Raw genomic sequence first — 115,343 nt, 5'->3', positions numbered from 1 at the left:
AAAATCAAAAAGCAAACTAGGAAGCTAACCTCAGGTTGCTCAAAACACTGTTTTGAGGTGGCAGATAGAGCTGACGTGGTTTGAAGAGATTTTCGAAGAGTATTAGACTATAGTAGATTGAAGCTAGAGTAATACGCCGTGACTTCTAAAACTTTTCTAGAAATTAATTTGACTTTCCTAATAAAGTTGTTCAGATTTTATTTCATCTCACTATAATTCAATGATTTTCTAAGAATTCTATTTCTTTCGAAAATTCTTTCAAGGCACTTTCAAAGATTTTCAAATCAGTCCAACAAAAAAAGGTTTATAATTTCCATAAAAGTTGACATGGAAATTATAAAACCATTATTAGTTTAATCCTTGTTGATAACGTGCCAATTCGGCTTGGTTAGCCCAAACATAGTGACCTGGACGGATTTCAACCATAGACGGTTTATCAGTCTCATAGTCGTGTTGACTTGGATCGTAAACCTTCAAGACCTTCTTACGTTCCAAGATTGGGTCTGGAATTGGTACCGCTGAAAGCAAGGCTTGAGTATATGGGTGAATTGGATTGTTAAACAATTCTTCTGTTTCTGCAACCTCTACAATAACACCCTTGTAAATAACCGCGATACGATCTGAAATAAAACGAACAACCGACAAGTCATGGGCGATAAAGAGATAGGTCAAACCAAGTTCTTTTTGGAATTTTTTGAGCAAGTTCAATACTTGGGCACGCACAGAAACGTCCAAGGCTGAAATTGGCTCATCCGCAATAACAAAGTCTGGTTGCATGACCAAGGCACGGGCAATACCGATACGTTGACGTTGACCACCTGAGAATTCATGAGGGTAACGAGTCAAGTGCTCAGCAAGAAGCCCCACTTCACGGATAATATTTTGAACTTTCTCTTTACGTTCTTCTTCATCTTTGAACAGATGATGATTGTAAAGACCTTCAGAAATAATATAATCAACAGTAGCACGTTCATTCAAACTTGCGGCAGGGTCTTGGAAAATCATCTGGATACGACGAATCAATTCCGCAGCTTGTTCACGCGATTTCTTACCATTAATCTTTTGACCATCAAAAATGATATCTCCATTACTTGTATCATTTAGACCGATAATCGCACGACCAATAGTTGTTTTCCCACTACCTGACTCACCTACAAGCGAGAAAGTTTCTCCCTTGTTGATAAAGAAGTTAGCATTTTTAACCGCGACAAACTTCTTACTTCCTTCACCGAAGGAAATTTCTAAATCTTTGATTTCTACTAATTTTTCAGACATTTCCTTCCTCCTAGTCTGCCAGATGGGCAAATCCCATTTTTTCACGGATCTTATCGTGGAGATTTGCAATCACAGCTGGTTTTTCTACTTTTGGAGCATCCTCATGAAGAAGCCAAGTTTTAGCCCAATGCGTCTCTGATACTGAGAATTGAGGGGCTTTTTGTTCGAAGTCAATCTGCATTGCATAGTCAGAACGCAAGGCAAAAGCATCCCCTTTCAGGTCAGTATAAAGTGACGGAGGTGTTCCTGGGATTGAGTAAAGATCCCCTTTATCATCAGCAAGCTGAGGCAAGCTAGACAAGAGACTCCATGTATATGGATGGCGAGGGTCATAGAAGACTTCCTCAACAGTTCCATACTCAACGATTTCTCCTGCATACATCACCGCTACCTTATCCGCAATACTTGCTACCACACCAAGGTCGTGGGTGATAAAGATTGTTGTGAAATGGTACTCGTTTTGTAAAGATTTTAGCAAATCAATAATCTGTGCTTGGATGGTTACATCCAAGGCAGTCGTTGGCTCATCACAGATCAAGACATCAGGTCGGCAGGCAAGGGCAATCGCAATAACGATACGTTGACGCATTCCTCCAGAATATTGGAATGGGTATTCATCAAAACGTCTATCTGCGTCTGGAATCCCAACCTTATTCATGTAGTCAATAGCCAGTTCTTTTGCTTCTTTAGCTGTTTTTCCTTGGTGTTTTACAATAACTTCTGTAATCTGACTACCAATTGTTTTAATTGGGTCCAAACTAGTCATTGGATCTTGGAAGATAGTCGCAATCTTAGCACCACGAATTTGTTCCCAATCCTTGTGAGAAGACAAGGCTGTCAAATCCTGACCACGGTAGTCAATACTTCCTTGGGCAATGCGACCATTTTCTTCAAGCATACCTGTGAAAGTTTTTGTCAAAACAGATTTTCCTGATCCTGACTCACCTACCAAGGCTAATACTTCTCCTTCAACTAGTTCAAGGGAAACGCCGCGAATGGCTGTCAATACTTTGTCACGAACGTCAAATTCCACGACAATATCGCGAGCAGTCAAAATTACATTTTTTTCTTTTGTCATTTCTACTCCTATCTATGTGTACGTGGATCACTAGCATCCGCTAAGTTTTGACCAACTACGAAAAGGGACAAGGATACCAAGACAAGAGTTGTCAATGGAATCCAGAACAAGTAAGCATTGGTTGTTACATTTTGTGAATAATCCGAAATCAAACGCCCCAAACTTGGCACTGTAATCGGTAATCCAAGACCGAAGAATGACAAGAAGGCTTCGTATGAGATAAAGCTTGGAAGCATTTGAGTCATGGTTGTCACAATAACAGATACCAATTGAGGCATGATATTTTTGGCAACAATCTTCAAGGTTGGTGTTCCCAAAGTACGTGACGCCAAGTTGTATTCCAAATCACGATAACGCAAGATTTGCACACGGATCATGAAGGCAATCCCAATCCATGTCGTCACACTCATAGCAAAAATCAGATTCCAGAATCCAGCTCCGATTGAGTAAGTCAAGACAATGACAATCAAAAGAGATGGGATGTTTGAGATGACATTATAAACTTCCATCATCACACGGTCAACTGATTTTGAAATACCCCAAATACCACCGACAAAAACACCGATAACCAAGTTAATCACTGTCGCAATCACAGAAATGAGGATAGAGTTACGAGCTCCGAACCAGACACCGTCAAAGAGCGATTTACCGTTACTGTCAGTACCGAACCAATGCTCCGCATTTGGCTTGATATAACGAGCACTAAAGTCGTTTACCTTGCTGACATCATTGAAATCAAACTTAGAAAACATTGGGTAGATGAAACTCATCAAAATGATGGCTACCAAGATTCCCAACATGACTACAGTTGATTTTTTCTTCATAAATTGTCTAAACACTGATTTCCAGTAAGAATATGCTGGCGCATCAATAGTTTCAGAGGCAAAATCGTCACGTTTTACAAACTGAAATTTTTCTTTATCGATTGTAGACATTATTTGCCTCCTTTCTCAGTCAATTTAATACGTGGGTCAATAATGGTCATCCAAATATCTCCCAAAAGAAGTGAGAAGATAGAAATACATGTAAAGATGAAGACAAGACCAACGACCATAGAGTTATTAGATGCTTTTACAGAGTCAATCAACATTTTACCCATACCTGGGAAGGCAAAGACTGTTTCAGTAAGGGTTGCACCACCGATAACCCCAATAACGGCACCAGGAATTCCTGAAACCAGCGGAACCATGGCATTTTTAAAGATGTGTTTGTTTGAAATTTCTTTTTCAGACAAACCTTTTGCACGAGCGAAACGAACAAAGTCTTGTGATTGCAAGTCAATCATGTAACGACGAATCCAAATAGCTGTACCCGGAGCACCCAACAAACCAAGGATAACTGCTGGTAAAACATACGAACGCCAATCTCCAGCACCCAAGATAGGGAATGAATCTGGCAAACCGATTGAAGAACCAGCCAAACGAACGATATAAACCAAGGCAATTGTTGGAAGAGCCATCAAGAAGGTCAAAGCCCCTGTTGAAAAGCTATCAATCCAAGTATTCTTGAAGCGAGCCATAGCTGAACCAAGTGGCACGGCAATCGCATAAGAAATCACCAAACCGATCAATCCTACAACAGCAGAGCTGGCAATCATTGAAGGATATTGGTAGTTACTTTCAGTCGCTGTATAAGGATCATCTTTCCCATAGCTAGCTACTTCACGAGAGTCAGCCTGACTAGGTGACTTGTAGGTTCTTGAGTAAATATTTACAGAAGACGTTTTCTTACCTGTTGGGAACTGAACTTGGGCAGTTTTGGTTTGTCCTTGACCTTGAGTAATAACCTGAAGAACTGGTGTATTAGCATAGGTTGGATAGGAGTCACCTAAATTGATATTCACAAAATTTTGATGCACAAATGGGAACTGACTGTTGAAGTACAAGAGATATTTGTGTTTGGTACCTGAACCGACCAATGACCATCCGATAGCTGGATCATTTTCGAAACGAAGGTAGCGTTTCAAGTCTGGATTTTCAGGGTCTTGAATTTTATTTGTATGGTCAATGTCAATCAAGTTAGCATAGAAGTGAAAAACACGTTCAAAAATTGGAATTTCACGAGTAGCATAGAATTGACCACTTTCAGTAAATTCTCCCAAAGTCCAACCATGACCTAATTGATTGATGTACTTTTCATAAATAGCTTTATTAGTCGCATTTGCCTCTACTGTTACAGAAGAATCCATGCTACTTGCCTTTTCTTGCAACTCCTTAGTATCGTAATACTCAATGTAGCCCATACGCTCAAACACAGTATTTTCATAGTTATCACGTTTATCAGCTGTTGTTGCGATTTTATTATAGTTAGGGTCCTGCTTGAAAATCAATTTTCGAGGAACCAAGGTATAGATAATCGTGTAGGTCAAAGTCGTTACTAAGAAAATCGAAACCAATGACCGCAAAACACGCATAAAAATATATTTTTTCATATTATTTCCTTTAAAAATCCCAAAAGAACCTTCTCCTCATGGAGAGAAAGTTCTATTGAAAATTATTTACTTCACATGACTTGCCAATTCTTTTTGAGCTTTCTCGTTTGACTCAGTCTTTTCTTTCAACCATTTTTCACGAGCTTTTTCATACTCTTCTTTGGTGATTGCTTTTTCACCAACTTCAGTGTACTTCAAGTATCCTGAATTTTCACCTTTAAGGCCGGCTACTGAATATGAAGAGCTAAATGGTAGAACTTTTGAGACATATGAAACGGCTGTTTCTTTAGGAGAAGCCATTACTGGAATTGTCAAGGCATTATCAGTCAACCAAGCTTGTGCCACCGCGTATTTTTCATAACGTTTTTGAACATCTTGGTTTTCGCTGTTTGCGTCATCAAGTAATTTTCCATAGTCAGCTAAACCAAGTTTGCTTACTACTGATGCATCTGTGTTTTGGTCAATACCAAGGTAAAGGCGAGTGCTTCCTCCCTTAAGGACGAATTGATCCAAGAAAGTAGAAGGATCTTGATAGTCAGGGTTCCATCCTAGCAAGGTATGGATATCCCAGTCTTGTTCTTTAGCTGTTGGAGCACTAAATGAAATTGGTAAAGCTTCTGCTTGAGTCATTTGTTGTAAGTCTACAACAACATTATCTGAACCCAATACTTTTTCAATTGATTGTTTCAATGATTGAACACGGTTTACAACTGCTGTTGATTCTTGGATAACCAAAGCATCCAAGTGGATTGGGAATTCAACACCTTCAGCTTGTAGGCTTGATTTGGCTTTAGCAAAGACTTCTTTCGCTTTTTCTTCATTGTAAAGTCCATTTTGAGAATCTGCTAGAGATACGTTTAACCAAGTAGAAGAATTTGTCTTAGCCAAGCTATCTTGTACCAATTCACCAAATGTTTTCTTACCAACTTGAAGATTATAAGGTGCAAACGTATTACGGATGGCTACTGCAGCTCCATCAGTACCATTTGTTTGAGCTGAATAAGAATTGCGATCGACTGCAAAGTTCAATGCTTGACGGAATTCCTTGTTTAACAAGGCTTTCTGAGTAGATGTCTTTTGGGCATCACTTGTTTTGGCAGTGTGGTTATAGGTTGTACGGCCATAGTTCAAGCTGACAGTTGCAACACCAGCACCTGGTTCGTTAAAGTAAATGTTATCTTTGAAGTCAGCTGCATATTTTTCATATGTAGAACTTGTAGGGAAGATACGAGCTTTGCTATATTGACCATCAGAAAAACCTTTGGCAATTACATCTTGATCCTTACCATCCCAGAAAGTGAACTTAACGTTCTCAATTTTTACATTTTCTTTGTCCCAGTAAGCGTCATTTTTAGCCATCTCGATAGATGATTTAGGAGTTACAGCCTTCAAGACAAATGGACCATTATAAAGAATAGAGTTAGCATCGGTTGGGGCACCAAAACCTTCCCCTTTTGAAGTTAAGAATTCTTCATTAACTGGCATCAAAACACCACTAGTGGTCTTGTCATTCCAGAAAGTTTCCGGCTGGTTCAAGGTATATTCTAGTGTTTGATCATCGAGCGCTTTTACTCCAACGGTTGAAAAATCGCTTGTTTCACCCTTGATATAGGCTTCTAATCCCTTAATAGAAGAGCTAACGATTGAAAGTCCTTTTGATTTTCCATCTACGGCGTGTTTCAAACCAGTAACGAAGTCTTTAGCAGTTACAGGAGCGTATTCTTCTCCCTCTGCTGTCACCCATTTAGCATCCTTACGGATTTTATAGGTATAAGTCAACCCATCTTTTGAAACTGTCCATGATTCAGCAATAGAAGGAACCAGGTTACCATATTTATCATTAGCCAACAAACCATCTACAGCATTTGTTGTGACGAATGATGTTGAATCGATATTGCTGACGATATAATCCAAAGTTTCTGGATCTGTTTGATAAACATATTGGTAATCTTTTGCTAGTTTAGCATTATTTGAACTAGTGTTTGAACACGCAGCTAGAACTCCTGACGCTAATAAGGTAGCTCCCGCTACAGCAAGCACTCGACTTTTTTTCATTTATTTACTCCTCTTATAAAGTATAGGTTATTATTGATTATACCATATATTTTAAGATATTTCAATAAAAGTAAACGAATTTTCAGAATATTTAGGCTTATTAACACAAAAAATCTGAAAAAGCTATTGACTGAAAATCATTTTCAAGGTATAATAATAAACGTTAAGGCGGTATAGCCAAGTGGTAAGGCACGGCTCTGCAAAAGCTTGATCGTCGGTTCAAATCCGTCTACCGCCTTCTATAACTTGATTTATCAGGTTTCATTTAAACAGAAAGCCCAATTTAAAGGGCTTTTTTCTTTTTTCCTCGAATAAATACGTATAACTTTAAAAAACTTTTGGGGCAAGTTTGGGGCTGAGTTTTTCGAGGATACTATTCCCTTTTAAAACAACTGAAAAAAGCTTTGTCACTCATGATGACAAAAGCCTCTAATTTACTCTGTTTCTTCTTCTATTTCGACTTCTGTGATTTGGACTTTTACCTTGGTAACACGTCCATTTTTCACTTTATCATTGGTTAGGATAAGCTGTTTGTTTTGGCTGACTAATTCATAACTGAGTTTCTCAGTCGTTGGAATGGTCCCAACTCCTGTCAAATAGTAACCAGCGATGGTATCAACGTCATCACTTGCTAGTTCGACATCAAAGTAGTCATTAAAATCATTGAGATTCATGGTACCTTGAACAATATAAGTATCTTCTCCGATTTGATGAACTTCGATTTCGGCCTTATCTGTTTCATCATCGATTTCCCCAACGATTTCCTCTAAGAGGTCTTCAAGTGTCACCAAACCAGCCATACCACCGTATTCATCCAGCAAGATTGCCATTTGTCTTTGGGTATTGCGCAATTCTTTTAACAAGTCATCCACAAAAATAGTTTCAGGAACAAAAAGTGGATCTTGTAAGATTTTCTTCCAAACAATATTGTCAAAACCGTCCACAAAGCCCGCCTTAAGGAGACTCTTAGTGTGAATAATCCCAATCACGTTATCCTTGTCGCCATCATAGACAGGGATACGAGAATAATTTTGTTTTAAAATACTTTGGATGATGGTTTGACTCTCATCCTGAATATCGACCATGAAGGCATCCGTCCGAGGAACCATAACTTCTCTGGCCATTAATTCGTCCAGTGAAAAAATCCCTTGTAACATCTCAATTTCGTCAGCATCTAGTGTTTCTTCACTATTGGTCAGCATGTACTCAATTTCATCACGGGTCATTTTTTCATCAGCATCGTCAAAGGTCATAGGGGTCAAGCGACTCAAGAGATTGGTAGATGCAGACAAGAGCCAAACAAAGGGACTAACTAGTTTCCCAAGTCCAATGATAACTGGCGCTGTACGAATGGCCAAGGCATCTTTTAGATTAAGAGCGATTCTCTTAGGATACAATTCCCCAAAAACGATGGAAATATAAGTCAAAAATGCTAAAGATAGAAAACTTGCAACGGCATAAGCTGTTTCGCCATTTCCAAGCCAAGATGCAATTTCTCGTCCCAGAGTCTCTGCCAAACTCGCCCCTGATAAGATCGTAATCAGGGTAATCCCTACTTGAATAGTTGATAAAAAGTGGTTAGGATTTTCTAGTACCTTCATCAGACGGATATAGCGTCTATCTCCTTCTTCTGCCTTTTGTTCAACACGCGCACGGTTAAGTGAAACCATGGCCATTTCTGTGGCTGAGAAAAAGGCATTTAACACCGTCAAGATAAACAATAAAACAAATTGTAGCAACAAATTCTGACTACTTGGGTCTTCCATAGTTCTTCTCCTAAAATAGTATCTTATCCTTTATTATATCACAAAATTTAATCCAGTACATATTATTTTTTCTCAGTGTCTATTCTAGTCCTACTTAAATTGTCCAAAAAAGAACTCCTATATCCACAAGTGACATAGGAGTTTATCTTATCTTTTACTGAGTTACAGTTACTTCTCCAGTTCGGTAATCCAGTTGAAGTCCCTTTTGAACATTGGGAACTAGAACATTGAATTCCAATTCTCCGTCTGAAGACTTGGCTTCAATCTGTGAAGCTGAAGGAACTAAATCCTCGTTTGAAGCATAATAAAGAGTTACACGGTAACGGACACGCTTGTTTTTATCCAAGGCCTTACGTACCATGCTTTCATAGTAGTTTTGACCAGTCGAATCCTCGGCTTGAGCCTGATTTGCCCAGGCTGTTTGAACAGCAATGTTTTTAGGATTGCTTGTCGAGGCATCAAAACCATCCAAACCACCGATTAAGGCATAGCCTAACAAGTGACCTCTATCGACCGCATGGGTATAAGTACCCTTTAGATTCTTAACCTGATGCCAGCCTGGAGGAGTCCAAGAAGTCGAACCATTCCCAGTTTCTTCACGATTCTTGTACTGACGAGTAGCCTTAGACAAGAGGGCATTAGCTACAGTTGGCACTGTTTCCTTGCCCACTGTCTTTGTTTTATTATCAGCGTAGGGCTTACTTGAAACCTTGGCATCTATATTTGTTTTATTGCCATTGACGATAAAAGCACCTGAGCCATTCCACTCCAGACTCCCTTTTATTTGACTCTTGACTGCGTCTGTTAAGACACTTTCTGCCAATGCTTGACTAGGAGCTTCAGACGCTTGTTTTTTCTGACTAAGCTTGGTTTTGGGACTATTAGCTGTCGACTGCATCTGCTTGATATAATAGCTCCCTGCAGACAAAAGCAATAACACTAGCAGTCCAATCAGTGTCTGTCTTGTTTTTTTGTTCATTTTTCTCCTTATCTTTAGAAAAAGGCTGGTTCTCCAGCCTAATTTCCTGTAAATTTATGAATCAATTCCTGCCATTTTGCTGGAGACAGGATAGCCCATGGATCTTGACCCTTGCCCAAGATTCCATAGCCTACCATTAGACCGATTCCTAGGGCTAAAACACCTAAAATCAGTACTATGATGACTAAAAGTAAACGCTTGACTACGTAGCTTGATTTCTTATTCATCTTCATCACTTGCCTCAATCCGCTGAATCTTAGCACCTAGCTGCGCCAACTTCTCATGGAAACGGTAGTAACCTCTATCCAAGTGAACCAATTTACCAACTACAGTTTCTCCTTGTGCTACCAAACCTGTCAAAATCAAGGCTGCGCTGGCACGAAGGTCAGTTGAAAGAACTTCCGCTCCCTGCAAAGCCTGCCCACCAACAATACGAGCTGTATCACGGATAATCTCAGAATGCAAGCCCATGCGGCGCATTTCTTCTAAGTGTTGGAAACGATTTTCGAAAACTGTCTCCACCATAGTTGATTCCCCTTTTGCGACAGTCATCAAGGCTGTAAATTGGGCCTGCATATCCGTTGGAAAACCTGGGTGTGGCAAAGTTTTCACATGGACAGCTTTTAGATTTTCTAGTTGAGAGCGAACGCGAATTCCTTCAGTCTCCTCTGTCACTTCCACTCCCATTTCAAGCAATTTGGCAATCAAGGGACGGTTATGCTCCCAGACAGCGTCTCGAATCAAGACATCACCACCAGTCATAGCAGCAGCCACCATAAAGGTTCCAGCTTCGATACGGTCTTGGACCACATTGTGAGTCGTACCATGAAGTTTCTCAACACCGGTAATGGTAATGGTCTCTGTACCAGCACCTTTGACCTTAGCTCCCATTTCATTGAGGAGAATAGCTAAGTCCACAATCTCAGGCTCACGCGCAGCATTTTCAATCACTGTGACCCCATCAGCTAGAGTCGCTGCCATCATCAAGTTCTGAGTAGCACCAACACTTGGGAAATCCATATAGATATGAGCTCCATGTAAGCGATCAGCCTTGGCTTCGATGTAACCAGCTGTTTGACTAATCTTAGCCCCCATAGCTTCCAGACCTTTCAAATGAAGATCAATAGGGCGGCTACCAATCGTACAACCACCTGGCATGGATACCTTGGCATGACCTACACGGGCAAGAATTGGTCCCAAGACAACGATAGATGCACGCATCTTGCTGACATACTTGTAAGGAGCTTCCTCTGTGATATCGCCAGTCGCATCCACCTCGACAAGATGAGCTTCCTCATCAAAATCCACCTTGGCATTTAAACCGCGAACCACCTGATTCATCGTGAAAACATCTGACAAGATAGGAACATTCTGCAAGACGGTCTTTCCTTCACTGGCTAGAATAGTCGCTGCCAACAAGGGCAAGACTGCATTCTTTGCTCCTTCGATCGTAACACTTCCTACCAGACGATTATCGCCACCTTGAACCACAATTTTTTCCATACTGATTTCCTTTACTCTTGATTTTATAATAATCCTCTAAGCGCTTCTTGCCACAACTGATATAGGCTGATAAAGAAAGAACTCATGATATAGCCCATTACAATGCTGAAAAAGGCTACTAGTAAACGAACTTTTCCTGCATTCTCAGTTGTCACTTTTAAAACCTTTTCCCATCTAACAAGATTCTTTAAAAGGTAAAAACTCACATAAATAAAGAGCATGTGACTGCTTAGAGTGAATAATAATTGAACCATTTGACTATTATACCATCTTCTCTGTTTGTGCGCTAGTTTGGAAACTTCCCTTAAAAACTAGGGATTGTTTTTCAAGTAATCAATTGCATCTTGTAGGGTTTTAACCGGCACTATTTTCATATCTGTCTTGATTGTTTTAGCTGCTTCTAGGGCTGTTTGGTAGTTGTTTTTCGCATCCGGATGCGCTTTTTGTTCTTCTTCGCTAACAGGGTTATCTGGGGCAAAGAAAATCGCGGCACCTTCTCTAGCCGAAGCTACAACTTTCTTATCAATACCTCCAATGTCCCCCACATTGCCATCTCGGTCAATGGTTCCTGTACCGGCAACGATACGGCCATTACGAAGGCCTGGGTCAGCTATTTGGGTATAGATGGCCAGACTAAACATGAGACCTGCACTTGGACCGCCGATACCAGCTGTTGAAAAGCGAATTGGGACATCACTGGTCACTTCCGTACGGTCAATCAAACCGATTCCAATTCCATTTTTGCCATTTTCCAAGGTGATAATCTTACCTTCTGCAGACTTGGTTTGCCCATCCTCTTCATAGGTGACCTTGACGGAGTCCCCTAGTTTTTGAGAATTGACATAATCAATCAAATCTTTGGAACTGTCGAAGGTCTGATCATTGACTGCTGTGACCGTATCAGAGATGTTGAGAATCCCTTTAAAGGTCGAATTATCCGTCACAGTCAAAACATAAACCCCAAGATATTTTAGTTCAATATCCTTACCAGCAGTTTTTAGCCCTTGATACTTGGCCATGTTTTGCGATGTTTGCATGTAGAATTGATTGATCCGCATAAATTCAATATCGGAAGATCCACCTGTAGTCTCCTGAGCACTACGAATATCTGTAAAAGGCGTCAACCAAGCATAAATCATATGAGCTAAAGTGGCATGTTGGACACCAACCGTAACGAATTGATAGGCACCAGCTTCCTTATCTTCTGTGTCATTGACTTTAAGGACTTGGCGAATATCTTCCGAACCACCTGGAACCTCTATATAGTAGGGCAAGGGCACTACAAATGCCAAGAAAGTCACAATCAAGGCCGCAATGACATATAAGGGCCATCTAATCTTTTTTTTCATTTCTTATTTCCTCCAAAATACTCTCGGGAACATAGCAAGCAATATCCTGACCAAACTTCAAAAGCTCTCTAACACCGGATGAACTGAGATAGAGATGTTCAGGTCGACTATGTAAATAAATGGTCTCTATATCAGGAGACAGCTGATGATTGTAGTAATCAAAACTGGCTTCATATTGCAAATCCGACGCATTCCTCAAACCACGCACTAGGCAAGTAACCCCCAGTCTTTTTGCGATATCAACCACCAATTCATCATGAGAAGACACAACTTCAACATTTTCCAAATGTTCCAAAGCCTTTTCTAGCCCTCGTTTACGATTTTCAAGAGGGAGAAATCCTTGTTTGTGGGGATTAAAAAAAATACCGACATAGAGCTTATCAAAGAGTTTGCTAGCCCGTTCAATCATATCCAGATGCCCATTTGTCATCGGATCAAATGAGCCTGTGAATAAGCCAATCTTATCTGACATAGACTGTCACCTTACTAATTCCATAAATTTTTTCCTTCCAGATGCCCAGGCAGGCAATTTCTTCTGGAAGTTCAACGGCCTTATCCGTCTCACACACGACCATGACATCTTCAGAAAAAAGCTCCCTCTCAGCCATTTTTTCAATGTCTGCTACGATTTGTTCCTTGGCATAAGGAGGATCTAAGAAAATGAGGTCAAATTCCCCAGATACCTGTTCCAATGCCCTTTCTGCATCCATCTTGAGGAGTTGAAATTTTCCAACTTCCTTGGTCATCTGAATATTTTCAGCCACGATAGCCTGAGCCTTACGGTCTCGTTCCACCAAAACAGCGCTGGACATGCCACGCGATACTGCCTCGATAGATAAACCACCACTACCTGCATACAGATCCAAGACTCGTCCCCCTTCAAAGTAGGGACCAATCATGTTAAAAATAGCTCCCCTAACCTTATCCGAAGTAGGTCTTGTCGTCTTTCCTTCTAGTGTCTTGAGGGGACGTCCCCCATAGATTCCTGATACGATTTTCATACCGTTTATTATACCAAATTATGAGCGAAAAGAGAAAGAAAACCGAACCTTGCGGTTCGATTCTCTATAAAATATTTTCATAAGTATCGCGAACTTCTTGAGGCCAAACACTTGTTTGCACTTCTCCGATGTGTTTCTTACGAAGTAGGAACATGGCCATCCGAGATTGTCCAATTCCTCCACCGATTGTCAATGGGAATAGGCCATTCAACAAAGCCTTGTGCCATTCCAATTCCAAGCGGTCTTCATCACCTGTGATGGCAACCTGACGACGAAGGGTTTCTTCATCTACACGAATCCCCATAGAAGACAACTCAAAGGCTCCACCTAAAGACTCATTCCAAACAAGAATATCGCCATTAAGACCCTTGTAGCCATTTTCAGACTCACTTGTCCAGTCATCGTAGTCTGGTGCACGTCCATCGTGCGGTTTACCATCTGGCAACTCGCCACCGATACCAATCAAAAAGACGGCTCCAAATTCTTTACAGATAGCATTTTCACGTTCTTTCGGTGTCAAGTCTGGGTAGCGTTCTACCAACTCTTCTGTGTGGATAAAAGTGATTTGTTTTGGCAAGATTGACTCGATGTCATAGCGAGCTTCAACAGCTAGCTCAGTCAGGCGAATAGCCTTGTAAATCTTCTCGACTGTTTCTTTTAGATAAGCGATGTTACGCTTACCATTTGGGATAACCTTCTCCCAGTCCCACTGGTCAACATAAACAGAGTGAGTCGCATCCAGCGAATCTTCGTCTGGACGAAGAGCCTTCATGTGGACGAAAAGACCTTCACCTTCACCGAAACCAAAACGTGCCAAGGTATGGCGTTTCCATTTAGCAAGGGAGTGCACCACTTCATAAGTAGCATCAGGAATTTGGAGAACCTTGACTGATACGGCATTCTCCACACCTGATAAGTTGTCCTGCATCCCGTCGCCGACCCTGCTCAAGATAGGACCTTGAACTTCGACAACTTCTAACTTATCTTTCAAATACTGGGTAAAAGTGTTTTTGACAAAGGAAATCTCTTCTTGTTGATGGATAAAACTTTTCTTCATAAACTACTCCTCAAAAAATTAATTAAAAGCATTATACACCTATTTACAAGAAAAGGAAAGAGCAAATTTAAAAAAATCAGTGCTCCTTCGAACACTGATGTTGGGGACCTTCTAGTCATTACGACCAAAGATACGTAAAATACTTAGGAAGAGATTGATAAAATCAAGATAGATACTGAGAGCCATTGACACAACCCAACCTGTCGCTACACGACCTTGTGATTGCTCATAAGCAAGGCGAATCCTTTGGTTGTCCCAAGCAATCAACCCGGAGAAAACCAAAACCATGGCTACGCTAATCATATAATCAAAGAAACCACTAGCCAAGAAAATATTGACTACCATAGCAATCAGCAAACCGATAAGAGCCGCCATCATAGCCCGACCAAGAGCACTCAAATCTTTTTTAGTGAACATACCAACTGCCGCCATGACAAAGAAGAGAAGGGCGCTGGATACAAAGGCAGATAAAACTGTACCCGGAGTATAGAAGGCCACCACAAAACTAAGGGTAAAGCCGTTTAAAACGGAGTAAAGCAAAAATACTGGAAGAGCCGCTGGACTATTCTTTGAAGCCATACTGCTGGCAACAAAGACCAGAGCTAGCTCTGCAAAGGTTGCAATGGTCAACCAGAGACGCCCCTGCATCAAAAAGTAAACTAACTGAGACTGAAAGACCGTCAACATAAGGCCTGATACCAAAGCAGATAGTCCAATCCCCAGACCAACAAAGGCATAAACTTTAGCGTAAAATTGATTGAGACCTGCGCGGTCGTGAATAATAGTGTGATTCATCTTTTCTCCTTTTCAATGAATATCTTTCCTTGATTATAACAAAGAAAGTTAAAATTAGCTTAAATGGAAAATTAAAATACCTGCTGCAACGGCAACATTCAAACTCTCCGCCTGCCCCTTCATACTAATGTGAACCAACTGGTCTGCACTTTCAGCCATAAGGGGACTAATTCCTTGACCCTCATTTCCCATGACTAGTACAAAATTTTCTATAGGAGGCAGTTCTCTGTAATCAACAGAATCTTTAGATAGGGTTGTTGCCAGCACTGAGATACCTGCCTCTTTGGTTTCCTTAAGAAGCGCTTGACTCGACATCCGGTAAATGGGCAGATGGAAATGACTGCCTTGCATGGAACGTAGAGTCTTGAGACTGTAGATATCTGCCGACTTATCTGAAACAATCACTCCTGTATAGCCTGCTGCATCCGCAGTCCGAATGATGGTTCCTACATTACCAGGATCTTGTACATCTTCCAAAAACAAGAACTTGCCCTGACTAAAATCAACTTGTCCTACTTCTTCTTTTTGAACCACCGCAACAATTCCCTGTGGAGTCTGAGAATCTGCCAAATCTAGCAAAATATCCTCTGACACCCAGACAGTTTGCGGAAAAGTAGCTAACTGATCTCGGTAATTTTCTAGGGCAAAGATTTTCTCAATCGTCACTCCAGCTTGAACAGCTTCTTCAAACAAGTGCCATCCTTCAATCAAATAGGCAGACTTGCGGTATTTTTTTTGGTGTAATTTCTTGGCATTTTTTACCACAGAATTGGCTTTTGAGGTTATAATAGTCATAGAAATATTATAACACAATCAAAGGGGTTTGGTATGCAAAAGGTTAGAATGATTGTCCAAGGTAGGGTGCAGGGAGTCGGCTTTCGTTGGGGTGTTTACAGCTTGGCACTTGAAATTGGTGGCATCACAGGTCGGGTATGGAATAACGACGATGGCACAGTGGAAATCTTAGCCCAAGCAGACTCATCTGCTATCATGGCAAAATTTATCCAAGAAATCCGAAAAGGACCGACACCTTTTTCAAAAGTCAGCTACTTAGATGTCCAACTGAGCAACTTTCCTCCCTACCCTGACTTTAAAATCGCAAATTAGGTCTCTAGAACTATTGTATATTTTGTAAAAAAACAGTAGAATAGAAAGGTATAATTTTTAAAGAAGGAATAAAAACAGTGAAATCTATTAAACGTTTTGCACTCTCGGCTATGGGAGTGGCTATGTTGCTAGTCTTGACTGGCTGTGTTAGCGTCGATAAAGCCACAGGAAAGCCAATAGGATTTATTTGGAATACGATCGGAGCGCCTATGGCTGAAGCTATCAAGTACTTCGCTACTGATAAAGGTCTAGGCTTCGGTATCGCTATCATCATCGTAACCATTATCGTGCGCTTGATTATCTTGCCACTTGGTATCTACCAATCATGGAAGGCAACGCTTCACTCTGAAAAGATGAACGCCCTCAAGCACGTCCTTGAGCCACACCAAACACGTCTCAAGGAAGCAACAACTCAAGAAGAAAAACTCGAAGCCCAACAAGCTCTCTTTGCTGCTCAAAAAGAGCACGGCATCAGCATGTTTGGTGGTGTAGGATGTTTCCCTATCCTCCTTCAAATGCCTTTCTTCTCTGCAATTTACTTTGCTGCCCAATATACTGAAGGTGTTGCTCAAGCAAGTTACCTAGGAATTCCTCTAGGCTCTCCAAGTATGATTTTAGCTGCCTGCGCTGGTGTCCTTTACTATCTTCAATCACTCCTTTCACTTCACGGAGTAGAAGATGAAACGCAAAGAGATCAAATCAAGAAAATGGCTTACGTGAGCCCAGTCATGATTGCCGGCTTCTCTCTCATCTCACCAGCTAGTGTCACACTTTATTGGGTTGTCGGTGGTTTCATGATGATTCTCCAACAGTTTATCGTCAACTATATCGTTCGTCCAAAACTTCGCAAAAAAGTCCGTGAAGAACTAGCCAAGAACCCACCAAAAGCAAGTGCTTTCTCTAAACCAAGTGGACGAAAAGACGTTACCCCTGAACAACCAACTGCTATCACAAGCAAGAAAAAACACAAAAATCGCAACGCTGGAAAACAACGTTCGAGATAAAGCTACGTAAATTATCCAATAATTAAAAAACGAATGAATGATAAATAGTTTTCATCAACTAGATATCATCATTCGTTTTTATTATCTACCGTTACATCTTATACTAGTCGAAAAAGTTAAATAGTTTAAAAGCTCACATATAAAAACTATTCAATCATAAATTAACAAGTAACTCGCTATGATTTAATACAATTCACAGTTATTAAAACTTCTGCTCCCGCGTCTCTATTTCTAAGCTCAACTCGGCCTTTGTGTAGTTTTGCAACTCTACATACAAAACTAAGTCCAATACCATAATGTTGCTCTTTATACGATCTAGCTTTATCCATACGATAAAAGAGCTTTCCAAAATTATTTAAAACTTCCTCTGGAAATTCCGAACCATTATTCCATATGCTTATTTTCAATTCTTTCCCCTCTTGCTCTACCCTAATGTTAATTTTAGGATTCTGTTTATCTGCATACTCCAAAGCATTTGTTAAAATATTTTGTATGGCACGAATCAGAAGAGATGGATTTATATAATAGTTTTCAGTTCCGTTCACATTTTGTTCAAAAGAAAACTTCATCTGATTTTTTATCAAAAAAGAAACTTCTTTCTCTAATTCATTGATAAAATCTGAAGAGGAATATTCCACCCAGCCTGTCTCATCATCATAATAGGTTTTAGAATAGTGAATCAATTGATTGAAATAATCTAGTAACTGTTGACTAGCTCTTTCTATATCTGCTAAGCATTCTTGAGATTGGTCGTTTTCAGTTATCGCCTGCAAAAATTCCACATTTCCCCTAATAATGGTTAAGGGAGTTTTTAAATCATGAGAAGCTGCTGAAACCTGAAACATCAAATCTTCTTTCTGCTGTTTCTCATCAACTATTAATTGTCTAATTCTATCTTGCATCACAATAATCCGATTTCCTGTCTCACGAAATTCTTTAACCGTTAAACTTTCTGTACATTCCCTCTCCAACCACATACTATTTTCATAAATCAAAGTCATTTCATAACTCAGTTTTTTCAACAATTTTCCAATGTGATAACTTATTAGAATAATCAATAAAACACAAATATATATCCATGATGACACATTAAAAAAGATTGATAGAACACCACTATTGTTTAAAGTTTTCCCGTCTTCATTTATTTGTATAGATACTGAAGCTAAAGGAATAAGATAGGCCATTAGTAAGCCAAGACTAAATTGCCAAATAATTCTCCAACAGGTTTCTCGAATTAATTGTCTAAAACTTTTGATTCTACCCATTGATATCCTCCACCGTACAAGGTTTTAATTGGATTTAATTGATAAGGTTTCAGCTTTTGACGAATTTGATAAATGTACTCTGAAACCGAACGTAAAAGAGCTTCTGAACTTTGTGGATATAGATAATTATAAATTTCCTCAATAGAATATATTTTACTTGGGTTGCTTGCCAAAAGATTCACTATGTCAAATTCCCTCCTTGTCAGAGCAATCTTATCATCGTTTACAAATAGTTCCTTACTATCCGTATATAGTATAAGCTTCCCAATCTTTATTTGATGAACATTTCCTTTAGTCCGTTCTTCACGACGCAAGTGCATTTTAACACGTGCTAACAATTCTTGCATACTAAAGGGCTTCATAATATAATCATCAGCACCTGCATTGATTCCAGCTACTAAGTCTTCATCCATATCCTTTGCAGTTATAAAACAGATAGGAACAGTTATCTGCTCGCGAATCATCTGACAGATTTCTAAACCACTAACAGGCATCATAATATCTAATAGAATCAAGTCAAAGCCTGTAAAATCACAAAGATCAATCTCTTCTATCTTATTTCGTATGACTACTTCATATTTTTCATATTCTAGTACTTTTTTATTAGGCGAAGAATAGCAAGATCATCATCTACAACCAAAATTTTATAAGCCATAACTCACCCTCCTGAATATATTATAGCACTAACTGAGAAAAAGACAGGATATCCCCTGTCTTTAGCGTACATTTTTTCCTATAAGTATCAATGTAACAAATAGAAAAACAATTAATAACCAAACTATTTGTATCCCTAAGCCTTGCCACACTGGATAATAAAGAGACAATGGATAGGTATAAAAACAATTCATACTAGCCAGTAATGGTAAATTTCTAAAAAAAGAACTGAATTGTAATAACATTTGTCCCAACCCCAATAAAAGGGATAAACTTATTCCCAAAATTAAGATAAAAGACTGGGAAATAAATACAAAAATACCACTTAAAAGAGAGAAGGTTAGAATAGAAATACAAGCTGGAAATAGAATTGTTAGAACATGTTTAATATTACTCAAAAGATTGATATTGTAGTATCCTTGCGCGATTAGTATGCATAATGATATTACAGCAACCAATAATACAATTTCCATACATAATACAATAGCTAGTTTAGATATTATAAATTTCAAACGGTTTGGACAGGTAAGAAAACTGGTACGAAGGCTAGAACCTGTAAATTCTTGACCTATAAATAGAACCGCTAGACTAACGAAACCTGCCTGTCCTAAATAGAGACTTTGCAGTAGCTGTTCCAAAACAAACTGTAGGGTCAACTGGTCTGGCTTATTATTTAAAAAAATAACTAACGCTGGAACACACAGTAATAGAGCACCTATAATCAACCAGTGCCACGGATTCATCATAAACTTGAGATACTCACTTTTAAGTTGCTCTTTCAACTTATTCACCTCCTCCAATATCTGACTTAAGTAAGCGGTAAATTGCTAACGCCAAGAATGAGAAGTTCCAACAAAGTAAAAATAAAATATTTTGTAAACTATTATGTTCTAAAATTTGAGGAGATGTAGCAATCAATCCTTGCCCCAATGCAACTGGAAGAAATTTTGCAACCGATATATAGTTTGCTAAAAATGTTCCTAAATTGTAGACTTGAGGAAGCAAAAATAATAGAGGAACAATGGCTGTTTTAAATGTCAAAGCCATAATATAGGCCAGCAGTCCCAACAAGGTCCAAGCTATACTGGCTAAAAATATATAGAACCAAACTGTCCCATTTAGTGAAAAAAGTAATAAGCCATCTTGTCCTAAAACATAATGTGTCATGTTAATCGTAAGGAATATCGATAGAAAGGAAATGAAAAATGAAAACACAAGCCAAACTAATGTTTTTGAAACTAAGAAAGAACTTCGATTTGTAATAGAGAGGAGGCTTGTACGAATAGCAGAGTATCTATACTCCTCGGCTCCGTAAATTGAGCCTAGGATAATCATAATAAAAACACCAAATAAAGTGACATCAAAACCTAAAAATTCAATAGGAGGTATAGCTTCTGCTAATTCTGGATTTGTCTCTGGTGTAGCATGGATACCAACTGAAACAATTTGAGAAGCACCAATATTTGCTAAAAATGTTTGAAATACCAGTATCAAGAATAGTACAATATGAGTAGCTCTCTTATAAAGTAATTTCAATATTTCAGAATGAAGAGAGTAAATAAGTGCCATGTCACTTTCCTCCTTCTGTCAAACTAAAGAAGACTTCTTCTAGTGAAGAAAGATTTTTCATCACTTCTTGTAAAGTCCCTTTTATAAGAACTTTTCCTTTATTTATGATAACTACATCATCTGTTACTGCTTCTACTTCCGACAATATATGAGATGACAGTAAGACGGTTTTCCCTTCTTGAGCTTGTTTTTTTATAAACTCTCTAAACCACCGAATTCCTCTTGGATCCAACCCATTAGTCGGTTCATCCAATATCAGATATTGAGGATTTCCTAATAGAGCTGTTGCAATTCCCAAGCGTTGTCCTTCTCCTAATGATAATTTCCCAATTTTAGATTTTTTCTTATGACTAATATCCACCATATCCAAGACTTGATCAATTCGCTGACTGGATATCCCATTACTAGCAGCAACAATTTTCAAATGTTGATAAACAGTCCGATCATCAGGAGCTCCTACACTGTCAAATGAAGCTCCTACAATCTTTAGAGGAAATTTTAATTCCTTATAAGTTTGATCTCCAATTTTGGTAAGACCAGATGTTGCTTTGTCTAATCCTAATAAAATACGTAAGGTTGAACTTTTTCCAGCTCCATTTGGACCTAGGAAAGCAGTCACTCTACCTGCTTTTGCTTCAAAAGAAATATCTTTTAAAATTTGAGTTTGCCCATATGACTTACATAAATTTTTAATGGCAATACTTTGTTCCATAGATGTTCTCCTATTCTATTTAATATTTCTAAAAGTAACTATATCTTACACATTCTTTTTCGGATTTTTTTCAGAATTTAGAGAGTCAAAAGATTTAAAATTTTGTTTCATTTAATTATATGTATTTATTTGTCTCGCACCTTACAGAATGAGATAGACACATAGCAGAAAAGTAGTTAAGAATTTTTCTATCAGAAATTTCTTAACTACTTTTTCTAATATCTTTAATTTAGTTCCTGTAGATAACTTTGGTAACTAGTATTTCTTAATTGTAATTCCTCATGTTTACCCTTATCTACAATTCTTCCATTCTCGTCAAAAACAAACACTATATCAGCTTCACGGATAGTTGATAATCGATGAGCAATTGTTAGTCGTGTTTTTCCTTCAGTCAATGAGTTCACAGCCTTCGTAATAATTCGCTCAGTTTCTACATCCAAGCTTGCAGTAATTTCATCAAATAAATAGATATCGCTCGGAAGCATTAATGAACGTGCTATATTAAATCGCTGTTTCTGACCTTCAGATAAACCTTGACCAGAATCAGATATATGACTCTCTAAACCTTTAGGCAATTGATTCATCAAGCTAAGAAGGTCTAATTCTTTTAGAACAAAATACATCCTCTCGTCCGATACCTTACTATTTTTCCCATAACTCAAATTTTCCCTTAGAGTTCCATGAAACAAAGTATTATCTTGAGAAGTATAACTAATCAAATCACGAACATTCTCCGAAGACAAATCCCTTAATCTTTTTCCCCCAATCAATATCTCTCCTGCATCGTATTGATAAAATTTCATCAATAAAGAAAAAAGAGTTGTCTTACCTGAACCGCTTGGACCTATAATCGCAACATGTTGCCCAGATGAAATGTGAAAGCTTAAATTATCTATTACACGTTTTTCTTGTTCTGAATAACTGAAAGAAACAGCATCAAAGGAAATAGAGAAGTCATTCACTTCTGTATAAGAGAAATTATTATCTTCTGAAGCTAAATTAAATAACTCTACTACACGTGTTCCTACCCCTTTTACTTCAGCAAAATCATCTAAAGACTGGATTAATTCTGAAGTCGGTTCCAGTAACTGCATGACATAAATAATGAAAGTAGTCAGTGTCACTATCGTCATTATTCCTTTCTGAACTTGCCATCCAGCTATTAAGATAATAATCAAAATGAAAAACATGATTACACTATTTAACAAGGCACTTTGAAAAGAGGAAATTGCTAATATTTTTCTAAAATTCTTGAAAAGTTCAGAAAAAACTTTAGACATAATCTTTATTTCTTGCTTTTCACCATTCATTGACTTTATTAATCTGAACTTAGAAAATTTATGACCTAAATCTCCTGCTAATTTTCCTAATAAATTTTGATGATCCAAAAAACACATTTCTAGTTTAGCATTTATAGGAAGCGTTACAAATAATAGGCACAATATTAGTACTAGACTAACTAACGTTAAATAGAAATTAATTGAAACTAAAAAATAAGCAGTCCCCACAATAATGAATAGATTCATAATGACCTGTGGAAAAGTTACCGAAATTAATTTTAATACCACCGACATATCATTTGTTAATCGGTTTGATAAATCTCCTGCTTGATATCTTTCAACATCTGTTATTGATAAAGATAAAATTTTCCTATGAAGACTTTCCTGCATCTTTTTCATAGCCTGATTTCCACTCATTCCTAGTAAATAAGAAGATATCGCCTGTAAAGTATAAACAGATAAAAAGAATAATAGCATCCCTATTAGCATTAGCGGATTTGATAAAATAAATGTCAAAAATGACATATCCATCATTTTCCCTATAAACTGAGGAATCAATAATCCCATTCCTGCGCTAATAAAACTTAGGAACAAACCTATAAAGAACCTTGGTTTGTCTAAACAATGAAATAAATATTGATAAAACTGTTTTTGCTTTATCATTTTAAAATTCTACCTTTCTAAATTTCTTTAAGCTAAAATAAAATAGAATAAGTGAGTAGAATGTTGTTATTGAAATAATTCCAATATAGGCTAAGTGAAAATTCCCCTCCTCGGCTAATAAACGAAAACCATTTGGGAAAATCAAACCAATTTTACCAAATAGAGGTAAAATACCTGTAAAAATGAGTATAATAATGCCACTTACAATACTTGCAATATTACTGAAAAACAGCGATATCATAGTTAGTAGAAATATATAAAAAACATGATGTAAAATCGTTCCAAAAATAGAGAATATGGCCAACCAACTATCCTGACCTAAAAATTCTCCTGAAGCGAAGGGAAGATGGATAACTCTTAAATAATAAACACCAAACATTAGCAAAGAAAAAATCAAAACAAATAAAGCAAATAAAGAGAGTATACTGAGTATTTTTGATAATAAAATCTTTTTCCTCTCTATATCCTTATATAAGAAAAGTCGGTGTAATTCTATATCACTTCTCACTACAGATAAAATTAGTAAAAATAAGGATAAGGTTGGTAGAGTTGAATTGAAAGAAAGATTAAAAATACCATCATACATTTCTAAAAAACTTAATTTTGCGCCAGTTTCTATTGAAGTTACATTCATAAAACTTGTTTCCATAAATGTAGAAGCTAAATATAGAATAGGAATTAGACTAAAAAGTAAAAATAGCTTACTTTCTTTTCTATTCCATGTTGTGCTTAATACAGCCAAAAAAATATCTTTCATTTCACTACCTTTCCATAAAAATATCCTTTAACTGATTTTCTTTCATACTAATCGAAGAAATCATCTGTTTTTCACCCAAAAATTGCAAGACTTTATTTAATTCTTCTCTACTACATTGCGCAGAAAGGACTAAATACTGATCCTCTAAATAAACAGTATCTGACAGATAGGATTTCAGGATTGAACTGTTTACATCATCTATCAACTCAATCAATACATCTCTTCCAGATGGTTTAGAAAATTCATCAGCTAAACAACCAGATTCTATGTATACATAACGATCACACAGAGATTCTAATTCACTCAATTGATGACTCGATATCAACATCGATATCTTTCTCTGACTAGCCCATTCTTTCAAAATAACAATCAATTTTTGAACACCTATTGGATCCAATCCTACAAAGGGTTCATCTAAAATTAAAAAATTAGGTTCTGCAACAAGAGCTATTGCTAAAGCTGTTCTTTGCTTCATTCCAAAAGAAAAATTCTTCGGTTTTCTTTTCCTTACTTCCCATAGCTCTACTAATCTTAATGTCGATTCAATATTTGTGAAAAGTTCTTTCTTGTTATGCAATCTCAAATAAAATTTTAGATTATCTTCAACTGTCATTTCAGGATAAAATACAGGATCAATCATAATTCCTACATCCTGAAGTAAACAATCTTTTGAACTCAGTTCAACTTCATTATAATAAATTTCACCTTCCGTCGGCTTCAGGGATTTGGCGATTAATTTCATGAGGGTGGATTTTCCTGCCCCATTCTTACCTATCAACCCCACAATTTCTCCCTTATTTATTTCCAAATTAACATTTCTCAATGAATAGAAATCATTTCCTGCAAATTTTTTAGATAAATTATGAATTGTTAACATTTTTCACTCCCTTTTTATTTTTCTGACTCTTTATATAGTAAGTAACAATTGATATAGAAAGATATAAAATTACCACAAAAATAATCTGAGACATCTCCAGAGGAGATTGAGCTATCTGCACTGTCATTTCATCTGATACAACGATATTTCTTTCCACAAATACTTTCCAAATAGACATTTTTTCAGACAAAATAGCAAAAATCATATAAGCCACACTTGAAATGATAGGCAAACTGATACTTTTATAAATTAAATCCTTTTTATTTTTACTATTATATAATACGTAACCATGAATAATAATCGGGAATAAGTACAAAATTAAAGCAAGTATCATAACTGATAAATTTGGTAAATAAAATAATAAAAATAGTGTAGATACTGTATAATACAAACAAAGCAACAATATTGAAATCATATTTTCTCCTTATTGAAATAATGCAGCTAGTAAGTTTATAAACCAATGCGCTGCAATAGAATAATGCAATCCAAAACGCATAGTCACAAGTCCTAGTATAAAACCAATTGGACTCCGAATCAATAAATTATCTATAATGTCATAATTCAAATGTAGTAAAATTCCAAATAGTAAAGAGCATATTAGTAATGTCTGAGGTTTAGAAAAATTATTTCGCAAAATACGATATAAACAATAGCGAAACAGGAACTCTTCACAACTAGCAATAACCATTTGATACCAAAATTCTTCGCCTTTAATAAAAAATAGATTTATAAGAAATAGTAAGGCTGTTAAAAAAATAAATTTATACCACGAAAATTTAATCTCACAACTAGTATACAAATTATATTTTTGGGCTATATAATTTGGGAGTATGATAAAACAAGCTGGCATTAAAACAACTAAAAGATAGAAATAAACACTGACTAGTTGTTCTTTCTCTACAAAAACTAAGCCAGTCATAGCAATACTATATAAAACAATAGATAACATCAAAATTCCTAAAGCTACTATCGCAGTAGATAATTTTGTCGTTTTATCATTCATTCTCTAAAACTCCATTTTTTTAAATTTTTTATACGATAAAATATAGAAAACTGTAATATAGACCATGCTCAACAAACACATAGCAGCTAAACTTGTAAAAGCACTTGCATTTGATAGCGATATATACGCATTGGGAAATAGATAACCCATCCATCCCATCTTAGAAGAAAGTATTGAAGCTAAAACAAAGAAAATTGAGATAACTATTGTTACTGCTCTATTCGTTTTTAGCGAGCTATAAGACATAATTAAAATAGATACTAAATTAGAAAAGAATATACTGAAAATGCTTAAGATTTCTCTACTTAACAAGTCATCACCTGAGAATAGCATATTTGATTTATTTAAAAATAAAAAGAAAATTATCAATGATGTACATAAAGTAACCAAGGTATATAGGCAGTATAAAACCATTAAAGAAAATAATTTAGCTTGAAAAATTCTATTTTTCGGTAAATCTTTGTATAGAAACATTATTCCAGAATTAAATTCATCTCGAAAAGTAGAATAAATCATATAAGAAAAAATTAATGTTGGTAAAACAAGTTTAAATTGTGATTGAAATACAATGCTAACAAAAAAACTAAAACTTGCATTATCTCCTGCTACGTAAAAAACTTCCATATCTGGACTATTTGTCAGTAGAGGAACTACTAATGGAAGTAGAGAAAAAGCAAATAAAAATTTTGTTTCTGATCTTAACCATATTGTCCTAAAAATTGTAAATAAATTTATGCTCATTTTATTATCTCCTTTAGTTATCAATCAGAAGAGACTTTATAATCTCCTCTGATTGATAACTAATCTAATTAGACTAGTTATTCTATTTATTAAATTGTCACGCGACGATTGACCTTGTAGCTAATGCTAACAATACCGAAATTCCATGTATGACGTTTGAACAACTTTTTAAATACTTTCATAATTTCCTCCTTTATCTTGATACAAATAGTTTAGCTTATTTCAGATATCTATATTAAATCTTGCTCTGACATGTTCATTTTTTCTGCTGAAATGCTTAGAATAGAAAATTTGCTTTCAGTCAAAATTAGATTGTCACACGACGATTAACTTTGTAGCTAATGCTAACAATACCGAAATTCCATGTATGACGTTTAAATAACTTTTTAAATGCTTTCATAACTTCCTCCTTTATCTTGATACAAATAGTTTAGCTTATTTCAGATATCTATATTAAAAATTTCTCTGAAATGTTCATTTTTTCTGCTGAAATGCTTAGAATAGAAAATCTGATTCCAGTCAAAATTAGATTGTCACACGACGATTGACCTTGTAGCTAATGCTAACAATACCGAAATTCCATGTATGACGTTTAAATAACTTTTTAAATGCTTTCATAACTTCCTCCTTTATCTTGATACAAATAGTTTAGCTTATTTCAGATGTCTATATTAAAAATTTCTCTGAAATGTTCATTTTTTCTGCTGAAATGCTTAGAATAGAAAATTTGCTTTCAGTTAAGAATTGCTTTAAATTCTCTAATTGATTTGTTCACATCCTATTTTAATCTACTAGAATTTCAGTCACTAAGTCTATTCTATTCATCTATAGATATTTATATAAACTTAAAAGCCCGATGTTTCCATCAGGCTTCTTTTTTATCCATGTACACGTTTCATATAGTCTTGATAACTTTCGGTATCCATGAGTTTTTTAGCGTTTTTCACACGGTCTGCTGTTGGAGGTTTAACCCCTTCGAGTGAATAAGGAATTCCCAATTCACGCCATTTGAACTCACCCATGGTGTGATAAGGTAGAATTTCAAACTTATCCACATTTTTAAGGGTCTTGACGAACTTCCCAAGTTCAATCAAGTCATCATCTCTATCTGTTAATCCCGGAACTAGCACGTGGCGAATCCAGACAGGCTTTCCAATATCTGATAGATACTGGGCACAGGCCAAGATATTTTTATTGGTTTGGCTAGTAACAATCTTGTGCTGTTCTTCGTTGATTTCCTTGATATCCAAGAGAACCAAGTCAGTGACAGCCATGAGTTTGTCAAACTTCTCAAGGTAACGTGGCTTGTTACGGAAAGGAAGGGCACAGGTATCCAAGGTACAGTGGATACCTTGTTCCTTAGCCTTAGTGAAGAGGGCAATTAGGAAATCAATCTGCAAGAGGGCTTCTCCTCCACTGACTGTAATCCCACCCTTATTCCCCCAGAAACCGCGATAACGCAAGGCCTCTGTCAAGACATCATCTACCGTCCGTTCACGTGACTTATTGGACTCCATAGCCCAAGTATCCGGGTTGTGGCAATACTGGCAACGCATGTGACAGCCCTGCAAAAAGACAATAAAGCGAATACCAGGGCCATCCACCGCCCCAAAACTTTCTGTCGAATGCACCATTCCTGTCACTTGTCCATAATCAATTGTTTCTTCAGACATATCGTTACCTTCCTTGAAAACGTTTTATAGTTTTATTATATCACGACTTGAAGGAAAAACAAGATTTTTGCCTATTTTTTAGAAAGCAATCTGTTTTTCAATTTCATTTTCAATTACTTATCATTTTATTCTTCAAAATCAAAGCCATACAAGGTTGCAAAGTAGTCCTCAGGGCGCTCTGCACGGCGGATTTGACGGGCTTTACCTTCTTCGGTATAGAGGATTTCCGCAGAACGAAGTTTGGCATTGTACTGGTAACCCATTGAAAAACCGTGGGCACCTGTATCATGAATGACCAGCAAATCACCGATTTCTGTATGAGGCAGTTCGCGATTGACTGCAAATTTATCATTGTTTTCACAGAGTGAACCAACCACATCTGCCACTTCAGCTGGTCCATCTGGATGGGTCACGTTAGTAATATGATGGTAGGCTCCGTACATAGCTGGACGCATGAGGTTGACTGCTGATGCATCCACACCGAGATAGGTACGGTAGGTTTCCTTCTTATGAGTCACTCTTGTAACCAAAGCACCATGAGGTGCCAACATAAAACGACCCAATTCGGTAAAAATCTTGACCTGACCAAGACCTGCTGGCGTAAGAACCTCTTCATAAACCTTACGAACCCCCTCACCAATCAAGGCGATATCGTTTGGCTCCTGGTCTGGACGATAGTTGACACCAATACCGCCAGAGAGATTGATAAAGTCTAGTGAAATACCCAACTTTTCCTTGATTTCAACAGCCAATTCAAAAAGCTGACGCGCCAACTCTGGATAATAGAGATGGGTGACGGTATTGGATGCTAGAAAGGAGTGAATCCCAAAAGTCTTAGCTCCTTTTTGCTTCAAGATAGCAAAAGCTTCAAAGAGCTGGTCCTTGGTCATGCCAAACTTGGCTTCTCCAGGATTGTCCATAATGTCTGTTCCTAGCTCAAAAACGCCGCCAGGATTGTAACGACAAGAGATGATTTCTGGAATGCCTGCTGCTCTCTCCAGATGCTCAATATCTTCAAAGGCATCCAAGTTAATGGTCGCACCTAATTCACGCGCATAGGCGTATTCCTTGTCTGGCGTGTTGTTTGAAGAGAACATCATCTCAGAACCAGGGAAATCCAGTTTATGACTCATCAGAAGCTCCACATAACTAGAGCAGTCCACACCACAGCCTTCCTCTTGGAGAATTTTCAAAATAGCTGGGGTTGGAGTAGCCTTAACTGCAAAATATTCCTTAAAGCCCTTGTTCCACGAAAAGGCTTGGTTGACGGCCCTTGCCTTCTCACGAATCCCCTTCTCATCATATAAGTGAAAGGGAGTTGGGAACTCGGCAACAATCTTTTCTAAGTCTTCTTTATTGATAAATGGTGTTTTCATAAGTTTCCTTCTATTCTATTTGCAAAGAAAGGCTGGGACAATCGTTCCAACCTTTAGTTCTATCTCTTATTTATCTTCGTCAAAGATATTGCCAACCTCAACATCGATGGCTTGGTTCTTGACATCAATATTGGTTACCTTCAAGAGTGACTTGTAGTCAAACTGCTTTTCACGCTCTTCTTGGGCATTGTCCGCAAAGACCGCTACACCTGCCAATTCTGAATCGAACTCGCGCAAGAGACTAATCATCCCGTTAACAGTTCCGCCACCTTTCAAGAAGTCATCCACAATCAAGACACGGCTGCCTGCCTTGAGACTGCGTTTTGAAAGGAACATTTTCTCGATACGGTCACCACTTGAACCTGATACATAGTTGACGCTGACAGTTGAACCTTCGGTAATTTTCAGGTCACGGCGCACAATAACAAAAGGAACATTGAGGACATTGGCAACTGCATTTGCAAGTGGAACACCCTTAGTCGCTACGGTCATAACCGCGTCAATCTTTTGGTCCATAAAGCTCTTGGCAATAATACGACCAATATTTTTCAAGATGGCTGGGGTGCTAAGCAAATCAGACAGATAGATATAACCACCTGGCAAAATACGGTCACTTTCTGACAACTTGGCACGCAAGTCTTCAACCATTTCCTTAGCATCCTGACTCGAAATAGACGGTGTAAAGATAACACCTCCACCAGCCCCAGTTACTGTCTGGATATGACCTATTTCAATTTCCTCAAAGGCGCGTTTGATAATCACGATATCTTCTGATATGGATGATTTAGCAGATTCATACTTTTCAGCAAAAGTATTGAGACTAGTTAGTTTATAAGGATTATTAATCAAATAGTTGGAAATGACAACCATCCGATCACTTCTTCTTAATTTCATTTCTATTTCCTATTCCATTTTTATTCAAAAAATCAAAAAGCAAACTAGAAAGCTGGTCGCTGGTGGTTCAAAACACTGTTTTGAGATTGTCGATAGAACTGACAAAGTCTGTAGTATATCTACATATATACATACGACAAGGCGATGCTACCCTAGTTTGAAGAGATTTTCGAAGAGTATTCATTTTTGTCTTTTACTTATTATACCATATTCACATAAAAAAACGAACATTCTTATCCTAAAAAATGCTCATTTTTCTTAAATTATTAATCTAAATCTGGTTTATAGAAGGAACGATTGTCCATTGCGAAGATTTTATTGGTCATCTCTCCTTTATCCACCAAAGCAAGAGCTGTTGACATCATCATCATGCTTGCATCCAGATTATCAATCATATGGATAATCTCTGCTTCCATAATGCGTGGACGGACTGGACTTCCATACTCAAGTAAGCCGTGGTGACTAAGGATGACGTGACGAAGCAGAACGACTTCTTCCTTGGTATCATCAATGCCAAGTTCCATCACTGTCTTGGTAATTTCACTATCAATCAGAGCAATATGCCCAAGGAGATTGCCTCTGACCGTGTACTCGGTCTGGTCTGGTCCCGTCAACTCGATGACCTTAGCCAAGTCATGCAGCATAATCCCCGCATAGAGCAGACTCTTATTGAGCTGAGGATAGATCTCGCTAATGGCATCTGCCAAACGTACCATGGTCGCCGTATGATAGGCCAATCCCGTTTCAAAGGCATGGTGGTTGGTCTTGGCAGCTGGATAGGAGTAAAATTCCTTATCATACTTGGTGTAGAGCTTTCGTACAATCCGTTGCCAAACAGGATTTTCAATTTTGAAAATCATTTGTGACATATAGTCACGGATTTCCTTGACATCAACTGGCGACTTGACCTTGAAATCAGCTGGATCATTGGGTTCTCCAGGTTGAGGCAGGCGAAGGGTGATTTGATTGACCTGTGGAGTGTTGTTATAAACTTCTCGGCGCCCTTTCATGTGAACAACCTTACCTGCTGTAAAGGCCTCAACGTTATGAGGTTGGGCATCCCAGAGTTTTCCTTCAATCTCGCCACTATCATCTTGGAAGGTAAAGGCTAGGTAGTTTTTCCCAGCGCGAGTTTGCCTCAGGTCAGCTGACTTGATTAGGTAAAAGCCTTCAAACAGCTCATCTTTTTTCATGTGACTAATCTTCATATTCTTCCTCATCTTCTTGGAAATGGAGTAGATCAAGCGCAGGCTCACCTTCTGATAACTCAATGTGACGGAGCGTCCGCTCGATAGCTGTAGTACGACGGTTTAATAATTCATCAATATTGCCAGAGGCATGTTGGAGGTGTTTTTGTGCCTTTACCAGAATGCCACCGAACTTGCCAAACTCGGTCTTGACAGTGGCAAGAGTCTTGCTGATATGGTCGGCACTCTTTTGGATATTGAGAGTCTTGAAGCCAACCGATAGGGAATTGAGCAGAGCTGACAGGGTACTTGGACCTGCGACAATAATCTGCTCCTCCCGCCTCAAATCATCAAAGAAGACCGGATTGCGGACGATTTCTGAGTAGAGACCTTCTGTCGGAACAAACAAGACTCCAAAATTGGTCGTCCGAGGTGGTGCTATGTACTTGCTCTTGATATCCTTGGCAAAGCGTTTGACGCTGGCTAGGAGCGACTTACGACAGCGTTCGATCTCGTCCTTGTCACCTGTTTCATAGGCTTCTTCTAGACGGTAATAATCTGCTAGTGGAAACTTGGAGTCAATTGGTAGATAGACGTACTCTTGGTCGCCTTGTCCAGGTAACTTGATGGCATACTCCACTCGTTCACTAGAGTTTTCAACCGTTGCGTATTCTCGTTCATACTGGGCTGGTGTCATGATATCTTCGATAATTTGCCCCAGTTGCAATTCACCCAGAATCCCTCGTGTCTTAGTTCCAGAGAGAACCTTATTGAGAGCTCCGACATCGCGGGCAACAGTCTGCATTTCTCCAAGGCCACGATTGACCGACTCCAGTTGTTTGGAAACTGTCTCAAAGGAAGCCTGCAAGCGTGTCTGCAAGGTCTTTTCCAACTTTTCCTCGACCGTTTGGCGCATTTGTTCCAAACGTTGCTCATTGGATTCCTGCAAGGCTTGAAGCCGTTGGTCAGTCTTATCCCTGGTTTGGAGGAGATTCTCAGTCATTTCTTGACGTACCTGAGTTAAGCCTTGGTGCAACTCGATTCGCACTTCTTGCAAACGGTCACTGACAGCCACTTCCAAATCTTTTTGATCTAGCTGGCTGGCTTGCCTGGCTTGTTCAAAGCGGTAGTCCAACTGGTCTGACAAGTGATCTGCCTGATCCTCCAAGCTCTTGCTGAGATGTTTTTCCTGCTTATCCTGCCTTTGCCAAATCAGAAAGAGTCCAGCTAGGTTGGCAATCAATAATAGAACAAGTAAACTTTCCATCCTACCTCCTGTCCTTGCTATGTAGCACGACCACATAGCCATCTGGGCAAGTCACCGACACTTCCCTATCTATATATTCGTTAGAAGCGTACACTTTTTTAAAGAAAAAATTTTCCTCTGTCAACTCATACTTGGCACCAAGAATGGTCAGCTGGCTATCCCGAACTGGCATAAAGGCTAGATAGTCATAGTCTGAACGAGGTTCTAGCTGACTGGTCCCTTCTGGACAATAGGCAATCAAGTTTTGCCCATCCTCAATCGCTATCTGGCGCATATAAGGTGCCAACTTGGGATTGCTAGGCAGAAAGACATTGGCCAACATATGATCAATACGACCACCAAGAGCCCCGAAAATAGTGACCTGAGCCTGAGGATTTTGCTCAAAGATGGTTAAAAGAGCCAATTCCAGATCAGTATCATCTTTTTCTGGTCGCGCTTGGACAAAACGCTGAGCATTTTTTTGAATTACCTGTCGCTCTTCTTCAGTGACAGAATCAAAATCCCCAACTGCTAGAGCGAGAGGTAAATTTTCTTCCAAGACCCAGAGCGAGCCTCGATCCACACCGACAAAGCAATCAAAATCCGTCCGGTAGTGACCGCGGTCTCCGCCTGCAAAAACGGCAACTCTAGTCCAGTTGTTTTCTGAGAGTTTGTACTCGCTCATTGACATCTCCCTTAAAGACATAGGAACCTGCTACAAAAACGGTCGCACCGGCTTCTTTAGCCTGAGCAATGGTCTGATTATCGATTCCACCATCGACTTCGACTTCAAAGTTCAAGCCTTTTTCCTCACGAAGGGCAACCAACTCACGAACCTTATCCATGGTTTCAGGTAGAAAAGCTTGGCCTCCAAATCCAGGATTCACCGTCATGACTAAAACTTGGTCAACTAGATGAAGCACGTGCTTAATGGCCTCAACAGGCGTACCAGGGTTAATGACAACCGAAGGTTTGACACCGAGCGAACGAATCTTTTGGAGAGCACCATGAATATGAGGCGTTGCTTCCACATGGATGCTGATGATATCTGCACCTGCACGCGCAAAATCTTCTAAATGATGCTCTGGATTAGCTACCATCAAGTGGCAGTCAAAGACCATCTTGCTATGAGGGCGAAGAGCTTCGACCACACCTGCACCAAAACTGATTTGTGGTACAAAGTGACCATCCATGATATCGATATGGGCATATTCTGCACCAGTTGCTTCTAGACGTTTGATTTCACGTTCAAAGTTGGCATAATCTGCTGCCAGAATTGACGGAGCAATCTTGTATTGAGACATAGGTTTCTCCTTATTTTGGAATTTTTTTGCTGACTTTTTTATAGGTTTCTCTGCGATTTTCAATCTCACTGAGGAATTGCAGGTAGTTGTCAAAACGGAAGGTGGCAATGGCACCCTCTTCTACTGCCGGCTTCACTGCACAGGACGGCTCATGGGTATGGGTACAAGTACGGAACTTACAATCTCGGCTAACAGTAGCAATCTCTGGGAAGGACTGATTGAGGTCTTCAGCCGTTGATACTTCATAATCCAGTGAGGAAAAGCCTGGTGTGTCTGCGATTTTACCCCCATTGAGGTTGTAAAAACTAACAGCTCGAGTGGTATGGCGCCCACGACCCAGACTATCTGAGATTTCTCCTGTCTCAAGATTAAGGTCTGGTGCAATTTTATTGAGAAGGGTTGACTTCCCAACACCTGTCTGCCCCATAAAGACTGTAACCTTGCCTGTTAACAAAGGAAGGAGTCCCTCTTTACTGGTCACAAAGTCATAGCCGATGTCACCATAGATCTGCTGGTAAAAATCCAATTCTGACCGATCTTCCAGCAAATCCATTTTAGAAATATAAATGATAGGATGGATGCCCTTATGCTCCAAAAGAACCAAGAAACGATCCAGCAAATTGCTGTTAAAATCAGGTTCCTTGACAGACATGATCACCACAGCTTGGTCAATATTGACAATAGGCGGACGGACCAGACTGTTTTTCCGTTCATGAATCTTGAGGATATAGCCTTCTGAATTTTCCTCCGCAGAGAAATCTACCCAGTCCCCAACGTAAGGGGTATGGCCTTTTTTACGGAAATTCCCACGCGCGCGTGTTTGATAGACCTGACCATCACTCTCTACATAGTAGAAACCTGCCAAGGCCTTAATAATTTGTCCCTGCATCTTAGAATCCTTGCCCTTTAAGCGCGTCTGCTAGGCTGGCAAACTCTTCCAAACTGAGAGCTTCCCCACGTACACTTGGTGACAAACCTGCTTGGTTCAAAGCCTTGGTCAGCTTGTCCTTGATCTCTTCGGTCTTGCCAAAGTAACCTGTCAAATTGTTCCACAAGGTTTTACGGCGATGAGTGAAACTTGCCTTGGAAATCTTAAAGAAGAAGCTCTCATCTTCCACTTCTACAGCTGGCTCTGGACGGCGCACCATTTTCAAAATAGCAGAGTCCACGTTTGGCGCTGGCACAAAGACCGTACGAGGCACGATAAAGGCAACCTTGGCAGTCATGTAGTACTGAACCGCAATCGACAAACTACCATAAGCCTTGGTATTTGGTTGAGCGGAAATGCGGTCAGCTACCTCTTTTTGCATCATGACGACAAACTCACTAAAAGGAATCCCACTCTCGATTAAGTGCATGAGAATAGGCGTCGTGATGTAATAAGGCAAGTTAGCTACTACCTTGATTGGCAGGTCAGGATTTTTGAAATTCTGGATATGTTGCGCCAAGTCAACCTTGAGAATGTCCTCGTTGACCACGGTCACATTATCAAAATCACGCAAGGTATCTGCCAAAATCGGCACCAAACGATGGTCAATCTCAAAGGCCATGACTTCAGCTGCACGCTCCGCTAGAAACTCTGTCAAGGCACCAATTCCTGGCCCGATTTCTATGACATTAACCTGGTCATCAATCTCAGCCGTATCCACGATTTTTTGAAGAATATTGGTATCCGTCAAGAAATTTTGCCCAAAGGACTTTTTAAAAGTAAAACCGTGACGCTCCAGTACTGCCTTGGTCACGCTATAATCTGCAATTCTCATCTATTCTCTTTTCTATTATCTGTTACTACTATTGTAACACATTCCCCTTGTATTTTGGGGGTGAAAATCATACCAAAAAACTATCTTTCCTCATGAAGAAAGATAGTCTTGGAAATGGACTTATCGGTTCTCTCGAAACATCCGTTCGAAAAAATCAGCTTCTTGATAACTTCGATTTTCGGGTAGGGTCAAATCTACATCCTCCTCCACATCATCCACTGTCAGTTCAACCGTTTGAGGTAAATTTTTCAAACGATAATGCTTTTGCCTTTGACCTTCAATACTAGCAAAATCAAGCAAATAGCCATTCACTCGGATTTGAACTAAAAGAAGATGATTGGTCATATTTTCCATGATGAGGATATCTTCTAAACCACCTCTGGCACTAGGATAATCAGATACCCTGCGAATACGGATTTTTTCACACATGAGCAAGCTCCCTCATATCAATGATTTCATCAGCCTTATTCCAGACTAGGGGATTATGGGTCGCAATGATGATCATTCGATTTTCATCTTTCAAGCCCACCAAGAGATTCATAACCTCCTCTGAATTTTCAGGATCAAGAGCTGCTGTTGGTTCATCTGCCAAAATCAAGGGTGGATTTTTCAAAATAGTCTTCGCAAGGGCAACTCGTTGGGCCTCTCCCCCAGATAAAGTATAAATTTTTTGTTCTAGATCCAAATACCCTAGATTAACTTTTTCTAAAGCCTCCACTTGCCTTTCCAAACGTTCTACTTTTGAAATTTTTTGACCGACAAAGCCCAAATCCAAATTCTCTTTGATTGATTGGTTTTCTAAGAGGCCAAAATTTTGAAAGAGATAGCCCATCTGGTCTCGAAAATATTCACGAGTGGGAATGGTTTTTAAATCTTTCCCCTGATAGAGAACCCTTCCACCATCTATCTTTTCTAGCTTTCCTAAGATATTAAGCAAAGTCGTCTTTCCGCTTCCACTCTTCCCGATTAAGGCATAAACCTTGCCCTTCTTCAGCTTGAGATTTAAACCAGAGAAAATCGCGCGGTCATTAAACTTCTTTTCCAATCCTTGAATATCAATCATCTTATTTTCCTTTCAATACTGCCATGCTACCAGCTTCTTCCTTTTTATCCTGCCTTACTAAAATCAACAGAGCGTTAAGCGTAAACAAAGCTACAACTAGAGCGCTAATCAAGCTATCTCCTGTCAAAACACTAGATAGGATTAGCCCAAGTAAGAGAACTCCTCCTTGCGCCAGTAAATACTTGCCATGAAGCTCATAGATTGTCATACCAGAAAGACGTTTAATCACGATCTCCCGTCTAAACTGCTCAAAATAGAGAAGATTCATGGAATCAAATAACAAAATAGCCGTAGACAGAGTCAAAACAGTCCCAATAAGGAGAGAGTAAAACTCCATCCGTTTGTCATTTAGTACCTTGGCAAAAAATAGCTGGCTTTTTACCAAATAAGAGACCTTGTGATACAGACCTTGCTCTTTTAGAGCTGTGATGCTGTCTTGATATTGATCTAATTTCAAGGCACTATTAGCCGTAGTTCCCCATAACATCCCTGCGACAGGTCTTGTTCCAGTCGCTTGCGGCGTTAAAACTACAATAATCGGATCTTTTAGGTACTGGCGTGTCGTCTTGTACCCATCATTATAGAGGAAGCGTTCCTGTCCTGTTTCTGTAAAAGCTAGCCTTACCTGTGGGAGGTAGTGTTTCTGACTCGTCACTTCTACACTTTCAGATGAAAAGTTTTGCAGGTAATCTGTAAATAATTCTTGATAGTAGGCAGACTGCTCTCGCAAGCTCTCAGGCAAGATCAGCCCAAACTCTCCCTCAGACAAGTTTTGCATCTTATCCATAAACTCTGAAGAAACGGTAATCTTTTCTTCTATCAGATAGCGCGGTGAGACATAGATAACATTCCCTGACGGTGTGTAGTCACTGAGACGATTGCCATCTAGGTCCACTTCTGCTCCATCTGAGAAATTGTCAACATTGCTCATAATATAAAAAGAGTCTGTATTGGCTAACTGTTCTTCAGTAAATGTCTGCCACTCACGATTATCCTTACGCATTCCTTCTTCATCGGCAAATGCACTAGACCAACCAAAGGATAGACGGTAACGGTCTGAGGACTGGCTCCATTTATCACTTGCCTTCTCCATCTCCTGCATTTCACGGTAGTGGGGTAGGAGAGCAGTCGCACTCGATCCGACCACCAGTACGGCTAAGAGTTGCCCCACCATCATCAATGTCAGCATCCGTTTGAGAGGGAGTTTTCCTTTCAAGAGATCTACCAGACTATTTTCCTGTAAACCAAGTAGATACACGACACTTAGTAAGGTAGAAATCCCTGCCAAGGTCAATCCATAAAGTAGAAGAGCAATGATGACCAGTTGCACCGTTGCCATAAATAAGGCACCTTGATACCAGAGAATCCCCAATCCCAAAAGACTGGATACTAGCACCGAGAAGATAAGCTGTCTCACATCTTCTAACACTGGTCTGAGAACCACCCCAAACAAGCTCTCACCAGCGATTAAACGAATCCCTGCCTGACGAAGGGACTTGATCCGATAAATCAGGGTCAGACTCATAAAGGTCAGCAGAAAAATGGCTAGACTCAGTAGCCCCATTGGGGTAGCAGCCAAGAGGACGACCATCGAAAATGCCTCTGTTCTATTCGAGACAACACCATTATAACCAAGTTCTTGCAGGGCGGTCTGTAAGCTCACTCCATCCAAACTCCCTGACACAATCAAGTAAGATCCTAATAAATCACTCGTTTCTGCACTCTCCTTGGAGGAAATGGTCAAACCTTCTGGAAGTTCTCCCTGGCCATAAGTGGCATAGGTAAAGCGTGTTTCTCCAGCTTCATTTGGTTCAACAATCCGTCGGGCGATGAGACTATTTTGCTCTACCGCCAAGTGACTCAAAGCCTCTGTCACCTCTTCGCGACTAGCTACTGGCTGGTCTAGCCCAGTACCCATTACGTCAACAGAGGGATAGTTTCCAAATAAAATCTCTTCTCGATGGTCAACGGAATTTATCACCATATAAAGCGATACCAATACCATTGAAATCAAAATAAATAAGCGTTTCATCATTTCCTCCAAAAAGTTACTTGGTCACTTAGTGAGAAGATGACCAAGTAAAGCATCGTTATCAATTCACCCAGAAATATTTTTTCTTTCTCGTGTGTAATTTTTAATAATCATAATAGAAACTTACTTGCTCGGCCCACGCAGTACGAATCCAAGCTCGTGATGTTCCTCCTGCATTAGCATATCCCTTATCAGATGAACTATTCCATCTGCTGGAAACCGTTGAACTATGGTATTTTGACGGGTGATAGTAGTTTGAGTACGCACCGCCGTTAGCTGAACCATACGTCCAAACGCCACCACCTGGATACTTAACCGCGGCCGATACTACTGCTACACTTCCACCTAATGTTGCTGCAATGCTCGCTACAAGGGCTAATTTTTTAACTGTTTGTTTCATATTGATACTCCTCTATTTTTTATTTTATCATAAATATTTATTATATATTGTCCATTTTCTATTCAAGTAAAACTAAGTCATGGATCATAGACCTTTTCAAAGCAACACCTCATTACATTCTCCTTTCTATCCGTGCCACCAATCTCCAAAACTAAAATTTGTTAAAAACATGATGAAACCAAACATAGCATTCCTCCTTATTTCTATGTCATCTATTATAAAACTTATATCAATAAACTCCAAGGACATCAATGTCCTTAAAATCTAACTCTTTCATATTATTTTTGGCTTATATCTAAAAAAACAGTCCTAAAGACGAACTTTAGAACTGTTTTGATACAAGAACAAGGACATTTTTGTCATTGCTTCACTATGTTTATAAATATTTTTTTACATCCTCTTGCCATTCCTCTGTCAATTTCTTTACTAGAAATTCATCTCCAATTAGCTGCGCAAATGTTTTAGAAGACTGATAAAATGATTCAGCTAAACTAAAATCTCTTTCTTCTCTTAATGCTTGCTTCCACAAAAACATAAATACAAGAGGTTTCTTTTGATAATCTTGAGTTTTATCCATAATTTCTTGTAAACACGATAGATAATCATTAAAACAATCAGTTACTCCTACCTTTTCAAGACAACACATTCCTGAAATAAGAGTATCTCTAATTATAAAGTAATTCTCTATTTGAGTTATCTTCTTCTGTCCCAAAAGCAAGAACATTAGCTTTTCGATTTGATTTATAAATTTGGCAAGATCTTTTCTAATGAGCATTTGATAAAAAAACAAACGAACCAACAACATATCATTTATTGAATAAGCTTCTTTTTCTATAATCTGAGGAATATGTTCCTCAAGTATTAACTCTGCATATTCAGGCCTTCTAGTTCTAGAAGTATCCAAACACGCCTGCAATACTTCACATGCTAATTGTTCCTCTTTAGGAAGATTATCAAAGTATGTTTTATAAATCTCTTCCAAACACGCTTCTTTCTTATCATACTCCTCTTCTTTACCATAGATTGGTTCACGTAAAATCTGGTATTTCAATTCTAAATAAGCAGAAGGAAGAGCTGAAAAATCTGGCATAAGGCTATAAGCTGGAACTCCTAGCCGGCGAGCAATATAGTCTAACTTGGGCAAACTCGGTTGCGAAGCTCCACTTTCAATTCGCGATAGTTGACGAACCGTCAGTTCTTGCTCATCTCCACAAAAATCTGGACGACTAATTCCTTTTTCTATCCGAATCTCTTTAATTTTTTGACCAATTAACATCAGACACCTCCTCTTCTACCTGCTTCGAAAAATACTGTGAAACTTAAAAAATTGTAACAGCTACATCTTTCCTACTCATAAGATTTCATAGCTTCTTCCACATCTGCCAAGGTGACCCCAAATAACTCTAGGCGTTTGAGGAGTTGCTTGCCGTTGGAATAGCCGATTCGGAGAGCCTCTCCTAGATATTCTCTGCGCTTACGGCTGTCTGCCCCTGCTAGAAAACCAAGGCGAATCAAGTCGCTACGACTGATGTCAAACTCATTCTCGTTTTCAAATTGTTCTGTCACCTGAGCTAGAGCTATTTTCAAATCTTCATAGCCAGCATGCTCGATTCCCAGAGAACGCCCCTTGGTTTTGGACTTGGGAACAGCTTCATCTCGTTTGAGGAAGGCATGCTGAACTGTTGGAATAGCCGTCATAATCATGCGCCGAATCCGCTCCCCATTAAAATCTGGGTCTGTAAATACAATGACTCCATGAAGCTCATGTAGACGCTGGATACGCGCAATATCTTGCTCATTGATGGCAGAACCTCGGGTCTCATAGGTTTCTACATCGAAATAACGTTTGAGATTGGCCGTATCATCGCGACCTTCGACCACGATAACTTGGGAAATTTTCATTTTTTCCATATTACTAGTTTTTCCCCTGAAATTTAGACAACTTGATTCGTAAACAAATGGTATAGGTCACTATCCATAAAACAAGTAAATACACAATATTCACAATAATTTTTGTTTCATTTTTGTATGCCAACATATATGGTGCTAAATTACTTGCTAAATTTTTAATATAACTTTCAAAATAATTGAGGAACCCCAATATATCAAGTAAGTTTAGTACGCTAATAATATTTTTGATTGCATCCCAAAATTTTAGTAAGGTGTTCAGAGGAAGATACCAAAGAAAAATATAAAGCATAGTTATTGGGTATTTCTTCAATATTTTAAAAAATTCGCTTGACTGGAATTTAAAGAAAAAAGCATCACTACCACATAAATCACTGCATTCTTTATAACCAAATAAAAACTCTCTTACAGTTAATATATCATCACATCTATATATATACCAAAAAATACTAATCCATATCAGCGTAATAACAGTAGATATTGGCTTTATTAAATTTCCAATAATACACGATATGAAACACAATATAAGTCCCAAATATAAATTAACTTTAAAAGTCGTATTAATTTTTAACCAATTAAATAATTTATCCAACTCCAAAAACCCTTTCTGCATTTGCAGTCGTTGCTGCCGCTAGCTCTTCTGTCGTCATACCACGCAAGTCTGCGATAAAGTCCACTACATAGCGAGTGTAGGCTGTTTTATTTTCACGACCACGCTTGGGTACAGGTGCTAAGTAAGGCGCATCTGTTTCCACCAAAATCTTGTCCAAAGGAAGTTCTCTAGCAACTTCTTGGATATCAGTGGCCTTCTTGAAAGTCACCACTCCTGAGAAGGAAATGGTCATGCCAAGCGCGACAAACTTCTCTGCCCATTCAAGAGTTCCTGAGAAAGAATGCATAATGCCACCTCGAGGGCCAACACCCTCGCTCTTGATAATCTCATAGGTATCTTCCAGCGCATCACGGGTATGGACAACAAAAGGCAAATTCAAGTCCTTAGATAGCTGAATCTGACGGCGAAAAACCTTCTCCTGCACCTCTTTTGGCGCTGTCATCCAATGATAGTCTAAGCCAATCTCGCCTAAAGCCACAACCTTGGGATGTTTGAGCTTGTCAAGCAAGTAAGCTTCAATCTCCTCTGTGTAAGTCCCAGCTTCTGTCGGATGCCAACCAATAGTTGCGTAAAGTTGGTCATACTCATCCACCAACTCCAAAGCACGCTCAATCGTCGGTTCATCAAAACCAACAATATTCATCTGTGTCACACCCATCTCAGCAGCCAAGGCAATTTCTTCTGCCTCACGACCAGCAAATTCTTCTACATTCAAGTGTGTATGTGTATCAAAAATCATCTCTTCTAACCTCGTTTTCTATCTACTATTATACCAAAAAACCGCTCTATCTCCTCATCTGCAAAAAATATTCTAAAATCTATTGTCGTCTCTTGACGCTATTTTTTCAAAGCAGTATAATAGCACTTATTGAAATTTTCAGTAAAGGAAAATACCATGTTTACAAAATTAAAACATACCTTTATCGGTCGGCCTCTTAAGTCCTTAACCGAAGGCGAAGGGGGACTACTGGGAAAAATGCAGGCACTGGCCATGTTGTCAAGCGACGCTCTGTCCTCCATCGCCTATGGACCTGAGCAAGTAGTCCTGGTCTTGGCTAGTCTTTCTCCTCTAGCTATATGGTGGAGCCTTCCTATCGGCCTCTTTGTCCTCCTACTCCTAGCTAGCCTGACCGTTTCCTACCGTCAAATCATCCACGCCTACCCTCAAGGGGGAGGGGCCTATATGGTTACCCGAGAAAATCTATCTCCCAAGCTTGGCTTGATTGCTGGAGGTAGTCTTCTGGTTGACTACATGCTGACCGTAGCGGTATCTGTTTCATCTGGAGCAGACGCTATCACAGCAGCTATCCCTGCTCTTCACCCTTACAACCTTCACATCTCCATTTTTCTGGTTTGCTTGCTCATGCTCTTGAACTTACGAGGGTTGAAAGAATCTGCTAGTTCACTGATGATTCCTGTCTATCTCTTTATCATCAGTACTGTCTTTCTCTTACTCTATGGAATCTTTCAACTAATGACAGGTTCTCTCAGCTATCAGGCAACTTCTCCTATCGGGCATGCTGTACCGAGTCTGTCTATCGTTCTCATTCTAAGAGCCTTTACCAGTGGTTCTGCCTCTCTGACAGGGGTTGAAGCTATTTCAAATGCCGTTCCCTTTTTCAAGGCTCCAAAAGAAAAGAATGCCGCTCAAACCTTGACCATTATGTCACTGATTTTAGGTTTCCTTTTTGCTGGTATCACCTTCCTAAACTACTGGATGGGGATTATGCCTCAACACGGAGAAACTATTCTTTCACAGATGGCTCAAGGCATCCTTGGCAATTCCTTCTTAGGTCACCTTGGCTATTATATCTTCCAATTCTCCACAGCCTTGATTTTGGCCGTAGCTGCAAATACCGGCTTTTCAGCCTTTCCTATGCTGGCTTACAATATGGCTAAAAACAAGTACATGCCCCATCTCTTTATGGAAAAAGGAGACCGACTAGGCTACTCCAATGGAATTTTAACTCTGGCTTTTGGTGCTATGATTCTTCTTCTCATTTTTAATGGCAATACCGAACGTTTGATTCCTCTTTATACTATCGGTGTCTTCGTGCCCTTTGCCCTATCTCAGACTGGGATGATTCGCCATTGGAAAAAAGAAAAAGGGGCAAATTTCTTAAAACCTGCCCTTGCCAATATCCTTGGAGCTATCATTTGCTACGCTATCGTGTTGATTCTGCTCTTTTTCCGTCTCAGTGATATCTGGCCTTTCTTCCCAATTATTCTCGTACTCACCCTACTCTTCTTGGCAATTCACAGTCATTACCAAAAAGTAGCCCAACAACTACGACTCTATGAAGGCATCGAAAAACGTACCTACGATGGCAATCTGGTTCTGGTCCTAGTAGGAAATGTCACCCGAGTTAGCGTCGGAGCCATTAACTACGCTCAAAGTATCGGTGACGAAGTCTTAGCCATGCATATTTCTACCAAGGAAACAGCAGAAAAAGATCAAGAAATTCTCCAAGAATTTGCCGATTACTTCCCAACCATTACTCTGAAGAACATCAAGACCAGCTACCGCGACATCATCACCCCTACTGTCAAGTATGTCAAACGAATCTCTGAGGATGCCCAGAAAAAGAACTATACAGTCACTGTCCTGGTACCCCAGTTTATCCCTAATAAACCTTGGCAAAATATCCTACACAATCAAATGAGCCTCAAACTCAAATACGCCCTCCGTTGGCACCAAGACGTCGTTGTCGCTAGCTACTCTTACCACTTAAAAGAATAAAGAAAAGGCCTTACCAGAATCAAAAGCGTCTGGTAAGGCCTTTTTCTGAAACCAGTCATTATGCTTATACTCAATGAAAATCAAAGAGCAAACTAGGAAGCTAGCCGCAAGCTGCTCAAAGCACTGCTTTGAGGTCGTAGATGAAACTGACGAAGTCAGCTCAAAACACTGTTTTGAGGTTGCAGATAGAACTGACGAAGTCAGTAACATACCTACCGTAAGGCAACGCTGACGTGGTTTGAAGAGATTTTCGAAGAGTATTAACTGAAAAGCATGACTAGGAATATCATTGAATATGGTTAGCTAAATCTTCCTGAGCTTTTTTATTTGACTCAGCTTTTTCTTTCAGCCATTTTTCATAGAGTTCTTGGTACTGTTTAGCAGTGACTGGCTCTTTTTGCAATTCAACATATTTGTAGTTGTCCGCATTTCCTTTATTCCCAACGAATGAGAATGGGCCTGTAAACGGTACAGTCTTACGGAAGATTGGGTTAGCTCCACCACTTTGAACCGGTAGGAAGAGGGCACTATCTGTCAACCAAGCTTGGGCTTCAGCATATTTTTCATAGCGAGCTTGAGTATCTGTGATTTCCGCGTCTGCCTGATCCAAGAGTTTCTTGTAGTCAGCAAGACCAATCTTATCCTTGACTTCCTTGTCTTTTCCTTCAGACAAGCCCATGTTTTTCAACTGAGAACCTGTCTCTGGATCAAGAATAGCTAGGTAAGTCTTAGGATCTGAGTAGTCTCCACCCCATCCTGAGATGTCAATATCGTAGTCTTTTTGTTCTGCTGTATCTGCAAAGTAGGTTGCTTGGTCTTTTTCATCTGGGGAAAGTTGGATAACATCGATAACCACATTCTCCTTACCAAGAGTTTCTTCCACTGTTTGTTTGAAAGATCCAGCCTGTTGCACATCTAACTTAGCAGTCTGGTCAACTGGCATATCCAAATGAATTGGGAAGGTTACTCCCTGTGCTTGCAGACTTTCTTTGGCCTTCGCAAACTTCTCTTTGGCCTTGTCAGGGTTCAAGAAGGCTTGCTTACCATCGTTTAGGTTGATATTTGCCCAATCTTTACCGTAGTTGACAATTTTTTCATTGACAATGTCACCAAAGTTCTTATCGCCAACTTGGACAAAGTTACTTGGTGTAACTGTGTTACGCAAGATACGGTCTGCTCCATCTTCACCATTTGTCTGTGCTGCATAAGCATGACGGTCAAAGGCAAAGTTGATAGCCTGACGGAAATCTTTATTCTGCATAGCTGCGCGTGAATCTGTCTTTTCCTTATCAGACTGTTTCATAGTTTGCTTGTAGCTTTGACGATTAACGTTGAAAAGATAATAGAAAGTAACTGAGTTTTGTGGTGTGTAGGTAATCTTGTCCTCATTCCCCTTCTTGAGTTCAGCAAAGACTGAACTTGTTGGGAAGATACGGCCATCAGTATAGTTACCATCCAAGAAACCTCTAGCAATGCTGTCTTGGTCAGAACCGTCAAAGAAAGAGAGTTTCACTTTCTCAATTTTGACATTGTCCTTATCCCAGTAATTAGGGTTTTTATCAAACTCAATCAAAGATTTTGATGAGAAAGATTTAAACAAGTAAGGACCATTTGACAAGATACTTGATGGTGTCACACTTCCAAAGTCATCTCCCTTAGACTTCAAGAAGGCTTCATTTACAGGATTAAGGATACTTGCTGTTGTTTTAGAGTTCCAATAAGTCTCAGGTTGATTGAGGGTGTATTGGAGTGTGTAATCATCCACTGCCTTAACACCAACAGTTCCAAAATCAGATGATTTCCCTTCAACATAGTCTGCTAGACCCTTGATAGAGTCTTGTACCAAGTACAAGTTTTCAGCCTTTTTATCAGCCGCATACTTGAGACCAGTCACAAAGTCATGAGCCGTTACATCTGCATACTCTTCTCCTTCAGAAGTGTACCATTTAGCTCCCTGACGGATCTTATAAGTGTAAGTCAAGCCATCTTTTGACACTGTCCATGACTCAGCCATAGATGGAATGAGATTGCCATACTGGTCATTTTCCAACAACCCATCAATCAAGTTGGTTGTGATACTAGATGTAGAGTCTCGTGTAGAGGTAATGTAATCCAAGGTATCAGGGTTGCTGACAAAGATATAAGAGTATGTCTTGTCTGCATTGCTTGATTGGGATGACCCGCATGCCGCTAGAGCTAGACCTGCTGTCAAAGCCATAGCTCCAAAAAGCATAACTTTTGATTTCTTCATGATTATTCTCCATTTTTTACTATATGTGAAATATTATACACTATTTGAGCAAAAATATAAAGCCTTTTTAACTTTTTTACAAAAATAAAAATCAGTAGACTCGAGTTCCTACTGATTTTTGTTATGGTTCGTTTGGATTATGCAGCCAAAACTTTGCGTCCTTTACGACGACGAGCTGCCAATACGCGACGACCGTTTTTAGTTGACATACGGTTACGGAATCCGTGTTTGCGCGCACGACGAAGTTTACTTGGTTGATAAGTACGTTTCACGATGAATACCTCCTCATAGATTTTGTATTCGTTTAGCCGGCTATAAAGTGATCAGTTACTAAACATACTTTACTATTCTATCTGATTCTTTCACTTTTGTCAATAGCTCAAGGCAAATGTTTCCAGCTTTTTGGCGCTTTTTCGAATGTAAGCCCTATCTACGATACTGTTTTAAGAATCGAGTCATCTTTTCTTGGATTTGGGCCAGTTCATCAACACGAGGAAGGTAAACGATACGGAAGTGGTCTGGTTCCTGCCAGTTAAAGCCTCGACCATGAACCAAGAGAACCTTTTCCTGTTTCAAGAAATCAAGGACAAACTGCTCATCATCATCGATGCGATACATATTGCGATCGATTTTAGGGAAGATATAGAGTCCAGCCTTGGGTTTAACCGCAGACAAACCTGGAATCTCTTGAATAGCATTGTAGATGAAATTTCTTTGCTCATAGATTCGTCCACCTGGAAGAAGCAATTCATCGACTGATTGGTGACCACCCAAGGAAGTTTGTACAACTTGTTGGGCCAAAACGTTAGAGCAAAGGCGCATATTGGACAGCATATTGAGCCCTTCGATATATCCCTTGACGTGCGTTTTAGGTCCAGATAAGACCATCCAACCCACACGGAAACCAGCGATACGATGAGATTTTGACAGACCATTCATGCTGACACAGAAGACATCTGGTGCCAAACTAGCCACAGGCGTATGCACATGTCCATCCATGACCATGCGGTCGTAAATTTCATCCGCAAAGATAATCAAATCGTTTTGACGGGCAATCTCAATAATCTCCAGCAATAGTTCCTTAGGATAAAGGGCTCCAGTTGGGTTATTTGGGTTGATAAGGACGATTGCCTTGGTATTGGAAGTGATTTTTGACTTGATATCGTCAATATCTGGGTACCATTCTGCAGCTTCATCACAGATATAGTGAACGGCATTTCCCCCAGCTAGGCTGACAGCTGCTGTCCAGAGAGGATAGTCTGGCATTGGCACCAAGACCTCGTCTCCATTGTCCAAAAGCCCCTGCATGGACATGACAATCAACTCACTGACACCATTTCCAAGGTAGATATCATCAATATCTACGTTTGGGAATTTCTTCAATTGGCAATACTGCATAATGGCCTTACGGGCTGAGAAAATCCCTTTGGAGTCAGAATAACCTTCACTATCACGCGCATTCATAATCAAGTCATGAATGACCTCGTCTGGCGCTGTAAAGCCAAATTCTGCTGGATTTCCTGTATTCAGACGTAAAATCTTTTCTCCGTTTGCTCGCATTCGCATGGCTTCTTCCAAAACAGGGCCACGGATATCATAAGCAACATGTTCTAACTTACTAGACTTGTTATATTCTTTCATCTTGTTTCCTCACTTCATCAGGATAGTAACATTATACCACTAGAAAGAGAATGCGACAAGTTTGCTGAAATGTTTTACTAGATTAAGATAGAAGAAAAACCTCGCTAAAAGCGAGGCCAAGACAGGGAAGATAGCAGGTATTTTGCGAAAGTCACATCACATACCAAAAGATAAACCTAGAAAAAGCAGGCCTAAAAAGGAGTCATAGAGAAGATTAAACATGAGGAAAAGCCCCCATATCATCAAGTAATCCCAGCGCCCACCTCGTTTTGCAACTAGGAATAAGAACAGATGGTAGAGTACATGAAAGACTAAAAAGCCGATAAAACCTGGATAGAGAAGTGGAATCAGCTTTTCTAATTGCCAAATCATGATAACTTCTAGCAAGACAGAAACTAGGATGATGCCATAATAAAGGAAATTTGATTTTTTTGTTTCTTGAAATGAGTTTTTCATCATTCTCCCTCCCTTCACTTCTTTCCTGCTATCCTTTCTTTTATTTTATCATATATTTATATAGATTTTAAGCACTAACATTCTTTTGAAAAATACTTTTTTTGCTTTACTTCTATAGTGAAAAGGTTTACAATTATAGTAAGAAAATTTCAGGAGGTTTCATTATGGCACAACGTTACCAAAATATTATGGTCGCAATCGATGGTTCTAAGGAAGCGGACTTGGCTTTTGTCAAGGGAGTTCATTCTGCTCTACGAAACGACGCTAAGCTCACCATCGCACATGTCATTGACACACGCGCACTCCAAAGCGTATCCACCTTTGATGCTGAAGTTTACGAAGAACTCCAAGTCGACGCTGAAAGTCTGATGAAAGAGTACGAAAAACGTGCTAAAGATGCTGGGGTGACAGATGTTCATATCGTCATTGAAATGGGAAATCCAAAGACCCTACTGGCACGTACTATTCCAGATGCAGAAGAAGTTGATCTCATCCTCGTTGGCGCAACTGGTCTCAACGCCTTTGAACGCCTCTTGGTCGGATCTTCATCTGAATACATCCTCCGCCATGCTAAGGTTGATTTGCTGGTGGTGAGAGAACAAGAAAAAACCTTATAATCACGAAGAAAAGGAGCTCAGCGCTCCTTTTTGTTTACTTTTTGTTTACTGTTTATTTCTCTCTTTATGGCGTTCATAAGCCTTGAGCTGACGCTGCAGTTCCTTTTTAATAGCAGGTTCTGGAGCATATTTTTCTTCCCAATCATCTGGTTTTAAGATTTTATGGGTCACTGGATCAAAATGAGCCTTGCCATCTGGGAAAATTTTCCCCATATTGGCCTGATGGACGATATCAAAAATACGTTCTGGGTCCACCCCCATCAAGACAAAACTACCGTAGGTAAAGTAAAGCGTGTCAATCAAGGCATCCACTTGCCCTATCAAATCTTGCTGGGCAGGCGTCTTCTTGGCTACTTTATCTGCCGCCTTATCAAGAGCTTGATGAAGTTGCGATAGAGCTTGACCAAAGTCCTCTTCAGAAGGGCTGGCAGCTCGAACAAACTCCACCAATTCTTCTATTTTAAAGCCAGCCCTGTGGGTTGCACCTTCTAAATCCCAAGCTCGAGGTTCTTCTTGGGTTCGTTCATCCATCATATGGTGGAAGGTCTTGACCTTATTGAAATGATAGTCACGGCTGACAAAGACTTTTTCTGAGGCCAGAACACCAAAATGTTCCAGGGCCTTGTGGATTCCATCTTGCTGATTGCTGGTAGTGATGTGCTTGGCAACTTCCTTGACACTGCTACTACCATTTCCCATAGCGACCGACATACCGACACCCGCCAGCATTTCTAGGTCGTTATCTGAGTCACCAAAGGCCATCACTTGGTTGAGATCAAAGCCATATTCTTTCCCAACTCGACGAATACCTTCCAATTTAGAATTTCCTTGATTGATGACATCCGCAGCAAATGGATTGCTACGTGTCAATTTCAAATCTTGAAAATCTGCTGCCGCCTTCTCAGATTCTTCTGGTGTCATCAGCATCAAAACTTGGTAGATAGGCTGATTCATCAGATGAAGCAGGTCTTCTTCCTTTTGGGGAACAACCTTGCTGACCATACGATTAAAGGAATGACTTACTGTCCGAGTTAAAACTGAGGGAACGAAGCGACTGATTCGTTGGGAAAAAGAACCCAGACCAAAGGACATGATTTTAGAACCTAGCATGGCATCCTTGGTCCCTAGGGCAATCTCCTTGCCCTCTTTTTTAGCATAAGAAATTAGCTGACGCAAATGTAACTTGGAAATAGGGCTCGTGAACAAGACTCTGTCTTTAGTAAAGATATACTGGCCATTATAGGTTACCGCAAAGTCCAGATCCAAATCGTCCATCAATTCCTTAACAAAAAAAGGTCCTCGTCCTGTCGCTACGCCGACAAGTACCCCTTGCTCTTTGACGATTTTAATCGCGTCCTTAGTGGATTTCAAAACACTCTTGCGATCGTTGACCAAGGTTCCATCGATATCAAAAAAAACAGCTTTGACTTCCATCCTATCCCAATCTCCCCTTTTGTGATACAATGATTATACCACATTTCAGAAAGAGTGAGTAAATCATGCCTAAGAAAATCCTTGTTTTACATACGGGTGGGACTATTTCCATGCAAGCCGATGCTTCTGGCGCTGTTGTGACGAGTTCAGATAATCCCATGAACCATGTGTCCAATCCCCTCAACGGAATCCAAGTCCATGCCCTAGACTTTTTTAACCTACCAAGCCCCCATATCAAACCCAAGCATATGCTGGCTCTCTACCAAAAAATCAAAGAGGAAGCTGCTAACTACGATGGAGTGGTGATCACACACGGGACCGATACTTTAGAGGAAACAGCCTATTTCCTTGATACCATGGAAATTCCCCATATGCCTATCGTTCTAACAGGGGCCATGCGCAGCTCCAATGAACTCGGCAGTGATGGTGTTTATAATTATCTGAGTGCTTTAAGGGTGGCTAGCGATGACAAGGCTGCTGACAAAGGGGTTTTAGTCGTCATGAACGATGAAATCCACGCTGCCAAGTATGTTACCAAAACGCATACAACCAACGTCAGCACCTTCCAGACTCCAACACACGGGCCACTTGGTCTGATTATGAAACAGGAAATCCTCTACTTCAAAACAGCTGAGCCCCGTGTTCGCTTTGACCTTGATCACATACAAGGATTAGTCCCTATCATCTCTGCTTATGCTGGTATGACAGATGAGCTGATTGATATGCTGGATTTGGAACAATTGGACGGTTTGATTATCCAAGCCTTCGGAGCTGGTAATATTCCAAAAGAAACGGCTCAAAAATTAGAAAGCCTTCTGCAAAAAGGAATACCAGTCGCCCTGGTTTCACGATGCTTTAACGGTATTGCCGAGCCTGTTTATGCCTACCAGGGTGGAGGCGTACAGTTGCAAAAATCAGGCGTTTTCTTTGTTAAAGAACTCAACGCCCAAAAAGCCCGCTTGAAACTCCTCATTGCCCTCAATGCCGGACTAACAGGACAAGCTTTGAAAGACTATATGGAAGGCTAAGTCTCTTCTCCAGAAAGCAAAATCAGGAAATCTTCTCGATTCCCTGATTTTTTCTATTTACGTTTTCGTGTTGAGCGACGTTCTGTCAAACCATGAGGTAAGAGAACTTCACGTTCTTCCAACTCTTCCTTGTGCATAATCTTAGTCAACATACGCATACTAATAGCACCAAGGTCATAAAGAGGTTGGGCAATAGTTGTCAAGTTTGGACGGGTAAAGCGTGAGATTTGTGAATCATCACTAGTAATGATTTCAAACTCTTCTGGTACTGACACACCCTTATCAGCAAGGCCGTTCAAGACACCTGCTGCCAGCTCGTCACCTGTTACAACTGCTGCAGTTGCATTTGATGAAATCAAGCGTTCTGCCAAGGCATAACCGTCTTCATAAGTGTATTTAGACTCAAATACCAATCCTTCGCTATAAGAAATTCCTGCTTTTTTCAAGGCTTCCTTGTAGCCAACCAAACGAACCTTACCATTGATATCATCCACTAGTGGACCGCTAACGAAAGCAATGCGCTCATTTTCTTTAGCAAGGTAGGTTACTGCATCAATCGTTGCTTGTTTGTAGTCAATATTGACACTTGGAAGCTGATGTTCTACATCCACAGTTCCTGCAAGAACAACTGGTGTTCGAGAACGAGAAAACTCTGAACGAATTTTTTCAGTCAAGTGGTAGCCCATAAAGATGATACCATCCACTTGCTTAGAAAATAGTGTATTGACAACTGAAACTTCCTTGTCATCGTCCTCATCACTATTAGCAAGGACAATATTGTACTTGTACATTTCAGCGATATCGTCAATTCCTTTAGCAAGCGTTGAGAAATAGCCATTGGTAATATTTGGGATCACCACACCGACAGTGGTTGTCTTTTTACTTGCAAGACCACGCGCCACAGCATTTGGACGGTAATCCAAACGATCAATCACCTCAAGCACTTTTTTACGAGTATTCTCTTTTACATTCTTATTGCCATTGACTACACGGCTAACCGTCGCCATTGAAACTCCTGCTTCACGGGCGACATCATAAATCGTTACTGTATCGTCTGTATTCATTCCATTTCCTTTCTATATCATACCTCACGAGACTCCAAAAAAGAGACGGTATGAAAATTTCGTTTTCATGATTCCACTTATTCCATTTTATCACTATTTGTAAACACTTTCAAGTATTTTTTGAAGATTGTTTGAAAAAAATTTCATAGAAAACTATGTTTATGAAGAAAAAATAACCTTTTCTTGATTTTTAATCCTATTTGCTGTATGATAAGGAAAAAGAAAGGGGGCTGAAATATGGCTTTTACCAATACCCACATGCGGTCTGCTAGTTTTGGAATTGTTACCAGCTTGCCTGATGACGTTATTGACTCTTTTTGGTATATCATCGACCACTTCTTAAAAAATGTCTTTGAATTGGAGGAGGAACTCGAGTTTCAATTGCTTAATAACCAAGGAAAAATTACCTTCCACTTTTCAAGTCAACACCTCCCTACAGCTATTGATTTTGACTTTAACCACCCTTTCGACCCTCTTTATCCCCCGAGAGTTCTGGTTTTAGATATGGACGGTAGAGAAACTATCCTCCTCCCAGAAGAAAATGACCTATTTTAAAACTCTAGCCTTCAGTTACAAACGACTGAAAACTAGAGTTTTTTCTATTTTTTCAAAGCATTATACAAGTTGCGGATCGGTTGCTTTAATGTCGGATGGATAAAATGAGGCGCAATTTCCTGTAAGGACTCAAGGACAAAAAGGCGTTCCGCTATGTAAGGATGAGGCAAGATGAGGTCGTCTGTATAAAGAATCTGATCCTCCACAAAGAGCAAGTCCAAATCAATCAAACGAGGTCCCCAATGCACTTCTCGCACCCGTCCCATCTCTGACTCAATAGCTAACAAGATCTCTAATAGCACTGGAGCCTGCAACCAGGTTTCAACCTCAACCACTTGATTAGCAAAGCTATCTTGCTCCACACCACCCCAAGGCTCCGTCGTCAAGACACTGGACTCTTTGAGAATATAGATACCTCGATTTCGCATTTTCTCAATGGCTTGTTTCAAGTTTGCTTGTTTATCTCCCATATTGCTTCCTAGGGCGATAAAGGCTCGTTGCTTGCGGCGATGAATGGTTACTGAGCAAGTATCTAGCGGCAAATGCACTGGCGCCCAAGGTTTTTTCAGTTCCAGCTGAATTTCTTGGACAAGAGGATAGGTCTCAAAAGTACGTTCTACCAATTTGTAAGCTACCGTTTCAATCAAGTCCTCAGTGGTTTCCTGAAACCAAGTCGTCCACTGCTGACACAGTTCTCCATAATGGACAGAGGCTGTTAAATCCAAGTCTGTAGCCGCCTTGGTCATATCATAGGATAGGATTGCGGAAATAACAAACTTCTGCCCCAATTCCTTCTCACTAGGAAAAAGACCATGATAGGCAAAAATTTCCAAATCCTTAATCTGCAGTTGATCCATAATGATTCCTTTCTAGAAAAATCCGCTTCAAGCGGATTTTTTTTATACTCAATGAAAATCAAAGTGCAAACTAGAAAGCTAGCCACAGGCTGCTCAAAACACCGTTTTGAGGTTGCAGATGGAAGCTGACGTGGTTTGAAGAGATTTTCGAAGAGTATTATAGTCCCATTAAACGATAAGCCTGGTCGCGGAGGTCCTTATCTGTTTCAAATAGACCACGAGCTACTGTCGTCAAGGTTGCAGTGCCTGGTTTTCTGACACCACGCATGCTCATACACATATGTTCCGCCTCAATGACAACAAAGGCTCCTTTAGCACCTAGATACTCCATCAAGGCATCGGCTACTTCGATATTCAATCGTTCTTGAATTTGTGGTTTTTTCGAATAAACTTCAACCGTACGGGCTAGCTTAGACAAACCTGCCACACGACCATCTGGAATGTAGGCAATATGTGCTCTCCCATAAAATGGCAAGAAGTGGTGTTCACACATGGTATGGAAAAAGATATCCTTTTCTACCACCATATTATCGTCGATAATCTCAAAGGATTTTGACAAATGTTCCTCTGCTGTTTGACCAAGACCTGAAAAAATCTCTTGGTACATACGAGCGACACGAGCAGGCGTTTCCTGCAAGCCCTCGCGATTAACGTCCTCTCCTACAGCCTCGATAATCATTTTTACAGCTGCTTCAATCTTTTGTGTATCCATTTTCGTTCTTCCTCTCCATCAGATAGGCCCTCACTTGGCTCAAGAAATACAAGGAACCCGTGACAATCCTAACTGTTTTTTTCTCTTCTTTTTTATCTGTCAATTTCTGCTCTAGAAAATCCTGCCAACCTTGGTAGATGAGATTTCTAGACTTAGCTGCCTCTTTCAGCACGCTTTGATCAGTCGCCCGACTATCGTCAAAATGTGTCAGAGTAAGCTCGGTATCTGGCATGGCCCCCAGCAAGTCCAACATATCCTCCAAGGCCTTGGTTTTGATACAAGTAAAGAGGATTTCCTTACGATAATCCGCAAAGCGTTCTTGCAAGGTTGCCAATAAAGCCTTGATAGCATGGGGATTGTGGGCTCCATCCAAAATCATCAAGGGATCTCTTGACACGATTTCCAAACGCCCTGGCCAACTTGTTTCTTCCAAGGCTTGAGCAAGCAAGGTATTAGCTGGTAGCTCTCGACCATCTTCTTGACAAAAAGTATCAAGTAAAGCTATAGCCATCCCAGCATTCTCTATCTGGTGCAAACCAAGCAGGCCAGTCTGGAAGCGACCTTGTCTGAGAGAACTAGTATAGTCAAAGACTTCGCCTGTCACCACACTCTTTTGATGGCTGACCTGATAATCTGTCCCGTAGGCAAGTCTCGGCGCATCTTTCCCTTCCGCAATGCGGTCAATCACAGCCGAAGCTTCTGGAGCGATACGACCTGTCACCAAGGGAATACCTTGTTTGATAATACCAGCTTTCTGCTCTGCTATGGCTTCCAAGGTGTCACCAAGTAGGGCTACATGGTCCAATCCAATAGTCGTAATTCCTGTCAAAATGGGCTGACAGACATTGGTACTATCTAAAAGCCCACCCATGCCGACTTCCATGATAGCCACATCTACTTGCTCTGAGGCAAAGTAGTCATAGGCCAAAGCTGTGATAATCTCAAACTCGGTTGTCTCCTTCAAATTGGCAGCCACTTCTCCTTCAAGCAAAGACTGATAGTCTGCCATGAGGGTTTCTAGCTTCGCTTCTGGGATAGATTCCCCATTGATGCTAATCTGGTCTGTATAATGAATGAGATAGGGGGAGCTAAAAACACCAACTCTCAGCCCCATCTTTTCTAGCATATTTTTCAAAAAAGCAATGGTCGAACCCTTGCCATTGGTCCCTCCGATATGGATGACCTTGAGTTTGAGATGGGGATTGCCACGCAAAGCTAATAGTTCCACCATGCGTTCCAAGCCAAAATGCGGTTGGTCCGTCCGGTAGTTAGCAATCCACTGATTGTTTTGAATTTCTTTCATCTTATTTATATTGTTTTAAATCTAAATTTTCCGCTTCATCAGCCAGACGAATGGCGGAGGCAATTTCAACTGCCATCCTGTGACTAGCTACATCATGCACGCGCACCACTTCCACACCCTGTCTCGCAGCGATACTAGTTACATGAGCCGAAGCCGTATCTCGATTGCGGAAACCAAGTTCTGTCTCAGGATTGACTTCAAAACCATTTTCTTCAAGAATATTGATGACAAACCGCTTGCGCGACACTCCGAGAAAGATTGGATAGCCTTTCTGATGTAGTTTATCCAGGTCCCGTAAAAGAAGCAGATTTTCTTTCTTGGTCAGACCAAAACCAATTCCTGGATCCAACAGGATATTTTCTTGTGCAATCCCAGCTTTCTTTGCTCTCGCTAGTGCTCGTTCAAAGAAAGCCTCCATCAAGTCTTCGATTGGCAATGTTTCAAAGTCAGCTAACTCTTCCTCTGTAAAAGTTTGATTAAATCCAAAATGAGGGAATATGAGCGAGCTAGGGTGCTGAGGTCGCGCCATGACTGGATTAAACATGATGACCACTTTCGCTCCAGCCTTGGCAACCACATGAGCCATTTTCTCATCACCCATGAGACCTGTGATGTCATTGACCAGATTGGCACCAGCAGCCAAAGCAGCCTCTGCCACCTGACTTTTCCATGTATCGATAGAAATGAGGACATCACTTTCCTTACGAATCGCTTTGATCACTGGAACAACACGCTGGATTTCCTCTTCTATCTCTATCTCAACATAGCTACTGCCTGGCCGAGTTGATTCTCCGCCGATATCTAGCATGCTGGCCCCTTCTGCTATCAATTTACGAGCCTGCTGGAGCGCTTGCTCAAGCGTAAAAAATTGACCACCATCCGAAAAGGAGTCTGGGGTTACATTGATAATTCCGCAAATAGCTGTCTTTGCATGATTGGCTTTACTTGACATATCGGTCACTCCCTCAAGGCTTTTCACCATATTATTTTTCTATTTTACCATAAAAAGAAAAAAATGGACACGATTGAATTCATCTTTTTCCCAGTAGAAACAAGTAAGCAATTGTCAAAAATCTTAAACAGAAATCCCTAATGTCCGACTCAAAATCACCACGAGAGCCAGCAAACAGAAAACAACCCCATTCACAATCATGTGAAGTAAGATAGACATTTCCAAACGTTGGGTCTTGTAAGCCGTCCAAGATAGAACGATCGACATAACTCCATAAATCAATAAAGAAGGTAAATTACTTGGTTGATGCAATAAAGCAAACACAATCGTACCGACTACAAATCCCAAGTTCTCCTTGCCTCGGAAAATCTTTTTAGGAACAATTCCCCGACACAAGATTTCCTCACAAATCGGAGCAAGCAAGGTCAATAAGAAGAAACTGGAAATCAGAGAACTATTCTGAACCATATCATTAATCTGAGACTGGTTACTTGTTGTCGTCTCATTTGACAGTTGTAACAAGATAGAACCAAGTATATTTGAACAGATAATGACTAAATAACTCAAGCCCAATCGTGCCAAATCCTTAGCTCTAAAAAATGAAAAATTGAAACTTGCTAATTGCGTTTTACGAGCTCCAATAATAAATAGCACCAGAACCACAATCGAAATACCAGCAACTATCAGTCCTGACTGTAATAGCTGTACTTCTCTTAAGGTTAAAATAGCAGTAACCCCTATAGGAATCTGATATAAAATTGTCGCCAGCAAAAAGATTAACAGCCAGCCTGCACGATTCAATAATTCTTTCCACATATTTTTCTCTTTCATCACCCATCTCCTTTGTATTAAAAAAGGGGGGAAATCCCCCTGGGTTATCCTATTATAAGGCCATGCTGATATAGTTAAGGATAAACAAGGCATCCAAAATCCAAATCATGACATGAACATCTTTAGCTTGACCTTTGACAAGCTTAGTCAAAGTGTAAGTCAAGAAACCAACCGCAATCCCTTGAGTGATAGAGTAGCTGAATCCCATAAAGATAGATGTGAAGAAAGCAGGAACCGCTTCAGACATATCGTCCCAATGGATATTTTTCAAGCTAGCCAACATCATAATCCCAACGATAATCAAGATTGGAGCTGTAGCGGCTGTTGGTACAATCGCTAGAAGTGGACTAAAGAAGCTTGAGATCGCAAAACAGATAGCTACAACCAAGGCTGTCAAACCAGTACGTCCACCTGCACCAATACCAGCAGCAGACTCAACATAAGTCGTTACGTTTGAAGTACCTGCGATGGCACCAATTGAAGTACCAATCAAGTCAGAGTAAAGAGCCTTATCCAACTTAGCTGATTGGTGATTTTCACCATTTGTCGCTACGATACCAACTTTTTCACCTGTACCGATCAAGGTACCAATCGTGTCAAAAATATCTGTCAATGAGAAGGCAAGAATGGCCATCAGAGTTTCAGGCAAGCGAGCTGTATCTGAAATCAAAGCTCCCAAACCTTCTGAACCAAGAGCTGCACCAAAGACTGTCTTCAAGTCTTCAAAAGCTGCACCAACATGGTTATTAGCAAAATCGATACTAGACAAATCTACCAAACCAACTGCGATAGCAAGAACAGTTGTTGTCAAGATAGAGAGGATAATTCCCCCTTTAATTCCTTTGATAACAAAGAAAATTGTGATAGCAAGTCCTGCAAGAGCCACTAAAACAGCTGGATTATTAAAGCTGACCAATCCTGGAACTGCTGAAGAGTTTGCTGCAATCGTTGCTTGAGCTTTGTCAGCCCCTTCTCCTACAACCGTATAATTTCCTGGATCAATCGTGAATTTCAAAAGTCCAGCATTCTTAATCCCTACATAGGCAAGGAAGACACCGATACCAGCTGAAATAGCTGAGCGAAGAGCATTGGGAATCGATTCAATGATCATTTTACGAACATTTGTCAAGGTAATAATCAATGAGATAATTCCACAGATGAAGACCATAGCTAGGGCTTCTTGCCAAGAATAACCGAGTCCAAATACAACTGTAAAGGTAAAGAAGGCATTGAGTCCCATACCTGGCGCTTGAGCATATGGTAAGTTGGCGTAGAAGGCCATCATCAGGGTACCAGCAACTGCACCGATAATCGTTGCGAGGAATACACCCTGAGCAGGCATTCCTGTTTGCGAAAGAATTTGTGGGTTTACAAAGAGAATATAGCTCATTGCAAAGAAAGTTGTTAAACCAGCGAGAACCTCTGTACGAACGTCTGTACCGTTCTCTTTTAGTTTAAATAATTTGTCCATTATCAATCTCCTTTTAATTTTTACGAACAATAATAGAATTATATCATTTATCATTCACTTTTTCAATATCTTTGTTTGATTTATTTAAGAATTTGATGAAATTTCTTTTTTGGTTTCGAATCTGCTTTTCTGCCTACTTTTTGTTATAATAGTAGACATCTTATCTGAAAAGACACTAGAAAGGTCCCTATGACGAAAAAAATTATTGCAGTTGACCTGGATGGAACCCTGCTCAACTCAGACAGTCAAATTTCTGATTTTACCAAAAAAACCATAAAAAAAGTTACTGAAAAAGGCCATCAAGTTATTATTACGACAGGGCGCCCTTACCGCATGTCAAAAGATTTTTACCGTGAACTAGACTTAAACACTCCTATGATTAACTTCAACGGCTCCCTTACTCATTTACCAGACCAAGTTTGGGATTTTGAAAAGTGTTTGACTGTAGACAAAAAATATCTGCTAGATATGGTTCAACGTTCAGAAGACATTCAAGCCGATTTTATCGCTGGAGAATACCGTAAAAAATTCTACATTACAAATCCTAATGAAGAAATTGCCAATCCCAAACTATTTGGCGTAGAAGCTTTCCACCCTGAAGATCAATTTCAACCTGAATTAGTGACCAAAGATCCTAACTGTATCCTATTACAGACCAGAGCCAGTGACAAGTATGCCTTGGCAAAAGAAATGAACGCCTTCTACCAGCATCAACTTTCTATTAATACCTGGGGAGGTCCGCTCAATATCCTTGAGTGTACACCCAAAGGAGTTAATAAGGCCTTTGCTTTGGACTACTTGCTCAAGGTAATGAACCGCGATAAAAAGGATTTGATTGCCTTTGGAGATGAACACAACGATACCGAAATGCTCGCTTTTGCTGGGAAAGGTTATGCAATGAAAAATGCCAACCCAGAGCTACTCCCCTATGCAGATGAGCAAATTTCCTTGACAAATGACCAAGACGGTGTTGCCAAAACCCTGCAAGACTTATTCTTATAGTCCATTCTGGCCAGCTTGTAAGCTGGTCTTTGTGCTCTTTTCACAGTCTCATCAACCAGTTAATCGATTGTTCTACTTTTTGCTTCCAAAACCTTGGAAAAGGCTTTTTTTGTGATATAATTCACATATAAATACAAGAGAGCTCGTCACACTCGACTCTGTTGACACAAAATCAATCCAGTCCCGTTGTCCCTGTTCTCGGTCAATATCAAGGAGGATAGCTATGAAAGCTGTTGTTGTAAATCCAGAAAGCACTGGTGTTGCTGTTGAAGAAAAAGTACTCCGTCCACTTGAAACTGGGGAAGCACTTGTAGAAATTGAATACTGTGGTGTTTGCCACACTGACCTTCACGTTGCCCATGGCGACTTCGGTCAGGTACCAGGACGTGTCCTAGGACATGAAGGTGTTGGTATCGTTAAGGAAATTGCTCCAGATGTGAAAAGCCTTAAAGTCGGCGACCGCGTCAGCGTTGCTTGGTTCTTTGAAGGATGTGGTACTTGCGAATACTGTACAACTGGCCGTGAAACTCTTTGCCGTACAGTAAAAAATGCCGGCTACTCAGTAGACGGTGGTATGGCTGAACAATGTATCGTAACAGCAGACTATGCTGTTAAAGTTCCTGACGGACTTGATCCAGCCCAAGCTTCATCTATCACATGTGCTGGTGTAACAACCTATAAAGCTATTAAAGAGGCCAAAGTTGAACCAGGCCAATGGGTTGTCCTTTACGGTGCTGGTGGCCTTGGTAACCTAGCTGTTCAATACGCTAAAAAAGTATTCAATGCTCATGTTATCGCAGTTGATATCAATAACGACAAACTTGCCCTTGCAAAAGAAGTAGGCGCTGACATTGTTATTAACGGCCTCGAAGTTGAAGATGTACCTGGACTTATCAAGGAAAAAACTGATGGAGGTGCTCACTCAGCTGTCGTAACTGCTGTGTCTAAAGTTGCCTTCAACCAGGCTGTTGACTCAGTTCGTGCTGGTGGTCGCGTTGTCGCTGTCGGCCTTCCTTCTGAAATGATGGAACTAAGTATCGTAAAAACCGTTCTAGATGGAATCCAAGTCATCGGTTCTCTTGTAGGAACTCGTAAAGACTTGGAAGAAGCCTTCCAATTCGGTGCAGAAGGTTTAGTAGTTCCAGTTGTTCAAAAACGTCCAATAGAAGATGCCGTAGCCATTTTCGACGAAATGGAAAAGGGTCAAATCCAAGGACGTATGGTACTCGACTTCACCCACTAATCTAATAGAAACCTATTTTAAAAGTTGGAATACGCTTCCAACTTTTTTATATTAAATTTTTAAATAAGGATTCAAAAAAACTTCTCTAAAACTCAATATATCAATATTTTCAGATGTAATCTTTTTAATTATTTTATGATAAATAGTTGATTTTTAGATGAAAACGGTTTATACTTAAAAAGTCTTAAAGTTTTCTTAAACGAAAACTAAAACAAAAAAGGAGGAATGACAATAATGAGTATCGGAATCATTATTGCGAGCCACGGCGAATTTGCTGCGGGTATTCATCAGTCAGGATCTATGATCTTTGGTGAACAAGAAAAGGTTCAAGTTGTAACCTTTATGCCAAATGAAGGTCCTGATGATCTATACGCTAAGTTTAATAATGCTGTTGCTGCATTTGACGCAGAAGATGAGGTTCTAGTTTTGGCTGACCTTTGGAGTGGATCTCCATTCAACCAAGCTAGCCGCGTGATGGGAGAAAATCCTGAGCGTAAGTTTGCCATCATCACAGGACTTAATTTACCGATGTTAATTCAAGCCTACACAGAGCGCCTCATGGACGCTGCTGCAGGTGTAGAAAAAGTCGCTGCGAATATTATTAAAGAAGCCAAAGATGGCATCAAAGCTCTTCCAGAAGAGCTCAATCCAGCTGAGGAAGTAGCAAGCGTTGCAGCTGCTCCAGTTGCCCAAGCTGCTATTCCAGAAGGAACTGTCATCGGAGACGGTAAACTCAAAATCAACCTTGCCCGTCTAGACACTCGTTTACTTCACGGTCAGGTTGCAACTGCTTGGACTCCAGATTCAAAAGCAGACCGTATCATCGTTGCTTCAGATAACGTAGCTAAAGACGAATTACGTAAAGAATTGATTAAACAAGCAGCTCCAGGTAAAGTGAAAGCAAACGTTGTTCCTATCCAAAAACTAATCGACGTTGCAAAAGATCCTCGCTTCGGAGAAACACATGCCCTTATCTTGTTTGAAACACCTCAAGATGCTCTTCGTGCTATCGAAGGTGGCGTGCCAATCAAAACTCTTAATGTTGGATCAATGGCTCACTCAACTGGTAAAACAATGGTTAACAACGTTTTGTCTATGGATAAAGAAGACGTTGCTACATTTGAAAAAATGCGTGACCTTGGTGTTGAATTTGATGTACGTAAAGTACCAAACGACACGAAAAAAGATTTGTTTGACTTGATCAACAAAGCAAACGTGCAATAATCGATTTTATGAAAGGATTTTAAAGATGTCTATTATTTCTATGGTTTTAGTAGTCGTTGTAGCCTTCCTAGCAGGTCTTGAAGGTATCCTCGACCAGTTCCAATTCCATCAACCAATCGTAGCTTGTACCCTTATCGGTCTTGTTACTGGTAACCTTGAAGCAGGTATTATCCTTGGTGGTTCTCTTCAAATGATAGCCCTTGGTTGGGCTAACATCGGAGCTGCCGTAGCTCCTGACGCTGCTCTTGCTTCTGTTGCTGCTGCCATTATCATGGTTCTTGGTGGCGACTTTACTAAGACAGGTATCGGTGTTGCCCAAGCGGTTGCTATCCCTCTTGCAGTTGCTGGTCTATTCTTGACTATGATTGTCCGTACACTCTCTGTCGGATTGGTTCACACTGCTGATGCTTCTGCTAAAAAAGGTGACTTCAAAGCAGTTGAACGTGCTCACTTTGTCGCACTTCTTCTTCAAGGTCTTCGTATTGCAGTCCCTGCAGCACTCCTTCTAATGGTACCAACTGAAACCGTACAAAGCATTCTAAATGCTATGCCTGATTGGCTCAAAGATGGTATGGCTATCGGTGGTGGTATGGTTGTTGCCGTTGGTTACGCTATGGTTATCAACATGATGGCAACTCGTGAAGTATGGCCATTCTTCGCTATCGGTTTCGTGCTTGCTGCCGTGTCAGATATTACTCTAATCGGATTTGGTGCTATCGGTGTTGCTATCGCTCTTATCTACCTTCACCTTTCTAAAACTGGTGGAAATAGTGGCGGAGGAGCCGCAACTTCTAACGACCCAATAGGCGATATCCTAGAAGACTACTAAGATAAGAAAGGACTGAAAACATCATGACTGAAAAACTTCAATTAACTAAATCAGATCGTAAAAAAGTTTGGTGGCGTTCAACTTTCTTACAAGGTTCTTGGAACTATGAACGTATGCAAAACTTGGGTTGGGCTTACTCATTAATTCCAGCTCTTAAAAAACTCTACACTAAAAAAGAAGATCAAATCGCTGCTCTTGAACGCCATCTTGAGTTCTTCAACACTCACCCATACGTAGCCGCTCCAATCATGGGGGTTACTCTTGCACTTGAAGAAGAACGTGCTAACGGTGTTGAAATTGATGACGCTGCTATCCAAGGGGTTAAAATCGGTATGATGGGACCTCTTGCTGGTATCGGTGACCCAGTATTCTGGTTTACAGTACGCCCAATCCTTGGATCACTCGGTGCTTCACTTGCCCTTACTGGTAATATCTTAGGTCCAATCCTCTTCTTCGTTCTTTGGAACTTGATTCGTATGTCATTCTTGTGGTATACACAAGAGATTGGATACAAGGCTGGATCTGAAATCACTAAAGATATGTCTGGCGGTATCCTCCAAGACATCACTAAAGGAGCTTCTATCCTTGGTATGTTCATTCTTGCTGTCCTTGTTCAACGTTGGGTAAATATTAAATTTGCTTTCGATGTTGCCAAAGTTCAACTAGATGAAAAGGCTTATATCCATTGGGATAAATTGCCAGAAGGATCTAAAGGTATTCAAGAAGCATTCGCACAAGTAGGACAAGGATTATCTCAAACATCTGAAAAAGTTACTACTTTCCAACAAAACTTGGATATGTTGATTCCTGGACTATCAGGACTACTCCTTACTTTCCTTTGCATGTACTTGCTTAAGAAAAAAGTATCTCCAATCACTATTATCCTTGCACTCTTCGCAGTGGGTATTGTGGCACATGTTCTTCACATCATGTAATCAAGCAACTTAAAAGGAATCAGGTTCTAAAATCTGATTCCTTTTTTCCATACTTTTATTCGGCCAAGGCACCCATTGGATCCCACGGTGCGAGTACAATTGGTTCTGCTTCATAGACAGCTTGTTCTTCTGCTGTCAGCAATTCTTTACGGACAACGATTTGGTAAGTGTATTCATCCATCCAAGCGTCTGAGGCAACAAAGTAACCATCTGCACCAACCTTGTCTCCCCATGAGTTTTCAACCTTCCACTTGGTTGACTTCCCATTTTCATCCAAGTCCACACCTGTCAAGACCATGGCGTGGGTCATCAAGCTTTCGCTGTAGTCCAGACGTCCAGCCTTGTCTTGAGTGAGTTTAATGTCCATGCTTGATTCAAAGTCATAAACATCTGTCGCAAGGATTCCAGCTTTGCGGTTGCTGAGCTGACCAACATCTGAACCAAACCAAACAGTCTCACCTGCTTGCATTTGAGCAATTGCCAACTCTTTCAAGCGCTCCATCGGCACGTTGATGTAACGAACCGCACGGCTACCAACCACATTTCCTAACATCTCAACTGTGTAAGATTGGCCGTAAGGCTTGTCAGCAGTTGGGGCGTTGATAACAGAAACGTAATCTTCTAGAGGAAGATTGACATATTTCTTGTAAAATTCTTGTGGAGTAATGCTCTTTTCACTTTGGTAGTTGTTATCTTTATCGCGATAAGCAAAGTCAAATGTACGTGGTGGAAGTCCTAAAGACATAGCAAGAAAGTTAAAGATTTCTTGCAAGAGGTCTTCTTTCTTAGCTTGAACAGTCGCTTGATCTGCACCAGAAACAAGCAAGTCACGCAAGATTTGAGCATCTTGGCGAAGCAATTTGTTAAGGATTGCATTTAGCTCACGGCTGCTACTAGATGAAACAGACTCAGGATAAACTGACTTGGGCACGACACCGTATTTCTCAAAGAGAGAAACGACCATATCCCACTGACCACCGTCTTGTTGAGGTGTTTGAAGTAGGAATTTAACCTTACGGCTAGTTAGGTCTTGGTCTGCAGTCGCAATCACTTGCTCTAAGAACCAGTTGGATTTCTCATACTTGTCCCAGAAGAAGGTGTGGGCCTGTGACAACTCAAAATTTTCCAATTTATATTGTGAAATGAGTTTGTGGCGGAAGGTGTTGAGAGCCGCAAACATCCAGCAACGACCAGACGCTTTCTGGTTAGTAACCTTGTCCTTGGTCAAATCCAATGAAAAAACAGGGGTGTTGTCTACATGGCTTTGGCGACGTTCTAGAGCTGCAAAAATTCCATTGTGACTAGCAGCATTTTCAATCGCTTGGTATTTTACATTTGCTTCATAATTGGCAAATAGTTTATCAGTAAATGATTCTTGAATCGCGTTCATAGATTCCTCCTTTTATTCTACAGTCTATTATAACTCTTTTTACAAAGGAAGCAACTGAAAAACATAAAAGGCAAGGACATTCTCCCTCACCTTTTCGAATATAAATCCAATTAAGCAATACTTGCAAGGAGAATCTCTAATTCTTTCTTGGTCAAGCGACGCCATTCTCCTCGTTGCAAGCTTTCATCTAAAATCAGAGTTCCCATAGTCAAACGTTGCAAGTCTACTACTTCCTTGCCGCAGTAGGCCACCATACGCTTGATCTGATGAAACTTCCCTTCTGCAATGGTCACACGGATTTGGCTCTGATTCTTTTCTGTATCTGTGGAAAGAATCTCCAGTCTAGCGGGTTGACAGGTAAAGTCTTTGAGCGGAATGCCCTTGGCAAATATCTCCACATCTTCTTGGGCCATAATTCCCTTGACCTGAGCCAAATAGGTCTTGTCCACATGATGCTTGGGTGAAAGAAGAGCATGGGCAAGCTTGCCGTCATTGGTCAAGAGCAAAAGACCATGCGTGTCAATATCCAAGCGACCTACTGGGAAAACTTCCTTGCTCCGAGCCAAGTCATCCAACAAGTCCAACACCGTTCTGTGTTTAGGATCTTCAGTCGCTGAAATAACCCCTTGGGGCTTGTTCATCATGTAGTAGACAAACTCTTCATACTCCAACACTTGCCCATCAAAGCGAATCTCATCTATTTTTTCATCAATCTGCAATTTAGCCGATTTTTCTTTTTTACCATTTACAGTCACACGCCCAGCCTTGAGCAAGTTTTTGACCTCAGTCCGGCTCCCCACAGCGCAGGCAACTAAAAATTTATCTAATCTCATAGAACTATTATATCATATCAAAAGGAGGCTGTCTCAATGACCAACCTCCTTTTCGTTTCAGATTTAAGAAATTAACTTCCTCGTCTCCAGAAAATCGCTAAGACAATCATGGAACCTAGTACTGCCGGAATAATGGCAGTTCCTGCTATTATCGGTCCCCAAGTCCCAAAAAGCAAGTGGCCTATAAAGGCACCAATCCAGCCGAGAAACATTTTCCCAAAACATCCCATTCGCTCTCCACGATTGGTTAGAGTACCTGCTAAAAATCCCACTAGGAGACCGACGAACATACTTCCTAACATATTATCTCCTTAATTTGCCCAATCTCCGTTACGAAAGAGTGGTACACGTGTCCCATCCTCACGGATACCATCGATATCCATTTGGTTAGAACCAATCATAAAGTCTACGTGAACATCTGAACGGTTAAGTCCCGCAGCTTCAAGCTCTTCTTCACTCATCTCTGCACCACCAACGACGCTAGTCGCATAGGCTGCACCGATAGCCAAGTGGTTTGAAGCATTCTCATCGAAAAGGGTGTTAAAGAAGGTAATGCCTGACTGAGAAATTGGGCTTGGATCTGGTACCAAGGCACATTCACCCAAGGCACGCGCACCCGCATTTTCAAAGACAAGATCTTTCATAACCTGATCACCCTTCTCAGCAGTGATATCTACGATTTGTCCATCCTTAAAGGTCACCTTAATGCCTTCGATGATATTTCCGTTATAGCTAAGTGGTTTTGTAGAGGTTACATAACCATCTGCACGACGGAAGTCAGGCGCTGTGAAGACTTCCTCTGTCGGCATATTTGGCAAGAATCCTTCGCCCTGTGCATTGATAGCCCCAGCTGATTCCCAAACGTGGTTCTTCGGCAAACCAAGTGTTAAATCTGTCCCTGGCGCTGTGTAGTGAAGGGCTGAAAATTGTTCTTTATTAAGCATATCTGCCTTACTCTTAAGGATAGCTGCATGCTCTTCCCAAGCCTTAACAGGATCTTCTTCATAGACACGGCAAGTTTTGAAAATTTGGTCCCAAAGGAGATCGACTGCTTCTTCGTCGCTCGCAGCATTTGGAAAGACTTTCTTAGCCCACTCAAGTCCAGCAGCAGCTGCTACAGTCCAGCTAACCTTGTTGGATTGCGTTGCGATGCGCATTGGCTTCATAGCAAGTCCCATAGCTTTAGCAGAAGCTGAAAGCTTATCAGCATCCACTCCGTTCAAGGCACCTGGATCAGATGAGCGAACTCCAAGACGGCTAGCCTTGTTTTCCAAGAGATAGTTCATCTCAGCAATCTTGTATTCTGGCACATTGTCCAGACGCTCCATCGGAGCATGGAGGAATTTCTCACGGTTAATGACATCATCTGTCCACTGAACGATCACCTCATGCGCACCCAAGGCATAAGCTTCTTTGACGATTAAGTGAGCCAACTCACGTTGCTCCACATCGATAGAGAGAGCCAAAGTGTGACCAGGTTGCACATTGATTCCGTTCGCAACCAATAATTTCGCATATTTTTCTAGATTTTCTTTAAAATTTGGTAAAACCATGTAAATTTCTCTTTTCTATTTTTATTTTTCTTTCAAAGCAGCGAATACCCCTGCTAAAGCAATGGCACCAGACAAGAGTGCTGTTGATAGAAGAATTGTCTGATCAGCAAGTTCTAGCTGATAGTCAAAAACTTTTTGAGCTGGTTTATCTTCCGCAAAGATTCTAAGTTTCATGAGAACCCCCTTAAAATTTATTAAAACAAATGACTATGACTGCCTGTCCTCAGTAAATTTAAAATCAATTCTTCCTTGTCTACTTTATAAACCAAAAGCCAATCTGGCTGGATATGGCATTCACGAACTACTTGAAAATACTTGGATGCCGTCAATTGATGATCACGATATCTAGCAGGAAGTTCTTTTTCTTGAACAAGAAAATTTAAAACTTCTTCTAATAATTCTGCCTTCAAACAACGCTTCATAGACAACTTAAAATCTTTTTTAAACTGTTTATGATAACGAATCTTAAGCACGCAAATCCTCCATCAAGTCAGAGACTGATTCAAAGGATTGGCTCATATTACGATTTTGGTCTAAATCCGTTAATACCTCAAGCAACTTCCGATTCTCGTCTAGTCTAACATCAAAAGGTAAACCCTGATATTGAATAGCCTGACGAAGGAAAATATTGATTGCAGTCGTCATATCCATTCCCAGATTATTAAATACCTGTTGGGCCTGCTCCTTCACCTCACTATCCAGACGGATGCTCATACTCGTCTTTGACATACTCTCACCCTCTTTCTATTTATTATTTTAACAAAAAAGAAGGCGAATGTAAATCTATTGGATATACATTAGCCCCCTTTATATTGATTTTTTGATAATCTCAAAGATTCACAGAGAAAGCAGGAGAAAGAATAAGAAATTTACATATTATCCTTGCAGGTCACTAACATTTTCATATTTAATATTTACTTCCGAAGTCGAATTTGCAAATTTATAACCCATGAACAAAGCATTAAAATCGCTATAAGTTGATAAAATGATCTGATACTTATCTATAATTCCATGACGTAAAATTTCAATAAAAGATAGTACATTCATAGCATCCATATCTTGAACTGGATCATCTATCATTAAGAAGTTAAGATTATCAGATAACTTAAACATTGTATTCAAGGAGAGAGTAAATGCTAGAGACACAACAGCCAACTGCCCTGTACTCAGCTGATTCATTACATCATGATCATTATTAGTGTCGGATTTAAATCTAATAATTGCTACCTTTCCATTATCACTATTCGTTGTTTTCTTGTGCGTTAAGAAAATCCCCATACCTTGTTGATAATTTTGTAACATTTTTGCTGAGTATATAAAGAATGGGATACGTAGTTTTTTAACAATATCTATTTTGAACTGTTTTACTTCCTCCTTATATATAGTATTAATTCCTTCTAATCGTTCCACAGTTGTTCTCAATGTTTCTATCTGACTTGATAAATTTTGAAGTTGCTGATTTTGAACTAGTTTATGCTGTCCATCAAGATAAAGTTTCTTATTTTCTAAATCTCCAATACTAATATCCTCTAATACTTCCACTTTACTTTGAAAATATGTAGGAAATATGTTCTCAGCGTCTGCTATCAGATTCTCATTAATAGCATATTTATTATCAACTGCCGAGTGAATAGCATTTTTTAATTCAAGCAATCGACTATCAATCGTCGCCATATTTATCTTCGAATATGAACTTGATTCCAATTGGTACGTTTCAAACTGCAATTCAGAAAATTCTTCTCTTAAATCACCCAGTTGTCTCTTTATATTTTCCAGATTATTAATATCTAGTAACCGATAAACATCATTATCAACTACTAATTTTGATTGAAATTCTTGCAAGTATAACTGGTACTGCTGGATATAGTCTTTAAATTCTAACCTTCCCAACTCATATGGTACCATAATTGTGTACGACTGAATAAAAGTTTTAAAACCTTCGACATTTTGAGAATAACTTTGATACGAATTTTTTAATTCTTGTAATCTATCTAATACATTTTTATCTACATCCGTAGAAAGGCTATTTATTTCATCAATGATTTTCTGCTTCAGTTGCTGGATCAATTCATTCAGCAATAATTGAACTTCGTGTAATCGCTGACTATCTCTAGATGAAATTTCAGATAGATAAGCTTCATAACTATCATAAGCTTGTTTCAAATCATTGAAAGAATCAAACTGATTGCTACAGAATGGACATTTATTTTCGTCAACATATTGATGTCTTAATTCATTAAACTTGCCACTCAAATCACTTCTACGTTGTCGTAAATCACTTAAATTTTTGTCCACCTGTCCTGCATTTTCTCTTAATCCCTGGTAAAGTGTCCACTGATCTTTAAGTAATTTAAAATCATTTGAGAGGATATCGTCTTGAACACACTGAAAAGACTCTGCTGTCATTTGATTAATATCAGTAGATAGATACGCCCAGTATTGATGTAATTGTTGTCTTCGCCTATATTCTTGGGTGATAGTTTCAAATGATCGAATATAATTTTCTAAAAGTACGTATTCAAATACTCTCGGGTTCTCTAATGTATATTTTTCCCAATGCCATTTATTATTCGGTCTTTGAACAAATGGAGATAAAATTGCGAGGCGTAAAGCACTGCCAATAGTATTGATTTCTTTCTTCCGCTTATCTCTTTCCAACTTTCGTTGATATTCAGAAATAGAAAACCTCTGTTTAAATTCAATAATCTTTTTAATTGTGACTTTGAAATCATCTAACTGGCTGAGGTTGTCTACAGAAAACGGATTTTCTTTATCAAATTGAAAAACCTGTTTGATAAACAATCTTTTATAAGGGATGTTATTCAATTCTTGCTGGGTAAGTTTCTCTTGTTGCTTAATAAGAAATCCCAATTTATCGCTGATAGCTTTATTTACTTTTTCAATCTTACTTATTCTATCTTCTATCTCATCAGTTTTAACCAAAAACGAGAGATTGTTACTTCTATCTTTCTCAGATTTCTTCAAGAAAAATGTCGTTTCTTCTTGTTGAATATAGTTAAACAGATTAAAAATCTTAGCAATTTCATATTTCCCATTAATCTCTAAAAAATTATCAACTGTAGTCTGATCTATTTCAGATACTTTAACATTATTATCTATGCTGATGAAATTTTCACCAGTTACTTCCTCCTGGCGAAACAACTTAAATTGCTCGATAGATTTCTTTGGGGCAAACAACCTTCCATCAGTAGTACTATTGTTTGTTAATTCTCGAATAATAACTAAGTGTTCACCATTTGATTTTTCCAACCATAATTTTACAATCACCGGCTGAGATATATCATTTTGAAAGAAAGGTTTATTATACGAAACATTCTCCCCGGTTACTTGAAACGTTTGAGTAATTCGAGAAATATTACCCGTCAAACCTAACTCTATTGCATCAAAAATAGTTGTCTTTCCAAATCCATTTGGTCCAACTAAAAAAGTTATACTATCACTAAAATCAATAATCGTTTTTTGCCTAAAATTTTTAAAATTATAAAGTAAAATCTTCTTTATTTTCATAAAATTATTCTTCCAAAATCTGTCTTAAATTATCAAACATACCGCTATTTTCAAATTGTTCACGAATATTATCACTATTAAACAATTCTAAAATCTGATTTACTTGTTGCTCCTTTTTGACTTGTTGTTCACTTTCCATACGTAATTTTATTTTATCCTCAATTGTTGCAAATGGTTTATCAGAATGAGGTAGAGAAATAAACGGTAACTTGATGATTAGTTGCATAGCAATAAAGTAGGAATCATCAAAAAACATGTTTCCCTCAAATTTATCAAATAAACTTTCTTCTTCTGAATCATCGCCGTTGTTTTGAACGAACTGAAGTAAATCCTGAATATCAGGATTAAGTTTATCTAGACCTTCATCAGTATAAAAAATAATATACTTCCTAAAATAGTATTCATCCTCTTCGATTCTCATGGCTATATTCTTAAAACGTTCATATACTTCTTTAATATTATTAACTTTCACAGACACAAATAAGGACGTATTCTTTTTTATTTTATTATCTTGAATTTTTTCGAATTCCGATATTAGCTGATTCGTCTTTTCACAAGTAAAAAAATTTTGTGTTTTGTCACCACTTGATTCCAATTCTTCTACATCATATTCTTGAATTATGAAAAATTCATTGTTATTATTCCACAATTCAATACCTTGGTCAATACACTGATAGTCATCCTTTTCTAAAATTTTTTTCATGAAGTTATTCATCACTATTTTGATCCTCCCTCAATTTTAGAACAGTTTTCTCATAGTCTATATATTCTAAATTAATTGAAAATATATTATCCTTCTCCTTCCCCAGTAATCCAGACTTCAATTTTTCTTTTCCCTCTTCATCTATAGGTTGAACTTCAAAAAATTTTTTGCCTTCAATATTCATATTGATCAAATAATCTGTATTAAAACTAGCTCTTATAAATCCAATATTTTTCATAATGTCATTTTTAACTTCACCAGCAGCAGCTTTTGGTTGGTGAATCATACTTAACCTAAACGACTCCTGATTAGTTTGATAATACAAGTTATTTAATATAAATTTTTCTTTTTTATACCACCTAAAAAAATTATACAAAATATATTTAATACTACCTCTATCAATCAAATTATCTAGATTATTCAAATCTTGTAGTTTCGAAATGCTATTATCAGGATGCATGTCAATTAATATATTTTTGAAGTCATCATCAGCTAAATTTAGAATTTCATTTATTATTGTATTATCAACATCATTATCAAAACTTTCATTCCAATAAAGTGAAAATAACCCTTTTGCTCTACGAATTGATTGTCTTTCGCGTTTTTCAGTAGAAGTAACAATATTGTAAATCTCTGGAAATAAAATTACTGGATTTGCACTTCCTCCAGCTTCATGCGCCTCTCTTATTTTTGTGCACAATAAATTTTTCAGTTCAAATAAAGTTTCTTTAATATGTTCATCATCATCTTTCAGGCTGGGACTATGTGCAATGAGTAAGCTTTTTATTTCTTCCTTACAAAAACTATCTATTTTAGACTCACTAACATTACTCAAGTCACAATACTTGCAACCATCAGGATACTCGTATAGTTTAACATTTTTATCATTTGGAATAAATTTGGGTTTATATGGTAGTTCTTTAAACTCCTCTTCTGATAATTCAAAGCCAATTACATCACAAATTGTATGTAAGTATCTAGAATTTTCTTCAACTCCATCTTCCTTAAATCCAGTTAGTACATCTTTATAATCGTTAAGATTCTTTTTATTTTTCTTTGCCTTTACTTGATGTCTTGATATAACTTCAATCCCTTTCACTATATCAATATCCTCTCCATCTTCTTTTTCAAATTGGACAGAGTAACCCCTAAAATCTTCATCGTTCTGAATCAACATATTTAATTCTTTCAAAGCAAGAAAAATACCAACCTGCCCCTGATGGTTATATCCACTCCAACTGGATGTTGCATTATTTTTTTCCCCAGCCAACTTACTTACAACCTCCTTTAGATCACTATCTCTTTAAGCAACCTTTTATCCTTAGCTCATGTATCTCAGCAAAGCAATAATATTTGATAACTTATACTGCTAAACAGCCGTCCATTTCTTTTATTACAAATATTTATTTGATTGGTCATAACTTAATGACGTCCTCTAAAAACTTCAAAAAATATACATTCTCAAGAAAATATATTTCTGAATTTGATTATGCCCAATGACGGTAAAACTCGTTAATCTGCAATCTTGACCTTTCAACAGCTATGGCGCTTCACTATATCCATCAAAACAAATCATCAAACAAACTGAGCTGGTTATCCTCTGGCATATTTCCAAGAATACCCATTTCATCCATCTTTTCAACCAAGGTTGATGAGAGTCCGCCACGTTTGCGTAGCTCTGTTTTAGAGAGGAATTCTCCCTCTTCACGTGCTCGCACCAACTGCTTAGCAACGTTCTCTCCCAGACCATCCATAGCAACAAATGGCGGGATGAGGGTATCCCCATCGATAAGGAACTCTGTCGCCTGACTGCGGTAGAGATCGAGTTTGCCAAACTTGAAACCACGTTCCCACATCTCATTGACAATCTCAAGAGTTGTATAGAGATCAATTTCCACATTAGAGGCTTCATTGTTCTTCCGTTTTTCAGAGATTTCTTCCATTCTGCGTTTGATGGTATCCAAGCCCGCCCCCATGGTCTTGATATCAAAAGCCTTAGCACGAATGGAGAAGTAAGCACAGTAGTAATAAATAGGATGGTGAACCTTGAAGTAAGCTACACGCAAGGCCATCATAACGTAGGCTGCCGCATGGGCTTTAGGGAACATGTACTTAATTTTCCCACAGGACTCGATATACCACTCTGGCACCTTATTGGCCTTCATAGCTTCAATGTAACCATTTCGCTCCTCTTCGGAAATCTTGAGCCACAAGCCCTTACGCACCCGTTCCATGATGGTAAAGGCCATCTTAGGTTCCAGACCCGCATGCATGAGGTAAACCATGATGTCGTCCCGACAACCAATAACGGTTGATAGATCAGCTATTCCTTGCTTAATCAGATCTTGAGCATTGCCCAGCCAAACGTCGGTACCGTGAGACAACCCTGACAACTGAAGCAATTCTGCAAAAGTCGTCGGATGCGTCTCGTCTACCATCCCACGTACGAAGTTGGTTCCAAACTCTGGAATCCCCAACATCCCCGTAGGCGTTCCAATTTGTTCAGGAGCCACACCTAGCACATCAGTCCCAGAAAAGAGGGCCATCACGCCTTCGTCATCCATAGGAATTTCATTAGGATCAATCCCAGACAAATCCTGGAGTTTTCGAATCATGGTCGGATCATCATGTCCCAGCACATCGAGTTTGAGGACGTTCTCATCGATATCGTGGAAGTTAAAGTGGGTCGTTTGCCATTCAGCCGTCACGTCATCTGCTGGATACTGGACAGGCGTAAAGTCGTAGACATCCATGTAGTTAGGAATAACAACGATTCCCCCCGGGTGTTGTCCTGTCGTTCGTTTGACACCAGCAGCTCCCTGGGCTAGACGTTCCACCTCCGCATCACGATAGAACTTGCCATAATCTCGCTCGTAGCCCTTTACAAATCCATAGGCAGTCTTGGCAGCCACCGTACCAACCGTTCCCGCACGGAAGGCATATTCCTCGCCAAAAATATCACGTACATCCAAGTGAGCACTGGGCTGATCTTCTCCCGAGAAGTTCAAGTCAATATCAGGAACCTTATCCCCATCAAAACCAAGGAAGGTCTCAAATGGAATATCCTGTCCGTTTTTACTGAGTTTGTGACCACAGTTTGGACAGTCCTTATTGGGCATATCAAATCCTGAACCATAAGAACCGTCTGTGATAAACTCGCTATACTGACACTGACCACAGACATAGTGAGGAGAGAGAGGATTGACCTCCGTAATCCCAATCATGGTCGCAACAAAACTAGAACCGACAGACCCACGAGAACCAACCAAGTAACCCCGTTCATTGGAACGTTGCACCAGCATCTGGGAAGCCAGATAAATCACAGCAAATCCATTCCCCAGAATAGAAGTCAGTTCTTTTTCAATCCGTAAATCGACAATATCTGGTAGCGGATTTCCATAAATCTCAAAAGCTTTCTTATAGGTCAACTCAGCAACTGTTTCTTCAGCCTTGTCGATGAAAGGCGTGTATAAGTCACCCTTAACAACCTCAACGGGTTCAAAGATTTCTGCCAAGGCATTGGTGTTTTCAATAACCAATTTGCGAGCTAATTCCTCTCCTAAGAAGGCAAATTCATCCAACATTTCATTAGTCGTTCGAAAATGAGCCTTTGGAAGTGGTGCTGGTTGGGCATGCTCTCCATGACCGATAGTTCGGTTAATCATAGCCCCCTGGCCCAAACTACGGACGATAATTTCGCGGTAAATCTCTTCTTCTGGTTCGATATAGTGGACATTCCCCGTAGCCAGAACAGGCTTACCAAGACGGTCTCCCACCTCTATCAAACTCTTGATAATGGTCTGGAGTTCTTCCATATCCTTGACCTGCTCCTTGGCAATCAAGGGAGCATAGATAGCTGGTGGCATGACCTCGATAAAGTCATAATACTTGGCCACCTCAATCGCCGCATCCACACCTTGGGAAACGACTGCATCAAAAACTTCACCTTCAGAGCAAGCTGAACCTAAAATCAAACCTTCCCGATGGGCATCTAAAACCGTTCTCGGAATCCGTGGCACCCCTTCAAAGTACTTAGTATTGGACAAAGAAACCAGTTTAAAGATATTTTTTAAACCTACCTGATTCTTGACATAAATGGTCGCATGCTTGATCCGAGCTTTTTTATAAGAGTCTGGACTAATCAAATCAATGTTTAGTCTATCCAAGTCGGTCACACCATGTTTTTCTGCTACTTCTTTGATAAAGATGAAGAGCAGACGACCAGTAGCTTCCGCATCGTAATTAGCCATGTGGTGATGTTCCAAGGCCACACCAAAACGCTTGGTCAAAGGCCCCAAACCATGACGTTTATACTCAGGATAGAGGTTTCGAGCAAACTCGAGCGTATCAATCACTGGCTGACTAATCTTTGGCAGACCATGACGCTCATAATTAGCATTCATAAATCCAACGTCAAAGGTCGCATTGTGGGCAACTAAGACTGTATCCTTGCAGAATTCTTGGAATTCTTGCAGAACTTGTTCTAGTGGTTTGGCATTTTTGACATGGTCATCTGTAATTCCAGTCAACTCAGTAGTAAAAGCTGACAAGGGATGACCAGGATTGATAAATTCATCAAATTCAGCAATGACATTCCCCTTGTACATCTTAGAGGCCGCAACCTGAATCAAATCATTATAGATAGCTGAAAGTCCCGTCGTTTCCACGTCAAAGACCACGTAGGTCGCTTCTGACAAGTCCATCTCTACTTCGTTATAGACGATAGGGACACGGTCCTCCACGATATTGGCTTCCATTCCATAGATTAGCTGGATTCCCGCTTTTTTGGCCGCCTTATAGCCGTGTGGGAAGGACTGGACATTCCCGTGGTCCGTGATGGCAACAGCCTTGTGTCCCCACTTAGCAGCTGTCGCAACGATTTCTTCAACCTCTGGTAGAGCATCCATGGTCGACATGTTAGTATGAGCATGAAACTCAACCCGGCGCTCACCTTCTGGCATCAAATCCTTCCGCTCATAATGAACAACTTCCTGCACATCCTGTACGTTCATAGTCAAATCGCGTGTGAAGTTATTCATCTCCACATTCCCACGCACTCGGAGCCAAGAATTCTTCTTGATGAGGTCAAATTTCTGAGCTTCTTCCTCATTTTTAACCCACTTTTGCATAGAAAAACTGGAAGTGTAGTCTGTCATTTTAAAATTGATCAAAACACGCCCTGTTCTGGTCACTTTTTGCTCCACATCAAAAACAACCCCTTCAAAGACCAGACGATTTTCCTCAGTCGTCACTTCAATCATAGGAGTAATCTCCGCCTTGTCCAACTTCGGTTTAGCTGCAGCTTTTTTAGCTTGAAAATCAAAGGCTGGTTTCTCTTCAGCTGGAGGAGGTGCCATCTGTTCCAGTTGTTCCATAGCACGAAGCGCTTCCTCATTGGCCGCTTGAACAATCTGCTCATTTTCAGCATGAAAAGCCTCTTCCTGCTCTTGGGTCAGGATATCATTCTTCTCTACTTGACAGTTGAAAGTTGGAAAACCAAACTTTTCAAGTTGTTTCGCTAAATTAGGAAGGTGATTTTTTTTAAAGTGTTCCTTATCAATCGCCTCAGATCCTTCAATAAATAGCTGATTGCCCTCAGCACGAACTTGCAAATTTTGATAAAGGGACTTAAAACCTTGACTAGCACATGGCCCCTCAGAAAAAGCCTCTCTATAGTAGGACTGCAAGACTTGATTTGAAAATTCTTGAGACAGAGCCTTGATTTCGAAAATAGCTTTATTGCCTGTCTTAGAAAATTCTTCGCTCAAACCTTTCTTTATTTCTAAAAAGATTTCAATCGGTAAAATATTAGAAAATACGAAATGAAACTCCCATACCTTACTAATTTTATGAACCACAACTCGCTCAATATCGGCCTGTGCTAAAGCAGGAGCCTGTCTCATTTCAGCAGGTATCCCCAATTGATTCATCAAAATTTCAAAACTATTTGACATTCATTTTCCTCACATTATTCTCCTACTATTTTACCATACTTAGAGGTGTTTTCTAAAGACAAAAGGAAGCCACTAAGTGACTTCCTTTTAGAGTGAGAACTGATTAGTCTTCACCTTTGTTTTTCTTAATGATTTCTTCTTGTACTGACTTAGGTACATCTTCGTAGTGGTCAAATACCATCATGAATGTACCACGTCCTTGAGATGCAGAACGAAGAACTGTTGCGTAACCGAACATTTCAGCAAGTGGAACGTAAGCACGAACGATTTGGCTGTTACCATGTGCTTCCATACCATCTACACGTCCACGACGAGCAGTTACGTGACCCATAACATCACCAAGGTTTTCTTCTGGAACAGTGATTGTTACAAGCATCATTGGCTCAAGGATAGCTGGTTGTGCTGATTTAGCAGCTTCTTTAAGGGCAAGTGAAGCCGCAATCTTGAAGGCAGTTTCAGATGAGTCGACATCGTGGTATGAACCATCGTAAAGCTTAGCTTTAACGTCAACCATTGGGTAACCTGCAAGAACACCGTTAGCCATAGATTCTACCAAACCTTTTTCAACCGCTGGGATAAATTCACGAGGAACCACACCACCGACGATTGCGTTTTCGAATTCGAATCCTTTACCTTCTTCGTTTGGAGTAAATTCAATCCATACATCACCGAATTGACCTTTACCACCAGACTGACGTTTGAAGAATCCACGTGCTTGAGTAGAAGCGCGGAATGTTTCACGGTAAGATACTTGAGGAGCACCTACGTTCGCTTCAACTTTGAACTCACGACGCATACGGTCAACAAGGACGTCAAGGTGAAGCTCACCCATACCTGAGATAACTGTTTCTCCAGTTTCAACGTTTGTTTCAACGCGGAATGTTGGATCTTCTTCAGCCAATTTTTGAAGGGCGATACCCATCTTGTCTTGGTCAGCTTTAGATTTTGGCTCAACCATCAATTGGATAACTGGTTCTGGAACGTTGATTGACTCAAGGATGATTTTAGCTTTTTCATCTGTCAATGAGTCACCAGTTGTAGTATCTTTCAAACCAACGGCAGCAGCGATATCACCTGAGTAAACAGTGTCGATTTCTTGACGGCTGTTAGCGTGCATTTGAAGGATACGTCCGATACGCTCACGTTTACCTTTAGAAGTGTTCAATACGTATGAACCTGATTGAAGAACACCTGAGTAAACACGGAAGAATGTCAAACGACCTACGAATGGGTCTGTCATGATCTTGAAGGCAAGAGCTGCAAATGGCTCTTCATCAGATGCTGGACGAGTTTCTTCTTCGTCTGTATCTGGGTTGATACCTTTGATCGCTGGGATGTCAAGTGGGCTTGGAAGGTAGTCAATAACCGCATCAAGCATCAATTGAACACCTTTGTTCTTGAAGGCTGAACCACACAATACTGGGAAGAATTCAACGTTGATAGTCGCTTTACGGATACCAGCTTTCAATTCTTCGTTAGTGATTTCTTCACCTTCGAGGTATTTCATCATCAATTCTTCGTCAGTTTCAGCAACTGCTTCAATCAATTTTTCACGGTATTCTTGAGCTTGGTCAAGGTATTCAGCTGGAATATCTTCTTCAAGGATATCTGTACCAAGGTCGTTAGTGTAGATTTCAGCTTTCATCTTGATCAAGTCGATGATACCACGGAAGTCATCTTCAGAACCGATTGGCAATTGGATTGGGTGTGCGTTTGCTTGAAGACGATCGTGAAGTGTGCTTACAGAGTAAAGGAAGTCAGCACCGATTTTGTCCATTTTGTTGGCAAATACGATACGTGGAACTCCATACTCAGTTGCTTGACGCCAAACTGTTTCAGTTTGAGGCTCAACACCTGATTGTGAGTCAAGAACGGTAACCGCACCATCCAATACACGAAGAGAACGTTGTACTTCGATTGTGAAGTCCACGTGTCCTGGTGTGTCGATGATATTTACGCGGTGGTTGTTCCATTGAGCTGTTGTCGCAGCAGATGTGATAGTGATACCACGCTCTTGCTCTTGCTCCATCCAGTCCATTTGTGACGCACCTTCGTGAGTTTCACCGATTTTGTGGATTTTACCAGTGTAGTAAAGAATACGCTCAGTAGTTGTTGTTTTACCGGCATCGACGTGAGCCATGATACCGATATTACGAGTTTTTTCAAGTGAAAATTCGCGTGCCATGAGGTTTGTTTCTCCTATTTATTTTTGATTTCTATTCTATTATAACACGATTTTAATAAAAACGGATAGGCAGGACCTACCCGTTCTCAATGTTTTCATGCTATTGTTGGTTTCAACTTGTAGATTTACAAGTTGAATTGAACTCGGGCTAAAGTTAATTAGCCGATTTGAGCCGGAACGGGATGCTGTGTGAAAAAGATAAACTTCCTTGTATTCGTCGAATACTGCGTCAGTTTCCTGTTTTCACCTTGCATCCTTACCGTTCCTAGCATCATGATTTAGTTGAGCTCAAGCTAAAAGTCTGGAGAAAAAGATGAATCTCATTGGTTGCAATCGCAACCTGCTTTGATTCCCTATTTTCTCTGGGACTTTCTTAACGCTTTCGCATCCTATATTACCAACGGAAGTGTGCGAATGCACGGTTAGCTTCAGCCATACGGTGAGTGTCTTCACGTTTCTTAACAGCTGCACCAGTGTTGTTAGCAGCATCCAAGATTTCTTTTGCAAGACGGTCTTGCATTGTGTGTTCACCACGAAGACGAGCGATTGTTACCAACCAACGAAGTCCAAGTGTTGTACGACGTTCTGGACGAACTTCAACTGGGACTTGGTAGTTAGAACCACCAACACGACGTGCACGTACTTCAAGTACAGGCATGATGTTTTCCATAGCTGTTTCAAACACTTCAAGTGCATCGTTTCCAGTAGCTTCTTTGATTTGCTCAAAAGCACCGTAAACGATTGAAGCAGCTGTACCACGTTTACCATCAAGCATAACGCGGTTGATAAGACGAGTAACTAGTTGTGAATTGTAAAGCGGATCTGGCAATACGTCACGTTTTGGAGCTCTATTTTTACGACTCATTTCTCTTTATCCCCTTTCCTTATGCTTTTGGACGTTTAGTACCGTATTTAGAACGGCCTTGTTTACGATCGTTAACACCTGCAGTATCAAGTGCACCACGGACGATATGGTAACGTACCCCTGGAAGGTCTTTTACACGTCCACCACGAAGAAGCACCACGCTGTGCTCTTGCAAGTTGTGTCCGATACCTGGGATGTAGGCAGTAACTTCGATAAGGTTGCTCAAACGTACACGAGCGAATTTACGAAGGGCTGAGTTAGGTTTTTTAGGTGTCATTGTTCCAACACGAGTTGCAACACCACGTTTTTGTGGTGAAGAAACGTTTGTTTGAACTTTTTTATGACTGTTGTAACCAACGTTCAAAGCTGGTGATTTAGATTTTTCTACTTTTGATTTACGCGGTTTGCGAACCAATTGGTTAATTGTAGGCATCTACATTCTCCTGTGTTTTTTTATTTTTGGTGATGATACACTTGGTGACAGCTATCATCTGTGTGTACTTTTGCAACATTTGTCAGCACGTCCCTGTACACTCTTGAGAGACCAAAAGTAAAAAGTACCGTCTATTATTGTAACAAAATTTTCTATTGGTTGTCAAGATATTTTTCTTTTTTATTGTTAATTTTAGCTCTTTTGTAGTGCCTCCTAAAAAAAGAAAAAGGAGGAAACCAAGTCCTCCTCTAGTTACAAAATTATTTGGTTTGATTGAATAATTTCAATTTTAGCACATAATGGTTTTCTAGATATGATAGTATCACAACCAACCAGATTCTTTCGCGATATTAGCTGCCTCTGTTCGATTACCTGCATCTAGTTTTGAAAGAATATTGGTGACATAGTTTCGGACTGTTCCGTTGGATAGATAAAGTTTGTCTGCAATTTCTTGGTTAGAGAAACCCTGAGCAATTCCCTTTAAAACTGCGATTTCTTGTTCTGTTAATGGATTGGGATGCGTCATCACCACTTCCATCAATTCAGGCGAATACTCCTTGCGTCCCTCAAGGACGGTGTGCAAGGTTTGCATGAGGTCTGCAATGCTTCGTTCTTTTAATACATAAGCATCCACTCCAGCCTTAACCGCACGTTCAAAATACCCAGGACGTTTGAAGGTCGTCACCACAACCACCTTTGTTTCAAGCTTTTCTGCTCGTATCCACTCCAAAACTTCAAGACCTGTCTTAACAGGCATTTCTACGTCAAGGATGGCTATATCTACAGACTCCTTTTCTAACAGTTGGATTGCTTCTTGCCCATTCTTGGCTTGAAGGACAGACACCACATCCGGTTGAAGCGTGAGCAATTGACACATAGCATCTCGCAACATACTTTGATCTTCTGCGACTAACACTTTCATCTACTTTCTCTCCTTATAAGGTAGTCGAACCTGCACTTCTGTCGGTTGTTTCTGACTAATTACCTTTACTTCTCCCGAAAATGGAAGAACACGATCTCGAACTGTATGGAGGTCATCCCCCTTTATAGAAGTAAAGCCACAGCCATCATCTCTCACTGTTAGAATGAGTTCTTTCTCTGTCCGTTCTAATTTCAAGTAGACTTTAGACGCTTTAGCATGTTTGATGATATTGGTCACTAATTCAAGCAAAATCATGGAAGCCGTTGACTCCAATTCCTGAGTTAAGCTAGCTGTATCTAGTTGATTAGCTATTTCCACCTCAATTCCAGCAATTTCTAACATCTTTTTCACAGTCTCTAGTTCGGATGTCAAAGTTCTAGACTTAAGATTTTCCACAATGGTTCGCACTTCATTCATGGAATCCTTGCTAATCTGGTGGATTTCTTTTAATTCCTTCTCCACCTGTGGATAAGCCTGTATTTGAAATAACTGCAAGGCTAGATCAGTTTTAACACTAAGCATAGCAAAGGTATGCCCCAGACTATCATGTAAATCTTGACCGATACGACTGCGTTCATTTTCAGCAAGCAATAGATTTATCTGGGCATTTTGCTTAGCCTGCGCTTCTTTCAAATCCTCCACAATCCGAATCCGAACCAATCCAAAAGTCATTAAATCGACAAAAGTAAGAATTACAAGTAGATAGAATAGAAACTCAACTTCGATTCTCTGAAAAATCAACAATTGGCCCACAACAAGGACTTGAGCAAGAAGAAAAGTCCAGACATGTAAAGACTTTAAACTACGTACGCCAAAATGATAACTTAAGAGGTTAGAAAGGAAAAAAAAGAACCAGATATAATTTGCAGCAACAAAGGTGGTATTCCCAGCTACATAGACCAGCATGAAAAACCAAAAGAATCGGGATAATCGCTGACTCTTGGTTGTTAAAACTCCTAAGTAAGCAACTACAAATAGAATATCAATCAATAAATGCCAGACAGCAAGCTCCCCAATCACTACAGGTAGGATGGGAAAAAGCATAAAAATCAAACTGGCCCAAAACATATAGTGTATGCTTTTCAGTCTTTCAAGCATTAAGCATTCTCCTTATGACTTTGAAGGTAAATGGTCAAACCAAACAAAACTGCTGAAAAAACAAGTAAATAAACTGTGGCTGATAGATTGATTCCACCTTCATTTAAAAATGTCTTGAGCAATTCCATCAACTGATAGGTTGGAAGACACTTACCTACTACTTGCATCCAGTCTGGAAATAAAGAGATAGGCATCCAGAGTCCACCTAAAACAGCCAAGCCTAGATAGAGAAGATTGCCCACGACAGACATCAGCTGACTAGAAGGCAAGAGTGTCAAGGTCAAGCCAAGCGCTACAAAGGCAATACTTCCTACTATCAGCAAGAACGCAGCTCCAACCCAGCTTCCTAGAGGCATCTCCACACCTCTGACCAAGTGCCCAACTGAGAAAACAACCAGGATTGAGACCAAATAATCAACCATCATACTTGTTATCTTTGATAGATAATATTCTACCATATTTACAGGGGTATGGCGCAATGTTTTCTGCCAGTTGTTGATTTTATCGGTATGTAAAACAGCTGGAAATGAAAACATAGCTGTCGACATCATGGAAAAAGCCGTCATGGAGATGAGGTAATCACGCATAAAATTAGCTGGTCCACCGGGTGTGTCCTGGTACATGCCTGAAAAGAATAAATAGAAGGCTGTCGGCATACCTACTGATAATAAATAATAGACTAATTGTCGTTTGGTCAATAGAAATTCTATCTTGTTTAGTGCGATCCATCGTTTCATCTTAGTCATCTCCCTTTTGTGTTTCTTCAAAGATTGTATCCAACAAGCTACGATTATTGACTTCAATTTCTTGAATCCTACATCCTGCTTGCACTAACAGTTGGCAAAAAGCATCCGCTTCACGTGTAACTACTTGCAAAGCATCTTGTTTTTGTGACCAGTTTTCAACCAAGTTAGACTGCTCAATGACTTCCTTGTATGCCAGAGGAAGGATGAAGTGCTTTTCAATCTCCTCACTGCGCATGGCTAGAGGTGTTGTATCACGAATCAACTCTCCCTTATTCAAGACCAAGATTCGGTCTGCTGTATGCTCTACCTCTTCGATATAATGGGACGAATAGAGAATGGTAACTCCCTGAGCTTTTAGCTCCTGAACAATTTCCCAAAAGCGTTGACGGGTTGAGGTATCCATGGCAGCAGTTGGTTCATCTAAAAAGACAAGCTTTGGTCGGCCAATCAAGGTCAAGACAAAAGAGAAGAGACGCTTTTGCCCACCTGACAATTTTTCTGCCAATTGTTCTTTTTGTTGCTGGTCAAACTGCAATAGTTGATCGACTTCCTGGTTGCTCAAGGGATTTGGATAAATACTTTGAAAGAAAGCAATCAACTCTTTGACCTTTAATTTCTGAACAATCACATTTTCTTGAGGCAGGTAGCCTCTAATATAGTCTAACTGATAACTCGTCACTGACAAGCCTTGGATGGATACTTTACCGCTGGTGACTAGTTTGTCTCCAAGCAAACAGCCCAAAAGCGTTGTCTTTCCTGCTCCATTTGGCCCAATCATGGCAACACATTCACCTTCAGCTACCTCAAAGGAAATAGCCTTCAAAATAGCCTTACCCTTGATATTTTTCTGTAAACCTTGAACCTTAATCATGTTCATGATATTCTCCTTTCAGCCATTCCATCCCCATCGGAAAGGCGATAAAAATCATAAATCCTAATCCCCATGCACCACGGATGAATTGGTAAAGGAAGTCTTGATCAAACCAACCTGTAAACATTTCTACCAACCATACCACTAGTGATAGTCCAATAAAAAGATAGAGAAATGCTTTTTTCATTTTTCAAACTCCTTTTTCACATCTGAGACTAAGTTCAAACCTTCTCGGATAAGCCAGGACATCATTCCAAATCCTGCAAATAGCTCCCAAGGAAAATGATAGAAACCTTCATCCAATCCTGAGAACATGAGATAAGTCATGACTCCTGCTGCTACTAAACTCATTGCGACAATTACTTTATCTTTCATTTTTTTATTCCTCCATTTCATACTTCAATTATAGTCTTTTGAAGTTAGCGGAGCTAGAAGCTTCTGTCATGAAAAGATATGACAAATGTCATAAAAGATTCTGTTCAAAATAAGCAAGATACACTATACAATAAAACACAATTAGAAAAATCTAAGGCAGCTTCCTCAAAAGAAGTAGCAAACCAAATTCACACTATAATGTAAACTAATACTTGTCTAAACTCGTAATAGCAGCAATTTTTATAACATTGAAACATATATTATAGGTTCAGCAAAAACTCTTCTATTGCTTTATTAAGAATTAATAAGAGTTATAAAAGCTATTAAATTTCAATGTGTATACCTAAAATACTGAAATCCAAAAAAGAGAGAACAAAACTAATTCTCTCTTAATGTATATAATATCTAGTTTAGAAAAGAAAAAAGATACACTCACGTATCTCCGAAACGAATCGGGAAGACAGGATTCGAACCTGCGACACCTTGGTCCCAAACCAAGTACTCTACCAAGCTGAGCTACTTCCCGAATTAAATAGAAAAATGCACCCTAGAGGAGTCGAACCTCTAACCGCCTGATTCGTAGTCAGGTACTCTATCCAGTTGAGCTAAGGGTGCTCATTATATTATGCCGAGGACCGGAATCGAACCGGTACGATCGTTACCAATCGCAGGATTTTAAGTCCTGTGCGTCTGCCAGTTCCGCCACCCCGGCCTCTCTAAGCGAACGACGGGATTCGAACCCGCGACCCCCACCTTGGCAAGGTGGTGTTCTACCACTGAACTACGTTCGCACTGTTTTCTTCTATCTAAAAATGCCGGCTACATGACTTGAACACGCGACCCTCTGATTACAAATCAGATGCTCTACCAACTGAGCTAAGCCGGCTCATTTATTATATCTTAATGCGGGTTAAGGGACTTGAACCCCCACGCCGTTAAGCGCCAGATCCTAAATCTGGTGCGTCTGCCAATTCCGCCAAACCCGCAGATATGACCCGTACTGGGCTCGAACCAGTGACCCATTGATTAAAAGTCAATTGCTCTACCAACTGAGCTAACGAGTCTAAAATAACTTTCGTTATTTTAAACGGTCCCGACGGGAATCGAACCCGCGATCTTCGCCGTGACAGGGCGACGTGATAACCGCTACACTACGGGACCTTTGGGAGTTAACGGGATCGAACCGCTGACCCTCTGCTTGTAAGGCAGATGCTCTCCCAGCTGAGCTAAACTCCCTAGAGCTAAGCGACTTCCATATCTCACAGGGGGCAACCCCCAACTACTTCCGGCGTTCTAGGGCTTAACTTCTGTGTTCGGCATGGGTACAGGTGTATCTCCTAGGCTATCGTCACTTAACTCTGAGTAATACCTACTCAAAATTGAATATCTATTCAAATCAAGAAAACCTCTCGCTTTCATATTCTCAGTTACTTTGGATAAGTCCTCGAGCTATTAGTATTAGTCCGCTACATGTGTCGCCACACTTCCACTTCTAACCTATCTACCTGATCATCTCTCAGGGCTCTTACTGATATAAAATCATGGGAAATCTCATCTTGAGGTGGGTTTCACACTTAGATGCTTTCAGCGTTTATCCCTTCCCTACATAGCTACCCAGCGATGCCTTTGGCAAGACAACTGGTACACCAGCGGTAAGTCCACTCTGGTCCTCTCGTACTAGGAGCAGATCCTCTCAAATTTCCTACGCCCGCGACGGATAGGGACCGAACTGTCTCACGACGTTCTGAACCCAGCTCGCGTGCCGCTTTAATGGGCGAACAGCCCAACCCTTGGGACCGACTACAGCCCCAGGATGCGACGAGCCGACATCGAGGTGCCAAACCTCCCCGTCGATGTGAACTCTTGGGGGAGATAAGCCTGTTATCCCCAGGGTAGCTTTTATCCGTTGAGCGATGGCCCTTCCATACGGAACCACCGGATCACTAAGCCCGACTTTCGTCCCTGCTCGAGTTGTAGCTCTCGCAGTCAAGCTCCCTTATACCTTTACACTCTGCGAATGATTTCCAACCATTCTGAGGGAACCTTTGGGCGCCTCCGTTACCTTTTAGGAGGCGACCGCCCCAGTCAAACTGCCCGTCAGACACTGTCTCCGATAGGGATCACCTATCCGGGTTAGAGTGGCCATAACACAAGGGTAGTATCCCAACAACGTCTCCTTCGAAACTGGCGTCCCGATCTCTTAGACTCCTACCTATCCTGTACATGTGGTACAGACACTCAATATCAAACTGCAGTAAAGCTCCATGGGGTCTTTCCGTCCTGTCGCGGGTAACCTGCATCTTCACAGGTACTAAAATTTCACCGAGTCTCTCGTTGAGACAGTGCCCAAATCATTACGCCTTTCGTGCGGGTCGGAACTTACCCGACAAGGAATTTCGCTACCTTAGGACCGTTATAGTTACGGCCGCCGTTTACTGGGGCTTCAATTCATACCTTCGCTTGCGCTAAGCACTCCTCTTAACCTTCCAGCACCGGGCAGGCGTCACCCCCTATACATCATCTTACGATTTAGCAGAGAGCTGTGTTTTTGATAAACAGTTGCTTGGGCCTATTCACTGCGGCTGACTTAAAGTCAGCACCCCTTCTCCCGAAGTTACGGGGTCATTTTGCCGAGTTCCTTAACGAGAGTTCTCTCGCTCACCTGAGGCTACTCGCCTCGACTACCTGTGTCGGTTTGCGGTACGGGTAGAGTATGTTTAAACGCTAGAAGCTTTTCTTGGCAGTGTGACGTCACTAACTTCGCTACTAAACTTCGCTCCCCATCACAGCTCAATGTTATAGATATAAGCATTTAACTCATATCACACCTCACTGCTTAGACAGACTCTTCCAATCGTCTGCTTTAGTTAGCCTACTGCGTCCCTCCATCACTACATACTCTAGTACAGGAATATCAACCTGTTGTCCATCGGATACACCTTTCGGTCTCTCCTTAGGTCCCGACTAACCCAGGGCGGACGAGCCTTCCCCTGGAAACCTTAGTCTTACGGTGGACAGGATTCTCACCTGTCTTTCGCTACTCATACCGGCATTCTCACTTCTATGCGTTCCAGCACTCCTCACGGTACACCTTCTTCACACATAGAACGCTCTCCTACCATACCTATAAAGGTATCCACAGCTTCGGTAAATTGTTTTAGCCCCGGTACATTTTCGGCGCAGGGTCACTCGACTAGTGAGCTATTACGCACTCTTTGAATGAATAGCTGCTTCTAAGCTAACATCCTAGTTGTCTGTGCAACCCCACATCCTTTTCCACTTAACAATTATTTTGGGACCTTAGCTGGTGGTCTGGGCTGTTTCCCTTTCGACTACGGATCTTAGCACTCGCAGTCTGACTGCCGACCATAATTCATTGGCATTCGGAGTTTATCTGAGATTGGTAATCCGGGATGGACCCCTCACCCAAACAGTGCTCTACCTCCAAGAATCTTAATGTCGACGCTAGCCCTAAAGCTATTTCGGAGAGAACCAGCTATCTCCAAGTTCGTTTGGAATTTCTCCGCTACCCACAAGTCATCCAAGCACTTTTCAACGTGCCCTGGTTCGGTCCTCCAGTGCGTCTTACCGCACCTTCAACCTGCTCATGGGTAGGTCACATGGTTTCGGGTCTACGTCATGATACTAATTCGCCCTATTCAGACTCGGTTTCCCTACGGCTCCGTCTCTTCAACTTAACCTCGCATCATAACGTAACTCGCCGGTTCATTCTACAAAAGGCACGCTCTCACCCATTAACGGGCTCGAACTTGTTGTAGGCACACGGTTTCAGGTTCTATTTCACTCCCCTCCCGGGGTGCTTTTCACCTTTCCCTCACGGTACTGGTTCACTATCGGTCACTAGGGAGTATTTAGGGTTGGGAGATGGTCCTCCCAGATTCCGACGGGATTTCTCGTGTCCCGCCGTACTCAGGATACTGCTAGGTACAAAGACTATTTTAAATACGAGGCTATTACTCTCTTTGGCTGATCTTCCCAAATCATTCTTCTATAATCTTTGAGTCCACATTGCAGTCCTACAACCCCGAAGAGTAAACTCTTCGGTTTGCCCTTCTGCCGTTTCGCTCGCCGCTACTAAGGCAATCGCTTTTGCTTTCTCTTCCTGCAGCTACTTAGATGTTTCAGTTCACTGCGTCTTCCTCCTCACATCCTTAACAGATGCGGGTAACAGGTAGTACCTGTTGGGTTCCCCCATTCGGAAATCCCTGGATCATCGCTTACTTACAGCTACCCAAGGCATATCGTCGTTTGTCACGTCCTTCTTCGGCTCCTAGTGCCAAGGCATCCACCGTGCGCCCTTATTAACTTAACCTTATTTTTTGACCTTTCAGTCATAAACTCTTATTAATACTACAGCGTTTTCGGTTTATTTTCTTGTTACTATTTGATATAGATATTCAATTTTCAATGTGCATTACTTGGTGATCTCTCACCAATGGAGCCTAGCGGGATCGAACCGCTGACCTCCTGCGTGCAAAGCAGGCGCTCTCCCAGCTGAGCTAAGGCCCCACAAGACCTCTCAAGACTAAACAAGACCAATGCGCAGTTCCTTATCCTTAGAAAGGAGGTGATCCAGCCGCACCTTCCGATACGGCTACCTTGTTACGACTTCACCCCAATCATCTATCCCACCTTAGGCGGCTGGCTCCTTACGGTTACCTCACCGACTTCGGGTGTTACAAACTCTCGTGGTGTGACGGGCGGTGTGTACAAGGCCCGGGAACGTATTCACCGCGGCGTGCTGATCCGCGATTACTAGCGATTCCGACTTCATGTAGGCGAGTTGCAGCCTACAATCCGAACTGAGACTGGCTTTAAGAGATTAGCTTGCCGTCACCGGCTTGCGACTCGTTGTACCAGCCATTGTAGCACGTGTGTAGCCCAGGTCATAAGGGGCATGATGATTTGACGTCATCCCCACCTTCCTCCGGTTTATTACCGGCAGTCTCGCTAGAGTGCCCAACTGAATGATGGCAACTAACAATAGGGGTTGCGCTCGTTGCGGGACTTAACCCAACATCTCACGACACGAGCTGACGACAACCATGCACCACCTGTCACCTCTGTCCCGAAGGAAATCTCTATCTCTAGAGAGGTCAGAGGGATGTCAAGACCTGGTAAGGTTCTTCGCGTTGCTTCGAATTAAACCACATGCTCCACCGCTTGTGCGGGCCCCCGTCAATTCCTTTGAGTTTCAACCTTGCGGTCGTACTCCCCAGGCGGAGTGCTTAATGCGTTAGCTGCGGCACTAAACCCCGGAAAGGGTCTAACACCTAGCACTCATCGTTTACGGCGTGGACTACCAGGGTATCTAATCCTGTTTGCTCCCCACGCTTTCGAGCCTCAGCGTCAGTTACAAGCCAGAGAGCCGCTTTCGCCACCGGTGTTCCTCCATATATCTACGCATTTCACCGCTACACATGGAATTCCACTCTCCCCTCTTGCACTCAAGTTAAACAGTTTCCAAAGCGTACTATGGTTAAGCCACAGCCTTTAACTTCAGACTTATCTAACCGCCTGCGCTCGCTTTACGCCCAATAAATCCGGACAACGCTCGGGACCTACGTATTACCGCGGCTGCTGGCACGTAGTTAGCCGTCCCTTTCTGGTAAGATACCGTCACAGTGTGAACTTTCCACTCTCACACCCGTTCTTCTCTTACAACAGAGCTTTACGATCCGAAAACCTTCTTCACTCACGCGGCGTTGCTCGGTCAGACTTCCGTCCATTGCCGAAGATTCCCTACTGCTGCCTCCCGTAGGAGTCTGGGCCGTGTCTCAGTCCCAGTGTGGCCGATCACCCTCTCAGGTCGGCTATGTATCGTCGCCTTGGTGAGCCGTTACCCCACCAACTAGCTAATACAACGCAGGTCCATCTGGTAGTGATGCAATTGCACCTTTTAAGCAAATGTCATGCAACATCTACTGTTATGCGGTATTAGCTATCGTTTCCAATAGTTATCCCCCGCTACCAGGCAGGTTACCTACGCGTTACTCACCCGTTCGCAACTCATCCAGAGAAGCAAGCTCCTCCTTCAGCGTTCTACTTGCATGTATTAGGCACGCCGCCAGCGTTCGTCCTGAGCCAGGATCAAACTCTCATTAAAAGTTTGAGTTCTCACTCATTTCTGTCACTGACAGATTTATTGTTTTTTTCATTGTTCAGTACTACAACCTTAGTTGTAGTGCCCTGCACATTGGTTCGTCTTGTTCAGTTTTCAAAGGTCTTTGTCACTCGCTTCTCTCAAGCGACAACTATATTAGTATATCACAGTGGCTTTCGCTTGTCAACACTTTTTTGAAACTTTTTTAAACTTTTTTTCATTAAGTGTTTCAACCGCAACATACCATAGTCCGTACGGGATTCGAACCCGTGTTACCGCCGTGAAAAGGCGGTGTCTTAACCCCTTGACCAACGGACCAGAGTTGTTATTTTCAACTCTTACTATTATACCTACTTTTTAAACTTTGTCAACACCTTTTTTAAACTTTTTTTACTTTTTTGCATGAATTCCTAATGAGTACGGATGTCAAACTCTTTAAACACAATACGTAAGTCTCTTAACACTCTTTGACGCCCTCGGAAGCGTTCATCTCTTAAGACGCGTTCTAACTCTTCTTGTTTGTCTTTACTTTGTTTACTTCTATAATCTCTTAGTGTTTCATGAAAGAGATAATAGTCATCTAGCCAGAGTCCTCCCTCACTTATACGATGACTTATCTCACCCACTTCTTCATAAAGCTCTTTATCATATCTCCGTTTTTGACTTTCTTGTTTACGGAGATAATCTAGAATTCGATTTCGGAATTTTGTTTTGAAATATTTCCTTAAACGAGGGATATCTTCTACAAGCCCTTCTTCTCTACTGATCAATTCATGTAGACATATCATTCCCTCTTGATTCCAGTCCGATAACTCCCACAAATGAAGGTAATATTCATTTCTACACTTGTATACAATTCCTTGGACTTCTTCATACAATTCTTTAAGCATAATCTTCCCCTTTCTGTGTACAGTCTAACAGATTCAGAAACACTTTTGGCACATTTCCCCATTCTGTTCCCTACACCGTCTAAACTGCACAAAAAAAGAGAGGACAAGCCTCTCTCAGGGTTATAATTCTGCAATTTGATTTAAGTTTACTTCTGCAACTGTATCATTACCAAACATAGAGATAATCATCTTCACTTTGTTATTATCAATCTCTGTAATCTTACCAGTATAGTCTGCAAAAGCTCCATCAATAATACGTACAGTTTGACCAACTTCAACATCGATATCAAACTCTTGTACAGTTTGTCCCATAGAAACCAAGATATCACGAATTTCTTGTTCCAATAATGGAGTTGGTTTTGATCTATTTCCGTGAGATCCGACGAATCCTGTAACATTTGGTGTGTTTCGAACAACAAACCAAGCTTCATCTGTCATGACCATTTCTACAAGAACATAACCTGGAAAGCGATTTTCTTCTACTTCTTTTCTCTTTCCATTTTTTTCAACTTGCACTGTTTGTGTTGGAATTTCAACGCGTAGAATATTATCCAACATATTGTAGGTTTGTGCACGTTGTAATAGATTTTCTTTTACCTTATTTTCATAACCAGAATAAGTTTGTAAGACAAACCATCCTTTATCAAAACTATCCATGATATTTCCTTTCATAAATAGAAGATTTCTAGTGTAATTAACTCCACTAACCTTCTAAAAAATGTTAATAAATCGAATCAAACCTGAAACAATCAACTGGTCAAAAATGTAAATAATTACTACAAAGAAAGCTGTGTATTCCATGATAGAACGAAAATCTCTCCAGCTTTCCTTGCGAGTTGGCCATGTTGTGTCTTTAAGAAGTCTAAAAATATCTCCAATAAAACGCATCGCTCTCTCCTATCTCGTTTCTCTGTGTGTAGTGTACTTGCCACAATGCTTACAAAATTTATTTACTTCTAGTCGTGTAGGCTTGGGGTTTCCACTAATCTTGATTGAATAGTTTCTCGAACCACAAACCGCACAAGCTAGGCTTGCTTTTTTTAGTGCCATAACGCCTCCATCCTATCTATTATAACAAGAAAGCTAGGCTTTGACAAGCATCTTAACGAAATAGATTGACTACCGAATCCCATATTGTTTGAGCTTTTTCCTTAATCCTCGCATCTGAGATAGCCCGGCTAGCCTCATCTACTAGACTTTGCGCACGTCCTCGAATATCAGACAAATTATCATCTGTCTGGCTATTATCATTGGTTTGTACTTGTCTTTTTGTGTTAGCTGGTCCAATTCCATTTTGCTTATAAGCATTTTCAACCGTAAAAGTGCTTCCTGGCGTATAAGGTAAAATGGTATTTGCAATGTTTCTAAAGACATGTGCTGCACCGTTTGAAGTCGAACCTGCTAGATAGTGATTTTCATCAGTGGTCGGAAAGCCAAGCCAGTGGCTAATCACTACATCCGGAGTATAACCAATTACCCACTGGTCACTTGTGTAATCCGGATTGAAAACTGCTTCAGTTGTTCCAGTTTTCCCTGCCATGACATAGTCTGCAGGCGATGAACTAATACCGGTACCGTTGGTGAATGTCCCCAACATCATACTGGTCATCTTATCAGCTACAGACTTATCAATCACCCGTTTTTGTGAATTTTTATGGCTCGCAATAACCTGACCACTAGCATTTTCAATTCTACTAATAAAATGAGCTTCAGGCATTAAACCTTCATTTGCAAAGGCAGCATATGCTTGAGCCATTTGCAGAGGATTGGTTTCAACACCGCTTCCCAAGGCGACACCAAGAACACGATCAACTTTTTCCATGTTGAGTCCGAATTTTTCGCCCGCCTCAAAAGCCTTATCAACGCCCAAATCATTAACAGTGGCAACAGCAGGCAGATTAAGCGACTCTGCCAAGGCTTGATACATAGGAACTTCTCGACTCGTTTTGATTCCTGCATAGTTATCAAGCTTATAGCTGTCGTACTGCATGGTATGGTTATCCAAGAGCTTATTCAAAGCCCAGCCTGCTTCAACTGCTGGCGTATAAACAACTAAAGGCTTAATTGCAGAACCAGGACTACGTTTTGATTGAGTTGCATAGTTGAAATTCCGGAATCCAGTTTTATCATTATCAGCAACTTGACCGACAACTCCACGAACTCCACCTGTTTTCGGTTCGAGAGCTACACTTCCTGATTGTGCAAATGTTCCATCTTCTGCCCTAGGAAATAGCGATGTATTCTCATAGACAACCTGCATATTTGCTTGGTAGTTTTGGTCCAGCTCTGTGTAAATGCGGTAGCCATTATTGACAATTTCTTCCTCTGTTAGATTATACTTGGAAACGGCTTCGTTAACCACCGCATCAAAGTAAGAAGGATAGCGGTAATCTGAGATTTTTCCTTCATACTTATCGTGCAATTGCGAAGTCATATCAACTTCTGCAGCTTCAGTTTCTTGGTTTTTATCAATATATCCTGCTGCAACCATATTTTGCAAAACAGTATCGCGCCGATTGGTAGAATCTTGTACGGAATTCAAAGGATTATACAGCTCCGGCCCTTTGAGCATCCCTGCCAGGGTCGCAGCTTGATCCAGACTCACTTCTGACGCAGAAACTCCAAAGTATTTCTTACTCGCATCTTCTACACCCCACACACCATTTCCAAAATAGGCGTTGTTAAGGTACATGGTTAAAATCTGATCCTTACTATATTTTTTTGTTAATTCTAAGGCAAGGAAAAATTCTTTCGCTTTTCTCTCAACAGTTTGATCCTGCGACAGATAGGCATTTTTAGCTAGCTGTTGGGTAATAGTAGAACCACCACCTGAACGACCAGCAGTGACAATCGCCAAGAAGAAACGACCATAGTTAATCCCATCATTTTTATAGAAAGAGCGGTCTTCTGTCGCAATAACGGCATTCTGCAAATTTTTACTGATATCAGTCAATTCAACATAAGTTCCTTTTTGACCAGACAAGGCACCAGCCTCCTTTTCTTCACGGTCAAAAATGATAGTCCGAGTTTTCAAGGCGTTTTGCAAATCGTTAACATTGGTTGACTTAGCTACAGCAAACAAATAGGTTCCAACTAGCAAGCCTGCACTCAAACCTAGTATAAGGACAATCTTTGTTAGATGATAGCGACGCCAGAATTTTCGAATCGGACCCACTTGGGCTAATTTTTTTCGATCACTGCGAGAACGACGCAAGCTAGTAGACCCCGAATCCTCTGATTCACTTGTTTCTTTTTTAAAAAGAGAAAGAAATTTCTCGAATAATTTATCTAATTTCATGCGTTTATTTTATCATCTTCATCATAGGAAGACAAGAATTTAGCTATTTCCTATCCAAATAGGGCTTTTTTTGTTACAATATCTGTATGCAATTCACATTTACATTACCAGACTCTCTACCTCAAATGACGGTAAAGCAATTACTTGAGGAGCAACTCCTCATCCCTAGAAAAATCCGTCATTTTTTGAGAATCAAGAAACACCTTTTGATTAATCAGCGAGAAGTTCATTGGAACGAGACGGTAAATCCTGGAGATGTTTGCCAATTGACTTTTGACGAGGAAGATTATCCCGAAAAAGAAATTCCTTGGGGCAACCCAAACCTTATTCAGGAAGTTTATCAAGATCAACACTTGATTATTGTAAACAAACCTGAGGGTATGAAAACACACGGTAACCAACCAAACGAAATTGCTCTTCTTAACCATGTCAGTGCCTACGTTGGCCAGACCTGTTATGTCATTCATCGTCTGGACATGGAAACCAGTGGCTTGATTCTCTTTGCCAAAAATCCTTTTATCCTGCCTATTCTCAATCGCTTACTGGAGAAAAAAGAGATTTCTAGGGAATATTGGGCACTAGTTGATGGAAATATCAGCAGCAAAGAACTTGTTTTCAAAGACAAAATCGGACGTGATCGCCATGATCGCAGAAAACGAGTAGTTGATACAAAAAATGGGCAATATGCCGAAACGCATGTAAGCAGATTAAAGCAATTTCCAAACAAGACTTCCTTGGTTCGTTGCAAGCTAAAGACAGGGCGAACCCATCAGATTCGTGTGCACCTTTCGCATCATAACTTCCCTATTTTAGGCGACCCTCTCTATAATAGTAAATCAAAAACAAGTCGGCTTATGCTTCATGCCTTTCGACTGTCCTTTACCCATCCGCTTACTCTAGAGAAATTAAGCTTCACTACCCTATCAGATACTTTTGAAAAAGAATTAAAAAAGAATGGATGATAGCGTCATCCATTTTTTAATATTTAAAAAGCAAGACCAGAGGCCTTGCTTTTTATCGACTCATGAATTATTTAGCGATTTTTGCGAAGTATTCAAGAGTACGAACAAGTTGTGCAGTGTATGACATTTCGTTGTCGTACCATGATACAACTTTAACCAATTGTTTACCGTCAACGTCAAGAACTTTAGTTTGAGTTGCGTCAAACAATGAACCGTAAGACATACCTACGATATCTGAAGATACGATTGGATCTTCTGTGTAACCGTATGATTCGTTTGAAGCTGCTTTCATAGCTGCGTTCACTTCATCAACAGTAACGTTCTTTTCAAGAACTGCTACCAATTCAGTAACTGATCCAGTTGGAGTTGGAACGCGTTGTGCAGATCCGTCAAGTTTACCGTTCAATTCTGGGATTACAAGACCGATAGCTTTTGCAGCACCAGTTGAGTTAGGAACGATGTTTGCAGCACCAGCGCGAGCACGGCGAAGGTCACCACCACGGTGTGGTCCGTCAAGGATCATTTGGTCACCAGTGTAAGCGTGGATAGTAGTCATCAATCCTTCAACAACACCAAAGTTATCTTGAAGAGCTTTAGCCATAGGAGCCAAGCAGTTTGTAGTACATGAAGCACCTGAGATAACTGTTTCAGTACCGTCAAGAACGTCGTGGTTAGTGTTGAATACAACTGTTTTAACGTCGTTTCCACCAGGAGCAGTGATAACAACTTTTTTAGCTCCACCAGCGTGCAAGTGTTTTTCAGCAGCTGCTTTCTTAGCAAAGAAACCAGTAGCTTCAAGAACGATTTCTACACCGTCGTTAGCCCAGTCGATTTGTTCTGGATCACGTTCAGCAGAAACTTTGATGAATTTACCGTTAACTTCAAATCCACCTTCTCTAACTTCAACAGTACCGTCGAAACGACCTTGAGTTGTGTCGTATTTCAACAAGTGTGCAAGCATAACTGGATCTGTAAGGTCGTTGATACGAGTAACTTCAACACCTTCTACGTTTTGGATACGACGGAAAGCAAGACGACCGATACGTCCGAAACCGTTAATACCAACTTTAACTACCATTAGTGATTTCCTCCTTATGAAAATCATGAAATTTTTATTGTGAAAAGAGTAACTTGAATCACTACAAATCACCTTTCAACAAACCTATTATATAACTATTTAAGTTTAATTGCAAGTACGGGCATTGTTTTTCTATGTTAGTTTCTTTTTTAAACTGTAAATCAAGGAATCCCTTACTATTCATATCGTAGCGATTCTACAGGATCCATTTTACTAATTTTACGTGCTGGGAAGTAAGCTGATACATAACCAAGCAAGAGAGCGAAAGCTAGAGTTCCTAAAATAGATAGAAGATTTAATTCAAAAACCTTCGTGATGGATGGGTAAAAGTGATTTACAACCGCATTCGCCAAACTTCCCACCCCTTGTGCAACCAAAAAGGCCAGCAACAAGGCGATGCCTACAATCCAGATAGCCTCGTAAATAAAAATTCCTTTGACATCACGATTTTGATAACCAACTGCCTTCATGACACCTATTTCCTTAGAACGTTGCATGATATTGATGTAAATAATGATACCAATCATGACTGCTGCTACCACAATAGCTTGTGATGAAAGTACAATCAACAATCCCTGAATAACACGAATAAAAGTAATCACAATATCAAGAACCTTCTGTTGAGAAAGAACAGTATACTTCTTATTTTTCTGTAATTCTTCTGTTACAGTTTTTGTCTGTGATGGATCTTTGAGTTCCAAGATAAAATAAGATACAGCTTTTGTAAATCCAGCTTCTTTCAAAATCGTTTCCATTTGATGAGACGGCATGAAACTGTTACTGTCTTCCATGTCATCTTCATCATTGACTACACGTACAATCTTTGTTTGAAATTGAGCAGTCTTGCTAGCTTCAGCAGCATTTTCTACAATGCTGGCTGAGACTGATTTGCCAATAACATCACTAGCTGTCAGATTGTTTCCTGTCTGTTCATTCCAATTTTTTAGTAAACTGATTGGAATCGTCAAGCCCTGTTCATTTGCATCAGTATAGAGGGAACCGGCTAATACTTTGTCCGCCTCATTACTACTAACAGAAATACTTGTATCCTCATAGAGACTCACCACTTGAGCATAAGAAGGCATCGTTTGACTCAGATCCATTTCTTGACCATCTATAGTAATATTTGACATGGTCATCCCAAAAGGACTCTCCAAATATTTAATAGCTTCTTTTCCAACTGTATCCGTGATATAGTTCTTATCATCTTGGTTCAAAAAGCCTCGTCCAACATTTTTTGTGTTTAAAGCAATCTGAACTTGAGAAGGAATTTGACCTCCATTCGTATTTTCATCAATCATCGAAATCAATGCATTTCCCAAGCCGAAAGAAATTAAGACTCCTACAAAACCGATTGAGGTTGCTAGCGCAATCAATAGGTTACGCCACTTTCTTTCCATAAAGTTATTTAAAGAAAGCTTGAATTTATTTTTCAATGATAATCCTTTATTTTTTGACTTCTTCAACGACTTCACCATCCTTCATTTTGATAATCACATCTGCATATTCAGCAACCTCTGGATTATGGGTTACGATCAATACTGTTTTCCCTGTTTGGGCTAAATTTTTAAATACTTCCAATACCATTTCTTGGGATTGAGAATCCAGCGAACCCGTTGGCTCGTCTGCTACAATCATATCAGGCTGATTCACCAGTGCACGCGCGATTGCTACACGTTGCTTTTGCCCACCAGAAAGTTGTTTAACATTTTTAGCCATAAAAGGCTCCATGCCCAAGTTACTTAATTGCTCCTTTGCAATCATTGTCATCTCCCTGTCAGATAAATCTTTGACATAGAGAGGTAGCTTGACATTGTCCAAGACAGATTGATGAGGAATGAGATTAAAGTTTTGAAACACAAATCCAATCTTATCTTTACGAAATTGAGTTAGTTCAATCTCTGATAAGTCACGGAGGGATTCCCCTTTAAACTCTAAATCTCCTTCATATTGTCTATCTAAACCGCTGATGATGTTTAGTAGACTGGTTTTGCCACAGCCTGATGGACCGTAAATCGCTGTAATTTTACCTTTTGCAATCTGCAGATTAATATTTCTTAGAGCCTGCTCTTGATGTTTACCGTCCAAAGTGTAAAATTTTGAAATATTTTTAATGGATAAAATGGACATTCTTTCCCCCTTATTTAAAACCGTTATCGTCATACATCGTACTGATAGAAAATCCTTCAAGTTGATTGACCCTATAGGCCTACTACTTAAAATTTTCTCTCTATTGCCTAGTTTGCTTCTGGATGTATATCAAGTAAAATTCATTGTAACAAAAAAGCGACATTTCCCCAATGACAGAAATGTCACTCCTATAAATCATTTAATAATACCTTTCTAAGTCTTCGCTCCATTCCTTATCTAAACTAACGAGTAACTTCTCATTACCAAACATCCTCGCCATCATTTTTGCTTCTTCATACTTTTGTTTGGCTGTATCATAATCGGTATGAATATAATATTTCCACTCCACCATCAAGACAATCGGTTGCTTTTGGAAATCTCGTGTTTTTTGTCCTATTTTATTTAAGGTCTCGACTGCCCTCTTAAAATAATGAAACAGCCCCATAATTTCTATACAAGCTAAAGAAGCTAACAAGGAATCTCTAAGTAAGTCCAAACAATCGAACTCTATCTTATCAACCTGAGAACTTAGTTTGTCATGAAAACAAAGAATGGTTTCATGCTCAGATTCTTTTATCTCACCCACATTTAAACCATCCATTAACTGACAGTTGAAATACAGTCTCAGTTTCAACAAGTCCTCGGCTTTATATACATCTCTGGATAGTAAATCTTGAAGACCGTCTTCAATCACACCACTTCCGTATAAGGAATTACTAGTCGCTCTCACTGCATCTATAGCTTGAAGACAATCCACTAGCACTTTCTCATCACGGGGCAGGTCATCATAAAAACACTCAAAAATCTCATCAAAATATTCTTCCTTTTGTTCCTGCAACTCCTCGTCTCCATAGTCAGGATGATGTAAAAGAAAGTACTTTAATTCTTGGTAACGCTTGGGTAATTCCTTATAATCTGGCATCAAGACGTAGGACGGAATTTCTAATCGTTCTGCAATATATTCTAGTGTTTTTATCGTCGGGCGAAATTCTCCTTTTTCGATCCGCACCAACTGACGCACTGATAATTCAGACTCATCCCCGCAAAAAACTGGACGACTAAGTCCTTTCTCCTCTCTTAAAAGTCGCACTTTATCCCCTAACTCATTTATCTTGTTCATTTGCCCCTCGCATGATTATAAAAGATTTGATTTTCAAACAAATATATGCGATGATTATACCATTTTTCAAATAGAATTACAAAAAAGAGACAGGAAATTCCTGCCTCTAGGCTGATAACAATTATTTACGACGTCCTGGACGTTCTTTGTAGCCATAGTAAGAATCTTCGATGATTTCTTGCATGTGGTCAACCATTGGAAGACGTGGGTTAGCTGGTGAACATTGGTCTTCATAAGCAAGGAAGGCCAATTCACGAGAATGTTCTTTCCATTCTTTTTCATCAATTCCTTGTGCTTTGAAGTTCATTTGGATACCTACGCGCTCACCAAGTTCGTAGACAGCTTTTGCGTAAGATTCCACACCTTCTTCTGGAGTAGAAGCTGGAAGTCCAAGCATGCGTGCGATATCTTGGTATTTTTCATCTGCACGGTAGTAGTTGTACTTAGGCCATGTTGCTGTCTTAGCTGGACGTGTACCGTTGTAGCGGATGACGTATGGAAGCAAGATAGCATTTGTACGACCGTGGATTGTGTGGAATTGCGCACCAATCTTATGAGCCATTGAGTGAGAAATACCTAGGAAGGCATTGGCAAAGGCCATACCAGCGATTGTTGAAGCGTTATGCATTTTCTCGCGTGAATGGAAGTCTGCATTCTTAACTGAGCTTTCAAGGTTTTCAAATACAAGCTTGATGGCTTGAAGTGCAAGACCGTCAGTGTAGTCACTAGCCATTTGTGATACATAAGCTTCAGTCGCGTGAGTCAATACGTCCATACCAGTATCAGCAGCAACAAATCCAGGAACTGTCAATACCAAAGCAGGGTCAACGATTGCCACAGTTGGTGTCAATGAGTAGTCAGCGATTGGGTATTTACGGTTGTTTGCTTTATCAGAGATAACGGCAAATGGTGTTACTTCAGATCCTGTACCAGATGTAGTCGGAATCGCGATGAATTTAGTTTTCTTACCAAGCAATGGGAATTTGAAGGCACGTTTACGGATATCCATGAATTTTTGGACAAGATCACGGAAGTCCACTTCTGGTTGTTCGTAGAAGAGCCACATTACTTTAGCAGCATCCATTGGAGACCCACCACCGAGAGCGATGATTGTATCTGGTTTAAAGGCACGCATGATTTCAGTACCACGGTTTACAGTTGTGATATCTGGATCTGGTTCTACATCAGCAAAGATTTGGTAAACAACCTTATTGCGACGAAGGTCAAGTTGTTCGATGATACGATCAAGGAAGCCAAGCTCTACCATGGCATGGTCAGTAACGATCATGACACGTTCAACGTCACGACATTTTTGAAGATATTGAATTGAATCACGTTCAAAGTATGTTTTTGAAGGAAGTTTCATCCATTGCATGTTATTTCTCCGTCTTCCGACTTTTTTGATGTTCAAGAGGTTAATGGCACTAACGTTATCCCCAACTGAGTTGCGTCCGTAAGAACCACATCCAAGTGTCAATGATGGCAAGAAGGCATTGTAAACGTCCCCGATACCACCGAAAGTAGAAGGTGAGTTACAGATAACACGAATAGCTTTAACAGCTTTACCAAATTCTTTAGTCAATTCTTCATCAGCTGTGTGGATGGCTGCTGAGTGGCCAAGACCGTTAAATTCAACCATTTGACGAGCCTTAGTAATACCATCTTCACGGCTTTCAGATTTCAAAACTGCGATAACTGGTGACAATTTTTCACGAGTCAATGGCTCATTTTCACCAACTTCTTTACATTCTGCAGCAAGAATGTTTGTTCCTTCTGGAACTGTAAATCCTGCTTGCTCTGCAATCCAAGTTGCTGGTTTACCAACGATGTCAGCGTTCAATTTTGCACCAGCACAGTTTTTGCTGTTTGCTTTTACGCCGAAGCAGAACTCTTCAAGAAGTGCTTTTTCTTTTTTGTTTACAAAGTAAGTGTGGTAAGATTTGAACTCTGCTACAAATTCATCGTAAATTTCTTTATCAATGATAACCGCTTGCTCTGAGGCACAGACCATACCGTTATCAAATGATTTAGACATGACGATATCGTGTGCTGCTTGACGAATGTTTGCTGATTTTTCAACATAAGCTGGAACGTTTCCGGCACCTACCCCAAGAGCTGGTTTACCACATGAATAAGCCGCCTTAACCATGGCATTACCACCTGTTGCAAGGATTGTCGCAACACCTTCGTGGTTCATAAGAGCACTAGTTGCTTCCATAGATGGTTCAGTGATCCACTGTACGCAGTTTTCAGGAGCTCCAGCTGCGATAGCTGCATCGCGAACGATACGAGCTGCATGAGCAGATGATTCTTGTGCTGATGGATGGAAAGCAAAGACGATTGGGTTACGTGTCTTCAATGAAATCAATGATTTGAAGATTGCTGTTGATGTTGGGTTTGTTGTTGGAGTGATACCACAAACAACGCCAACTGGTTCAGCGATAAGAGTCAAACCTGTTACATCGTCTTCTTCGATAACGCCAACTGTTTTAGTGTGGCGCATGTTGTTTACTACGTGTTCACAAGCAAACAAGTTCTTAGTTGCTTTGTCTTCAAATACACCACGTCCTGTTTCTTCATAGGCATGTAAAGCCAATTCTCCGTGGGCATCCAAAGCTGCTACTGATGCTTTGGCTACAATGTAATCAACTTGCTCTTGATCCAACTTACGCATTTCTTCAAGGGCAACGAGAGCTTTTTGCACCAATTCATCAACATGCTTTTCAGCAGCGAGTTTCTTTTCCTCTGGTGTCACAGTTTTTTTATCAGCCATATTTTCCTCCATAGCTTTCAAGGATTAATATCCTTTGTTAATTTTTTCACAAGTTTATTATAACGCATTATTTCAACTTTGTAAACAGTTTCATAAACATTTCACAAAGAATTTTTAAACACTTGTGAAATTTTTCTCATTTTCTTTGCTTATCAAGTTTTCTCTTTAGAGTTTGTGAAATTAATTTCAAATATTTTTTATTTCACAAACTTGCTTGGAAGAGTGACTTGGAAAGAAAGGGATTTGCAGGTAAGCGCTTACTTAAACATTCTAATAATACCTCCTTTGATAAGGAGGCTTTATTTTTGTTGAAAAACGCCTTGTTTAAAAGTCCCTTCATAAACGACTTCTTGTTCTGTTGTTAGTTTCCCTTTTCCTTCAGCCTGACCATTTACAAAATCACCTTCGTAGGTCCAGCCTTCTTTGGATTGAAAGGTACCTTTTCCATTGAAGGCTCCATTGTTGAAACCACCTGTATATTGGTCTCCATTTTGGAAGGTAATGGTACCTTGGCCATTCATTTTACCACGTACAAGACTGCCGTCGTAAACAATCGTTCCATTATCAAGCTTTAGAACACCTTTTCCGGGAATATTTAGAAAAAAGACGAGTACAGCACAGAAAACAATGGCAACTACTGCCAAAAGCTCTAAACGTGAACGAGTCAGATAGACACTATATTTGTCGTAAAAATTCTTAAGATTTTCCATCTTCACTCACCTTTTCTAAACGTTCTAACCAAGCTTGACACCCCTCTTGAACACGCTGATAGGTTTCCTCAAAATCTCCTGTATACCAAGGATCTGGAACACTTTCAGATGCGAATGAGTAAATCTTATCTTGACAGTCTGCTGGACACATCTGACGTAAGTCAGAAACATTTGAAGCATCCATGCCGATAATATAATCAAAGGCTTCAAAATCTTCCTTACTAATCTGAAGCGATGTCTTGCCTTTTTCATAAGGAATTTCATACTGTTGAAAAATCCCTTGAGTTCCCTTATGAATCGGATTGCCATGTTCCCAAGAGGAAGTCGCTCGACTTTGGATTTCATAATTATCTGTCATTGATTTCATAACAAACTCGGCCATAGGACTACGGCAAATATTTCCCAGACAGACAAAAACTAGTTTTTTCATCCCATTCCTTTCTTTTATAGAAAAACGGGAGTTCGTGATCCCGTCTTATTTTTCAATTGCACCTTCGAGTGAAGCTGTTTCTTTAAGTGGTAATACGGTCTTGATAGCAGCGAGTTCAAAAGTCAAGTAAACCCCATCTACATCAAGAACAATTGTTTTCTTTTCTGTATCTACTTCATCGACTGTTCCATAAAGTCCACCGATTGTAATAACTTCATAGCCTTTTTGTAATTTATTCAAGCTTTCCATACGTTTTTGTGCTTGTTTCTTTTGAGAGCGTTGCGTAAAGAACATCAAGCCCACCATAGCCACAAGAATGATTAAAAATGTATATTGTGATTCCATTATATTCTCCTTTGTCTTTTACATAGGACTACTATATCAAATTTCAGTTACTTTTACAAGATTGTACCTTACTTTTCTAGTAAGAAAAAACCAGAGCTTGCGCCCTGATTTTTAGAATTGTTTCAAGTTTTGAACGACTTTTACAAGATTTTCAACTGTAAAGCCATATTCTGCCAATACTTTTGGTGCTGGGGCAGAGGCTCCGAAGGTATCAATACCAAGAACAGCACCATCTAGTCCAACATATTTGTACCAGTTTTGAGTTGCACCCATTTCGACTGCAACACGACGGCGAACTGCATTTGGAAGAATTTCTTCCTTGTAAGCTGCATCTTGTTTATCAAAGACATCTGTGGATGGCATGCTGACTACGCGGACTTTTGCACCTTGACTAGCCAATTCTTTGGCAGCTGAGACAGCAAGATTGACCTCTGAACCTGTCGCAATCAAGATGGTATCAAAGTCTGCTGCATTTTCATAGACAACATAAGCACCTTTAGCAACCTTGTCGAAGTCTGTTCCCTCTTCAACAGTCAAGTTTTGACGGGTCAAGACAAGGGCAGTTGGTGTTTTCTCACTTGTCACTGCAAGGTACCAAGCTGCTTGCGTTTCACGCGCATCTGCTGGACGGAAAACATTCAGATTTGGCATAGCACGAAGACCTGCTAAATGCTCAACTGGTTCGTGCGTTGGACCGTCTTCCCCAACCGCAATAGAATCGTGGGTAAAGACATAAGTCACAGGAAGTCCTTGCAAGGCTGACAAGCGAACAGCTGCCTTCACATAGTCAGAGAAGACGAAGAAAGTTCCACCGTATACACGAAGTCCACCATGAAGGGCCATCCCGTTCAAGATCGTTCCCATGGCAAATTCACGAACACCAAACTGGATGTTACGGTTCAAACGATTAGCATCGTCTTGAAGTCCGTCAGTCTTGATATAAGTCATGTTTGAGTGAGCTAGGTCAGCTGAACCACCCAAGAAAGTTGGTAACTTAGCTGCCACAACATTCAAGGCATCTTGGCTTGAATTACGCGTTGCTTGAGAGAAACCATTTTCTAAGGCTGGGAAGTCTGCTGGAGTTACTTCAACTGGATCACGTCCATCGATGATGGCTTCTACTTCTGCAGCCAATTCTGGATGCACTTCTTTATAGTCAGCAACTAATTTTGTCCAAGCTTCATAAGCTGATGCACCACGGTCTACAACATTTTCCTTGAAATCAGCATAAACTTGTTCTGGGATTTCAAATGGTTCATAGTCCCAACCGAGAGCTTGACGAGTAGCTGCAGTTTCATCTGCTCCAAGAGGAGCACCGTGTACGGCATTAGTTCCTTGTTTATTTGGAGAACCGTATCCAATCACAGTCTTCACTTCAATCAAAGATGGTTTGCCTGAAACTTTAGCTGTTTCGATAGCAGCATGGATAGCTTCCAAGTCTGTTCCATCTTCAACCAAGGCAGTATGCCAACCGTAGGCATTGTAACGGTCACGAACACTTTCTGTAAAGGAATCCTTTGTCTCACCATCCAAGTTGATGTCATTTGAATCATAAAGAACAACCAACTTATCTAGTTTTTGCAAACCTGCGTATGAAGCCGCCTCACTTGAGACACCTTCCATCAAGTCTCCGTCTCCACAGATAACATAAGTATAGTGGTCAAAGATATTGTAGCCTTCGCGGTTATATTTGGCTGCCAAGAAACGTTCTGCTTGGGCAAAACCAGTGGCAGTTGAAATCCCTTGACCTAGAGGACCTGTCGTAGCATCAATCCCTGCCGTATGACCAAATTCTGGGTGACCTGGTGTTTTTGAACCCCATTGACGGAAGCTCTTGATCTCATCCATACTAACATCTTCAAAACCAGAAAGGTGAAGAAGGGCATAAAGAAGCATTGAACCATGACCTGCTGAAAGAATAAAGCGGTCGCGGTTGATCCAGTTTGGTTGAGCTGGATTGATACGAAGTTGTTTTGTAAAGAGGCTGTATGCCATCGGAGCTGCTCCCATAACCACACCTGGGTGACCTGAGTTGGCTTTGTTGATAGCGTCAATACCTAGGAAACGAATTGCATTAACAGATAGATTTGACATAGAATTTCCTTTCTATTTGAGGTGATTATTGAATCACACATTCTATTTTACTATTATATGAAAAAATACATAGAATAGCAATCAAACAATTCGACTCTAGATAAGTCTCGTGACTTCTACCCTCTGGTCGCCTGATAGTAGGGAAGTAAACGTTCATAAGCATCTTCTAATTTTTCTAAAATCACTTCTAATGATTGATTTTCTATGATAGAAACATCTGCTTTAACTAACACTTTTCGGATTTCTTGACTTCCTACCTTCTCGACTAAGACCTGACGATTTTCTTCGTTCGCCTCCCACCGTTGACTTTGATCATCAGAGTAGACTAGATAATAAATCCCTTCAACGGTTGGAATTTCTAAAACTTTGACCTGCTTACCTAGAGTTTGCTCATCTTTCTTGCGCTCGATGAAACTGACTTCTAAGGAAATACCAAAATCAGAAGGATTCCCGTACAAACGTAAGGCTAGCATAGGTTCAGTCACTTTCCCCTCACGTTGTAGATAAACCCAAAAATGTGGTCTCAAACGCTGGGCCTGATTCATCCACTGGCTAGTCTGTTGGAGTTGCCATTCTGGATGACTGGTTTGAAATGCTTTAGTCAGTTCTGTAAAAGCCTTTCGAGCCTCTTGGCCTTTATGACGGAATTCCAGCATTTTCTCTCGTTCTTCCCCAGCTTTATCTGGATTACGGTACTGCAAACCTGCAAAGTCTAGATAGTCTCTTATCTTATTAAACATACGCTTAACCTCTTCTAACTAGCAAAAAATCAGGATAACCCTGATTTTACTTATTCTGTATCTACGACAACATAACGATTTGGCTCATCACCTTCAGAGTAACTGGTCACGCCATCCATACATGAAATAATACGGTGGATAATCTTACGTTCGCTATTCGACATTGGATCTGTCTGATGACTGCGTCCTTCTTCTAAAACACGAGTCGCCAATTTTTGCGCATAGGTCTGCAAGACTTCTGCACGGTGTTCAACATAATCATTGACATTAATAGTGATATAGAAGGTTCTTGAATAGCGGTTGTAAAGATAATTTTGAGCCAACAATTGCAAGGCCTTCAAGACTTTACCATGGTAGCCGATAATACGACCTGGTTCGTTAGTATCAATTTGCAAATTGATGCTACGACGGTTATAGTCATTTGAAAGTGTAGCTTCAACATCCATGTCATCAATAATTGTTTGAACATAAGTCGTTACTTCCGTAGCTACTTGTTCAATATCAAAGCTCGGTTCAACCTTCAAGCCCAAGTCTTCTAGTTCTTGACTTTCAGTTTGCTCGGCTTGGCTTTCAATAATAGGAATTTCTACTTCTTCTTCGAGAGCAGTTTCTTCAAGTTGTAATTCATTTAAAATCTCAATGTGACCAGTTTCTTCTAAAATGGTATTAGCATGTTTTTCATTTTTCAAGATTTCAGCCTTGACTTCATCAGAAATACCTTGGCCTCCCTCTTCAATCTTTTTAATTGCTTCTACAACATGACCCAAATCAACCGTTGCTTCACTGACTGTTTTAACAGGCTCATTCAAATCATTGATTTGTTTTGGAACTCCCTTCACAGCTTGTTGGTTTGCTTTTACAACTGTCGTTTCACTAATAGCATCGATATCCACTTGGGCTGGTTTTTTACCGAATAAACCAAGAAATCCTTTTTTCTCACGAGAAATGACTTTGATATGAGCCTTCATTCTTGGAATATCTAATTCTTTCAATCCTTTCTGGATTGCTTCTTCAACAGTTGAACCTGTAAATACTACCATTACCAGATTCCTCCTTATTATTTCGTTTTCTGAGCCTTTTTCTTGGCTTTTCTTTTTCTATTTTCCAAATCTTTCTGTGCCTGAACTACCGCCTCGCGCTCTGCGATAATCTTAAATGGATTGTTCAAGAAATAGGTTTGCAAGACTTGATAAGCATTAGACACTGCCCAGTAGAGAGCGACTCCGCTCGGAGCATAAACCCCAAAGATAAAGATTAAGACTGGAATCCCGTACATCATCGCAGTCGTAGCTCCATTTCGCTCAGACAAGGCTTTGTTGGACAACCAAGTACTTAAAAAGGTGAATACTGCTGCTAGAATCGGAAGAACAAGGGTTGTATCCACACCACCAAGGTTAATCCATAAGAAATGACCTGTCTTCAAAAAGTCAACTCTCGATAGAGCTTGGAACAAGGCCAAGATAACCGGCATCTGAATCAAAATCGGCCAAAGAGAATCTGACTGTCTGACACCCATTTCTTTAAAGACTTTACGCATTTCCTGCTCTAGCTTGGTTCTGCTTTCCATATCTCGACCCGGATATTGTTCTCGAAGCGCCTTAATACGTGGTTGAGCTTCCTGCATTTTTCTAGAAGCCACCATTTGCACTTGAAAGACTGGCAAGAGAACTGTACGAATCAAGACCGTAAAGAGAATAATCCCCACTCCGATACTGATATCAAACGATAAAAAGCGAATAATTTCCGCAAATAAGTAAACAAATTTACTCCAAAAATCAGCCGAATTGGCTGTAATATCGCTAGTTGTCCCATTTGTTGCACAGGCTGTCATGATCAATAGGGACAGTCCTAGCAAACTAGTCAACTGTAGTTTCTTTTTCACTCCCATTTCCTTCCTGGTAAATCTTTGATAATTTTAATACGTGGAGTAGATTTTTCTCCATCTCTGCATATCCCAAGGTTTCAACCCCTTTTCGAGCAATGACAACAAAATCGACATCTTCTACCAGACTCCCTTTTGCATTCTGGATAATATGTCGGATTCGTCGCTTGATTTGATTTCTAGTGACGGCATTCCCCAGTTTTTTGCTAACTGATAGACCTACTCGAAAATGGTTTTTCTGATTTTCTAATTGGTAGACAACAAATTTGCGATTGGCAAAACTTGTCCCCTCCTTGAAAATCGCCTTAAAATCTTTCTCTCTTTTTACACGAAAGTTTTTCTTCAAAACTCAACTCCATCTATTAAATTACTACTATTATACCATATTTTTCAAAAAAGCCAATCATAGCAAGGTTTTGGACATTCCCATCAGAAAAAGAAGCTGGAAAAATCTCTTTCCCAACTCCTTGTACTAAATATTTTTTTCTAGTTTTACTTATTTTTTCAAACGTTCAACGTCACGGGCAATAACTAGCTCTTCATCTGTTGGAATAACCAATACACGGATTTTAGCTGCATCTGTTGAGATGTCTCCTGTCACACCAAAGACATTCTTCTCTGGATCAACATCACATCCGAACCAAGAGATACCTGAGATAACATCTTCACGTACGTTTGCAGCATTTTCACCGATACCTGCAGTAAAGATAATAGCATCTGCTCCATTTAAGACTGCAAGGTATTGGCCGATATGTTTTTGGATACGGTCAACATACATTTCATAGGCTAAAGTGGCATCGTGGTCCCCTTCTTCCATAGCAGCAATCACATCGCGCATATCACTAGATTTGCCTGAAACACCCATAAGCCCTGATTCACGATTAAGGACGTGACTAATATCCTCAGGCGTGTTAAAGTCCTCTGTATATTGCATTAAATAAGGAATGATAGCTGGGTCAATATCCCCTGTACGAGTTCCCATCATCACACCACCAAGTGGAGTGAATCCCATTGAAGTATCGACAGATTGACCACCCTTAACAGCTGTAATAGAAGCACCATTACCGATGTGGCAAGTAATCAATTTCAAGTCTTCTAATGGACGTCCCAAGAGTTTTGCAGCTTCTCCTGCTACAAACTGGTGACTTGTCCCGTGGGCACCATATTTACGAACCTTGTTTTCTGTGTAATATTTTGTTGGTAGAGGGTAGCGATAAGCTTTCTCTGGCATAGTTGTGTGGAATGAAGTATCAAAAACAACTACACTGGTAATGTCTGGCAACAATTCCTTGAAGGCACGAACACCTGCTGCATTGGCTGGATTGTGGAGAGGAGCCAACAAACTCAACTCTTCAACTTTTTCTAAAACATCTCCCTCAACGACTGTTGATTCTTTGAAATATTCTCCACCTGCAACAACACGGTGTCCAACACCTGTAATCTCGTCATAAGCCTTGATAATATCGAAACGAATCAAGTCATCCAATAAGATTTTAACAGCTTGTGTATGATTTTCGATATCCAAAATTTGTTGTTCAGAACGACCATCAAATTTTACAGTTGAAATTGAATCTTTCAAACCGATACGTTCAATCAAACCTTTCGCCAATACTTTTTCTTCTGGCATTAAGTATAATTGCCATTTTAAACTTGAACTTCCCGCATTGATTGCAATTGTTTTTGTCATAACAAGACTCCTCTTTTAAGCGTTTTCATCTATTATAACAAAATCTATTTTATATTTCAGTACCTTGAGTCCATTTTTGAAAATTTTCTTTAAATTTCATTAGAACACTTGCATCTTGCAAGCTAGCAAGCGGATAAACAAAAGGCTCCACTGCTATTTCACTTTTCTTCTGTAAGATAAAAATGGTCTTAGATTGTTTGACATTGGCAAAGAGATTTTCAGGCAAACTAATCATGGCAGTCAGACTTGCCTCTTCTTTCAACCACCCTTTCAACAAATCACTTTGAGGACTGGTCAACAAATCACTCGGAGCTAGAAAAATAGCGTATCCGTCTGACTTGAGATACTTAAGCCCTTGTTCCATGAGCAAGTGATGGGCGTAAGTATGTTCTTGGCTAGAAGCAACTTGATGTCGCGACGCAACGGCATCATCAGGATAATAGCCGACAGGCAAGTCGCTGATGACCACATCGCTTTCTTTGAGCATTTGTGGACGAACAGCATCTCCTTGGACAAAACCAGCCTGCAAACCAATTACATCTGCCATGCTAGCTGCCAAATCAATCAGCAAATCATCCACTTCCATTCCCAAGTAATCCACCTTTTTATCAAGCGAGGTCAAGAAAGTAGCCCCCAGAATCCCCATCCCGGAACCCATTTCGAGGATAGTGATTTCCTCCTCTTTAAACAATTCTTCCACAATAAACACCAAAAGTAAAGCAATGGCATCTGGCGTAAACTGGTGATTGGCCTGTAGGGGCTCTGTCTGCCCAGCCTTCATCAAGAGAAACTGGTAGGTCTTGAGCCATTCTTCTTTGCGAAGTGCTAAACGCTTAAGGGCTTGATTGTTCTCCTTGACCTGCTCTAACTCAGTTTCACCATCCAGATAAATGCTGTTTTGCTCCACCAGGGCGTCATAAAAGTTGGTCGCCAAATCACTTTGAATGACTTGGACATTCTCTAGTAAATAGGTATAAGCTTGTTCAATTTTTTCAAAATCCATATTCCTATCTTATCAAATTTCCCTTCTTTTTTCCATCCTTATAGAAAAATTACACTATATCTACATTGGTTGCCCGTTAATCTTTTATTGATGACATCAATCTTATCTACACAAGATCAGATAAACGTTTCTTACTATCTACAACTGTACTCTTATCTTGCTGTCTGATTATTGCTTGGTATAAAATGGCACATAATCATTCTAATTAACTCACCCCTTTTCTACTAATCCTCTCTAATATATAATCGAAGGAAATAAAAGATCAAAACAGTGCAAGAAAAGCCCACTAATACTCAATGAAAATCAAAGAACAAACTAGGAAGCTAGCCGCAGGCTGCTCAAAGTACTGCTTTGAGGTTGCAGATAGAACTGACGAAGTCAGCTCAAAACACTGTTTTGAGGTTGTGGATAGAACTGACGAAGTCAGTAACCATACCTACGTCAAGGCGACGTTGACGTGGTTTGAAGTTGATTTTCGAAGAGTATAATCTATCAATACTTTTATGAAGTGGTTTTTCGTACTCAATTTTTTAACCGACTATACAAACACAAGGCTGGGAAACTCAATTCCATCCGAAAAGAAAGGAAATATTTCCACAATAAAACGCATACTATCAAGTTTTTGAACACCTGATAATATGCGTTTTTATGATTTTACAGACTTTTTTGTCCAAACTCGATAGACACATCTATCGTCAATCAAATATGAGATAAGCAGATTGTTTACATTTCTTCTTCATCATCACGTTTACGGCGTTTCGCAAATAAACCTAAACCAGTCACAGCTGCCAAAGCTCCTAGAAGCGCAGATGTTCTGGAAGCTTCTGTACCTGTATTTGGCAATTGCTGTCTTGACTTAGCTGTCGATCCCGTACCGTTTCCTACATGTGAAGTCGAATGATCAACATTTGATCCTACAAGTGAGTTTGACGTTGAGGCACTATCAGAAATTGCATTTGAAAGTGACGTACTTGTTGAAGTCGACATAGACACCGATGTTGAGATTGACATGCTTAGACTTGTTGACTGCGAAGCACTTTCACTCAAACTAAACTCTGGTTTATCAGTACTATCCGGAACTGACATACTTGTTGAA

The 115,343-nt window shown here is 40.2% G+C and carries 109 protein-coding genes, 12 tRNA genes, 3 rRNA genes and 1 pseudogene; 14 read left to right on the top strand and 111 right to left on the bottom strand.

All coding sequences use genetic code 11. From position 1 onward, the window contains the following. Nucleotides 1-348: 348 nt before the first annotated feature. From QS39_RS03865 to QS39_RS03845, 5 genes are all read right to left on the bottom strand, one after another. On the bottom strand, nucleotides 349-1,275 hold the full coding sequence (locus QS39_RS03865) for an ATP-binding cassette domain-containing protein (RefSeq protein WP_033684751.1): 927 nt from the start codon (nucleotides 1,273-1,275) through the stop codon (nucleotides 349-351). A 10-nt stretch (nucleotides 1,276-1,285) separates the two neighbouring features. After that, a complete protein-coding gene (locus tag QS39_RS03860; RefSeq protein WP_000159550.1) occupies nucleotides 1,286-2,353 on the bottom strand; it encodes an ABC transporter ATP-binding protein in 1,068 nt (355 codons plus the stop codon). 8 nt (nucleotides 2,354-2,361) lie between these two features. Continuing rightward, nucleotides 2,362-3,288 (bottom strand): oligopeptide ABC transporter permease OppC, encoded by a 927-nt coding sequence (gene oppC, locus QS39_RS03855; protein WP_000103703.1) that lies wholly within the window; start codon nucleotides 3,286-3,288, stop codon nucleotides 2,362-2,364. Continuing rightward, nucleotides 3,288-4,784 carry an ABC transporter permease gene (locus QS39_RS03850; protein ID WP_077804683.1) on the bottom strand — a complete coding sequence of 499 codons (1,497 nt, stop codon included), beginning with the start codon at nucleotides 4,782-4,784 and terminating at the stop codon, nucleotides 3,288-3,290. Before QS39_RS03850 ends, oppC begins: the two co-directional genes overlap by 1 nt. Before the next feature lie 66 nt (nucleotides 4,785-4,850). Further along, nucleotides 4,851-6,839 carry a peptide ABC transporter substrate-binding protein gene (locus QS39_RS03845; protein WP_077804682.1) on the bottom strand — a complete coding sequence of 663 codons (1,989 nt, stop codon included), beginning with the start codon at nucleotides 6,837-6,839 and terminating at the stop codon, nucleotides 4,851-4,853. A 167-nt stretch (nucleotides 6,840-7,006) separates the two neighbouring features. Here QS39_RS03845 and QS39_RS03840 point away from each other — a divergent pair. Then, nucleotides 7,007-7,077, top strand: a tRNA-Cys gene (locus tag QS39_RS03840). Between the two features lie 196 nt (nucleotides 7,078-7,273). Here the strand turns inward: QS39_RS03840 and QS39_RS03830 are convergent. The 11 genes from QS39_RS03830 to QS39_RS03780 form a co-directional block, all read right to left on the bottom strand. Next, nucleotides 7,274-8,605, bottom strand: coding sequence for a hemolysin family protein (locus QS39_RS03830; RefSeq protein WP_077804680.1), 1,332 nt, complete (start codon nucleotides 8,603-8,605; stop codon nucleotides 7,274-7,276). 154 nt (nucleotides 8,606-8,759) lie between these two features. Continuing rightward, nucleotides 8,760-9,584, bottom strand: coding sequence for a DNA-entry nuclease EndA (gene endA, locus QS39_RS03825; protein ID WP_077804679.1), 825 nt, complete (start codon nucleotides 9,582-9,584; stop codon nucleotides 8,760-8,762). Nucleotides 9,585-9,622: 38 nt separating this feature from the next. Next, complete coding sequence (locus QS39_RS03820) at nucleotides 9,623-9,811, bottom strand: DNA-directed RNA polymerase subunit beta (protein WP_025169706.1); 189 nt, start codon at nucleotides 9,809-9,811, stop codon at nucleotides 9,623-9,625. Next, nucleotides 9,804-11,087 carry a UDP-N-acetylglucosamine 1-carboxyvinyltransferase gene (gene murA / locus QS39_RS03815; RefSeq protein ID WP_077804678.1) on the bottom strand — a complete coding sequence of 428 codons (1,284 nt, stop codon included), beginning with the start codon at nucleotides 11,085-11,087 and terminating at the stop codon, nucleotides 9,804-9,806. Before murA ends, QS39_RS03820 begins: the two co-directional genes overlap by 8 nt. A 23-nt stretch (nucleotides 11,088-11,110) precedes the next feature. Continuing rightward, nucleotides 11,111-11,341 (bottom strand): DUF1146 family protein, encoded by a 231-nt coding sequence (locus tag QS39_RS03810; RefSeq protein WP_077804677.1) that lies wholly within the window; start codon nucleotides 11,339-11,341, stop codon nucleotides 11,111-11,113. Nucleotides 11,342-11,398: 57 nt separating this feature from the next. Continuing rightward, nucleotides 11,399-12,436 carry a SepM family pheromone-processing serine protease gene (locus QS39_RS03805; protein WP_077804676.1) on the bottom strand — a complete coding sequence of 346 codons (1,038 nt, stop codon included), beginning with the start codon at nucleotides 12,434-12,436 and terminating at the stop codon, nucleotides 11,399-11,401. Then, on the bottom strand, nucleotides 12,420-12,908 hold the full coding sequence (gene coaD, locus QS39_RS03800) for a pantetheine-phosphate adenylyltransferase (RefSeq protein WP_077804675.1): 489 nt from the start codon (nucleotides 12,906-12,908) through the stop codon (nucleotides 12,420-12,422). Before coaD ends, QS39_RS03805 begins: the two co-directional genes overlap by 17 nt. Further along, entirely contained in the window at nucleotides 12,898-13,437 is a 540-nt protein-coding gene (gene rsmD, locus QS39_RS03795; RefSeq protein ID WP_000706954.1) for a 16S rRNA (guanine(966)-N(2))-methyltransferase RsmD, read from the bottom strand. The genes coaD and rsmD overlap by 11 nt, the downstream gene beginning before the upstream one ends. Before the next feature lie 64 nt (nucleotides 13,438-13,501). Continuing rightward, the gene (gene asnA, locus QS39_RS03790) at nucleotides 13,502-14,494 is read right to left on the bottom strand and encodes an aspartate--ammonia ligase (protein WP_000748003.1); all 993 of its coding nucleotides are present in this window, start codon (nucleotides 14,492-14,494) and stop codon (nucleotides 13,502-13,504) included. Between the two features lie 111 nt (nucleotides 14,495-14,605). Beyond that, complete coding sequence (locus tag QS39_RS03785) at nucleotides 14,606-15,289, bottom strand: Bax inhibitor-1/YccA family protein (RefSeq protein ID WP_077804674.1); 684 nt, start codon at nucleotides 15,287-15,289, stop codon at nucleotides 14,606-14,608. Nucleotides 15,290-15,343: 54 nt separating this feature from the next. Next, entirely contained in the window at nucleotides 15,344-16,084 is a 741-nt protein-coding gene (locus QS39_RS03780) for a TrmH family RNA methyltransferase (RefSeq protein WP_077804673.1), read from the bottom strand. Between the two features lie 33 nt (nucleotides 16,085-16,117). On the opposite strand from QS39_RS03780, the gene QS39_RS03775 reads away from it, so the two are divergent. Both QS39_RS03775 and yidC read left to right on the top strand, forming a co-directional pair. Then, complete coding sequence (locus QS39_RS03775; RefSeq protein WP_077804672.1) at nucleotides 16,118-16,396, top strand: acylphosphatase; 279 nt, start codon at nucleotides 16,118-16,120, stop codon at nucleotides 16,394-16,396. A gap of 77 nt (nucleotides 16,397-16,473) precedes the next feature. Continuing rightward, nucleotides 16,474-17,400 (top strand): membrane protein insertase YidC, encoded by a 927-nt coding sequence (yidC, locus tag QS39_RS03770; protein WP_077804671.1) that lies wholly within the window; start codon nucleotides 16,474-16,476, stop codon nucleotides 17,398-17,400. A 176-nt stretch (nucleotides 17,401-17,576) separates the two neighbouring features. Here yidC and QS39_RS03765 read toward each other — a convergent pair whose 3' ends face one another. The 28 genes and pseudogenes from QS39_RS03765 to QS39_RS03630 all read right to left on the bottom strand — a co-directional run bounded on the left by QS39_RS03765 (nucleotide 17,577) and on the right by QS39_RS03630 (nucleotide 43,119). After that, nucleotides 17,577-18,665: a sensor histidine kinase gene (locus QS39_RS03765; RefSeq protein ID WP_049535582.1), complete on the bottom strand. Its 1,089-nt coding sequence runs from the start codon at nucleotides 18,663-18,665 to the stop codon at nucleotides 17,577-17,579. Beyond that, nucleotides 18,635-19,320: pseudogene (locus QS39_RS03760) on the bottom strand (response regulator transcription factor). Before QS39_RS03760 ends, QS39_RS03765 begins: the two are co-directional and overlap by 31 nt. A gap of 61 nt (nucleotides 19,321-19,381) precedes the next feature. Continuing rightward, complete coding sequence (locus QS39_RS03755) at nucleotides 19,382-20,101, bottom strand: ABC transporter permease (protein WP_077804670.1); 720 nt, start codon at nucleotides 20,099-20,101, stop codon at nucleotides 19,382-19,384. 1 nt (nucleotide 20,102) lies between these two features. Next, complete coding sequence (locus QS39_RS03750; RefSeq protein ID WP_077804669.1) at nucleotides 20,103-20,888, bottom strand: ABC transporter permease; 786 nt, start codon at nucleotides 20,886-20,888, stop codon at nucleotides 20,103-20,105. A 1-nt stretch (nucleotide 20,889) separates the two neighbouring features. Next, nucleotides 20,890-21,600, bottom strand: coding sequence for an ABC transporter ATP-binding protein (locus QS39_RS03745; RefSeq protein ID WP_077804668.1), 711 nt, complete (start codon nucleotides 21,598-21,600; stop codon nucleotides 20,890-20,892). Between the two features lie 224 nt (nucleotides 21,601-21,824). After that, nucleotides 21,825-23,543: an ABC transporter ATP-binding protein gene (locus QS39_RS03740; RefSeq protein ID WP_077804667.1), complete on the bottom strand. Its 1,719-nt coding sequence runs from the start codon at nucleotides 23,541-23,543 to the stop codon at nucleotides 21,825-21,827. 1 nt (nucleotide 23,544) lies between these two features. Further along, the gene (locus QS39_RS03735; RefSeq protein ID WP_077804666.1) at nucleotides 23,545-24,300 is read right to left on the bottom strand and encodes a hypothetical protein; all 756 of its coding nucleotides are present in this window, start codon (nucleotides 24,298-24,300) and stop codon (nucleotides 23,545-23,547) included. Between the two features lie 4 nt (nucleotides 24,301-24,304). Beyond that, complete coding sequence (locus QS39_RS03730; RefSeq protein ID WP_077804665.1) at nucleotides 24,305-25,177, bottom strand: ABC transporter ATP-binding protein; 873 nt, start codon at nucleotides 25,175-25,177, stop codon at nucleotides 24,305-24,307. Then, nucleotides 25,161-25,592, bottom strand: coding sequence for an Msa family membrane protein (locus QS39_RS03725; protein ID WP_077804664.1), 432 nt, complete (start codon nucleotides 25,590-25,592; stop codon nucleotides 25,161-25,163). Before QS39_RS03725 ends, QS39_RS03730 begins: the two co-directional genes overlap by 17 nt. A gap of 9 nt (nucleotides 25,593-25,601) precedes the next feature. After that, complete coding sequence (locus QS39_RS11265; RefSeq protein WP_257617685.1) at nucleotides 25,602-26,180, bottom strand: CPBP family intramembrane glutamic endopeptidase; 579 nt, start codon at nucleotides 26,178-26,180, stop codon at nucleotides 25,602-25,604. 3 nt (nucleotides 26,181-26,183) lie between these two features. Next, nucleotides 26,184-26,921 carry a hypothetical protein gene (locus tag QS39_RS03715; RefSeq protein ID WP_077804663.1) on the bottom strand — a complete coding sequence of 246 codons (738 nt, stop codon included), beginning with the start codon at nucleotides 26,919-26,921 and terminating at the stop codon, nucleotides 26,184-26,186. A gap of 878 nt (nucleotides 26,922-27,799) precedes the next feature. After that, on the bottom strand, nucleotides 27,800-28,594 hold the full coding sequence (gene pflA, locus QS39_RS03710) for a pyruvate formate-lyase-activating protein (RefSeq protein ID WP_004255837.1): 795 nt from the start codon (nucleotides 28,592-28,594) through the stop codon (nucleotides 27,800-27,802). Nucleotides 28,595-28,719: 125 nt separating this feature from the next. Next, nucleotides 28,720-29,970 (bottom strand): diaminopimelate decarboxylase, encoded by a 1,251-nt coding sequence (locus QS39_RS03705; protein WP_077804662.1) that lies wholly within the window; start codon nucleotides 29,968-29,970, stop codon nucleotides 28,720-28,722. 66 nt (nucleotides 29,971-30,036) lie between these two features. Then, a complete protein-coding gene (gene purR, locus QS39_RS03700; protein WP_023943469.1) occupies nucleotides 30,037-30,864 on the bottom strand; it encodes a pur operon repressor in 828 nt (275 codons plus the stop codon). A gap of 266 nt (nucleotides 30,865-31,130) precedes the next feature. After that, entirely contained in the window at nucleotides 31,131-32,072 is a 942-nt protein-coding gene (locus QS39_RS03695; RefSeq protein WP_000703197.1) for a 3'-5' exoribonuclease YhaM family protein, read from the bottom strand. Continuing rightward, nucleotides 32,062-33,318 (bottom strand): DNA recombination protein RmuC, encoded by a 1,257-nt coding sequence (locus tag QS39_RS03690; RefSeq protein ID WP_180374998.1) that lies wholly within the window; start codon nucleotides 33,316-33,318, stop codon nucleotides 32,062-32,064. Before QS39_RS03690 ends, QS39_RS03695 begins: the two co-directional genes overlap by 11 nt. 1 nt (nucleotide 33,319) lies before the next feature. Beyond that, nucleotides 33,320-33,982, bottom strand: a complete 663-nt coding sequence (locus tag QS39_RS03685; RefSeq protein WP_077804660.1) for a thiamine diphosphokinase — start codon at nucleotides 33,980-33,982, stop codon at nucleotides 33,320-33,322. Beyond that, the gene (rpe, locus tag QS39_RS03680; protein ID WP_077804659.1) at nucleotides 33,945-34,601 is read right to left on the bottom strand and encodes a ribulose-phosphate 3-epimerase; all 657 of its coding nucleotides are present in this window, start codon (nucleotides 34,599-34,601) and stop codon (nucleotides 33,945-33,947) included. Before rpe ends, QS39_RS03685 begins: the two co-directional genes overlap by 38 nt. Before the next feature lie 10 nt (nucleotides 34,602-34,611). Further along, nucleotides 34,612-35,490, bottom strand: coding sequence for a ribosome small subunit-dependent GTPase A (gene rsgA / locus QS39_RS03675; protein WP_060806075.1), 879 nt, complete (start codon nucleotides 35,488-35,490; stop codon nucleotides 34,612-34,614). Between the two features lies 1 nt (nucleotide 35,491). Next, complete coding sequence (gene rsmA / locus QS39_RS03670; RefSeq protein WP_060806074.1) at nucleotides 35,492-36,364, bottom strand: 16S rRNA (adenine(1518)-N(6)/adenine(1519)-N(6))-dimethyltransferase RsmA; 873 nt, start codon at nucleotides 36,362-36,364, stop codon at nucleotides 35,492-35,494. A 120-nt stretch (nucleotides 36,365-36,484) separates the two neighbouring features. Further along, a complete protein-coding gene (locus tag QS39_RS03665) occupies nucleotides 36,485-36,793 on the bottom strand; it encodes a hypothetical protein (RefSeq protein ID WP_000333264.1) in 309 nt (102 codons plus the stop codon). Beyond that, nucleotides 36,786-37,427 carry an ABC transporter ATP-binding protein gene (locus tag QS39_RS03660; RefSeq protein WP_055356882.1) on the bottom strand — a complete coding sequence of 214 codons (642 nt, stop codon included), beginning with the start codon at nucleotides 37,425-37,427 and terminating at the stop codon, nucleotides 36,786-36,788. Before QS39_RS03660 ends, QS39_RS03665 begins: the two co-directional genes overlap by 8 nt. A 1-nt stretch (nucleotide 37,428) precedes the next feature. Further along, nucleotides 37,429-39,459, bottom strand: a complete 2,031-nt coding sequence (locus QS39_RS03655) for a bacteriocin-associated integral membrane family protein (RefSeq protein WP_180374997.1) — start codon at nucleotides 39,457-39,459, stop codon at nucleotides 37,429-37,431. Between the two features lie 103 nt (nucleotides 39,460-39,562). Further along, nucleotides 39,563-39,859: a lactococcin 972 family bacteriocin gene (locus QS39_RS03650; RefSeq protein ID WP_061866245.1), complete on the bottom strand. Its 297-nt coding sequence runs from the start codon at nucleotides 39,857-39,859 to the stop codon at nucleotides 39,563-39,565. Nucleotides 39,860-40,235: 376 nt separating this feature from the next. Beyond that, nucleotides 40,236-41,135 carry a helix-turn-helix transcriptional regulator gene (locus QS39_RS03645; RefSeq protein ID WP_077804656.1) on the bottom strand — a complete coding sequence of 300 codons (900 nt, stop codon included), beginning with the start codon at nucleotides 41,133-41,135 and terminating at the stop codon, nucleotides 40,236-40,238. A 71-nt stretch (nucleotides 41,136-41,206) separates the two neighbouring features. Further along, the gene (gene rnmV / locus QS39_RS03640; protein ID WP_077804655.1) at nucleotides 41,207-41,770 is read right to left on the bottom strand and encodes a ribonuclease M5; all 564 of its coding nucleotides are present in this window, start codon (nucleotides 41,768-41,770) and stop codon (nucleotides 41,207-41,209) included. A gap of 4 nt (nucleotides 41,771-41,774) precedes the next feature. Further along, nucleotides 41,775-42,359: a hypothetical protein gene (locus QS39_RS11155; protein ID WP_257617684.1), complete on the bottom strand. Its 585-nt coding sequence runs from the start codon at nucleotides 42,357-42,359 to the stop codon at nucleotides 41,775-41,777. Next, the gene (locus QS39_RS03630) at nucleotides 42,352-43,119 is read right to left on the bottom strand and encodes a TatD family hydrolase (RefSeq protein ID WP_077804653.1); all 768 of its coding nucleotides are present in this window, start codon (nucleotides 43,117-43,119) and stop codon (nucleotides 42,352-42,354) included. The genes QS39_RS11155 and QS39_RS03630 overlap by 8 nt, the downstream gene beginning before the upstream one ends. 156 nt (nucleotides 43,120-43,275) lie before the next feature. Here QS39_RS03630 and QS39_RS03625 point away from each other — a divergent pair, with 156 nt between their 5' ends. Further along, nucleotides 43,276-45,120 carry an APC family permease gene (locus QS39_RS03625; protein WP_077804652.1) on the top strand — a complete coding sequence of 615 codons (1,845 nt, stop codon included), beginning with the start codon at nucleotides 43,276-43,278 and terminating at the stop codon, nucleotides 45,118-45,120. A gap of 286 nt (nucleotides 45,121-45,406) precedes the next feature. Here QS39_RS03625 and QS39_RS03615 read toward each other — a convergent pair whose 3' ends face one another. The 4 genes from QS39_RS03615 to QS39_RS03600 all read right to left on the bottom strand — a co-directional run bounded on the left by QS39_RS03615 (nucleotide 45,407) and on the right by QS39_RS03600 (nucleotide 49,471). Next, a complete protein-coding gene (locus tag QS39_RS03615; RefSeq protein ID WP_077804651.1) occupies nucleotides 45,407-47,371 on the bottom strand; it encodes a peptide ABC transporter substrate-binding protein in 1,965 nt (654 codons plus the stop codon). A 137-nt stretch (nucleotides 47,372-47,508) separates the two neighbouring features. Then, complete coding sequence (gene rpmH / locus QS39_RS03610) at nucleotides 47,509-47,643, bottom strand: 50S ribosomal protein L34 (protein ID WP_000831905.1); 135 nt, start codon at nucleotides 47,641-47,643, stop codon at nucleotides 47,509-47,511. A 154-nt stretch (nucleotides 47,644-47,797) separates the two neighbouring features. Further along, nucleotides 47,798-49,012, bottom strand: coding sequence for a pyridoxal phosphate-dependent aminotransferase (locus QS39_RS03605; RefSeq protein ID WP_000666460.1), 1,215 nt, complete (start codon nucleotides 49,010-49,012; stop codon nucleotides 47,798-47,800). Between the two features lie 156 nt (nucleotides 49,013-49,168). Further along, a complete protein-coding gene (locus QS39_RS03600) occupies nucleotides 49,169-49,471 on the bottom strand; it encodes a hypothetical protein (protein ID WP_180374996.1) in 303 nt (100 codons plus the stop codon). A gap of 161 nt (nucleotides 49,472-49,632) precedes the next feature. Between QS39_RS03600 and QS39_RS03595 the strand changes: the two genes are divergently transcribed. Further along, nucleotides 49,633-50,085 carry a universal stress protein gene (locus tag QS39_RS03595; RefSeq protein ID WP_000079152.1) on the top strand — a complete coding sequence of 151 codons (453 nt, stop codon included), beginning with the start codon at nucleotides 49,633-49,635 and terminating at the stop codon, nucleotides 50,083-50,085. A gap of 45 nt (nucleotides 50,086-50,130) precedes the next feature. On the opposite strand, the gene QS39_RS03590 is transcribed toward QS39_RS03595, so the two are convergent. Then, nucleotides 50,131-51,519, bottom strand: a complete 1,389-nt coding sequence (locus tag QS39_RS03590) for a Cof-type HAD-IIB family hydrolase (RefSeq protein ID WP_077804649.1) — start codon at nucleotides 51,517-51,519, stop codon at nucleotides 50,131-50,133. A 65-nt stretch (nucleotides 51,520-51,584) separates the two neighbouring features. Between QS39_RS03590 and QS39_RS03585 the strand changes: the two genes are divergently transcribed. Then, the gene (locus tag QS39_RS03585) at nucleotides 51,585-52,547 is read left to right on the top strand and encodes an asparaginase (RefSeq protein ID WP_077804648.1); all 963 of its coding nucleotides are present in this window, start codon (nucleotides 51,585-51,587) and stop codon (nucleotides 52,545-52,547) included. Nucleotides 52,548-52,600: 53 nt separating this feature from the next. Here QS39_RS03585 and ccpA read toward each other — a convergent pair whose 3' ends face one another. Then, nucleotides 52,601-53,611: a catabolite control protein A gene (gene ccpA / locus QS39_RS03580; protein WP_001090627.1), complete on the bottom strand. Its 1,011-nt coding sequence runs from the start codon at nucleotides 53,609-53,611 to the stop codon at nucleotides 52,601-52,603. Nucleotides 53,612-53,848: 237 nt separating this feature from the next. Here ccpA and QS39_RS03575 point away from each other — a divergent pair, with 237 nt between their 5' ends. Further along, nucleotides 53,849-54,166 (top strand): DUF960 domain-containing protein, encoded by a 318-nt coding sequence (locus QS39_RS03575; RefSeq protein WP_000886035.1) that lies wholly within the window; start codon nucleotides 53,849-53,851, stop codon nucleotides 54,164-54,166. 44 nt (nucleotides 54,167-54,210) lie between these two features. On the opposite strand, the gene folK is transcribed toward QS39_RS03575, so the two are convergent. The 6 genes from folK to QS39_RS03540 all read right to left on the bottom strand — a co-directional run bounded on the left by folK (nucleotide 54,211) and on the right by QS39_RS03540 (nucleotide 60,292). Then, nucleotides 54,211-55,023: a 2-amino-4-hydroxy-6-hydroxymethyldihydropteridine diphosphokinase gene (gene folK / locus QS39_RS03570; protein WP_077804647.1), complete on the bottom strand. Its 813-nt coding sequence runs from the start codon at nucleotides 55,021-55,023 to the stop codon at nucleotides 54,211-54,213. Between the two features lie 157 nt (nucleotides 55,024-55,180). Further along, complete coding sequence (folE, locus tag QS39_RS03560) at nucleotides 55,181-55,735, bottom strand: GTP cyclohydrolase I FolE (protein WP_061827444.1); 555 nt, start codon at nucleotides 55,733-55,735, stop codon at nucleotides 55,181-55,183. Beyond that, nucleotides 55,716-57,038, bottom strand: coding sequence for a bifunctional folylpolyglutamate synthase/dihydrofolate synthase (locus QS39_RS03555; RefSeq protein ID WP_077804646.1), 1,323 nt, complete (start codon nucleotides 57,036-57,038; stop codon nucleotides 55,716-55,718). The genes folE and QS39_RS03555 overlap by 20 nt, the downstream gene beginning before the upstream one ends. A gap of 1 nt (nucleotide 57,039) precedes the next feature. After that, a complete protein-coding gene (gene folP / locus QS39_RS03550) occupies nucleotides 57,040-58,020 on the bottom strand; it encodes a dihydropteroate synthase (protein WP_180374995.1) in 981 nt (326 codons plus the stop codon). 93 nt (nucleotides 58,021-58,113) lie between these two features. Continuing rightward, complete coding sequence (locus QS39_RS03545; protein WP_180374994.1) at nucleotides 58,114-58,821, bottom strand: CPBP family intramembrane glutamic endopeptidase; 708 nt, start codon at nucleotides 58,819-58,821, stop codon at nucleotides 58,114-58,116. Nucleotides 58,822-58,873: 52 nt separating this feature from the next. Further along, the gene (locus QS39_RS03540; RefSeq protein WP_000359286.1) at nucleotides 58,874-60,292 is read right to left on the bottom strand and encodes an NCS2 family permease; all 1,419 of its coding nucleotides are present in this window, start codon (nucleotides 60,290-60,292) and stop codon (nucleotides 58,874-58,876) included. Nucleotides 60,293-60,481: 189 nt separating this feature from the next. Here QS39_RS03540 and QS39_RS03535 point away from each other — a divergent pair, with 189 nt between their 5' ends. The 5 genes from QS39_RS03535 (at nucleotide 60,482) to QS39_RS03515 (ending at nucleotide 65,525) form a co-directional block, all read left to right on the top strand. Beyond that, complete coding sequence (locus QS39_RS03535; RefSeq protein WP_077804644.1) at nucleotides 60,482-61,294, top strand: Cof-type HAD-IIB family hydrolase; 813 nt, start codon at nucleotides 60,482-60,484, stop codon at nucleotides 61,292-61,294. A 223-nt stretch (nucleotides 61,295-61,517) separates the two neighbouring features. After that, on the top strand, nucleotides 61,518-62,537 hold the full coding sequence (gene adhP, locus QS39_RS03530) for an alcohol dehydrogenase AdhP (RefSeq protein WP_000649185.1): 1,020 nt from the start codon (nucleotides 61,518-61,520) through the stop codon (nucleotides 62,535-62,537). Between the two features lie 234 nt (nucleotides 62,538-62,771). Beyond that, nucleotides 62,772-63,761: a PTS sugar transporter subunit IIB gene (locus QS39_RS03525; RefSeq protein WP_077804643.1), complete on the top strand. Its 990-nt coding sequence runs from the start codon at nucleotides 62,772-62,774 to the stop codon at nucleotides 63,759-63,761. 25 nt (nucleotides 63,762-63,786) lie between these two features. Further along, complete coding sequence (locus QS39_RS03520) at nucleotides 63,787-64,590, top strand: PTS mannose/fructose/sorbose transporter subunit IIC (protein WP_077804642.1); 804 nt, start codon at nucleotides 63,787-63,789, stop codon at nucleotides 64,588-64,590. Between the two features lie 23 nt (nucleotides 64,591-64,613). Then, nucleotides 64,614-65,525, top strand: coding sequence for a PTS system mannose/fructose/sorbose family transporter subunit IID (locus tag QS39_RS03515; protein ID WP_000136865.1), 912 nt, complete (start codon nucleotides 64,614-64,616; stop codon nucleotides 65,523-65,525). 55 nt (nucleotides 65,526-65,580) lie between these two features. Here QS39_RS03515 and pepC read toward each other — a convergent pair whose 3' ends face one another. The 39 genes from pepC to pbp2a form a co-directional block, all read right to left on the bottom strand. After that, entirely contained in the window at nucleotides 65,581-66,915 is a 1,335-nt protein-coding gene (gene pepC / locus QS39_RS03510; protein ID WP_049521017.1) for an aminopeptidase C, read from the bottom strand. 110 nt (nucleotides 66,916-67,025) lie between these two features. Continuing rightward, nucleotides 67,026-67,748, bottom strand: coding sequence for a pseudouridine synthase (locus QS39_RS03500; RefSeq protein ID WP_001234905.1), 723 nt, complete (start codon nucleotides 67,746-67,748; stop codon nucleotides 67,026-67,028). Between the two features lie 71 nt (nucleotides 67,749-67,819). Next, on the bottom strand, nucleotides 67,820-68,050 hold the full coding sequence (locus QS39_RS03495) for a GlsB/YeaQ/YmgE family stress response membrane protein (protein WP_000901572.1): 231 nt from the start codon (nucleotides 68,048-68,050) through the stop codon (nucleotides 67,820-67,822). 9 nt (nucleotides 68,051-68,059) lie between these two features. After that, entirely contained in the window at nucleotides 68,060-69,301 is a 1,242-nt protein-coding gene (locus QS39_RS03490; protein ID WP_000243934.1) for an aminopeptidase, read from the bottom strand. 21 nt (nucleotides 69,302-69,322) lie between these two features. Continuing rightward, nucleotides 69,323-69,475, bottom strand: a complete 153-nt coding sequence (locus tag QS39_RS03485; protein ID WP_077804640.1) for a hypothetical protein — start codon at nucleotides 69,473-69,475, stop codon at nucleotides 69,323-69,325. A gap of 20 nt (nucleotides 69,476-69,495) precedes the next feature. Beyond that, nucleotides 69,496-69,774, bottom strand: coding sequence for a type II toxin-antitoxin system YafQ family toxin (locus QS39_RS03480; protein ID WP_077804639.1), 279 nt, complete (start codon nucleotides 69,772-69,774; stop codon nucleotides 69,496-69,498). Further along, complete coding sequence (locus tag QS39_RS03475; protein ID WP_000047859.1) at nucleotides 69,767-70,030, bottom strand: type II toxin-antitoxin system RelB/DinJ family antitoxin; 264 nt, start codon at nucleotides 70,028-70,030, stop codon at nucleotides 69,767-69,769. Before QS39_RS03475 ends, QS39_RS03480 begins: the two co-directional genes overlap by 8 nt. Before the next feature lie 147 nt (nucleotides 70,031-70,177). Beyond that, nucleotides 70,178-72,829, bottom strand: a complete 2,652-nt coding sequence (locus tag QS39_RS03470; RefSeq protein ID WP_049535540.1) for an AAA family ATPase — start codon at nucleotides 72,827-72,829, stop codon at nucleotides 70,178-70,180. Between the two features lie 4 nt (nucleotides 72,830-72,833). Further along, entirely contained in the window at nucleotides 72,834-73,532 is a 699-nt protein-coding gene (locus tag QS39_RS03465) for an ABC-three component system middle component 1 (RefSeq protein WP_239682344.1), read from the bottom strand. 4 nt (nucleotides 73,533-73,536) lie between these two features. Next, entirely contained in the window at nucleotides 73,537-74,802 is a 1,266-nt protein-coding gene (locus QS39_RS03460) for an ABC-three component system protein (protein ID WP_077804638.1), read from the bottom strand. A gap of 292 nt (nucleotides 74,803-75,094) precedes the next feature. Beyond that, nucleotides 75,095-79,486: a PolC-type DNA polymerase III gene (locus tag QS39_RS03455; RefSeq protein WP_077804637.1), complete on the bottom strand. Its 4,392-nt coding sequence runs from the start codon at nucleotides 79,484-79,486 to the stop codon at nucleotides 75,095-75,097. A gap of 103 nt (nucleotides 79,487-79,589) precedes the next feature. Beyond that, entirely contained in the window at nucleotides 79,590-81,671 is a 2,082-nt protein-coding gene (fusA, locus tag QS39_RS03450) for an elongation factor G (RefSeq protein ID WP_000090348.1), read from the bottom strand. Between the two features lie 394 nt (nucleotides 81,672-82,065). Then, nucleotides 82,066-82,536: a 30S ribosomal protein S7 gene (rpsG, locus tag QS39_RS03445; RefSeq protein ID WP_000087873.1), complete on the bottom strand. Its 471-nt coding sequence runs from the start codon at nucleotides 82,534-82,536 to the stop codon at nucleotides 82,066-82,068. A 19-nt stretch (nucleotides 82,537-82,555) separates the two neighbouring features. Continuing rightward, a complete protein-coding gene (gene rpsL, locus QS39_RS03440) occupies nucleotides 82,556-82,969 on the bottom strand; it encodes a 30S ribosomal protein S12 (protein ID WP_001142332.1) in 414 nt (137 codons plus the stop codon). 322 nt (nucleotides 82,970-83,291) lie between these two features. Next, nucleotides 83,292-83,891 (bottom strand): response regulator transcription factor, encoded by a 600-nt coding sequence (locus tag QS39_RS03430; RefSeq protein WP_077804636.1) that lies wholly within the window; start codon nucleotides 83,889-83,891, stop codon nucleotides 83,292-83,294. Then, on the bottom strand, nucleotides 83,892-84,989 hold the full coding sequence (locus QS39_RS03425) for a sensor histidine kinase (protein ID WP_077804635.1): 1,098 nt from the start codon (nucleotides 84,987-84,989) through the stop codon (nucleotides 83,892-83,894). After that, on the bottom strand, nucleotides 84,989-85,726 hold the full coding sequence (locus QS39_RS03420) for an ABC transporter permease (RefSeq protein ID WP_077804634.1): 738 nt from the start codon (nucleotides 85,724-85,726) through the stop codon (nucleotides 84,989-84,991). The genes QS39_RS03425 and QS39_RS03420 overlap by 1 nt, the downstream gene beginning before the upstream one ends. 1 nt (nucleotide 85,727) lies before the next feature. Next, nucleotides 85,728-86,612 (bottom strand): ABC transporter ATP-binding protein, encoded by an 885-nt coding sequence (locus tag QS39_RS03415; RefSeq protein ID WP_077804633.1) that lies wholly within the window; start codon nucleotides 86,610-86,612, stop codon nucleotides 85,728-85,730. Continuing rightward, the gene (locus QS39_RS03410) at nucleotides 86,599-86,793 is read right to left on the bottom strand and encodes a hypothetical protein (protein WP_077804632.1); all 195 of its coding nucleotides are present in this window, start codon (nucleotides 86,791-86,793) and stop codon (nucleotides 86,599-86,601) included. The genes QS39_RS03415 and QS39_RS03410 overlap by 14 nt, the downstream gene beginning before the upstream one ends. Next, nucleotides 86,790-86,981, bottom strand: a complete 192-nt coding sequence (locus tag QS39_RS03405; protein ID WP_077804631.1) for a hypothetical protein — start codon at nucleotides 86,979-86,981, stop codon at nucleotides 86,790-86,792. The genes QS39_RS03410 and QS39_RS03405 overlap by 4 nt, the downstream gene beginning before the upstream one ends. A 452-nt stretch (nucleotides 86,982-87,433) precedes the next feature. Further along, nucleotides 87,434-87,507: transfer RNA gene (locus tag QS39_RS03400), tRNA-Pro, on the bottom strand. Nucleotides 87,508-87,522: 15 nt separating this feature from the next. Further along, a tRNA-Arg gene (locus QS39_RS03395) sits at nucleotides 87,523-87,596 on the bottom strand. An 11-nt stretch (nucleotides 87,597-87,607) separates the two neighbouring features. Then, a tRNA-Leu gene (locus tag QS39_RS03390) sits at nucleotides 87,608-87,693 on the bottom strand. A gap of 7 nt (nucleotides 87,694-87,700) precedes the next feature. Beyond that, nucleotides 87,701-87,772, bottom strand: a tRNA-Gly gene (locus QS39_RS03385). 22 nt (nucleotides 87,773-87,794) lie between these two features. Next, nucleotides 87,795-87,867, bottom strand: a tRNA-Thr gene (locus QS39_RS03380). An 18-nt stretch (nucleotides 87,868-87,885) separates the two neighbouring features. Beyond that, nucleotides 87,886-87,967, bottom strand: a tRNA-Leu gene (locus tag QS39_RS03375). Between the two features lie 5 nt (nucleotides 87,968-87,972). Further along, nucleotides 87,973-88,045: transfer RNA gene (locus QS39_RS03370), tRNA-Lys, on the bottom strand. A gap of 24 nt (nucleotides 88,046-88,069) precedes the next feature. Further along, nucleotides 88,070-88,142, bottom strand: a tRNA-Asp gene (locus QS39_RS03365). Between the two features lie 2 nt (nucleotides 88,143-88,144). Next, nucleotides 88,145-88,217 (bottom strand) — tRNA-Val (locus QS39_RS03360). 4 nt (nucleotides 88,218-88,221) lie between these two features. Then, nucleotides 88,222-88,337, bottom strand: a 5S ribosomal RNA gene (rrf, locus tag QS39_RS03355). A 76-nt stretch (nucleotides 88,338-88,413) separates the two neighbouring features. Continuing rightward, a 23S ribosomal RNA gene (locus tag QS39_RS03350) occupies nucleotides 88,414-91,314 on the bottom strand. A gap of 124 nt (nucleotides 91,315-91,438) precedes the next feature. Next, nucleotides 91,439-91,511: transfer RNA gene (locus QS39_RS03345), tRNA-Ala, on the bottom strand. Between the two features lie 51 nt (nucleotides 91,512-91,562). Continuing rightward, nucleotides 91,563-93,108: ribosomal RNA gene (locus QS39_RS03340) — 16S ribosomal RNA — on the bottom strand. Together the 16S, 23S and 5S rRNA genes with 11 tRNA genes alongside form the textbook arrangement of a ribosomal RNA operon. A 243-nt stretch (nucleotides 93,109-93,351) precedes the next feature. Beyond that, nucleotides 93,352-93,423 (bottom strand) — tRNA-Glu (locus QS39_RS03335). Nucleotides 93,424-93,515: 92 nt separating this feature from the next. Further along, nucleotides 93,516-93,995, bottom strand: a complete 480-nt coding sequence (locus tag QS39_RS03330) for a sigma-70 RNA polymerase sigma factor region 4 domain-containing protein (RefSeq protein WP_077804630.1) — start codon at nucleotides 93,993-93,995, stop codon at nucleotides 93,516-93,518. A gap of 120 nt (nucleotides 93,996-94,115) precedes the next feature. Continuing rightward, the gene (gene nusG, locus QS39_RS03325; RefSeq protein ID WP_000376740.1) at nucleotides 94,116-94,652 is read right to left on the bottom strand and encodes a transcription termination/antitermination protein NusG; all 537 of its coding nucleotides are present in this window, start codon (nucleotides 94,650-94,652) and stop codon (nucleotides 94,116-94,118) included. A 54-nt stretch (nucleotides 94,653-94,706) separates the two neighbouring features. Further along, entirely contained in the window at nucleotides 94,707-94,883 is a 177-nt protein-coding gene (secE, locus tag QS39_RS03320) for a preprotein translocase subunit SecE (RefSeq protein ID WP_001210991.1), read from the bottom strand. A gap of 9 nt (nucleotides 94,884-94,892) precedes the next feature. Then, nucleotides 94,893-95,045: a 50S ribosomal protein L33 gene (gene rpmG / locus QS39_RS03315; RefSeq protein WP_001809375.1), complete on the bottom strand. Its 153-nt coding sequence runs from the start codon at nucleotides 95,043-95,045 to the stop codon at nucleotides 94,893-94,895. A gap of 52 nt (nucleotides 95,046-95,097) precedes the next feature. Continuing rightward, on the bottom strand, nucleotides 95,098-97,293 hold the full coding sequence (gene pbp2a, locus QS39_RS03310) for a penicillin-binding protein PBP2A (RefSeq protein WP_077804629.1): 2,196 nt from the start codon (nucleotides 97,291-97,293) through the stop codon (nucleotides 95,098-95,100). A gap of 86 nt (nucleotides 97,294-97,379) precedes the next feature. On the opposite strand from pbp2a, the gene QS39_RS03305 reads away from it, so the two are divergent. Beyond that, complete coding sequence (locus QS39_RS03305) at nucleotides 97,380-98,255, top strand: RluA family pseudouridine synthase (protein WP_077804628.1); 876 nt, start codon at nucleotides 97,380-97,382, stop codon at nucleotides 98,253-98,255. Between the two features lie 67 nt (nucleotides 98,256-98,322). On the opposite strand, the gene gap is transcribed toward QS39_RS03305, so the two are convergent. From gap to QS39_RS03230, 15 genes are all read right to left on the bottom strand, one after another. Beyond that, nucleotides 98,323-99,333 (bottom strand): type I glyceraldehyde-3-phosphate dehydrogenase, encoded by a 1,011-nt coding sequence (gene gap, locus QS39_RS03300; protein WP_000260687.1) that lies wholly within the window; start codon nucleotides 99,331-99,333, stop codon nucleotides 98,323-98,325. Nucleotides 99,334-99,509: 176 nt separating this feature from the next. Next, nucleotides 99,510-100,811, bottom strand: coding sequence for an ABC transporter permease (locus QS39_RS03295; protein WP_180374993.1), 1,302 nt, complete (start codon nucleotides 100,809-100,811; stop codon nucleotides 99,510-99,512). Continuing rightward, nucleotides 100,780-101,463 carry an ABC transporter ATP-binding protein gene (locus QS39_RS03290; RefSeq protein ID WP_077804627.1) on the bottom strand — a complete coding sequence of 228 codons (684 nt, stop codon included), beginning with the start codon at nucleotides 101,461-101,463 and terminating at the stop codon, nucleotides 100,780-100,782. The genes QS39_RS03295 and QS39_RS03290 overlap by 32 nt, the downstream gene beginning before the upstream one ends. Before the next feature lie 199 nt (nucleotides 101,464-101,662). After that, nucleotides 101,663-102,583 (bottom strand): helix-turn-helix domain-containing protein, encoded by a 921-nt coding sequence (locus QS39_RS03285; RefSeq protein ID WP_023945661.1) that lies wholly within the window; start codon nucleotides 102,581-102,583, stop codon nucleotides 101,663-101,665. A 121-nt stretch (nucleotides 102,584-102,704) separates the two neighbouring features. Further along, nucleotides 102,705-105,356 carry a bifunctional acetaldehyde-CoA/alcohol dehydrogenase gene (adhE, locus tag QS39_RS03280; RefSeq protein ID WP_077804626.1) on the bottom strand — a complete coding sequence of 884 codons (2,652 nt, stop codon included), beginning with the start codon at nucleotides 105,354-105,356 and terminating at the stop codon, nucleotides 102,705-102,707. 299 nt (nucleotides 105,357-105,655) lie between these two features. Continuing rightward, the gene (locus QS39_RS03275; RefSeq protein WP_000429313.1) at nucleotides 105,656-106,066 is read right to left on the bottom strand and encodes an MORN repeat-containing protein; all 411 of its coding nucleotides are present in this window, start codon (nucleotides 106,064-106,066) and stop codon (nucleotides 105,656-105,658) included. Further along, complete coding sequence (locus QS39_RS03270; RefSeq protein WP_077804625.1) at nucleotides 106,053-106,496, bottom strand: low molecular weight protein-tyrosine-phosphatase; 444 nt, start codon at nucleotides 106,494-106,496, stop codon at nucleotides 106,053-106,055. The genes QS39_RS03275 and QS39_RS03270 overlap by 14 nt, the downstream gene beginning before the upstream one ends. A 45-nt stretch (nucleotides 106,497-106,541) precedes the next feature. Then, nucleotides 106,542-106,841, bottom strand: coding sequence for a preprotein translocase subunit YajC (gene yajC, locus QS39_RS03265; protein WP_000445810.1), 300 nt, complete (start codon nucleotides 106,839-106,841; stop codon nucleotides 106,542-106,544). Between the two features lie 111 nt (nucleotides 106,842-106,952). After that, nucleotides 106,953-108,935 carry a transketolase gene (tkt, locus tag QS39_RS03260; protein WP_077804624.1) on the bottom strand — a complete coding sequence of 661 codons (1,983 nt, stop codon included), beginning with the start codon at nucleotides 108,933-108,935 and terminating at the stop codon, nucleotides 106,953-106,955. Nucleotides 108,936-109,051: 116 nt separating this feature from the next. Next, nucleotides 109,052-109,675: a ribonuclease P gene (locus QS39_RS03255; protein WP_077804623.1), complete on the bottom strand. Its 624-nt coding sequence runs from the start codon at nucleotides 109,673-109,675 to the stop codon at nucleotides 109,052-109,054. 50 nt (nucleotides 109,676-109,725) lie between these two features. Then, nucleotides 109,726-110,715 carry an RNA-binding cell elongation regulator Jag/EloR gene (gene jag / locus QS39_RS03250; protein ID WP_077804622.1) on the bottom strand — a complete coding sequence of 330 codons (990 nt, stop codon included), beginning with the start codon at nucleotides 110,713-110,715 and terminating at the stop codon, nucleotides 109,726-109,728. Nucleotides 110,716-110,732: 17 nt separating this feature from the next. Further along, nucleotides 110,733-111,557, bottom strand: a complete 825-nt coding sequence (locus QS39_RS03245) for a membrane protein insertase YidC (protein WP_219335916.1) — start codon at nucleotides 111,555-111,557, stop codon at nucleotides 110,733-110,735. Beyond that, complete coding sequence (gene rnpA, locus QS39_RS03240; RefSeq protein WP_000739245.1) at nucleotides 111,532-111,903, bottom strand: ribonuclease P protein component; 372 nt, start codon at nucleotides 111,901-111,903, stop codon at nucleotides 111,532-111,534. Before rnpA ends, QS39_RS03245 begins: the two co-directional genes overlap by 26 nt. A 150-nt stretch (nucleotides 111,904-112,053) precedes the next feature. Further along, entirely contained in the window at nucleotides 112,054-113,244 is a 1,191-nt protein-coding gene (locus QS39_RS03235) for an acetate kinase (RefSeq protein ID WP_077804620.1), read from the bottom strand. A gap of 49 nt (nucleotides 113,245-113,293) precedes the next feature. Then, nucleotides 113,294-114,247 (bottom strand): class I SAM-dependent methyltransferase, encoded by a 954-nt coding sequence (locus QS39_RS03230; RefSeq protein WP_077804619.1) that lies wholly within the window; start codon nucleotides 114,245-114,247, stop codon nucleotides 113,294-113,296. A 296-nt stretch (nucleotides 114,248-114,543) separates the two neighbouring features. On the opposite strand from QS39_RS03230, the gene QS39_RS11260 reads away from it, so the two are divergent. Beyond that, a complete protein-coding gene (locus QS39_RS11260; protein ID WP_077804618.1) occupies nucleotides 114,544-114,735 on the top strand; it encodes a hypothetical protein in 192 nt (63 codons plus the stop codon). Between the two features lie 235 nt (nucleotides 114,736-114,970). On the opposite strand, the gene QS39_RS03220 is transcribed toward QS39_RS11260, so the two are convergent. After that, nucleotides 114,971-115,343 (bottom strand): LPXTG cell wall anchor domain-containing protein (locus tag QS39_RS03220; protein WP_142761260.1); only part of this gene is annotated, 373 nt, incomplete at its 5' end.

The organism is Streptococcus mitis (assembly GCF_002005545.1).
Taxonomy (GTDB): Bacteria; Bacillota; Bacilli; order Lactobacillales; family Streptococcaceae; genus Streptococcus; species Streptococcus mitis_I.
Note: the sequence above shows the minus strand (reverse complement) of the source record. Positions and strands in the feature narration are given on the sequence as shown.

What these genes read in the sequence shown, in the direction of transcription:
- QS39_RS03865 (WP_033684751.1), bottom strand. Translation starts at nt 1,275, where the DNA reads ATGTCTGAAAAATTAGTAGAAATCAAAGATTTAGAAATTTCCTTCGGT.
- QS39_RS03860 (WP_000159550.1), bottom strand. Translation starts at nt 2,353, where the DNA reads ATGACAAAAGAAAAAAATGTAATTTTGACTGCTCGCGATATTGTCGTG.
- oppC (WP_000103703.1), bottom strand. Translation starts at nt 3,288, where the DNA reads ATGTCTACAATCGATAAAGAAAAATTTCAGTTTGTAAAACGTGACGAT.
- QS39_RS03850 (WP_077804683.1), bottom strand. Translation starts at nt 4,784, where the DNA reads ATGAAAAAATATATTTTTATGCGTGTTTTGCGGTCATTGGTTTCGATT.
- QS39_RS03845 (WP_077804682.1), bottom strand. Translation starts at nt 6,839, where the DNA reads ATGAAAAAAAGTCGAGTGCTTGCTGTAGCGGGAGCTACCTTATTAGCG.
- QS39_RS03830 (WP_077804680.1), bottom strand. Translation starts at nt 8,605, where the DNA reads ATGGAAGACCCAAGTAGTCAGAATTTGTTGCTACAATTTGTTTTATTG.
- endA (WP_077804679.1), bottom strand. Translation starts at nt 9,584, where the DNA reads ATGAACAAAAAAACAAGACAGACACTGATTGGACTGCTAGTGTTATTG.
- QS39_RS03820 (WP_025169706.1), bottom strand. Translation starts at nt 9,811, where the DNA reads ATGAATAAGAAATCAAGCTACGTAGTCAAGCGTTTACTTTTAGTCATC.
- murA (WP_077804678.1), bottom strand. Translation starts at nt 11,087, where the DNA reads ATGGAAAAAATTGTGGTTCAAGGTGGCGATAATCGTCTGGTAGGAAGT.
- QS39_RS03810 (WP_077804677.1), bottom strand. Translation starts at nt 11,341, where the DNA reads ATGGTTCAATTATTATTCACTCTAAGCAGTCACATGCTCTTTATTTAT.
- QS39_RS03805 (WP_077804676.1), bottom strand. Translation starts at nt 12,436, where the DNA reads ATGAAAAAAAAGATTAGATGGCCCTTATATGTCATTGCGGCCTTGATT.
- coaD (WP_077804675.1), bottom strand. Translation starts at nt 12,908, where the DNA reads ATGTCAGATAAGATTGGCTTATTCACAGGCTCATTTGATCCGATGACA.
- rsmD (WP_000706954.1), bottom strand. Translation starts at nt 13,437, where the DNA reads ATGAAAATCGTATCAGGAATCTATGGGGGACGTCCCCTCAAGACACTA.
- asnA (WP_000748003.1), bottom strand. Translation starts at nt 14,494, where the DNA reads ATGAAGAAAAGTTTTATCCATCAACAAGAAGAGATTTCCTTTGTCAAA.
- QS39_RS03785 (WP_077804674.1), bottom strand. Translation starts at nt 15,289, where the DNA reads ATGAATCACACTATTATTCACGACCGCGCAGGTCTCAATCAATTTTAC.
- QS39_RS03780 (WP_077804673.1), bottom strand. Translation starts at nt 16,084, where the DNA reads ATGACTATTATAACCTCAAAAGCCAATTCTGTGGTAAAAAATGCCAAG.
- QS39_RS03775 (WP_077804672.1), top strand. Translation starts at nt 16,118, where the DNA reads ATGCAAAAGGTTAGAATGATTGTCCAAGGTAGGGTGCAGGGAGTCGGC.
- QS39_RS03765 (WP_049535582.1), bottom strand. Translation starts at nt 18,665, where the DNA reads ATGGGTAGAATCAAAAGTTTTAGACAATTAATTCGAGAAACCTGTTGG.
- QS39_RS03750 (WP_077804669.1), bottom strand. Translation starts at nt 20,888, where the DNA reads ATGGCACTTATTTACTCTCTTCATTCTGAAATATTGAAATTACTTTAT.
- QS39_RS03745 (WP_077804668.1), bottom strand. Translation starts at nt 21,600, where the DNA reads ATGGAACAAAGTATTGCCATTAAAAATTTATGTAAGTCATATGGGCAA.
- QS39_RS03740 (WP_077804667.1), bottom strand. Translation starts at nt 23,543, where the DNA reads ATGATAAAGCAAAAACAGTTTTATCAATATTTATTTCATTGTTTAGAC.
- QS39_RS03735 (WP_077804666.1), bottom strand. Translation starts at nt 24,300, where the DNA reads ATGAAAGATATTTTTTTGGCTGTATTAAGCACAACATGGAATAGAAAA.
- QS39_RS03730 (WP_077804665.1), bottom strand. Translation starts at nt 25,177, where the DNA reads ATGTTAACAATTCATAATTTATCTAAAAAATTTGCAGGAAATGATTTC.
- QS39_RS03725 (WP_077804664.1), bottom strand. Translation starts at nt 25,592, where the DNA reads ATGATTTCAATATTGTTGCTTTGTTTGTATTATACAGTATCTACACTA.
- QS39_RS11265 (WP_257617685.1), bottom strand. Translation starts at nt 26,180, where the DNA reads ATGAATGATAAAACGACAAAATTATCTACTGCGATAGTAGCTTTAGGA.
- QS39_RS03715 (WP_077804663.1), bottom strand. Translation starts at nt 26,921, where the DNA reads ATGAGCATAAATTTATTTACAATTTTTAGGACAATATGGTTAAGATCA.
- pflA (WP_004255837.1), bottom strand. Translation starts at nt 28,594, where the DNA reads ATGTCTGAAGAAACAATTGATTATGGACAAGTGACAGGAATGGTGCAT.
- QS39_RS03705 (WP_077804662.1), bottom strand. Translation starts at nt 29,970, where the DNA reads ATGAAAACACCATTTATCAATAAAGAAGACTTAGAAAAGATTGTTGCC.
- purR (WP_023943469.1), bottom strand. Translation starts at nt 30,864, where the DNA reads ATGAAATTAAGAAGAAGTGATCGGATGGTTGTCATTTCCAACTATTTG.
- QS39_RS03695 (WP_000703197.1), bottom strand. Translation starts at nt 32,072, where the DNA reads ATGAAGATTAGTCACATGAAAAAAGATGAGCTGTTTGAAGGCTTTTAC.
- QS39_RS03690 (WP_180374998.1), bottom strand. Translation starts at nt 33,318, where the DNA reads ATGGAAAGTTTACTTGTTCTATTATTGATTGCCAACCTAGCTGGACTC.
- QS39_RS03685 (WP_077804660.1), bottom strand. Translation starts at nt 33,982, where the DNA reads ATGAGCGAGTACAAACTCTCAGAAAACAACTGGACTAGAGTTGCCGTT.
- rpe (WP_077804659.1), bottom strand. Translation starts at nt 34,601, where the DNA reads ATGTCTCAATACAAGATTGCTCCGTCAATTCTGGCAGCAGATTATGCC.
- rsgA (WP_060806075.1), bottom strand. Translation starts at nt 35,490, where the DNA reads ATGCAGGGACAAATTATTAAGGCCTTGGCAGGTTTCTACTATGTAGAG.
- rsmA (WP_060806074.1), bottom strand. Translation starts at nt 36,364, where the DNA reads ATGAGAATTGCAGATTATAGCGTGACCAAGGCAGTACTGGAGCGTCAC.
- QS39_RS03665 (WP_000333264.1), bottom strand. Translation starts at nt 36,793, where the DNA reads ATGTGTGAAAAAATCCGTATTCGCAGGGTATCTGATTATCCTAGTGCC.
- QS39_RS03660 (WP_055356882.1), bottom strand. Translation starts at nt 37,427, where the DNA reads ATGATTGATATTCAAGGATTGGAAAAGAAGTTTAATGACCGCGCGATT.
- QS39_RS03655 (WP_180374997.1), bottom strand. Translation starts at nt 39,459, where the DNA reads ATGAAACGCTTATTTATTTTGATTTCAATGGTATTGGTATCGCTTTAT.
- QS39_RS03650 (WP_061866245.1), bottom strand. Translation starts at nt 39,859, where the DNA reads ATGAAACAAACAGTTAAAAAATTAGCCCTTGTAGCGAGCATTGCAGCA.
- QS39_RS03645 (WP_077804656.1), bottom strand. Translation starts at nt 41,135, where the DNA reads ATGTTAATTGGTCAAAAAATTAAAGAGATTCGGATAGAAAAAGGAATT.
- rnmV (WP_077804655.1), bottom strand. Translation starts at nt 41,770, where the DNA reads ATGGAAAAAATGAAAATTTCCCAAGTTATCGTGGTCGAAGGTCGCGAT.
- QS39_RS03630 (WP_077804653.1), bottom strand. Translation starts at nt 43,119, where the DNA reads ATGATTTTTGATACACATACACACTTGAATGTAGAAGAATTTGCTGGT.
- QS39_RS03625 (WP_077804652.1), top strand. Translation starts at nt 43,276, where the DNA reads ATGTTTACAAAATTAAAACATACCTTTATCGGTCGGCCTCTTAAGTCC.
- QS39_RS03615 (WP_077804651.1), bottom strand. Translation starts at nt 47,371, where the DNA reads ATGAAGAAATCAAAAGTTATGCTTTTTGGAGCTATGGCTTTGACAGCA.
- QS39_RS03605 (WP_000666460.1), bottom strand. Translation starts at nt 49,012, where the DNA reads ATGAAAGAATATAACAAGTCTAGTAAGTTAGAACATGTTGCTTATGAT.
- QS39_RS03600 (WP_180374996.1), bottom strand. Translation starts at nt 49,471, where the DNA reads ATGATGAAAAACTCATTTCAAGAAACAAAAAAATCAAATTTCCTTTAT.
- QS39_RS03595 (WP_000079152.1), top strand. Translation starts at nt 49,633, where the DNA reads ATGGCACAACGTTACCAAAATATTATGGTCGCAATCGATGGTTCTAAG.
- QS39_RS03590 (WP_077804649.1), bottom strand. Translation starts at nt 51,519, where the DNA reads ATGGAAGTCAAAGCTGTTTTTTTTGATATCGATGGAACCTTGGTCAAC.
- QS39_RS03585 (WP_077804648.1), top strand. Translation starts at nt 51,585, where the DNA reads ATGCCTAAGAAAATCCTTGTTTTACATACGGGTGGGACTATTTCCATG.
- ccpA (WP_001090627.1), bottom strand. Translation starts at nt 53,611, where the DNA reads ATGAATACAGACGATACAGTAACGATTTATGATGTCGCCCGTGAAGCA.
- QS39_RS03575 (WP_000886035.1), top strand. Translation starts at nt 53,849, where the DNA reads ATGGCTTTTACCAATACCCACATGCGGTCTGCTAGTTTTGGAATTGTT.
- folK (WP_077804647.1), bottom strand. Translation starts at nt 55,023, where the DNA reads ATGGATCAACTGCAGATTAAGGATTTGGAAATTTTTGCCTATCATGGT.
- folE (WP_061827444.1), bottom strand. Translation starts at nt 55,735, where the DNA reads ATGGATACACAAAAGATTGAAGCAGCTGTAAAAATGATTATCGAGGCT.
- QS39_RS03555 (WP_077804646.1), bottom strand. Translation starts at nt 57,038, where the DNA reads ATGAAAGAAATTCAAAACAATCAGTGGATTGCTAACTACCGGACGGAC.
- folP (WP_180374995.1), bottom strand. Translation starts at nt 58,020, where the DNA reads ATGGTGAAAAGCCTTGAGGGAGTGACCGATATGTCAAGTAAAGCCAAT.
- QS39_RS03545 (WP_180374994.1), bottom strand. Translation starts at nt 58,821, where the DNA reads ATGAAAGAGAAAAATATGTGGAAAGAATTATTGAATCGTGCAGGCTGG.
- QS39_RS03540 (WP_000359286.1), bottom strand. Translation starts at nt 60,292, where the DNA reads ATGGACAAATTATTTAAACTAAAAGAGAACGGTACAGACGTTCGTACA.
- QS39_RS03535 (WP_077804644.1), top strand. Translation starts at nt 60,482, where the DNA reads ATGACGAAAAAAATTATTGCAGTTGACCTGGATGGAACCCTGCTCAAC.
- adhP (WP_000649185.1), top strand. Translation starts at nt 61,518, where the DNA reads ATGAAAGCTGTTGTTGTAAATCCAGAAAGCACTGGTGTTGCTGTTGAA.
- QS39_RS03525 (WP_077804643.1), top strand. Translation starts at nt 62,772, where the DNA reads ATGAGTATCGGAATCATTATTGCGAGCCACGGCGAATTTGCTGCGGGT.
- QS39_RS03520 (WP_077804642.1), top strand. Translation starts at nt 63,787, where the DNA reads ATGTCTATTATTTCTATGGTTTTAGTAGTCGTTGTAGCCTTCCTAGCA.
- QS39_RS03515 (WP_000136865.1), top strand. Translation starts at nt 64,614, where the DNA reads ATGACTGAAAAACTTCAATTAACTAAATCAGATCGTAAAAAAGTTTGG.
- pepC (WP_049521017.1), bottom strand. Translation starts at nt 66,915, where the DNA reads ATGAACGCGATTCAAGAATCATTTACTGATAAACTATTTGCCAATTAT.
- QS39_RS03500 (WP_001234905.1), bottom strand. Translation starts at nt 67,748, where the DNA reads ATGAGATTAGATAAATTTTTAGTTGCCTGCGCTGTGGGGAGCCGGACT.
- QS39_RS03495 (WP_000901572.1), bottom strand. Translation starts at nt 68,050, where the DNA reads ATGTTAGGAAGTATGTTCGTCGGTCTCCTAGTGGGATTTTTAGCAGGT.
- QS39_RS03490 (WP_000243934.1), bottom strand. Translation starts at nt 69,301, where the DNA reads ATGGTTTTACCAAATTTTAAAGAAAATCTAGAAAAATATGCGAAATTA.
- QS39_RS03485 (WP_077804640.1), bottom strand. Translation starts at nt 69,475, where the DNA reads ATGAAACTTAGAATCTTTGCGGAAGATAAACCAGCTCAAAAAGTTTTT.
- QS39_RS03475 (WP_000047859.1), bottom strand. Translation starts at nt 70,030, where the DNA reads ATGTCAAAGACGAGTATGAGCATCCGTCTGGATAGTGAGGTGAAGGAG.
- QS39_RS03470 (WP_049535540.1), bottom strand. Translation starts at nt 72,829, where the DNA reads ATGAAAATAAAGAAGATTTTACTTTATAATTTTAAAAATTTTAGGCAA.
- QS39_RS03465 (WP_239682344.1), bottom strand. Translation starts at nt 73,532, where the DNA reads ATGAAAAAAATTTTAGAAAAGGATGACTATCAGTGTATTGACCAAGGT.
- QS39_RS03455 (WP_077804637.1), bottom strand. Translation starts at nt 79,486, where the DNA reads ATGTCAAATAGTTTTGAAATTTTGATGAATCAATTGGGGATACCTGCT.
- fusA (WP_000090348.1), bottom strand. Translation starts at nt 81,671, where the DNA reads ATGGCACGCGAATTTTCACTTGAAAAAACTCGTAATATCGGTATCATG.
- rpsG (WP_000087873.1), bottom strand. Translation starts at nt 82,536, where the DNA reads ATGAGTCGTAAAAATAGAGCTCCAAAACGTGACGTATTGCCAGATCCG.
- rpsL (WP_001142332.1), bottom strand. Translation starts at nt 82,969, where the DNA reads ATGCCTACAATTAACCAATTGGTTCGCAAACCGCGTAAATCAAAAGTA.
- QS39_RS03430 (WP_077804636.1), bottom strand. Translation starts at nt 83,891, where the DNA reads ATGAAAGTGTTAGTCGCAGAAGATCAAAGTATGTTGCGAGATGCTATG.
- QS39_RS03425 (WP_077804635.1), bottom strand. Translation starts at nt 84,989, where the DNA reads ATGCTTGAAAGACTGAAAAGCATACACTATATGTTTTGGGCCAGTTTG.
- QS39_RS03420 (WP_077804634.1), bottom strand. Translation starts at nt 85,726, where the DNA reads ATGAAACGATGGATCGCACTAAACAAGATAGAATTTCTATTGACCAAA.
- QS39_RS03415 (WP_077804633.1), bottom strand. Translation starts at nt 86,612, where the DNA reads ATGAACATGATTAAGGTTCAAGGTTTACAGAAAAATATCAAGGGTAAG.
- QS39_RS03410 (WP_077804632.1), bottom strand. Translation starts at nt 86,793, where the DNA reads ATGAAAAAAGCATTTCTCTATCTTTTTATTGGACTATCACTAGTGGTA.
- QS39_RS03405 (WP_077804631.1), bottom strand. Translation starts at nt 86,981, where the DNA reads ATGAAAGATAAAGTAATTGTCGCAATGAGTTTAGTAGCAGCAGGAGTC.
- QS39_RS03330 (WP_077804630.1), bottom strand. Translation starts at nt 93,995, where the DNA reads ATGCTTAAAGAATTGTATGAAGAAGTCCAAGGAATTGTATACAAGTGT.
- nusG (WP_000376740.1), bottom strand. Translation starts at nt 94,652, where the DNA reads ATGGATAGTTTTGATAAAGGATGGTTTGTCTTACAAACTTATTCTGGT.
- secE (WP_001210991.1), bottom strand. Translation starts at nt 94,883, where the DNA reads ATGCGTTTTATTGGAGATATTTTTAGACTTCTTAAAGACACAACATGG.
- rpmG (WP_001809375.1), bottom strand. Translation starts at nt 95,045, where the DNA reads ATGGCACTAAAAAAAGCAAGCCTAGCTTGTGCGGTTTGTGGTTCGAGA.
- pbp2a (WP_077804629.1), bottom strand. Translation starts at nt 97,293, where the DNA reads ATGAAATTAGATAAATTATTCGAGAAATTTCTTTCTCTTTTTAAAAAA.
- QS39_RS03305 (WP_077804628.1), top strand. Translation starts at nt 97,380, where the DNA reads ATGCAATTCACATTTACATTACCAGACTCTCTACCTCAAATGACGGTA.
- gap (WP_000260687.1), bottom strand. Translation starts at nt 99,333, where the DNA reads ATGGTAGTTAAAGTTGGTATTAACGGTTTCGGACGTATCGGTCGTCTT.
- QS39_RS03295 (WP_180374993.1), bottom strand. Translation starts at nt 100,811, where the DNA reads ATGGTGAAGTCGTTGAAGAAGTCAAAAAATAAAGGATTATCATTGAAA.
- QS39_RS03290 (WP_077804627.1), bottom strand. Translation starts at nt 101,463, where the DNA reads ATGTCCATTTTATCCATTAAAAATATTTCAAAATTTTACACTTTGGAC.
- QS39_RS03285 (WP_023945661.1), bottom strand. Translation starts at nt 102,583, where the DNA reads ATGAACAAGATAAATGAGTTAGGGGATAAAGTGCGACTTTTAAGAGAG.
- adhE (WP_077804626.1), bottom strand. Translation starts at nt 105,356, where the DNA reads ATGGCTGATAAAAAAACTGTGACACCAGAGGAAAAGAAACTCGCTGCT.
- QS39_RS03275 (WP_000429313.1), bottom strand. Translation starts at nt 106,066, where the DNA reads ATGGAAAATCTTAAGAATTTTTACGACAAATATAGTGTCTATCTGACT.
- QS39_RS03270 (WP_077804625.1), bottom strand. Translation starts at nt 106,496, where the DNA reads ATGAAAAAACTAGTTTTTGTCTGTCTGGGAAATATTTGCCGTAGTCCT.
- yajC (WP_000445810.1), bottom strand. Translation starts at nt 106,841, where the DNA reads ATGGAATCACAATATACATTTTTAATCATTCTTGTGGCTATGGTGGGC.
- tkt (WP_077804624.1), bottom strand. Translation starts at nt 108,935, where the DNA reads ATGTCAAATCTATCTGTTAATGCAATTCGTTTCCTAGGTATTGACGCT.
- QS39_RS03255 (WP_077804623.1), bottom strand. Translation starts at nt 109,675, where the DNA reads ATGTTTAATAAGATAAGAGACTATCTAGACTTTGCAGGTTTGCAGTAC.
- jag (WP_077804622.1), bottom strand. Translation starts at nt 110,715, where the DNA reads ATGGTAGTATTTACAGGTTCAACTGTTGAAGAAGCAATCCAGAAAGGA.
- QS39_RS03235 (WP_077804620.1), bottom strand. Translation starts at nt 113,244, where the DNA reads ATGACAAAAACAATTGCAATCAATGCGGGAAGTTCAAGTTTAAAATGG.
- QS39_RS03230 (WP_077804619.1), bottom strand. Translation starts at nt 114,247, where the DNA reads ATGGATTTTGAAAAAATTGAACAAGCTTATACCTATTTACTAGAGAAT.
- QS39_RS11260 (WP_077804618.1), top strand. Translation starts at nt 114,544, where the DNA reads ATGAAAATCAAAGAACAAACTAGGAAGCTAGCCGCAGGCTGCTCAAAG.